Here is a 112,903-nt window from a genome sequence, read left to right as displayed (position 1 = left end):
ACGTGTCCCGATTTGCCGTCGCCGCGGCGCTGGCCGCCGGCCTCGCAGCCGGCGCGACCGGCGCGTACGCGCAGTCGGACGGCTTGCCCGCCGCGCGCCAGCAGGGCGACGTCACCTTCGTGTCCGGCGGCGTCGGGCTGGACGAATCGACGGCGTTCCAGCGCAGCGAGGCGCAGTGGCCGCTCGCGCTGCGCTTCACCGGCAAGGGCGGCGAGTTCCTGGCCGACGTCCATGTCCGGATCGTCGACGGCAAGGGCGCCGAAGTGCTGAAAACCGATGCGCGCGGGCCGTACATGCTCGTGAAGGTGCCGCCTGGGCGCTACACGGTGCACGCGTCGTACCAGGGTAGCGACGAATCGCGCGCCGTCACGGTCGGCGCGAAGGGCGGCGCGAAAGCCGCGTTCCAGTGGAGTGCGCAGTAGCCCGCCGCACGCGGCCGCGATCCCGGTCGCGCAATCGGACGAAGTTTCGCCCATAATGAAAGCCACGGCATGCGTGCCGTGGCTTTTTCGTTTCCTGCCCCGGCCTGACTGCCGCCCGAAGGAGAGACGATGTCCGATGCAGCCGACCCTCGACTCGAAATCGTGCCGAACCGTCATCGCGTGCGCGTGATCCATCGCGGCATCACCTATGCCGATTCGCACGGTGCGCTGACGGTCCGTGAGGCGGGGCTTCCGGACATCCATTACCTGCCGCGCGGCGACGTCAACATGCGCCGGCTCGTGAAATCGGGCGTCACGTCGGCCTGCCCGTTCAGGGGGCAGGCCGTGCATTTCGACTTGCAGACGGAAGACGGCGTGATCGAGAACGCCGCATGGAGTTACGAACAGCCGAAGGAGGCGGCGGCCGTGCTCGCGCTCTACGTCGCCTTCGATGTCGCACGGGTCGACAGTCTCGTCGAGACGTCCTGATGCGGCGCGCGTTCATCGGGGAGGCGACATGGAACTGAACGACACGTTACGCGTACCGCTCGCGCCGCCTGTCGTGCGGGACGCGCTGGAGGATCTCGCACTGCTGCGCGCGAGCTTCGATCATTGCGAATCGTTCGTGAAACTCGCGCACGGCGAGTTCGCGCTGACGATCACGGTGCCGCTCGGCCCGCTGCGCGCCCGCTACGACGTGCGCGCGCACGCGGCCGCCGAGCAGGGCGACGCGCAAGGGCAGCCGCGCCGCGTGCTCAACTTCAAGGCGCGGGCCGACGGCCTCGGCGCGCTGCGCGGCCAGGTCGAACTCGTGCTGATGCCGGATGACGATGCGACCGCCACGCGGATCGAGTACGTGGTCTGGGCCACCGCGAGCGGGCCGCTCGCCGAATTGCCGGGGCGGCAGATCGACAATGCGCTGCGGGAATGGACCGACACGTTTTTCCGCGAGTTCAGCGCGGTCGTGCAGGCGAAGCACGGCCTCGCGCCGAATCGCGCGAGCGCTTCTGCGCAGCGGCGCCAGCATGTGTTCCTGCGGCCCGCATCGCTGATGGCCGCGACGAAGCGTTCGCTGCCGCCGCATCTCGGCGGCGCGCTGAGCGGGCGGGCGGCGAGCGCGCTCCGGCATCGCGATTCCGGCACGGTGCCCGTGTGGGCCTGGGCGGCGATGATCGTGTTCGTCGCGCTGCTGCTTTACGCGGCACGCTGGTTCAACGGCGGCTGAGCGGCCGATCGGCCGCCCGGTTCCGCGTCACGGCCCGCGCTGCGCCCGCGCGGCGGGTGTCACCGTCCCCCGCCGGCACCGGCTCCGGCGCCGCGAAATTCCCTCCGATACGCAGACGGCGACGTGCCGAGCGCGCCCGTGAAATGCTGGCGCAGCGACACGCTCGAGCCGTAGCCGGCCGCCTGCGCGATCGCGTCGATCGATTGGCCGGTGGTTTCGAGCAGAAGCCGCGCACGTGCGAGCCGCTCGGCCTGCAGCCACGCGGTGACGGTCGTGCCGGTCGCCTGGCGGAAGTGGCGCGTGAACGTGCGCCGGCTCATCAGCACGCGTTCGGCGAGCGAATCGACGCTGTGCGCGGCGTCGAGATGGCCGCGTACCCAGTCGAGCAGCCCCGCGAGCCGCGCGTCGCGCGGGTGCGCCGCGACCGGCTGCGGCACGTACTGGGCCTGCCCGCCCTGACGGTGCGGCGGGATCACGAGGCGGCGCGCGATGCGGTTCGCGGCGTCCGAGCCGAAGCGCCGCCGCACGACGTGCAGACAGCAGTCGAGGCCTGCCGCGGTGCCGGCCGACGTCATCAGGTTGCCGTCGTCCACGTACAGCACGCCCGGATCGAGCTTCACGCGCGGAAAGCGCTGCGCGAAATCGTCGGCCCATGCCCAGTGCGTGGTGGCCGGGCGACCGTCGAGCAGGCCGGCCGCGGCGAGCACGTAGGCGCCGAGGCACAGGCCGACGAGTTCCGCGGCGCGCGCGGCGACCGCGCGGACCGCATCGAGCAGCGCGTCGGGCGGCGTTTCGTCCGGGTCGCGCCACGAAGGCACGATGACGATGTCCGCATCGTCGAGCGCGTCGAGCCCGTACGGCGCGGTGATCGTGAAGCCGCCCGTCGTCGCGAGCGGGCCGCGCTCGGCCGAGCAGACGCGGAACTCGAACGCGGGCGATACGGCCGCGTCGCGTGCCTGGCCGAACACGACCGACGGCACCGACAGGTGGAACGGGCTGATGCCGTCGTACGCGATCACCGCGACGACGGTCGGAATGGAGCTGACGGGCGACGCGGCGGCGGGCATGGCGCGGTTCCGGGAAGGTGATGGCCCGATTCTATCGAAGAATGGCTATCGGGCCACTATCAGCCCGGGTCGCGCGCGCCGACAATGCATCGCATCGCACTGCTGGCCGTCCCGCTCCGGGGCGGGGCAGTGCCTCCCGACCAGGAGATCGCCATGTCGAACACGGCCCCGCATTCCGCTTCCCGTCCCGCTGCCCGCCGCGCACTGATCGTGATCGACGTGCAGAACGAATACGTGACCGGCAACCTGCCGATCGAATATCCGCCGCTCGACGTGTCGCTCGCGAACATCGGCCGCGCGATCGACGCCGCGCACGCGGCCGGCGTGCCGGTGATCGTGGTTCAGCACGTCGCGCCGGCCGGCGCGCCGATCTTCGCGCCAGGCACCGACGGCGTCGCGCTGCACGCGGTGGTGGCCAGCCGGCCGTACGCGCATCGGATCGAGAAGGCGCAGGCGAGCGCGTTCGCCGGCACCGATCTCGCCGCGTGGCTCGACGCGCACGGGATCGACACGCTCGCGGTGGCCGGCTACATGACGCACAACTGCAATGCGTCGACCGTCTATCACGCGGCGCATGCGGGGCTGAAGGTCGAGTACCTGAACGACGCGACGGGCGCGCTGCCTTACGAGAACGAAGCGGGTGCGGCCAGCGCCGAAGAGATTCACCGCGCGTACGGGGTGGTGTTCCAGTCGAATTTCGCGGCGGTGATGTCGACCGACACGTGGATCGCGGGGCTGGCCGGCGCGGCGATGCCGGCGCGCGATTCGGTGGCCGCGTCGAACCGGCGGGCCCGCGCGCGGCGCGCGAAGGCAGCCTGACCCGGTACGGCGACGCGGCGCGCGATGCGCCGCCCGGTCAGTCGCCGTCCTTCAGCATCGCCGGGCTGTAGCGCAGCATGTCGAAGCAGCCGTCGACGAGCTTTTCCGCATGCTGCTCGGCGTCGATCTCGTCGGGCAGCATCAGCATGTCGCGCACGAAGCCGCTGACGAGCGTGTGCAGCATCAGCGCCGCACGCCACGTATCGAGCCGCTCGGGCAGCAGCTTGAGCCCCACGGCCGCCGCGAGATCGGCGTCGATCATGTGCAGCGCCTCGCTCATCCCCGCGCGGTTGCGCTGCAGCAGCGGCTCCATGTCCGCGACGTACTCGCACTTCATGAACAGGATGCTGAACACGCGCCGCAGCTGTGCGTCGCGCTGCACGCCGAGCAGGCACCAGATCAGGATCTGGCGCACCTTCTCCAGCGGATTGCCGCCCGGCGCGTCGAGCGGTATCCGCTTCAATTCGTCGATCGGCAGGAACACGCGGTCGAACATCGCATCGAACAGTTCGCTCTTGTTCGCGAAATGCCAGTAGATCGCGCCGCGCGTCACGCCGGCGTGCTGGGCGATGTCCGCGAGCGACGTGTGCGACACGCCTTTTTCGAAGAACACGTGTTCGGCGGCGTCGAGAATGCGATTGCGCGTCTCGAGCGCCTCCTCCTTGGTACGTCTGACCATGTGCAGGCCTGATTGGATCGATCGTGGATGAATATAGGGTCCGCAACCCCTCGTCGCCGTCATGCGGACGGGCTATGCTGGCGGTTGGTAACAATCCGTAAGACTGAACAGCCGGCGGAGCACGAACGGGCTTTTTACATACATTCGTGAATGTATATACAATACCACCCTACGATCGAATGACCCAAGTGGCAATCAGTTAATATCCCACTCTGCTGATTCCCGCCCTAGTATCAGTCCGCAGTTCGCGGCATCCCCGTCGGCACGGAGGTCTCGTGCCGACGTGCTGTATCCAGCAGTCCAGTAATTCGGTGTTCGATCTGCGCCGCGAGGCGCATCCGTGTTGCGCTCCCGCCGGGTGCCGCACTTATTCCATTGGTTACACACAGAGGTCGCTCCATGCGCGTCGAACGGGTTCCATACCGCTTGATCACTGTCGCGGCAGCCGCGGTTTTCCTGGCTGCCTGCGGAAAAAAAGAATCGGCACCGCCGCCGCAAACGCCGGAAGTCGGCGTCGTCACCGTCCAGCCGCAAGCCGTACCGGTCTTCACCGACCTGCCGGGCCGCACCAGCGCATTCCTCGTCGCGCAAGTGCGTGCACGGGTCGACGGCATCGTGCTGCGCCGTGAATTCACCGAAGGCACCGACGTCAAGGCCGGTCAGCGCCTCTACAAGATCGATCCGGCGCCGTACATCGCGGCGCTGAACAGCGCGAAGGCGACGCTTGCGAAGGCGCAGGCGAACCTCGTCACGCAGAACGCGCTGGTCGCGCGCTACAAGGTGCTGGTCGCCGCGAACGCGGTCAGCAAGCAGGACTACGACAACGCGGTCGCCACGCAAGGCCAGGCCGCGGCGGACGTCGCGGCCGGCAAGGCGGCGGTCGACACCGCGCAGATCAACCTCGGCTATACGGATGTCGTGTCGCCGATCAGCGGCCGCGTCGGCATCTCGCAGGTCACGCCGGGCGCCTACGTGCAGGCGAGCCAGGCGACGCTGATGTCGACGGTGCAGCAGCTCGATCCGGTGTACGTCGACCTCACGCAGTCGAGCCTCGAAGGGCTGAAGCTGCGCCAGGACGTGCAGAGCGGCCGTCTGAAGACGAGCGGCCCGGGCGCGGCGAAGGTGTCGCTGATCCTGGAGGACGGCAAGACCTACTCGGAGCCGGGCAAGCTGCAGTTCTCGGACGTGACGGTCGACCAGACCACCGGCTCGGTGACGATCCGCGCGGTGTTCCCGAACCCGGGCCGCGTGCTGCTGCCGGGGATGTTCGTGCGCGCACGCATCGAGGAAGGCGTGAACGAGAACGCGTTCCTGGTGCCGCAGATCGGCGTCACGCACGACCAGAAGGGGCAGGCGATCGCGATGGTCGTGAACGCCAGCAACAAGGTCGAGCCGCGTCCGCTGAAGACGACCGGCATGCAAGGCCAGAACTGGATCGTGGAAGGCGGTCTGCAGGCGGGCGATCACGTGATCGTGCAGGGCGTCGACAAGGTGCGCCCGGGCGCGACCGTGAAGACGGTCCCCGCGCAGCTCGCGCCGGCGGCCGATGCCGCCTCGGGCGCCGCTGCCCCCGCCGCGCCGGCCGCTGCCGGGTCCGGCGCCGCCGCCGCTTCCGGTGCCGCCGCATCGGGCGCCGCGCCGGCGAGTGCTGCCGCTGCTTCGAGCGCGCAATAACAGGGAGCCTGTTTCATGGCAAAGTTTTTTATCGATCGCCCGATCTTCGCGTGGGTGATCGCCATCATCCTGATGCTGGCCGGGGTTGCGGCGATCTTCACGCTGCCGATCTCGCAGTATCCGACGATCGCGCCGCCATCGATCCAGATTACCGCGAACTACCCGGGCGCTTCCGCGAAGACGGTGGAAGACACGGTGACGCAGGTGATCGAGCAGCAGATGAGCGGTCTCGACAACTTCCTGTACATGTCGTCGACGAGTGACGACTCGGGCAACGCAACGATCACGCTGACCTTCGCGCCGGGCACCAACGCCGACATCGCGCAGGTTCAGGTGCAGAACAAGCTGTCGCTCGCGACGCCGGTTCTGCCGCAGGTCGTGCAGCAGCTCGGTCTGTCGGTCACGAAGTCGAGCAGCAGCTTCCTGCTGGTGCTCGCCTTCAACTCCGAAGACGGCAGCATGAACAAGTACGACCTCGCGAACTTCGTGGCGTCGCACGTGAAGGATCCGATCAGCCGGCTGAACGGCGTCGGTACCGTCACGCTGTTCGGCTCGCAGTACGCGATGCGGATCTGGCTCGACCCGAACCGCCTGACCAACTACGGCCTCACGCCGGTCGACGTCAGCTCGGCGATCACCGCGCAGAACGTGCAGATCGCGGGCGGCCAGATCGGCGGCACGCCGGCGAAGCCGGGCACCGTGCTGCAGGCGACGATCACCGAATCGACGCTGCTGCAGACGCCCGAGCAGTTCGGCAACATCCTGCTGAAGGTCAACCAGGACGGCTCGCAGGTTCGCCTGAAGGACGTCGCGCAGATCGGCCTCGGCGGCGAAAACTACAACTTCGACACGAAGTACAACGGTCAGCCGACCGCGGCACTCGGTATCCAGCTCGCGACCAACGCGAACGCCCTCGCGACCGCGAAGGCCGTGCGCGCGAAGATCGACGAGCTCGCACCGTTCTTCCCGCACGGCCTCGTCGTGAAGTATCCGTACGACACGACGCCGTTCGTGAAGCTGTCGATCGAGGAAGTGGTCAAGACGCTGCTCGAAGGTATCGTGCTCGTGTTCCTCGTGATGTATCTGTTCCTGCAGAACCTGCGGGCGACGATCATCCCGACGATCGCGGTGCCGGTCGTGCTGCTCGGCACGTTCGCGATCATGTCGATGGTCGGCTTCTCGATCAACACGCTGTCGATGTTCGGTCTCGTGCTCGCGATCGGCCTGCTGGTCGACGACGCGATCGTGGTGGTCGAGAACGTCGAGCGCGTGATGGCGGAGGAGGGGCTGTCGCCGAAGGAGGCGACCCGCAAGGCGATGGGGCAGATCACCGGCGCACTCGTCGGCGTGGCGCTCGTGCTGTCGGCGGTGTTCGTGCCGGTGGCGTTCTCCGGCGGCTCGGTCGGCGCGATCTATCGTCAGTTCTCGCTGACGATCGTGTCGGCGATGGTGCTGTCGGTGCTGGTCGCGTTGATTCTGACGCCGGCGCTGTGCGCGACGATCCTCAAGCCGATCCCGCAAGGGCATCACGAAGAGAAGAAGGGCTTCTTCGGCTGGTTCAACCGCACGTTCAACAACAGCCGCGACAAGTACCACGTCGGCGTGCACCACGTGATCAAGCGCTCGGGCCGCTGGCTCATCATCTATCTGGTCGTGATCGTCGCGGTCGGCCTGCTGTTCGTGCGCCTGCCGAAGTCGTTCCTGCCCGATGAGGACCAGGGCCTGATGTTCGTGATCGTGCAGACGCCGTCCGGCTCCACGCAGGAAACGACCGCGAAGACGCTCGCGAACATTTCCGACTACCTGCTGAAGGACGAGAAGGAAATCGTCGAATCGGCGTTCACGGTCAACGGCTTCAGCTTCGCGGGCCGCGGCCAGAACTCGGGCCTCGTGTTCGTCCGCCTGAAGGATTACGCGCAGCGTCAGCATGCGAACCAGAAGGTGCAGGCGCTGATCGGCCGGATGTTCGGGCGTTACGCGGGCTACAAGGACGCGCTCGTGATTCCGTTCAACCCGCCGTCGATTCCGGAGCTCGGTACCGCTGCCGGCTTCGACTTCGAGCTGACGGACAACGCCGGTCTTGGCCACGACGCGCTGATGGCCGCGCGTAACCAGTTGCTCGGGATGGCGTCGAAGGATCCGACGCTGCAGGGTGTCCGTCCGAACGGCCTGAACGACACGCCGCAGTACAAGGTCGACATCGACCGCGAGAAGGCGAATGCGCTGGGCGTGACCGCGGATGCGATCGACCAGACGTTCTCGATCGCATGGGCGTCGAAGTACGTGAACAACTTCCTCGATACCGACGGCCGGATCAAGAAGGTGTACGTGCAGGCAGACGCGCCGTTCCGGATGACGCCGGAAGACATGAACATCTGGTACGTGCGCAACGGGTCGGGCGGGATGGTGCCGTTCAGCGCGTTCGCGACCGGTCACTGGACGTACGGTTCGCCGAAGCTCGAGCGCTACAACGGCGTGTCGGCGATGGAAATCCAGGGGCAGGCCGCACCGGGCAAGTCGACCGGTCAGGCGATGGCCGCGATGGAAACGATCGCGAAGAAACTGCCGGTCGGTATCGGCTATTCGTGGACGGGCCTGTCGTTCCAGGAAATCCAGTCCGGTTCGCAGGCGCCGATCCTGTACGCGATCTCGATCCTCGTCGTGTTCCTGTGTCTCGCGGCGCTGTATGAAAGCTGGTCGATCCCGTTCTCGGTGATCATGGTCGTGCCGCTCGGCGTGATCGGTGCGCTGCTCGCGGCCACGATGCGCGGCCTCGAGAACGACGTGTTCTTCCAGGTCGGCCTGCTGACGACCGTGGGCTTGTCCGCGAAGAACGCGATCCTGATCGTCGAGTTCGCGCGCGAACTGCAGCAGTCGGAGAAGATGGGGCCGATCGAGGCGGCGCTGGAAGCGGCGCGCCTGCGGCTGCGTCCGATCCTGATGACGTCGCTCGCGTTCATTCTCGGCGTGCTGCCGCTCGCGATCAGCAACGGCGCGGGTTCGGCGAGCCAGCACGCGATCGGCACGGGCGTGATCGGCGGGATGATCACGGCGACGTTCCTCGCGATCTTCATGATCCCGATGTTCTTCGTGAAGATCCGTGCGATCTTCAGCGGCGAGAAGGAAGACGTCGACGAGGCGCTGCGCCTGGCTCAGGAGCACTCGCACCACGAAGAGAAGCCGGGCAACGGCGACGAAGGCAACAAGGGACAGTGATGATGCAAAAACACGCTTTGACTGCAATCGCAGTCGCGCTCCTTGCCACGGGCTGCACGATGGCGCCGCATTACAAGCGGCCCGACGCGCCCGTCGCGCAGGCGTACCCGGCCGGCGGCGTCTACGCGACGCAGCCGGGCGCGGCCGGCGCGCGCAGCGCGAACGGGCAAGCTGCGACCGCCATCGGCTGGCGCGAGTTCTTCGTCGATCCGCGCCTGCAGCGGCTGATCGAGATCGCGCTGAACAACAACCGCGACCTGCGCGTGTCGGTGCTGAACATCGAGGCGGCGCGCGCGCAGTACCAGATCACGCGCGCGGGGCTGTTCCCGACGCTCGACGGCACGGGCACGGGCAGCATCCAGCGCGTGCCGCAGGGCCTGTCGCAGACCGGTGCGCCGTACATCTCGCGCGCCTACAACGTCGGGCTCTCGGCGTCGTGGGAGCTCGACCTGTTCGGCCGCGTGCAGAGCCTGAAGGACCAGGCGCTCGCGCAGTACCTGTCGACGTCGTATGCCCGGCAGGCGTCGGAAATCTCGCTGGTGTCGCAGGTGGCCGACCAGTACCTGACGCTGCTGTCGACCGACGACCTGCTGAAGGTCACCGAGAACACGCTGAAGACCGCGCAGGCATCGTACGACCTGACGAAGCTGCAGTTCGACAACGGCACGGGCTCCGAGCTCGAGCTGCGTCAGGCGCAGACCGTGGTCGAGACGGCGCTCGCGAACCAGCAGGCGCAGGCGCGAGCGCGTGCGCAGGCGCTGAACGCGCTGGTGCTGCTGATCGGCGAGCCGCTGCCGGACGACCTGCCGGCCGGCATGCCGCTCGACGCGCAGAATCTGCTGACGGACGTGCCGGCAGGCCTTCCGTCGGATCTGCTCACGCGGCGTCCGGACGTGATGCAGGCCGAGCAGACGCTGCTGGCTGCAAACGCGAACATCGGCGCGGCGCGCGCGGCATTCTTCCCGCGTATCTCGCTGACGGGCGCGTTCGGCACCGGCAGCCCGACGCTCGGCGGTCTGTTCAAGGCCGGCACGGCCGCATGGTCGTTCGCGCCGCAGATCACGATGCCGATCTTCGAAGGCGGGCAGAACATCGCGAACCTGAATCTCGCGAACGTGCAGAAGCGCATCGAGATCGCGAACTACGAGAAGGCGATCCAGTCGGCGTTCCGCGAAGTGGCGGACGGCCTCGCCGCACGCGGCACGTACGACCAGCAGATCGCGGCGCTCGAGCGCAACGAGCACGCGCAGCAGCGGCGCTTCGACTTGTCGGACCTGCGGTACAAGAACGGCGTCGACAGCTACCTGTCGGTGCTGACCGCGCAGACGGATCTGTACTCGGCGCAGCAGTCGCTGATCAGCGCGCGTCTGGCCCGCTGGACGAACCTGGTCGATCTGTACCGCGCGCTCGGCGGCGGGTGGATCCAGCGTGCCGGCGAAGCGCCGCGCGCGCCGGATGCGCCGGTCGACTACGACAAGGCGGCCGCGCCGGCGCCTGCGTCGGCAGCGGCGAACGGGTAACTGTGGTTATCCTGCCTGCGTGCGGTCGCTTCGCACGCAGGCAGGGCGATTCGGGTGTTAGTTCTGTAGCACGTTGGCCGTTACGAACGATACGAAACGCAACGGAGACAACGTAGGGCCAGCCCATGATTGTTGGTCCTTGAGTGCGCAGTAACCTTGCGTGGGAACGCTGCAGTGATCCAGGCGGAACACGTGTGTACTTCGGCAGCGGGCGTGAAATCCACGGGCCGGCGCCGTCGAGCACGACGCGTACCGGCTAACCGTTCAGCTTCTCGTTTCGACCAAGCGATGATCATTCCACTTCGGTAGCCTGTCGCCCACCGACAGTCGAATCTCCCCCTCGATTCTTCAATTCAGGCCCATCGCTCGATCGAAGCGAGCGGCTGCAGGTTCATTATTGTTGAACGGTGCTTATAACAATTAGCTATACGAAATTCGAATTCGTCTGATTGCTTCTTCTTTCTCGTCCGTGCAAATTTTGTATGGAGCATTCCTCACCCATTGTCGAGAAAGGAAATCCGGATGAAGCGCGAGCCCGCTGCACCGACTCATCTTTTTGCCACCATCGGGGCGTTCACCGAGCGCGGTGCGCGGGTAACCACTGCTACCAGCGGCCTGGCAGTTGCCGGGCTTGTCGTTGCCCGTGTTGGCGATGTCGTCACTTACGAGGATGGCAGCGAGGCCGTCATTATGGATGGCGCAGGCGAATATGCGATTTGCAGCGACAAGCCGTTTGCGCTGGTGGGTAGCCGGTTGAGCAACGGCAATCGTATCGTCGAAACGCTTCAGCGGTTGTGGGGAATTCATGTACCGACTGGCGAAACGGCCGAGGGATTGTTTAACAAGGATTATGTGCCGCCACCCGCGTCGCCGCGCTACCGATTGGCCGTACGAGGAGCCACGACCGCGCGAGGCGGTGCGTTGCGCGAAGTCACCGGCACGTGGGAGACCGGTGTCCGGCTTGGCAGGGCTGGTGTCGTAGGTAATCAGATTCACTACGCAGACGGCTCGACTGCGCGAATCGTAAGCGGCCTTGGGCGGGTGGATAACGGAGACTTCCAGCCGCTGGCTTTCGTCGGTAGCGAACTGGATAACGGCGACGTCATTACCGACAGCCCTGAGCGTGATGGCTTGGTATCGGCTGACGCCTTCGCCGTTGTGAGGCGTCCAACTGTTGCGCATCGAGGCGAGAATTCATGATCCGTTATTTCCTTGCCAAAGGTGACCGGGGCGGCAGCGCCACGATTACGGAAGGATTGGATGGCGTCACCTGTTCCAATCCGCCGCCGCGCGTGCATATCGCAACGCTCTACATGAAGACGTACTGCACGGCATGCAAGCAGGAAGGGTTTGTCGCCCCGGAGGGGCCACGTTGGCCCGGCACTGGACCAAACGGCAAGCCGTGGGCGTTGAGTGGTGATATCAACGTCTGCGATTGCAATCCGCCACCTGTTTTCTACGCCGAGCGCGGCATGAAGATGACCTTTGCCGCGGAAGAGGTGGCGCGGTTGACAGGGAAGAATGACTTAGGCGTCGCTCCTGCAAGAGGACGCACTGCGGTCCATGATCAGCAGTTCGTCATTCGCAACAAGAAGTCCAGGCAACCTGTGGCAGGCGTTCGGTATTGGATTACAAATTGCCGTGGTGACGTGCTGGCATCAGGGACTACCGATGCGCAGGGCCATACCATGCGAGTGGTCACGCTGAAGCCCGAGTCGGTAAAACTGGAAGTCAGCGGGGAAGAAGAATGAGTGATGGCGATCGCGTAGCAATTGCGGAGGCGATGACAGACCTGAAAGAAGGTTCGGTAATCGAAGCATTGATATCGAACGGGCCGCCCATCTGTCCAAACATGACCGATGCGGAATTTCGCCGTATGGTTCTAACGTTACGCGACAGAGCCGTACGAATGATCGACGTACGGCTCGTAGACTTGCGCAGGTGGGGGGCGGTCGAACGTCAACGCGTCGCAACGTGGTTTGGCTCAAGCGATGAAACGATTCGGCAACGTCTGACAGTCGGACTCGCACAAGTAAGTCGGGTGATGCGCGATCTCAAGCCTGGAAACTTTGTTCGTCACTCAGAGGAACTTGATCGGTATCTTGGTTGTACGCCGAATAACAAGGACCCTGATGGTGCCGTCGCTCATGTTTGCGGTCCTGACACAGCTACCCATACTATCTGTATCCATGAGAATTTTTGTGGGATGCGTCCCATATCCAGCGCGAAGGACTCGATGTTATCGACGCTGATTCATGAGTGCACTCATTTTGCCGATACTTTCGGCGCTCAGGATCATCAATATTTCATGCGCGAGTGCTTGGTATTGGCGCGGACGCGCCCCGATCTCGCAATCAATAATGCGGATAGCATTGCCGGGTATATTATCTATGAAGACTAGAGGCGGCGTGGCGCGGCAATCCGTGTTGAATCTGATCGAGTCCAACGGAAGATCGATATGATGAAAGGACCGGCATGTATTGCGTTGGCGTTTTTCTCGGCCGGAACATTCGCCTGCTCCCCGGTTCATACGCTTGATGTTTCGTTTGAACGAGATTCTGCCAAAGTATCCGGCGACGAGCTCATAAAGCTGGCGAACTGGGCGATAGACCTTCAACTCAAATATCCCAATCTTGATCGTACGTCCGTCGGTGGCCTTGCCGACGCTGACGAAAGGCAGCCGCGCGTGCTGGCTCAACAACGCGCAGAAAGTGTCAAGAGGCTTCTAGTCACATTGGGGCTCGGTCGAGCCCCTGTCGACGTCGATGCCAGGCTTTATAAGTCGCATCATCTGAACGGTGTGCCGGATAATGGCCGACGAGTAGAAATCGACTTCCTTCCCGGTTGCCCGCATGAATGCCCTTGCCAAGTGAAATGAGGTATTGGCCGCGATCTGCCGCGCAGCGGCAGTGCTGCCATTTCGACGATGTCAAGCAGCCTCTTACGCACCATGCAGTAAGCGCCGGCCCGTCGCGAGCCGACGCATGCCTGGTGTTCGTCAGTGCAGATCGACAGGCCTCCCGTCGAAATCATGCCCCGCGCGACGGATCTCGCACTTCGCCTCCTTTTCGCCCTTCACGCCGTTGAACACGATGTTCAGGATCACGGCCGTGGCCGACGCCAGCAGGATGCCGCTGTGCAGGATCGGTGCAAGCGCGGGCGGCAGCTTCGAGAAGAAGTGCGGCGACACGACCGGCACGAGGCCCATGCCGACGCTCACGGCGACGATGAACAGGTTGTGCGAGTGGTTCACGAAGTCGACCTTCGACAGCACCTTGATGCCGTTCGCCGCGACCATCCCGAACATCACGATGCCTGCGCCGCCGAGCACGAACGGCGGCACCGACGCGACGACCTGCGCCATCTTCGGAAACAAGCCGAGCAGCACGAGGATCACGCCGCCCGTCGCACACACGAAACGGCTCTTCACGCCCGTCACGCCGATCAGGCCGACGTTCTGCGAGAACGACGTATGCGGGAACGAATTGAAGATGCCGCCGATCAGCGTGCCGAGGCCGTCGACGCGCAGGCCGCGCACGAGGCGCTCCTGGTTGACCGGGCGATCGACCATGTCGCCGACCGCGAGGAACATCCCGGTCGATTCGATGAACGTGACGAACATCACCGTGACCATCGTCACGATCGACAGCGGGTCGAAGTGCGGCAGGCCGAAGTGGAACGGCATCACGAAGCCGACCCACGGCGCATGCGCCACGCCGTCGGTGTTCACGCGGCCGAGCGCGAATGCGATCACGAAGCCGGCGACGATGCCGAGCAGCACCGAGATGTTCGCGATGAAGCCGCGGCCGTACTTGTTGATCAGCAGGATCAGCGTGAGCACGAGCAGCGACAGGCCGAGATAGACGGGGCTGCCGTACTCGGGGTTGCCGACGCCGCCGGCCGCCCAGTTGATGCCGACTTCCATCAGCGACAGCCCGATCACGGCGATCACCGTGCCGACCACCACCGGCGGGAAGAACCGCAGCAGCTTGCCGATCATCGGCGCGAGCACGATGCCGATGATGCCGGCCGCGATGGTCGAGCCGAAGATGTCGAGAATGCCGAGGCCGGGGTTCGTGCCGATCGCGATCATCGGGCCGACGGCCGCGAACGTGCAGCCCATGATGACAGGCAGGCGGATCCCGAAGATCCACAGGCCCAGCGTCTGGATCAGCGTGGCGATGCCGCACGAAAACAGATCGGCGCTGATCAGGAACGCGATCTGGTCTTTCGGCAGCTTGAGCGCCGCGCCGACGATGAGCGGCACGGCGACGGCGCCGGCGTACATGACGAGGACGTGCTGCAGGCCAAGCGTTACCAGCTTGCCGGTCGGCAGCACCTCATCGCACGGATGGACCGTGTTCGATTGCATCTGTCTCACTCCATGATCTTGTTTTCGGGGTGATACGAAGTTATTCGGAATGAATCCATGCAACAAGAGCACTGGGTTCTATTCCGTTCTTTGCTGGTTCGATATGCCATGTCGGTATGGAACAGGGGGGCGATCATCGGGAAACTGCCGCGGGAGTGACGCGTACCGGTTTTATAGCGCTTCAAAATAGCGCCGGCCCCCCTGTCAAATATGGGGTGCTTTATGGTGTGTATCGCGCGGGCCGCATAGTGGCAAAAAAGGGCGTACGGAAAACGTGCCGGGTTAACCCGCGAGCGGCCGCTTTTGCGTGCAAGGTGCGGCCTCGTCAATCTCCCGGCCGGCAGCACGTTCGATGTGTCGGCGCGGCGGCAAAAACCGGAGCGCGCATCGCGATCCCGTTATCATCGACATCCGTTCATCCGAATCTCCCTTCACGTCATGCGCCTGCTCGGAATCGACCTCGGCACCGGCTCCGTCAAACTCGTCACGCTCGATGCCGACGGCGTCGAGCGGGCCGTCGCGAGCGAACCTTACGGGTTGTCGTCGCCGCAGCCCGGCTGGGCGGAAATCGCGCCCGCCACGTGGTGGCAGGCGGTCGTGCGCGCGGCCGCGCGGCTGCCGGCCGACGAGCGCGCGCAGGTCGCGGCGATCGGTTTTTCGGGCCAGATGCATGGCGTCGTGCTGATCGACGCGGCCGGCGAGCCGGTGCGGCCTGCGCTGCTGTGGCCGGACACGCGCGCGGTGCGCGAGGCCGACGCGGCCGACTGGCACGCCGCCGGAGTGTCCGTCGCCGGAATGCCCGTCGCCGGATTGCCCGTCGCTCCGAATCCCGTCGCGCCCGGCATGGCCGGCCCGCTGTTGCGTTGGCTCGCCACGCACGAACCCGACGCGCTGCGCGCCGCGCGCTGGGCCGTGCAGCCGAAGGACTGGCTGCGCATCGTGCTCGGCGGCGACGTCGCGGCCGATCCGAGCGACGCGTGCGCAACGGCGCTCGCGACGCCCGACGGCGCGTGGGACAGCGCATTGATCGAGGCGCTCGGCCTGCCGGGCGATCGCCTCGCGCCGGTGCGTACATCCACCGCGCGCTGCGGCGTGCTCGGCGCGCAGGCCGCCGCCGCGCTCGGCCTGCCGGCTGGCGTGCCGTTCGCGACAGGCGCGGCCGACACCGCCTGCGCGGCGCTCGGCAGCGGGCTGGCCGCGGCAGGCGACGCGCTGCTGACGACCGGCAGCGGCGGCCAGATCGTCGTGCTCGCGGATACGCTGCCGCCCGCGCGACGCGGATTGCATCGCTATCGTGCGGCGGCCGGCGGCGGCTATTACACGATGGCGGCGATGCAGAACGTCGGGCTCGCGCTCGAAGCCGTGCGCGGTTGGCTCGGCTATGCGCGATGGGCCGATGCGTACGACGATGCATTCGCGCAGCCGGCGTCCGAGCGGCTGTGCTTCCTGCCGTACCTGAGCGGCGAGCGTTCGCCGTGGATGAACCCCGATGCGCGCGGCGGCTGGCTCGGCCTCGGGCTCGGCGACACGCGCGGCGCGATGATGCGCGCCGCGTTCGAAGGCGTCGCGTTCGCGTTGCGCGCGGGGCTCGATGCGATCCGCGACGCCGACCCCGGCGACGCGGTGGCGACGCTGCGCCTCGCGGGCGGCGGCTCGGTCGATCCGCGCTGGCGCCAGTTGCTCGCCGACGCGCTCGGCGCGTCGCTGCACGCGATCGATTGCCCGAACGCCGCAACGCGGGGCGCCGCGCTGCTCGCGGGCGTCGCGATCGGGCATTGGCGTGAAGACGCGTTGCGCGCGCTGGCGCCGACGGCGTCGCCCGTCGCCGCACCGCAAGACGACCGCCCGCTGGCCGCACGTTACGCGCGCTTCGTCGATCTGTACGCCCGCACGGATGCATGGTTCACGACGGGCGTTTAAACTCGAACACTTGTTCTTTTGCGTCAGCGATGACGCATCCTGGCAAGCCGGTGGCCGTTTCCCGCACGCGATGCGCGCCGGGAGCGGCCATCATGGCGAGCACGAGATTCTTGCGCCGTGCCGCGCGGCACGGCTTCGACCGCTTTGCATGAGTCCCGGGCCGGCAGCGACACGCCGGCCCGGGCCGATCTCACCGACCTACAGGAGTGACACGATGAAAACGAAAGCCGCGATTGCATGGAAGGCGGGTGCGCCGCTGACGATCGAGGAAGTCGATCTCGAAGGGCCGCGCGCCGGCGAAGTGCTGATCGAAGTGAAGGCGACGGGCATCTGCCACACCGACTACTACACGCTGTCGGGCGCCGATCCGGAAGGGATCTTCCCGGCGATCCTCGGCCATGAAGGCGCGGGCGTGGTGGTCGACGTCGGCCCCGGCGTCGGCACGGTGCGCAAGGGCGACCACGTGATTCCCCTCTACACGCCCGAATGCCGCGAGTGCAAGTTCTGCCTGTCGCGCAAGACCAACCTGTGCCAGAAGATCCGCGCGACGCAGGGCAAGGGCCTGATGCCCGACGCGACGTCGCGCTTCTCGCTCGACGGCAAGCCGCTGTTCCACTACATGGGTACGTCGACGTTCTCGAACTACATCGTCGTGCCGGAAATCGCGGTGGCGAAGGTGCGCGAGGACGCGCCGTTCGACAAGATCTGCTACATCGGCTGCGGCGTGACGACGGGCGTGGGCGCGGTCGTGTACTCGGCGAAGGTCGAGGCCGGCGCGAACGTGGTCGTGTTCGGCCTCGGCGGGATCGGCCTGAACGTGATCCAGGGCGCGAAGATGGTCGGCGCGGACAAGATCATCGGCGTCGACATCAACCCGAAGCGCGTCGAGCTCGCGAAGAAGTTCGGGATGACGCACTTCATCAACCCGAACGAAGTCGAGAACGTCGTCGACCACATCGTGCAGCTGACCGACGGCGGCGCCGACTACTCGTTCGAATGCGTCGGCAACGTGAAGCTGATGCGCCAGGCGCTCGAATGCACGCACAAGGGCTGGGGCCAGTCGTTCATCATCGGCGTGGCGGCGGCGGGCGAGGAAATCAGCACGCGTCCGTTCCAGCTGGTGACGGGCCGCGAGTGGAAAGGCTCGGCATTCGGCGGCGCGCGCGGGCGCACCGACGTGCCGAAGATCGTCGACTGGTACATGGAAGGCAAGATCAACATCGACGACCTGATCACGCACACGCTGCCGCTCGAGCGGATCAACGAAGGCTTCGACCTGATGAAGGCCGGCGAGTCGATCCGCTCGGTCGTGCTGTACTGACCGGGAGCGCACCGCCATGCTCGAACTCGTTTCCTCGCATGCGTGCCATGGCGGCGAGCAGCGTTTCTACCGTCACGATTCGGCGGCCATCGGCCTGCCGATGAAGTTCTCGGTGTACCTGCCGCCGCAGGCCGCGCAACAGCGCGTGCCGGCGCTGTTCTATCTCGCGGGGCTCACGTGCACCGACGAGACGTTCGCGATCAAGGCCGGCGCGCAGCAATACGCGGCGCAGCACGGGATCGCGCTCGTGATGCCCGATACGAGCCCGCGCGGCGCGGGCGTGCCGGGCGAGACGGATGCGTGGGATTTCGGCGTCGGCGCGGGTTTCTACGTCGACGCGACCGAAGCGCCGTGGTCGACACATTACCGGATGGAGTCGTACGTGACGGGTGAGCTGCGCGAGCTCGTCACGGCCGAGCTGCCGATCGACGGCGCGCGGCTCGGCATCTTCGGGCACTCGATGGGCGGCCACGGAGCGCTGACGCTCGCGTTGCGTCATCCGGGCCTGTACCGGTCGGTGTCGGCGTTCGCGCCGATCGCCGCGCCGACGCGATGCCCGTGGGGCGAGAAGGCGTTCTCCGGTTATCTCGGTGCCGATCGGGAAGCGTGGAAGGCGCACGACGCGAGCGAGCTCGTCGCGCGCGCCGATGCGCCGAAGTTCGCCGACGGCATCCTCGTCGATCAGGGGCTCGCCGATCAGTTCCTCGCGAACCAGTTGAACCCCGACGTATTCGAAGCCGCATGCGCGAAGGCCGGCCAACCGCTGACGCTGCGCCGCCATCCGGGCTACGACCACGGCTACTACTTCATCTCGACGTTCATCGCCGATCACCTCGCGCATCATGCGCGTGTACTTGCGCGGTGAGTAGCTGCGCAAGCAGGTAACGCATCCGGTGCGCATGAAAAAACGCCGGCGCTGCCCTCGGGCACGCCGGCGTTTTGATTGGCATCGGGCGGCGACCGCCGCGCCGATCAATTGCGTCGCAATAGGCTCGCGCCGTACACGAGCGCCGACAGCGCGGTGATCCAGAAGCTCGTCGGCCAATCGGTGTGATACGCGAGCACGATGCCGGCCCACGCTTCGAACAGCGCGAACAGCGCGGCGAGCAGCACGCCCGTCGACAGCCGCGTCGACACGTTCTGCGCGGCCGCGGCCGGCCCGACCAGCAGCGTGAACACGAGCAGCACGCCGACGATCTGCGTCGCCGCGGCCACTGCGAGCGCGCACACCGCCAGGAACAGCATCGACACCGTGCGCAGCGACACGCCCTTGGCTTCGGCCAGTTCCGGCTGCAGCGATGCGAACAGCAGCGGCCGCGCGATCAGCGCGAGCGCGGCGAGGCTCACCGTGCCGATGCCGGCGAGCACCGCGAGCGTGTCGTGGCTGACCGCGAGCACGTTGCCGAACAGCAGCGCGGTGACCTGCGTCGCGAACGACGTGTAGAAGTGCAGGAACAGCAGGCCGAAGCCGAGTGCGCCGGACAGGATCACGCCGATCGCGACGTCGCGGCCCGCGAGCTTTTCGCCGAGCGCGCCCATGCCGATCCCGGCCGCGAGCGTGAAGCCGACCATCCCCCAGATCGGCGAGATGCCGAGCAGCACGGCGCCGGTCGCGCCGGTGAAGCCGACGTGCGACAGCGCGTGGCCGGCGAAGGTCTGCCCGCGCAGCACCAGGAAATAGCCGACGATGCCCGCGAGCACCGCGACGATCCCCGACGCGGCGAACGCGTTGATCATGAAGTCGTATTCAAACATCGTGCGAATGCCCGGGATGAGCGTGTCCGTGGTGGTGATGGCCGTGGCTGCCGCCGTGCGAGTGCCCGTCGTCGTCCTCGTGTTCGTGATCGTGCTTCTCGATCTCGACGTCGCCCGACATCACGAAGATCTTGCCGTTCACGCGCATCACGTCGATCGGCGATCCATAGAGCCGCGACAGCACGGGCTTCGTGATCACCTCGTCGACGGTGCCGAGCGCGGCCACGCCGTTGCCGAGATACAGCACGCGGTCGAGCGCGTTCAGCAGCGGATTCAGTTCGTGCGCGGAGAACAGCACGGTGATGCCGAGTTCGCGCTGCACGTTGCGCACGAGTTCGACGACGCCGCGCTGATGGTTCGGGTCGAGGCTGATCAGCGGCTCGTCGAGCAGCAGCAGCTTGGGGTTGCCGAGCAGGCATTGCGCGAGCAGCAGGCGCTGCCGTTCGCCGCCGGACAGTTCGGACAGCGGCCGGCGCGCGAGCGACGGGCCGCCGACGAGATCGAGCACGCGATCGACGTCGCGGCGCGTGGCCGCGTTCGTGTGCGGCAGGCCCCAGCGGTGGCCGTCGGCGGCCATCGCGACGAAATCGTAGCCGCGCATCCGGCGGTTCGCGAGGCCGCTCCTGATCTGCGGCATGTAGCCGATCGACGCGTTGCCGCGCGCGACCGGCACGCCGCCGACCGACAGCGTGCCGGCCGACACGGGGACGAGGCCGAGCACCGCGCGCATCAGCGTCGTCTTGCCCGCGCCGTTCGGCCCGAGCACGCCGACGAATTCGCCGGGCTCGATCGAGAAGCTGACGTCGCGCAGGATCGTGCGGCCCCCCAGTTCGAGCGTGACGCGATCGACTGCGAGGGCGTGGGGAGTGGCGGTCATGTCGTGACGGTTGTCGGTTACTTGCCGGCCGAAAGCGCGTTGCCGAGCGCGTCGAGCTGGCTGGTCATCCATTGCTGGAAGGTCTTGCCGGCCGGCTGCGTCTCGGTGACGCTGACGGTCGGCACGCCGCCGTCACGCGCGATCTTCAGCATGCGCCTGGTCATCGGTTCCTCGGCCTGGCTGTTGTAGATCAGCGCGCGTACCTGCTTCTTGCGCAGGTCGTTCTCGAACGCGGCGACGTCCTGCGCGCTCGCCTCGGTGTCGTTCATCGTCGCGAGCTGGAAGCGCTGGTTGCGCATGTCGAGGCCGATTGCGTCGGACATATAGCCGAATACGGGCTCGGTGGCCGTCACGGGCGCGCCCTTGTACTTCGCGCGCAGTGCGGCGACCTTGTCGTCGACGGGTTTCAGCGACGCGACGAACTTCTGCAGGTTCGCGTCGTACTCGGCCTTGTTCGCCGGGTCGGCGCGGCCGAGCTCGGCCGCGATCGCGCGTGCGGCCGCCGGCATCGTCGCCGGGTCGTACCAGAGGTGCGGGTTGTCGCCGGCCTTCTTGCCGACGAGATCGGCGACGACGATCGTCGCGCGCTTCGCCTGTTTCGACGCGCCGAGCAGCTTGCCCATCCACGGATCGTAATCGGCGCCGTTGTAGATCACGACCTGCGCGTGCTGGAGCGCGCGAGCCGTCTTCGGGCTCGCTTCGAACAGGTGCGGATCCTGATCCGGATTGCTGAGGATGCTGGTGACCGCGACGTGGCGGCCGCCGATCTGCGACGCGACGTCGCCGTAGAAATTCTCCGCGGCGACGACGTTGACGGGCGCGGCCTGCGCGACCACGGGCGCGGCGAACGACAGCGCGGCGACGGCGGCGGCCAGCCAGCGGACAGGCGACAGGGCGCGCCGCGGCGCGCGCTTCAGGGCAGTGGACATGGAACTCCTCGTTGGAAGGGCGGCGCGTACGCCGCGCGATTCGGCGTCAGCGCTGCGCGGGCTTGCGCTTGCAATGCCCGCACAGGCCGCTCAGCTCGACGACCTGATGGTGGACTTCGAACCCATGCGCGGGCTCGCTCGCGGATAACTGCTTCGCGAGGTCGCCGCCGGGAATCTCGACGGTGTCGCCGCACGAATCGCAGATCAGGAACTGGCCTTCGTGCGGCACGCCGATCTCGCAGCACGCGAAGAACGCGTTCTTCGATTCGATCCGGTGGATGAAGCCGTGCTCGACGAGGAAATCCAGCGCGCGGTAGACGGTGGTCGGCGGCACGCGGCCGCGTTGCGGTTCGAGTTCGGCGAGCAGGTCGTACGCGCCGATCGGGCGCTGCGCGGCCAGCACGCGCTCGTAGACCTGGCGGCGCAGCGGCGTCCACGCGAGCCCGTGCTCGGCGGCGAATGCGTCGGCCCGGGACAGCCGGGCGTCAATGGACGATGAGGTAGCCATGGCGTGAAGCAGGCGATGAAACACAGTATCGCGATGATATAACGTATCGCCGCACCGTGCAGCGCGAATTCCGTTTTCCGTCCTCGCTCCGTCCCCGTCGCCGCCGATGCCACTGCGTCGCACCGTGCGCGCCGCGCCTTGCCGCGCGGGCGCGGCGGGGCGTCGTCGTGCGCCGCCGTGCCGCAGCGCGTCATAGAAAGCCGTCACGTCGTCTTGACAGCGCGTATCGCGTATCCGATCATTCGATCACTAACAGAGCAATTGATCGGTCGCCGAGCGTTCGCTCACTTCGCGACCGGCATGCAACAGAACGAACCGGAGACAGCCAGTGAGACTGGAAGACAAGGTCGCGATCCTGACGGGCGCCGCAAGCGGCATCGGCGAGGCGGTCGCGCAACGCTATCTGGACGAGGGCGCGCGCTGCGTGCTCGTCGACGTGAAGCCGGCGGGCGGCTCGCTCGCGCGGCTGATCGAGGCCAACCCCGGCCGCGCGGTGGCCGTCACCGCCGACGTCACGCGCGGCGACGACATCGATCGGATCGTCGCGACGGCGGTCGAGCGCTTCGGCGGCGTCGACATCCTGTTCAACAACGCGGCGCTGTTCGACATGCGCCCGCTCCTCGACGAATCGTGGGACGTGTTCGACCGGCTGTTCTCGGTCAACGTGAAAGGGCTGTTCTTCCTGATGCAGGCGGTCGCGCAACGGATGGTCGAGCAGGGGCGCGGCGGCAAGATCGTCAACATGTCGTCGCAGGCCGGCCGTCGCGGCGAGGCGCTCGTTTCGCACTACTGCGCGACCAAGGCCGCGGTGATCAGCTATACGCAGTCGGCCGCGCTCGCGCTCGCGCCGCACCGGATCAACGTGAACGGCATCGCGCCGGGCGTGGTCGACACGCCGATGTGGGAACAGGTCGATGCGTTGTTCGCGCGCTACGAGAACCGGCCGCTCGGCGAGAAGAAGCGGCTCGTGGGCGAAGCCGTGCCGCTCGGGCGCATGGGCGTGCCGGGCGACCTGACGGGCGCCGCGCTGTTCCTCGCGTCGGCCGACGCCGACTACATCACCGCCCAGACGTTGAACGTCGACGGCGGCAACTGGATGAGCTGAAAATGCCGCCGCTCGCACGCGCCGTTCGCGAGCCGGCCCGCTACGCGGCGGCAGTGCCGCACGCCGCGGCCGCCGTCGAACGAGGAGGGCTCGCCTGATGGCCGAGATCGTCGTCGCCGGCGAACTGCTGGCCGAATTCGTCGCCGCCGAGCGCGGCCAGGGCTTCGATGTGCCGGGACTCTTCGCCGGCCCGTTTCCGAGCGGCGCGCCGGCGATCTTCGCCGACCAGGCCGCCCGGCTCGGCGCGCGCGTCGCATATGCGGGCTGCGTCGGCCGAGACGCGTTCGGCGATGCGATCGTCGCGCGGCTCGCCCGCGACGGCGTCGACGTCGCGCGCATTCGCCGCGTCGCACGGCCGACCGGCACCGCGTTCGTCGCGTATCGCGACGACGGCTCGCGCAGTTTCGTCTTCACGCTGTCGACCAGTGCCGCGGCATGCGTCGATGCGTCCGACGTCGACACCGCGATGTTCGACGGCTGCCGCTATTTCCACGTGATGGGCTCGTCGCTGACGAGCGAATCGGCGATCGCGGCCGTGCAGCGCGGCGTGATCGAGGCCGCGCGCGCGGGAGCCAAGGTGTCGTTCGATCCGAACGTGCGGCCCGAAATGCTCAGTTTCCGCCCGATGCGCGCGGCCCTCGACGAGATGCTCGCCGCGTGCCACCTGTTCCTGCCGAGCGAAGCCGACCTGCCGTTCTTCTGCGGGCCGCAGCCGGCCGAGCGCGCGATCGCGGGCCTGCTGGCGACGCATCCGCTGCTCGAGCGCGTCGTGCTCAAACGCGGCGCGGCCGGCAGTGTCGCGTTCGATCGTGCGAGCCGCGTCGACGCGCAGGCTTATCCGGTCGACGAAGTCGATCCGACCGGCGCTGGCGACTGCTTCGGCGGCACGCTGGTCGCGAGCCTCGTCGCGGGCATGGCGATCGACGTCGCGTTGCGCCGCGCGAACGCGGCCGGCGCGATCGCGGTCACGCGGCGCGGCCCGATGGAAGGCAACAGCAGCGCGGCCGAGATCGACCGCTTCCTGACCGAACGAGGTATCGCATGTCCGGCCTGACGACCGTTGCCGAGCGCACGCAGACCGCGCATGCAGGCACCGTGCTGCGGATGATCTTCGACGCGAACCGCGCGGACGCGCAGCGCGGCATCTATTCGATCTGCAGCGCGCACCGGCTCGTGCTGGAGGCCGCGTGCGAAGCCGCGCGCGCCGACGGCTCGCCGCTGCTGATCGAGGCGACCTGCAATCAGGTGAACCATCTCGGCGGTTATACGGGCATGACGCCGGCGGATTTTCGCCGCGACGTCGATGCGATCGCCGCGCGCTGCGGGCTCGCGCCGTCGGCGCTCGTGCTCGGCGGCGACCATCTCGGCCCGAACCCGTGGCGGCACCGCCGCGCGGCCGACGCGATGCGCGAGGCCGGTGCGATGGTCGCGGCCTACGTCGAAGCCGGTTTCGAAAAGATCCATCTCGACGCGAGCATGGCGTGCGCGGACGATCCGGCGCGGCTCGACGATCGCACGATCGCCGCGCGCGCAGCCGAGCTGTGCCGCGTCGCGGAAGACGCGGCGGCGCGCGCCGGAATCGCGCCCGTCTACGTGATCGGCACCGAGGTGCCGACGCCGGGCGGCGAGGTGAGCGGCGAGGCCGGCGACGACGCCGGCGACGACGCGATCGCGCGGATCGCGGTCACGCGCAGCGACAGCATCGCGGCGACGCTCGACGCGCACCGCCACGCGTTCTCGGCGGCCGGGCTCGACGATGCATGGACGCGCGTCGTCGCGATCGTCGCGCAGCCGGGCGTCGATTTCGACGACCGCCACGTGCTCGATTACGACAGCGCCAAGGCGGCGTCGCTCGGCGCGAGTATCCTGCAGACACCGCGCCTCGTGTTCGAAGCGCATTCGACCGATTATCAGACCGAAGACGCGCTCGCCGCGCTCGTGCGCGACCACTTCGCGGTGCTGAAGGTCGGTCCCGCGCTGACGTTCGCATTGCGCGAGGCGCTGTTCGCGCTGACGTTCATCGAGGACGCGCTGATCGACGACGTCGCGCAGCGCTCGCGGTTGCGCGACGTCGTCGATGCGGCGATGCGCGCGCAGCCCGAACACTGGGCGCCGTACTACCGCGGCGACGAGACCGCGCAGCGGCTCGCGCGCCAGTTCAGCTACAGCGACCGCATCCGCTATTACTGGCTGCAGCCGGCCGTCGCGGCCGCGGTCGAGCAGCTGTTCGGCAACCTCGCGCGGCAGCCGGTGCCGGAAACGCTCGTCGCGCAATGGCTGCCGGACGTCTACGCGGCGTGCCGCGCGGGCGGCCTCGCGAAGGAGCCGCGCGCTTGGGTGCGCCACCGGATACGCGACGTGATCGCGCACTATGCGCGCGCGTGCGGGATGCAGCGGCCGGCATGACGGGCCGCGAAGGAAACCACGCAACACCGACGCAAGACCGACGACATTTCGAACAATCACAGGAGACATGCCATGCAACGAAAGATGCTCGACGCCGCCGCACGCTGTTTCGCCTCTGCCGCGCTCGCGACGGCGGCGTGCGCGGCGTCCGCCGGCACGCTGACGATCGCGACGCTGAACAACCCCGACATGATCGAGTTGAAGAAGCTGTCGCCGGCGTTCGAGAAGGCGAACCCGGACATCAAGCTGAACTGGGTGATCCTCGAGGAGAACGTGCTGCGCCAGCGCGCGACGACCGACATCACGACCGGCAGCGGCCAGTTCGACGTGATGGCGATCGGCACCTATGAAACGCCGCAGTGGGGCAAGCGCGGCTGGCTCGCGCCGATCACGGGCCTGCCCGCCGACTACGACCTGAACGACATCGTGAAGACCGCGCGCGACAGCCTGTCGTACAACGGCCAGCTCTACGCGCTGCCGTTCTACGTCGAAAGCTCGATGACGTTCTACCGCAAGGACCTGTTCGCGGCGAAGGGGCTGAAGATGCCCGACCAGCCGACCTACGACCAGATCGCCGAATTCGCGGACAAGCTGACCGACAAGTCGAAGGGCACCTACGGGATCTGCCTGCGCGGCAAGGCCGGCTGGGGCGAGAACATGGCGTACGTGTCGACGGTCGTGAACACGTTCGGCGGACGCTGGTTCGACGAGAACTGGAACGCGCAGCTCACGTCGCCCGAGTGGAAGAAGGCGATCAATTTCTACGTGAACCTGCTGAAGAAGAACGGCCCGCCGGGCGCGAGCTCGAACGGCTTCAACGAGAACCTGACGCTGACCGCGTCCGGCAAGTGCGCGATGTGGATCGACGCGACGGTCGCGGCCGGGATGCTCTACAACAAGCAGCAGTCGCAGGTGGCCGACAAGATTGGCTTCGCGGCCGCGCCGGTCGCCGCGACGCCGAAGGGCTCGCACTGGCTGTGGGCGTGGGCGCTGGCCGTGCCGAAGACGTCGAAGCAGCAGGACGCCGCGCGCAAGTTCATCGCGTGGGCGACGTCGAAGCAGTACATCGAGATGGTCGGCAAGGACGAAGGCTGGGCGTCGGTGCCGCCGGGCACGCGTACGTCGACGTATCAGCGCGCGGAGTACAAGGCCGCCGCGCCGTTCTCGGACTTCGTGCTGAAGGCGATCGAGACGGCCGACCCGAACGACCCGTCGCTGAAGAAGGTGCCGTACACGGGCGTGCAGTACGTCGGGATTCCTGAATTCCAGTCGTTCGGCACGGTGGTCGGCCAGTCGATCGCGGGCGCGGTCGCGGGCCAGATGTCGGTCGACCAGGCGCTCGCCGCCGGCCAGGCCGCGGCCGATCGCGCGGTGCGGCAGGCCGGCTACAAGAAGTAACGCGCAAGCCGTCGCGCGGCCCGCATCGTGCGCCGTGGCACGCGGCGCGGGCCGGCGACGCTGACAGGCGGGCACGCCGTTCGCGCCCGCGCATCAACCGGAGGGACTCCGATCATGCGTCACCTGCGTCTTCCCCTGAGTCACGCTCACGCGCCGTCGGTCGGCGACGCGTCGTCGCCGCCCGGCGCGCCGCGCCGTGCGCGCGGCGGCGCGAGCTGGCTCGTGTCGCCGTCCGTCGCGGTGCTGCTGCTGTGGATGTCGATTCCGCTCGCGATGACGATCTGGTATTCGTTCTCGCGCTACAACCTGCTGAACCCGGACGTGAAGGGCTTCGCCGGGTTCGACAACTATCGCTTCCTCGCGACCGATCCGTCGTTCCTGCCCGCGATCTGGCACACGCTCGTGCTGATCGGCGCGGTGCTCGCGATCACGGTGGTCGGCGGCGTGCTGATGGCCGTGCTGTTCGACCGCAAGTTCTACGGGCAGGGCATCGCGCGCCTGCTCGCGATCGCGCCGTTCTTCGTGATGCCGACGGTCTCCGCGCTGATCTGGAAGAACATGATCCTGCATCCGGTGTACGGGCTCGTCGCGAACGCGATGCGCGCGCTCGGGATGACGCCGATCGACTGGTTCGCCGATTACCCGTTGACCGCGGTGATCATCATCGTCGCGTGGCAGTGGCTGCCGTTCGCGTTTTTGATCCTGTTCACCGCGATCCAGTCGCTCGACCAGGAACAGAAGGAAGCCGCGCGCATCGATGGCGCGGGCCCGATCGCGATGTTCTTCTACATCACGCTGCCGCACCTGAAGCGCGCGATCGCCGTGGTCGTGATGATGGAGACGATCTTCCTGCTGTCGATCTTCGCGGAAATCTACACGACGACGGGCGGCGGCCCCGGCGATGCGACGACCAACCTGTCTTACCTGATCTACGCGCTCGGCCTGCAGCAGTTCGACGTCGGCCTCGCGTCCGCGGGCGGCATCATCGCCGTCGTGGTCGCGAACGTCGTGTCGTTCTTCCTCGTGCGGATGCTCGCGCGCAACCTGAAGGGGGAGTACGAAAAATGAGCGACCTGACCTTGGCAGGCCGGCGCACGCCGGCCGTGTTCGACCTCGTGCGGCGCGCGCTGCCCGGCGCGCTCGCATGGCTGATCGCGCTCTTGCTGTTCTTCCCGATCTTCTGGATGGCGATCACCGCGTTCAAGACGGAGCAGCAGGCGTACGCGTCGTCGCTGTTGTTCATGCCGACGCTCGACAGCTTCCGCGAGGTGTTCGCGCGCAGCAACTACTTCGCGTTCGCGTGGAATTCGGTGCTGATCTCGGCCGGCGTCACGCTGATCTCGCTGCTGTTCGCGGTGCCGGCCGCATACGCGATGGCGTTCTTCCCGAACCACCGCACGCAGAAGGTGCTGCTGTGGATGCTGTCGACGAAGATGATGCCGTCGGTCGGCGTGCTGGTGCCGATCTATCTGCTGTGGAAGAACGCGGGGCTGCTCGATACGGTGTCGGGGCTCGTGATCGTCTACACGCTGATCAACCTGCCGATCGCGGTGTGGATGACCTTCACGTACTTCAACGAGATCCCGAAGGACATCCTGGAGGCCGGGCGCATCGACGGCGCGTCGACGTGGCAGGAGATCGTCTACCTGCTGATGCCGATGGCGCTGCCGGGGCTCGCGTCCACCGCGCTGCTGCTCGTGATCCTGTCGTGGAACGAGGCGTTCTGGAGCATCAACCTGTCGAGCTCGAACGCCGCGCCGCTCACTGTGTTCATCGCGTCGTATTCGAGCCCCGAAGGCTTGTTCTGGGCGAAGCTGTCCGCCGCGTCGCTGCTCGCGGTCGCGCCGATCCTGATCGTCGGCTGGCTGTCGCAGAAGCAGTTGGTGCGCGGGCTCACGTTCGGGGCGGTCAAGTGAGCGGCGCAAGCAAAGGCGCGGTCGGTCACGGCATGAACGTGCTGATCTGCGATTGCGACGGCGTGCTGATCGACAGCGAGGCCGTCGCCGCCGACGTGATCGTGCGCGAACTCGATGCGCGCTGGCCGGGCGTCGATGCGCGGCCGGCCGTGATGCCGCTGCTCGGGCTGCGCATCGAGCGCGTGCTGGCCGGTGCGTCCGAGGCGGTCGGCCGGACGCTGACGAACGACGATATCGACGCGATCCGCCGCGCGGTCGAGGCCGCGGCCGTGAATGCGCCGATGGTCGATGGCATCGATGCGGCGCTGGCCGCGATCGACCTGACGACGGCCTGCGCGAGCAACAGCTATCGCGCATACGTCGAGGCGGCGCTCGCGCGCACCGGCCTCGCGCGCTTCTTCGGCGACCGGCTGTTCTGCGCGGATTCGGTCGCGCGGCCGAAGCCGGCGCCGGACGTGTATCTCGCGGCCGCGCGCACGCTCGGCGCGGTGCCCGCGCAATGCCTGGTGGTCGAGGACAGCGTGACCGGCATCACCGCCGCGGCCGCGGCCGGCATGACCGTGCTCGGCTTCATCGGCGGCGGGCACGCATCGGCGGCCCAGATCGACGCGCTGCGCGGGATCGGCGCGCGTCACGTATTCGACGACATGCACGAGCTGCCCGGCTACGTCGCGCGCTGGCAGGCGACGGGCGCGGTGCTGCCGAACTAGCAATCAGGAACGAATGCGCGCCGCTCGATGCGGCGCATCACGAACGAACGGAGACAGATCATGGCAAGCGTGCTCCTGCGCAACATCGCGAAGCGCTACGACGACACCGAAGTGCTGCGCAACGTGAACCTCGACATCGCCGACGGCGAATTCGTCGTGTTCGTCGGCCCGAGCGGCTGCGGCAAATCCACGCTGATGCGGATGATCGCCGGCCTGGAGGACATCTCGAACGGCGACCTGCTGATCGACGGCGCGAAGGTCAACGACGTGCCGAGCGCGAAGCGCGGCATCGCGATGGTGTTCCAGTCGTATGCGCTGTATCCGCACATGACGCTGTACGACAACATGGCGTTCGGCCTGAAGCTCGCGGGCGCGAAGAAGCCCGAGATCGACCAGGCCGTGAAGCAGGCCGCGAAGATCCTGCACATCGACCACCTGCTCGACCGCAAGCCGAAGCAACTGTCGGGCGGCCAGCGGCAGCGCGTCGCGATCGGCCGCGCGATCACGCGCAAGCCGAAGGTCTTCCTGTTCGACGAGCCGCTGTCGAACCTCGACGCCGCGCTGCGCGTGAAGATGCGGCTGGAATTCGCGCGGCTGCACGACGAGCTGAAGACGACGATGATCTACGTGACGCACGACCAGGTCGAGGCGATGACGCTCGCCGACAAGATCGTCGTGCTGTCGGGCGGCGCGGTGCAGCAGGTCGGCACGCCGAACGCGCTGTATCACGCGCCGGCGAACCAGTTCGTCGCGGGCTTCATCGGCTCGCCGAAGATGAACTTCCTGAAGGGCACGGTCGAATCGGCCGATGCGGCCGGCGTGCTCGTGCGCTTCGACAGCGGCGAGACGCAGCGTGTCGCGGTGGACGCGGCGGGGCTGCAGCGCGGCGCGGCGGTGACCGTCGGTGTGCGGCCCGAGCACCTGCTGGTCGATGCGGCGGCGCCGGGTGTCGCCGCGCGGACGATGGCCGTCGAGTCGCTCGGCGACGCCGCGTATCTGTATGCGGAGTCGGCCGTCGCGCCGGATGGGCTGATCGCGCGGATTCCGCCGCTCGATACGTATCGCACCGGCGACGCGTTGCGCGTGCATGCGCAGGCCGAGCACTGTCATCTGTTCGACGACAACGGGCAGGCGTTCCGGCGGTCGAGCGTGCACGCGAAGGCGGCGTGAGCGTCCAGCGAGCCGCCGTGACTGCGCGTACGGCTCGCATCGACGTTTCAATGCGAGCGGGCCAGAGCGTAGTCGGCGGCGTCGATATCGGCAGGGCGCCCCATGACAATGTCCGCGATCAATTTTCCTGACCCGCAGGATGTCGACCAGCCGAACCCGCCGTGGCCGGTGTTGACGTACAGGTTTTCGCAAGCCGTGCGGCCGACGAGCGGCACGCCGTCCGGAGTGGCCGGTCGCAGGCCGGCCCAGTGGCTGGCGCATTGACCATCGATTGCGCCGGGGAATGCGCGCTCGAAGGCCGAGACCAGTTGCGCGCAACGGGAGGCATTCACGCTGCGGTCATAGCCTGTGATTTCTGCAATGCCCGAGATCCTCATCTCGTTGCCGAGACGAGCCATGCCGGTTTTGGTCGCGAAATCGAAGACAGAGTGCCGCGGGGCACATTCGTTCGCCACGATCGGCGCGGAGATCGAGTAGCCTTTGATGGGATAGACGGGTATGTCGACGAGCGACTTCAGTAGCATGGGCGTATCGGCTCCAGCGGCAACGACATAGGCGTCTGCCTGGAATTCCGTGTCTTGCGAAACGAGTGCACGAATCCTTTTTCCCGTGGTTCCGGAACCATCGGTGCGGAGCGATTCCACGGTCGTATTCCATGTGAACGTTCCACCCTGAGCCTGTATCACTTCCGCCAGTTTACGGGTGAACACGTGGCAATCACCCGATATGTCCTCGCGTATCCGGAGGCCGCCAAGCAGGTGCGGCGTGGAGTGCGCGAGCGCCGGTTCCAGCGTGAAGACCTGTTCGCGAGGCAGAAAGTCCGCCGCAATGCCCATGGTTTCCAGATAGCGCAACTGGGTGTCGATCAGCGCTCGCGGCACGGGTTCCCGATAAACCTGCAGAATTCCGTCCGCGCTGCGCTGATAGTCGATGGAGAGATCGGACTCGATGCGCTGCAGGCACGCCTGCGCATACGTGGCGAGCCTGGTGAGCCGGGCCCGATTGATGGTAAACCGGTGAGGTCGACATTCCTTGAGCGATTGCATCATCCAGGCGATTTGCCGCCATGTGAAGTCAGGGCGCCACTTGAAGGCGGCCGACTTGTCGAATTGAGCGGCGAACGCCATCCGGACTGCGCCGGGTGCCGACCAGGGCGCCGCAAGTCCGGCCGAATAGAAGCCACCGTTGGCATAGCTGCATGCCATGCCCGGTGCTGATGCGCGATCGATAATCTGCACCTCGCACCCGTGCTGCTGCAAAAAATAGGCTGTCGTGACGCCTATCACCCCTGCGCCGACGATGATGACTCGCATGAATTTCAGTTCCTTGTGGATCGCGTTGTGAATAATGGCCGACCGACACACGGATGGTGTCCGTGACGATTGCCATCGCTTCGGCCGGATGGATTCGCGGTCAGGATGTCGGCTTCGCCGTGACAGGATCGACCGAGATGCGGGAGCGGCCCCATAGCGCCATGCCGCATGCGAATACGATCGCCTGCGTGCCGATCAGCAGCGCGAACCCCGCGTGGAAGCCCGAGGCTGTCCCACCCGAGCCGGTCGACATCGACCGCATGAAGCCGCCCATCGCCAGCGGCATGAGGCCTGCGATGAGGCTTCCGATGCCGTTCACCACGCCGAAGGCGCTGGCGGTGTATTCGGCGCGCGTATTGTCCTGCACGGCGCCTGGAATGGCGGGCGCCTGGAGACCCCAGAAGAAATTGGCGGCGACCATTCCGGCTACGGCCCAGTAGCGATCGGCGGTCCGGATGGTGAGCCACACGGACAGCGCGACGCACAGGCTGCCGGCCATGAACATGCCGGACACCTGTCTCGGTTGCAGCTTGTCGAGCACGACGCCGCCGGTCAGGACGCCGAGCACCATCGCGTACTGGGGAAGCGACGCCAGCCAGCCCATTTCACGCAGCGAGAAACCGCGGGATAAGCTGAGATACGCCGGCAACCAGTTGCTGCTGCCCCAAAGATAGGCCAATGCGGCCGAGGTCAGTATGGTGATCAGGGCAAGATGGCGCGTTTGCAGCGCGCCGGCGACGACCTGTCTCACCGCGAGGGCGGGATGCGAAGGGCTCGAGGAGGCGCCGGACGGCTCATCGCCCGGCATGCGGACGAAGGCGATGACGAGCGGAATGCCCAGCGCAAGGTTGAGCAGGCCGATCGCAAGGAACGACGTCTGCCAGTCGAAGCTCGCGACGAGGTAGCTCACCAGCGGATAGCCGATTGCCAAACCGATTCCCGTGCCCATGTTGACGAACGCGTTCGGCTTGCCGCTTTCGTGATTGGCGAAATGCGCCTTGATGTAGGCCGCGGCGAGCGAATACAGCGGCCCTTCGGACAGGCCGAGCAAGAGCCGGGACGTCAGGATCAGCCCGTATCCGTGCACCACCGTCGTCGCCAACGTGAGGGTTCCCCAGCATGCCAGGCCGTAGACGAGACTCCGGCGCACCCCGAGCGCCGCAGAGCAGAATGGCGTGAGAAGAATCGACGACAAGCCGTAGCCGACGAGAAACACGGTGGCGAACGAACCCTGCCGGATCCGATCGCCGGCCTCGATCCCCAGATGGTCCAGGAACGCATGATCCATCACCAGGACGGAGATGTTGATGCGATCGATGTATGAGATCGCGGCGACGATGAACAAGGTGAGGATGCCGAACCAGCGTAACGATCTGGATTTCATGCCTCTGCTCCTGGGGCTCTTCGATATTGGGAAGCATGCCGCGCAGCGCGGGCGGCCGAGCGTCTTCAGACGATGCCGACGATATTCGCGAGGGTGTCGTCAAGCGAGTAGCGGGCACGAAACGCCAGCTCCCTCCACGCAGCTTCGACGTCCGACGGCGCCGGTCGCTGGAACGGGAATCCCGACAGGCCGCCGGAAGGAAGGCGGACATCGGCGACCTGCAACGTGCCGAAGCGGCGTCGCACGGCTTCGACGAACTCGGCGAACGTAAAGCACTCGCCGGTAGCGACGTTGTAGACCCGCTGTGCAGGCTGTTTCGCGTGTAACGCCGCGACAGTGGCGGTTGCACAGTCGCGCACGTCGATGAACTCTTCCCGACCGCCCCACAGCAGCTTGTCATCCTCGAATCGGGCGGGCTCGCCGCTTCGCACCGCGCGCAACAGGCAGTCGAGCATCTGGCCGGGAACGCTGGACGCGGCCTCCGAGCCCGTGCCCAGCACGGCGCCGTAACGCAGCACGACGGCATCCACCGCGTACTGCTGCGCATAGGCAAGTGCCAGATGCTCGTTGGCGACCTTGGTGCAGGCGTAGATGCTCGCGGGGCGTTCGCTGACGATCCGGTACGAGAAATCCTCCGGAAGCGGCGTGCCGGGCAATGATCCGAAGGCGGAGTACATGACGGTTGTCGAACTGGCGATGACCACTCTTCGAAGTTCGAATTGCCGGGCAGCTTCGAGAACGTTCGTCGTTCCCATCACATTCACCCGGACACCCGTCAATGGATCTCGACGGACAGCGGGCGTGAGCATTGCCGCCGTGTGTGCGATCGAATGCACCCGATGCGCGCGGATCAGATTGCTCAGGCTTTGCCAGTCAGTCACGTCCAGTTGCACCAGCGGCAGGTCGCCCAGGTCATCAGGAAGCGGCTGCCGGATGTCCGCCAGCAGAACGCGCTCGCCGTGCGCGCGCAATCGGCGCGCCGTCATTCGGCCAATCAAGCCGGCCCCGGTAATCAACGTCGTCATCTTGCCTCCTTGCCCGTGCCGGGCGAACAGGAGGGAGTGTGCGAAATGCGCCGGATGTCCGTCAGGTATAGTTTCACCAGGTGAACCTGCGGTCCAATATTCGATATGTCACGGCTGGAATCTGCGTCAGGCGTCAAGTCGATCGCCTCGTTGAAGCGCGGGCTCGAAGTGCTTCGGGCAATCGATCGAGCTTGCGCCGCCACGTTTTCGGAACTCCAGATGCAGACCGTGCTTCCCAAAGCGACGTTGGCCCGCGTGCTGAAGACGCTCGGTGAGGCGGGCTGGATTCGGCATCATGCACGAACGGGCCGTTATTCGTTGGTGCCGGGCGCGTCGGTACCTTCGTCGTCGACTGCGTCGCACGCGCGTCTTTCCGGGCTCTCGGCCGACATCCGCGTCACGCTGCAGCGTCGGATACCGTGGCCGACGGATCTGGGGATACGCGACGGCGCGGCCATGCTCAGCGTCGACGGGCCCTACGCCGGCAACGGCATGAGCGCGAACTTCAGCGTGCTCGGCTCGCGGCCGTCGATGCTCCGATCCTCGCTGGGGCGTTGCTACCTGTCGTTCTGTTCCGAGGACGATCGTAAGGACATTCTCGCCGCGCTTGCCCGCTCTCGCGTCGAGGCCGATCGCGCGGGGCTACATCCCGATGAACTGAGGCGCATGATCGCGATGGTCCGCCATCAGGGTTATGCCACCAGAAGCGCGGCGCATGCCAGCGTGGACTCGCCCGAGCGTTTCGGCGCGCTGGCGGTGCCGGTCCTGCGCGGCGACCACGCGGTGGCTTGCATTTGCGTCGTATGGATTCCCGCGATCGCGACCGAAGAACAGATAGTGCACAACTACCTGGCGCCGTTGCGGGACGCGGCCGACGCGCTCGGCGAGAAAATTCGACGAGCGGGCTGGGCGCCTGATCGTGCGTGAAGAGGATGCCGCGCGTGAGCGTTCGGAATCCCGCGTTCGTCGGCAGTCCGACTGCCTTCGCTTCGCGCGCCGCTCAGAGGCGCAGGTGCTCGGCCATGTAGTCGACGAACGCGCGCAGCTTCGGCGTCGTTCCGGAATGACGATCGTCTATGCAGGCGTCGTGCCGTGGGGGCTCGCGTTCTGCGGCGCGCCGACGCTGTTCCAGACGGCCGCCGCGAACGCCGCGGGCGAATCGGCCGACGTCGCGCAGTCGATGCTCGTGACGGTGTGGAATCTCGCGGTCGCCGGCGGCGGCATCGCGGGCGCGATGCTGCTGGGCGCGACGGGCGCCGGCGCGATTCCATGGGTGCTCGTCGCGCTGCTGGCGGCGGCGTGGGTCGGCGCGTGGCGTGCCCGCCGCCATGCGTTTCCGACGCCGCGCGCGGCTTGAGCCGGCGTGTGCGATGGCGACGGCGGCGTCAGGCCGCCTTCGCGGCGAGCGCGGCGCGCGCGCACGCTTCGTCGGTGACGAGGCCCGACAGCCAGCCGCCGCGCAGTGCGGCGATCACCGCGTCGTGTTTCCTCGGGCCGCCGGCGAACGCGATCGTCGGCCGCTTCGGCGGCGTGGCGAGCGCGACGCTCGTCACGCGCGCGCTCGTCGACACGGTGATCCGCGTGCCCTGCGCGTCGATCGGCACGCCGAGCAGCTCGGCCACCGCGCCGAGCGCGGTCATCTCGTCGCGCTCCTGTTCGGTGATGAAGCCGTCCTCGTAGAGCGGACAGTGCGGGCCGATGTTGCCGATCCCGACGAACGCGACGTCGGCCTCGCCCGACAGCGCCTCGACGATCCGATACAGCCGATGATTGCACCACTGCGCGCGCTCGGCGTCGCTGTCGGCGAACAGCGGCGCGGGCAGCAGGAAATGCTTGCTGCCGGTTTTCTCGGAGATGTACTGCGCGACGTCGTAGCGGTTCGACGAACCGTCGGCCGCGATCGCGCCGACCATCGACACGAGCCGGTGCTGCGGGCGATCGATCTGCGCGATCTGCGCGACCGCGGCCTTCAGCGTCCGGCCGCTGCTGACCGCGATCACCATCGGCCGCGTTTCGCTCAGGTAGCGCTCCATCACCTGCGCGCCGGCGACCGCGAGCTTGCGGTCGATCGCGTCGGGCGCATCGGCGTCGACGGGCACGACTTCGCACATCGCGAGGCCGTAGCGTTTCGACAGTTGCGCGCCGAGGTCGAGACAATCGGCGAGCCGATGGTCGACGCGTACGCGGATCAGGTTCTTCTCGACCGCGAACGCGACGAGGCGCTGCGCGACGGGGCGCGACACCTGCAGCTTTTCGGCGATTTCGTTCTGCGTGTCGCCCGCGACGTAATAGAGCCACGCGGCGCGCGTGGCGAGATCGAGTTTTTCTGAGGACTTGGACACGATAGCGATTCGGTTCGGATCGGGGGGGCCGCCCCGCGGGCCGGCCGGCGGGCTGCATGACGGCATCCACTGTAACGCATGTCGCGCGCGCGGCCAGCGGCGGCCCGCGCGAGCGCGGCGCCTACGCGAGCCGTGCGCGCGACGGCTCGTACAGCGGCCGCACGTGGCGGTACAGCGTGCGGAACGCATCGAGGCGTTCGCGCAGCCGCGCATGGCGGGCGGCGTCCGGTGCGTATTCGGCGCGCACCGGCGGCTTGGTCAGCACCGTATGCGGATCGCCGCCGGCGGCCAGCCAGCCGAGCCGTGCCGCGCCGAGCGCCGCGCCCGTTTCGCCGCCGCCGATCTGGCGCGTGCGCACGTTCAGCGCGTCCGCGATCAGTTGCGCCCAGAACGCGCTGCGCGCGCCGCCGCCGATCAGCGACAACTGGTCGGTTTCGACGCCGGCCGCGTGCAGCGCGTCGAGGCCGTCGGCGAGGCCGAGCGTCACGCCTTCGAGCACCGCGTACCCGAGATGCGCGCGCTCGGTCGCGTGCGTCATCCCGAAGAACACGCCCTGCGCGTACGGATCGTTGTGCGGCGTGCGTTCGCCGGACAGGTAGGGCAGGAACAGCGGGGCCGCCGCGAGCGCGTCGGGGTCGAGCGCCTCGACTTCGGCGAGCAGCGCGGGTTCGTCGGTGCCGGTCAGCTTGCACACCCAGCGCAGGCAGCTCGCGGCCGACAGCACGACGCTCATCAGTTGCCAGCGATCCGGAATCGCATGGCAGAACGCATGCACGGCCGACGCGGGATTCGGCATGAAGCGGTCGCCGACCACGCTGAGCACGCCCGACGTGCCGAGCGACACGAAGCCGTCGCCCGCGTGGATCGCGCCGATGCCGAGCGCGCTCGTCGCGTTGTCGCCGCCGCCGCCCGCGACCAGCACGGCCTCGGACAGCCCGAGCTCGCGCGCGACGTCCGCGCGCAGCGTGCCGGACGGCGCGTTGCCTTCGACGATGCGCGGCATCTGTTCGCGCGTCATCCCGCACGCGGCGAGCAGCGCATCGGACCAGTCGCGGCGTGCGACGTCGAGCCACAGCGTGCCGGCCGCGTCCGACGGGTCGGACACTTTCGCGCCCGTCAGCCGGAACCGCAGGTAGTCCTTCGGCATCAGCACGCACGCGGTCGCCGCGAACACGTCGGGTTCGTGCTTCGCGACCCACAGCAGCTTCGGCGCGGTGAAGCCGGGCATCGCGAGGTTGCCGGCCAGCGCGTGGAGATCGGGCGCGCGTTCGGTGAGCAGCGCGCATTCGTCGGCGCTGCGCATGTCGTTCCACAGGATCGCGGGGCGCAGCACGCGGTCGTCGCGGCCGAGCAGCACGGCGCCGTGCATCTGGCCCGACAGGCCGATGCCGCGCACCTGCGCGAACGCCTGGGGATGCCGTTCGCGCAGCGCCGCGAGCGCGGCGAGCGTGCCTTGCCACCAGTCGTCCGGATGCTGTTCCGCCCAGCGCGGGTGCGGGCGCGATACGGTGAACGGCGAGCCCGCGGTGCCGACCACCGTGCCGTCCGGGGCCAGCAGCAGCACCTTCACTTCCGAGGTGCCGAGGTCGATGCCGAGATACATGAGCGATCCGTTCGGTCGGTGAGGAGCCGCTACTTTAGCCGGGCCGCACGGCCTGTGCCAAGCGGGTTCGCCCGGCCGCGCGGCCGGGCATCGGCGCGCGGGTCGTCAGCGCGCCGCGAGCCAGGCATCGACGCGCGCGAGCCCGGCGCGCAACGCGTCGAGCAGCGCGGCGTTGCCGGCGAGCGAGCCCCACAAGGCGCGGCTCGCGCACAGCGCGACGACGGGGTCGTCGGCTTCGACGATCGCGCGTGCGGCGCCGTCGTCCATCACGCCGTCCTGGTACGCATACGGCAGCGTGCCGCGCGCCCAGCGTTCGAGAAAGCGCAGGAACAGCGCGGGCAGCACGGCCGTGGCGACCGGCGCGGCGCCGCGCGCGAACGATTCGACGAGCGTCGGCGCGATGAAGCCGGGGATCTTCGAGAAGCCGTCGGCCGCGACGCGCTGGTTCGTGTCGAGCACGTACGGATTGCCGAAGCGCTCGAGCACGACGTCGCGGTAGCGCGCGAGATCGAGCGGGCTCGGCGTCAGGCACGGGATCACGTCCTGCGTCACGTAGTCGTGCGCGAAGCGGCGGATCGCCGCGTCGTGCGTGCCTTCGTGGATGTAGGTGTAGCCCGCGAGCGTGCCGGCCCACGCGATGCAGCTGTGCGTCGCGTTGAGGATGCGGATCTTCGCTTCCTCGTACGGATGCACGTCGTCGACGAGTTCGGCGCCGGCCAGCTCCCAGCGCGGCCGGCCGGCCGCGAAGCGGTCCTCGATCACCCACTGGATGAACGATTCGCCCATCACCGGGCACGCGTCGTCGATGCCGGTGGCCGCACGCACGCGCTCGCGCACGTCGGCGGTCGGGCGCGGCGTGATGCGGTCGACCATCGCGCTGGGCGTCGCGACGTTCGCATCGAACCATGCGAGCAGCCCGCCTTCGCCGCGCCGTTCGAGGAATTCGCGCATGCCCGCGCGAAAGCGCGCGCCGTTGTTGCGCAGGTTGTCGCAGCTTTGCAGCGTGAGCGGGCCCGCGCCGCGTTTGACGCGTTCGGCGAGCAGCGCCGCGAGCGCACCGTACAGCGTCGTGCGCGCGCCCTGCAGGTCGGCAGCGAGATCGGCGTTCGCGACGTCGAGCCGGTTGTGTTCGTCGAGGTAGTAGCCGCCTTCGGTGACGGTGAACGACACGATCCGGCAGGCCGGATCGGCGCCGGCGTCGATCAGCGCGGCGAGGTCGATCGACCATGGCAGCACGCGGGTGATCGCGCGAATCGTCTCGTACGCGCGTTCGCCTTGCGGCGTGACGGTTTCGAGCGTGTAAGCGCCGTGCTGGGCGGCCAGCGCGTCCATCGTCGCGCGCATGTCGTCGCGGATGTTGCCGACGGTCAGCGACCACCGTTCGTCGGCCGGCACGGCCGCGTTCACGCGATGCAGATACCACGCCTGATGCGCGCGGTGAAACGAGCCCGCGCCGATGTGCAGCAGCACGGGCGCGTGGGCGGCGGGCGATTCGCTCATCCGGTGTCTCCTGTTCCTGCCTGTCTGTTTCGTCGAATACGATCTTTTGCTCTTTGTGTGAGCGAATGATCGTATTCGGGCGAACGAAAGTCAAGGCGCGGAAACGGCATTTCGATGGTGCGCTGCGGCGGCGTGCGGGGCAGGGCGGGCGCGGCGGGGCCGGCGGAAAAAGGCGTCAGCGCCCTTCGCGCGTGAGTGCGACGAGTTCGTCGAGCAGCTTGCCGGCCGGCCCCGGCAGGATCCCGTGGCGGCGCCGGAATGCGGTGAGCGTGCGCACCGCGACGACCTCGCGCACCGGCAGCGTGTCGATCGTGCCTGCGCGCCGTTCGGCGCCGACCATCGGCTCGGCCATCCAGCTGAGGAATCCCGCATGCGCGACCAGGCTTTTCAGCGTGATGACCGAACGCGTCTCGACCGCGATGTCGGGCAACGGCAGCCCGTGCGCGTCGAAGGTCGCGCGCATGTGGTCGAACGGCGCGGTGCCGCGCGGCGGAATCGCCCAGCGCGCGTGCAGCGTATCGGCGAGCGTCGGCGGCCGGCCGAGCGCGCGCAGCGGATGGTGCGGCGCGGCAACGATATGGCTGCGATCTTCCCAGCGGCATTCGGGAATCGCGACGATCTCGTCGGTGTCGGGCCCGTGCGCGGACAGCGCGAGGTCGATCTCGTGCTTGACCAGCCCTTGCGCGAGCCGGTCCCACACGCCTTCGATGATTTCGACGCGCAGGTTCGGCCAGCGGTCGAGCACACGGCCGACCGCGACCGGCAGCACGAGGCTCGCGATGCTGCCCACCGTGCCGACCTTGATCGTTCCCTTCGCGAACCCGCGCATCGCGTCGAGTTCCTCGCGCGCATGCTCGGCCTCGTGCTGCAGCAGCGTCGCGTGCGGCAGCAACGCTTCGCCGAACGCGGTGAGCTGAACGCCCTTCGAATGGCGCTCGAACAGCGGCGCGCCGACCTGCGCCTCGAGCCGCTTCAGGATCCGGCTCAGCGCCGGCTGCGTGACATGCAGCGCGTCGGCGGCGCGGCCCAGGCTGCCGCACGCGACGATGGTCGTGAACGCGTGCAATTGTCGGAGATCGAAAGTCATGCCGGGACGTAATGGCTTTTGGCAAAAAATACAGTATCCGTGAATGGCCTGCGCTTCGATACTGTGGAAACCGCCAAGCCATCGAGGAGACGCCCGAGCATGTCAGGCACCCCGTCCCAATCCGCCGCGCCGATCACCGTCCGCGACGCCGTCATCGACCTGTTTCGCCAGTTCGGCATCGACCGCGTGTTCGGCAACCCCGGCTCGACCGAGCTGCCGATGTTCCGCGATTTTCCCGACGATTTCCGCTACGTGCTCGGCCTGCAGGAGGCCGTCGTGGTCGGCATGGCGGACGGCCACGCGCAGGCCACCGGCCGTGCGGCCGTCGTGAACCTGCATTCGGCGGCGGGCGTCGGCAACGCGATGGGCAATCTCTTCACCGCGTTCAGGAACCGCACGCCGCTGATCGTCACCGCGGGCCAGCAGGCGCGCGCGATTCTGCCGTTCGATCCGTTCCTCGGCGCGACGCAGGCCGCCGAGCTGCCGAAGCCGTACGTCAAATGGAGCATCGAGCCCGCGCGCGCGCAGGACGTGCCGGCCGCGATCGCGCGTGCGTACCGGATCGCGATGCAGGAGCCGCGCGGCCCCGTGTTCGTGTCGATTCCCGTCGACGACTGGGACCAGCCGGCCGAATGGCTGCCGCGCCGTGACGTCAGCAGCATCGTGCGGCCCGATCCCGACGCGCTCGCGCGGCTCGGCGACGCGCTCGACGCCGCGCGGCGCCCGGCATTCGTGGTCGGCGCGGCCGTCGATCGCGCGGGCGCGTGGGATGACGCCGTGCGCCTTGCCGAGCGGCACCGTGCGCGCGTGTACGTCGCGCCGATGTCGGGGCGCTGCAGTTTTCCGGAGGACCATCCGCTGTTCGCCGGCTTCCTGCCCGCGATCCGCGAGAAGATCGTCGCGCGGCTCGACGGGCACGATCTCGTGTTCGCGTTCGGCGCGCCCGCGTTCACCTATCACATCGAAGGCTCCGGCCCGCACGTGCCGCCGGGCGCGACGCTCGTGCAGCTCGTCGACGATCCGGGCGTCGCCGCGTGGACGCCGTCGGGCGATGCGGTCGTCGGCAACCTGCGGCTCGCCGCGCGCGATCTGCTGGCGCGGCCCGCGCCGCCCCAGCGGCCGATGCCCGCGCCGCGCGCGCCGCGTGTCCGCGTCGACGCGCCTGCCGCCGGCGCGCGCATGTCGGTCGCGTTCGCGCTGCAGACGCTCGCGGACGTGCGCGACGCACAGGACATCGTCGTCGAGGAGGCGCCGAGCGCGCGGCCGGTGATGCAGGAACATCTGCCGTTCACGCGCAGCGGCACGTTCTACACGATGGACAGCGGCGGGCTCGGCTACGGGATGCCGGCCGCCGTCGGCGTCGCGCTCGCGCGGCCGGGCCGGCGCGTGATCGGGCTGATCGGCGACGGCTCGAGCCTGTATTCGATCCAGGCGCTGTGGAGCGCCGCGCAACTGAAGCTGCCGATCACGTTCGTGATCCTGAACAACCGGCGGTATGCGGCGCTGCAGGATTTCGCGCCCGTGTTCGGCTTCGGCCCCGGCGACCCCGTGCAGGGCACCGATCTGCCCGACCTGGACTTCGTCGCGCTCGCGCAAGGGATGGGCTGCCGCGGCGTACGCGTGGCCGATGCAGCGCTCCTGCGCGATACGCTGGCCGACGCGCTGCGTGCGGCGACGCCGGTCGTCGTCGAAATCGAGATTGCCTGATGCGCCGCGCGCGTCTTTCCGGAGATTCCATGCAAACCGTAGCGATGCTGATCGGCGGCGAACGCCGGCACTCGTCCAGCGGCGCGACCTTCGTGCGCCGCAACCCGCTCGACGGCGAAATCGCGTCGGCCGCGCCCGCGGCCACCACCGACGATGCGCGCGCGGCGGCCGACGCGGCCGCCCGCGCGTTGCCCGGCTGGGCCGCGCTCGGCCCCGGCGCGCGGCGCGCATGGCTGCTGAAAGCGGCCGCCGCGCTCGAAGCGAAGCACGAGCAGTTCGTCGCCGCGATGGCGGCCGAGACGGGCGCGTCCGCGCTGTGGGCCGGCTTCAACGTGCAGCTCGCGGCGAGCGGGCTCGTCGAGGCCGCGTCGCTGACCACGCAGGTCGGCGGCGAGCTGATTCCGTCCGACGTGCCGGGCTCGCTCGCGATGGGCGTGCGGCAGCCGGCCGGCGTCGTGCTCGGCATCGCGCCGTGGAATGCGCCGGTGATTCTCGCGACGCGCGCGCTCGCGCTGCCGCTCGCGTGCGGCAACACGATCGTGCTGAAAGGCTCGGAGCTGTGCCCCGTCACGCACGGGCTGGTCGTCGAGGCCATGCAGGAGGCCGGGCTGCCGCCGGGCGTCGTCAACTTCGTGACGAACGCGCCCGACGATGCGGGCGCCGTCGTCGACGCACTGATCGCACACCCGGCCGTGCGCCGCGTGAATTTCACGGGCTCGACGCGGGTCGGCCGGATCGTCGCCGAAGCGTGCGCGCGCCACCTGAAACCGTCGGTGCTGGAGCTCGGCGGCAAGGCGCCGTTCGTCGTGCTGGACGATGCCGATCTCGACGCGGCGGTCGCCGCGGCCGCATTCGGCGCATTCGCGAATTCCGGCCAGATCTGCATGTCGACCGAGCGCATCGTCGTCGACGCATCGATCGCCGATGCATTCGTCGCGAAGCTCGCCGACAAGGCCGCGTCGCTGCCGCTCGGCGACCCGCGCAACGGGCCCGTCGTGCTCGGGTCGCTGATCGACATGAAGGCCGTCGAGCGCTGCAACGCGCTGATCGACGACGCGCTCGCGCACGGCGCGACGCTCGTGTGCGGCGGCAAGGCCGATGGCACGCTGTTTCCCGCGACGCTGCTCGACCACGTGACGCCGGCGATGCGTGTCTATGCGGAGGAATCGTTCGGCCCGGTGAAGGGCATCGTGCGCGTCGACGGCGAGGAGGCCGCGATCCGCTGCGCGAACGACAACGCGTTCGGGCTGGCGTCGGCCGTGTTCAGCCGCGACGTCGCGCGGGCGCTGCGCGTCGCCGCGCGCATCGAATCGGGCATCTGTCACGTGAACGGCCCGACCGTGCACGACGAGGCGCAGATGCCGTTCGGCGGCGTGAAGGACAGCGGCTTCGGCCACTTCGGCGGCAAGGCCGGTATCGCCGCGTTCACGGACCTGCGCTGGATCACGGTGCAGACGGCGCCGCGCCACTATCCGTTCTGACGAGGCCGCCGACGATGAAGATTGCGATTCTGGGCGCGGGCGCGATGGGCTCGCTGTTCGGCGGGCGGCTGGCCGAAAGCGGCGAAGCCGTCACGCTGATCGACGTGAACGACGCGCATCTCGAAGCGATCCGCCGCGACGGGCTGCGCATCGACGACGACCGCGGCGAACGGCGCATTCGCACGCTGCACGCCATGCGGCCGGAAGCCGCGAATGCGGACGCGGCCGCCGCGCCCGACACGCCGTTCGACCTGCTGATCGTTTTCACGAAATCGCTGCACACGCGGGCGGCGCTCGACGGCGTGCGCGCGCTGCTGACGCCGGACACGTTCGTGCTGACGCTGCAGAACGGGCTCGGCAACGTCGAGACGGTGAATGCGTTCGTGCCGATCGAGCGCATCCTGGTCGGCGTGACGACGTGGCCGGCCGATGCGGCCGGGCCCGCGCACGTGCGCTCGCACGGCGCCGGCGCGATCCGCATGATGACGGCCGACGGCGCGGCGCGCCCGTTCGCGGCGGCCGTGGCCGACGCGCTGTCGCGCGCGGGGCTCGCCTGCACGCTCGACGCCGACGTGTGGGCCGCGATCTGGGAGAAGGTCGCGTTCAACGCGGCGCTCAACACGGTGTGCGCGGCGACGGGCTGCACCGTCGACCAGCTCGGCCATCATCACGACGGGCCGCGGCTCGCGCTCGCGATCGCGGCCGAGACCGCCGCCGTCGCGCGCGCGAAGGGCATCGCGGTCGACGGCGCGCGGATCGCGCGCAACGTCGAGCATGCGATCCGCGACCATCGCGGCCATCGCCCGTCGATGCTGCAGGACGTGCTCGCGGGCCGCCGCACCGAAATCGACGCGATCAGCGGCAAGGTCGTCGCGGCCGCGCGCGAAACGGGCGTCGCGGTGCCGCATGCGGAGACGCTGCTCGCGCTGGTCCGGCTGATCGACGCACGGGCGAACTGAGCAGCGGGCCGGCGGCCGGCTGGCGCCGCGTGACGATACGGATGCCGCGCCCGCGAAGCGACGGCAATGGATCGTGAAGGGTGGGACAACACACCGGCGCCGATCGATGGGCGCCGGTCGACTGCACAGCATGAGATCCGGGCACGCTTGCGTGCGCCAGCCCGGACAACGGAGACGCCATGAAAACCATCGAATGCCGTTGTCTCGTCGCGCGCCGTCCGCGCATCTTGCCGCCGGCGCGCGGTGCATCGGAGGCCGCATGAGCACGACCGACGCACTGACTGAACGGCTGCCGCCGTCGGTCGACATCGGCACGACGCTCGACGACGGGCCGTTCACGGCGATGCAGCGCTGCGTCGTGCTGCTCGCCGCGCTCGCGATCGTGCTCGACGGCTTCGACGGCCAGTTGATCGGTTTCGCGATTCCCGTGCTGATCCGCGAATGGGGCATCGCGCGCGGCGCGTTCGCGCCGGCCGTCGCGGCGGGGCTGGTCGGCATGGGGATCGGCAGCGCGTGCGCGGGGATCGTCGCGGACCGCTTCGGTCGCCGCCGGGCCGTGATCGGCAGCGTATTCCTGTTCGGCCTCGCGACCTGCGCGATCGGGTTCGCGCCCGACGTCGCGACGATCGCGATACTGCGCTTTTGCGCGGGGCTCGGGATCGGCGGCGCGCTGCCGACGGCCACGACGATGACCGCCGAATACACGCCCGCGCGGCGCCGCACGATGATGGTGACCGCGACGATCGTCTGCGTGCCGCTCGGCGGGATGCTGGCCGGCCTGTTCGCGCACGAGGTGCTGCCGCGCTACGGCTGGCGCGGGCTGTTCTTCGCGGGCGGCGCGTTGCCGCTCGTGCTCGGCTTCGTGCTCGTGCGCGCGTTGCCGGAATCGCCGCGTTATCTGGCGCGGCGCCCCGCACGCTGGCCGGAACTCGGTGCGCTGCTCGCGCGGATGCGGCGGCCGGTCGCGCCGGGCACGGTGTTCACCGATATGAAGGACGCCCGTGCGCCGGGCGGCCGCGGCGGCTTCGGCGCGCTGTTCGCGGGCGGGCAGGCGCGCGACACGATCGCGCTGTGGTGCGCGTTCTTCATGTGCCTGCTCGCCGTGTATGCGGCGTTCAGCTGGCTGCCGACGATGCTCGCGGCGAGCGGGTTGAGCGTGTCGGTCGCGGGCTCGGGGCTCACCGCGTACAACCTCGGCGGCGTGATCGGCGCGCTGCTGTGCGCATGGGCGATCGCGCATGCGGGCTCGCGCTGGCCGCTCGCGCTGTGCAGCATCGGCGGCGCGGCGAGCGCGGTGTGGCTGATGGGTGTCGATGCGAGCCGCCACACGGGCTGGCTGATCGTCGGGCTCGGCCTGCACGGGTTGTTCGTCAACGCGGTGCAGTCGACGATGTATGCGCTCTGCGCGTACATCTACCCGACGGCCGTACGCGCGACGGGCACCGCGAGCGCGCTCGCGTTCGGCCGGCTCGGCGCGATCCTCAGTGCGTTCGCGGGCGCGATCGTGATCACGTCGGGCGGCGCGGGCGCGTACCTGACGATGCTGGCCGTCGCGATGGGCGTGGTGTGCGTCGCGCTCCTCGCGGTGCGGCGGCACATTCCGCGGCTGTCGCGCGCGCCGGCTCAGCCGCGCGAAGGGGAGGAACTCGCCCGCACGTCGTCGTGACGGCGGGCGCGTGACGGGCGTTACAGCGTGGTGCGCACGTGCCAGAGCTCGGGGAACAGCACGACGTCGAGCATCTTGCGCAGGTACGGCGCGCCGCTCGTGCCGCCCGTGCCCTGCTTGAAGCCGATGATGCGTTCGACTGTCGTCACGTGACGGAAGCGCCACTGGCGGAACGCATCCTCGAGATCGACCAGTTCCTCGGCCATCTCGTACAGCTCCCAGTGCTGCTGCGGATGACGATAGACCTCGAGCCATGCGGCCTCGACCGTCTCGTCGTGCCGCATCGGCTGCGTCCAGTCGCGCTCGAGCCGCTCCGGCGCGATCGCGAACCCGCGCCGCGCGAGCAGGCGCACGACCTCGTCGTAGAACGACGGCGCCTCGAGTGTCGCGCGCACCTGTTCGAGGATGTCCGGCCGGTGCGCATGCGGCTGCAGCATCTGCGCGTTCTTGTTGCCGAGCAGGAATTCGAGTTGGCGATACTGGTACGACTGGAAGCCCGACGACTGGCCGAGATACGGCCGCATCGCCGAATACTCGGACGGCGTCATCGTCGACAGCACGTTCCACGCCTGCACCAGTTGCTCGAGGATGCGCGACACGCGCGCGAGCATCTTGAACGCGGGCGGCAGCGCGTCGGTGCGCACGGCATCGAGCGCGCCGCGCAGCTCGAACAGCGCGAGCTTCATCCACAGCTCGCTCGTCTGATGCTGGATGATGAACAGCATCTCGTTGTGATCGGGCGACAGCGGATGCTGCGCGTCGAGGATCGAATTCAGCGACAGGTAGTCGCCGTAGCTCATCGACTTCGAGAAATCGAGTTGCGCGTTGTGCCAGCCGGCTTGCGTGTCGGCCTCGCCCGGCACGTGCGGCGCTTCATGCGCGGCTTGCGCCGGTTGTGCGGCGCGTGCGCCCGAGAACGGGCAGCCTGCCGGCGCGTCGCCGCCGGGCGGCTGCATATGACCAGAATTCACGACTTTCTCCAGATTTGAATGACGAACGCGCGGCGCATGCGCCGCCTGCAACGGCGGCGCGCCGCGCAAGACCGCTCAGGTCACCGCGCCGCGTTCGGCGAATTCGGGCGCCTTCCACGCATCGGTGGCGAGGATGTCGCGCAGCGTCTCGACCGCATCCCACACGTCGGCGAAGCGCGTATAGAGCGGCGTGAAGCCGAAGCGCAGCACGTACGGCTCGCGGTAGTCGCCGATCACGCCGCGCGCGATCAGCGCCTGCATGACCTCGTAGCCGTGCGGATGCTCGAAGCTCGCCTGCGAGCCGCGCTGGTGATGCGCGCGCGGCGTGACGAGCTTCAGCGACAGGCCCGCGCAGCGCGCTTCGACGAGCGCGATGAACGCGTCGGTCAGCGCGAGCGACTTGCGGCGGATCGCATCCATGTCGGTCTGCAGGAACACGTCGAGCCCGCATTCGACCATCGACATCGACACGATCGGCTGCGTGCCGCACAGGAAGCGCGCGATGCCCGGATCCGGCGCGAAGCCCGGCTGCATCGCGAACGGCGCGCGATGGCCCCACCAGCCCGACAGCGGCTGCGAGAAATGCGCGAGGTGACGCTGCGGCACCCACACGAACGCGGGTGAGCCGGGGCCGCCGTTCAGGTACTTGTACGTGCAGCCGACCGCGCCGTCCGCGCGTGCGCCGTTCAGGTCGACCGGCACCGCGCCGGCCGAGTGCGCGAGATCCCACAGCATCAGCGCGCCCGCGTCGTGCACGAGCTGCGTGACGGCCGGCATGTCGTGCATGTAGCCGGTGCGGTAGTTCACGTGCGTGATCATCGCGACGGCCGTGTCCGCGCCGAGCGCGCCGGGCAGGTCGGCCGGATCGTCGATCAGGCGCAGCTCGTAGCCGCCGCCGAGCTGTTCGATCAGCCCCTGCGCGATATAGAGGTCAGTCGGGAAGTTCGAGCGCTCCGACACGATCACGCGGCGCTCGGGCGCGCGCTCGGCCTGGTGGCGCAGCATCGCCGACAGCAGCTTGAACAGGTTGATCGAGATCGTGTCGGTCACGACCGTTTCGCCGGGCGCGCCGCCGATCAGCGTCGCGAGCTTGTCGCCGAGGCGGCGCGGCAGCGCGAACCAGCCGGCCGTGTTCCAGCTGCGGATCAGGCCGTCGCCCCATTCGGCGCCGATCACCTGCTGCGCGCGGGCGGCCGACGCGCGCGGCTGCGCGCCGAGCGAATTGCCGTCGAGGTAGATCACGCCGTCGGGCAGCGAGAACTGGTCGCGCAGCGGGGCCAGCGGGTCGTCGCGGTCGAGCGCGAGCGCGTCTTCACGGGTCTTGATCATCATGATGTGGGGTCGTAGGTCGGGGTAGTCAGGCGGCGCGTGCGGGCAGCGCGCGCAGCACCGCGCGCACGGGGCTCGCGTCGAGCGTCGCGAATTTCAGCGGCAGCGCGATCAATTCGTAGTCGCCGGGCGGCACGTCGTCGAGCACGATGCCTTCGAGGATCGCCATCCGGTGCGCGCGCACACGATGATGCGCATCCATCGTCTTCGATTCCTGCGGGTCGAGCGACGGCGTGTCGATGCCGATCAGCTTGACGCCATGCACGGCGAGCAGATCGACGGTGTCGGGCGCGACCGCGCAGAAATGGCTGTCCCATCGTTCGACCGCGGCGCGCGCATATGTGCGCAGCAGCACGCGCGGCGGCACGCCGTCGAGCGCGGCCGCGATATCGGCCGGCCGCACGACGGGCGCCGCGCCGATGCAATGGATCACGCGGCATGCGCCGAGATAGGTGTCGAGCGGCACCGCGCCGATCGGCGCGCCGTCGGCGTCGTAGTGCAGCGGCGCGTCGCAGTGCGCGCCCGTGTGCGGCGACAGCGTCAGGCGCGCGACGTTGACCGGCGAACCGGCCTCCATCCGCCACACGCGCTCGACGGAAACCGGCGTATCGCCCGGCCACACGGGGGTGGCGGGGCTGACGGGCGGCGAGATGTCCCAGAGTGTGTCCATGGCATGACGAATCGTGAATCGATGCATCGAATGATAGGTGGACGCTCGCAGAAAGTGCTTGCGAAATAAACATGGACAATCCGCCGGATTGGCAGATAATTCGACTCAGAGGGAAAACGGGGACCAAAAATGCACGCGATCACGCTCGATGCCACCGACTGCCGGATTCTGGCGGTATTGCAGGAGGAGGGCAGAATCAGCAATCTCGACCTGGCCGAACGCATTTCGCTTTCGCCATCCGCCTGCCTGCGCCGCATGCGCCTGCTCGAGGAGCAGGGCGTGATCGAGCACTATCGCGCGTGCCTGAGCCGCGAGAAGCTCGGCTTCGAGCTCGAGGCGTTCGTGCAGGTGTCGATGCGCAACGAAGAGAATCAATGGCACGAGCGCTTCGCGGAAGCGCTGCGCGAATGGCCGGAGGTGGTCGGCGCGTTCGTCGTGACGGGCGAGAGCCACTATCTGCTGCGCGTGCTCGCGCACAACCTCAAGCACTATTCGGATTTCGTGCTGAACCGCCTGTACAAGGCGCCGGGCGTGATGGACATCCGTTCGAACATCGTGCTGCAGACGCTGAAGGACGAAGCCGGCGCGCCGGTCGGCCTCGCGCGCACGGGGGCGATCAAAGCGGTGTGAGGCCGTGGAAGCCGCCGCCGTGGAACACGAGCGGCGGGGCGGCGTCCGATACGGCGCGCACGCCGCAGCGCTCCACTTCGCCGACGAAGATCACGTGGTCGCCTTCGTCGTAGCGGCTGCGGTTGTGGCATTCGAACCACGCGAGCGCGCCGTCGAGCACGGGCATCCCCGAGTTGCCGGCCGCGTGCGCGATCCCTTCGAAGCGGTCGCCCTTGTAGGTCGAAAAGCGCTTGCACAGGTCGAGCTGCGACGCCGCGAGCACGTTCACCACGTAATGGCTGTTGCCGCGGAACACTGGCGTCGACGCCGATTTGTGCGCGAGGCTCCACAGCACGAGCGGCGGATCGAGCGAAACCGAATTGAACGAGCTGGCGGTGATGCCGATCAACTGGCCGGACGGCGCCTGCGTCGTGATCACCGTCACGCCCGTCGCGAACTGGCCGAGCGCCTGCCGGAAGGCGGCCGCGTCGAAATCCGGCGGATTGGCGTGGCTCATCGGGCAACCATCCGGAACGGGACGGGCGGGCGCGACACGACACGGGCGTGACGGGCGCGGCGGACGAAAGACGACGAGGCGGTAGATTGGGAACGGGTGCGCATGGCCCGATTTTAGCGGAATCGGGGCCGCCGGGCCCGGTCGGGCGGCGCATCGCGGGGGCAGGGTGACGTAGCGAACACTGCGGCGCGCGGCCCGCACGGCCGTTCTGTCACGTTTTTGGCGGCGGCGCCGGGACGGCCGGCTTCACGTCGCGCAGCCGCCATCGTCGCCTGGGCTGCCCGGCGCGGCGCCGAACAGCCGGCAACGTCGCCCGCGCGCTATCGCGCCGCCGCCAGCCCGAGCGACAGCGCCCCCGTCACGATCAGGCTCGACGCCCACACCGTGTCGAGATTGAACCAGCTCCGCGACACGAACTTCAGCCCGAGATAGCGGTACACGAGCCATGCGAGCCCGCCGCCGGCGGCGATCATCGCGGCCGCGTGCACGGCCGCGACGACGAGCGCCATCCCGAGATGCGCATCGACGAGCATCGCCGCCGCGCGGTGGCCGGCATCGCGGTCGAGCCCGCAGAGGCCGAGGTAGATCGGCACGAGCATCAGCCCCGCGCCGTGCGCGAGCGCGACCGCGAACGACCACAGGCCGAGCCGCGCCGGCGGAATCCGCGCGAGCGCCCGCGGATGCCGGCGCCGGATCAGCAGCACCGCGCCGAAGCCGATCACGAGCGCGCTCGCGCCGATCCGGATCGCCGTTTGCCACGCGAGCAGTGCGGCGAGCAGCCCGAACGGCAGCATCACCGCGAAGACGGCGAGCGCATGACCGAGCGCGAGATAGCCGAGCGCCGCGACGAGCGCGCCGCCGCGGCGCGTCATCAGCGCGTTCGACACCGCGAGCGGCCAGCCCATCGCCGGGTTGAGCCCGTGATAGACGCCGCTCGCGAGCACGGCCGCCCACAGCGCGAACGGCGCATGAAGCCCGGCGCTCAACGCTTGACCGACGGATAGCAGAACGAGTCGGTCGAGCAGTCTCCGCCTTCGAGCCGGATCTGGTGCGCGCGATAGCCGTCGGGGAATTCGACCCAGTAGTCGTCGGCGAGCGTCAGCCCGCCGTCCGGCCCCGCGTGCGCGAGCACCTGCGCGGCCGGCACGCCGTCCGGATAGAACTGGTCGTCCCACGTCGAATAGAGCGAGTTGGTCCAGTACACGCGCCGGCCGTCGCGGCTGATCTCGACCATCTGCGGGCCGCCCGCGAACGTGCGGCCGTTCGAGTGCGGCGCACGGCGCGCGATGCCGCCGATGCGCACCGACCCGGCGAGCACCGGGTGGTGCGGGTCCGACACGTCGTACTGGCGCATCTCGCCGGTGCCCCAGCACGACACGTACAGGAAGCGATCGTCGAGCGACAGGTCGATGTCGGTCACGAGCGGCGGCACCGCGCCGAATCCTTGCAGCAGCGGCGGCAACTCGTCGGCCGCCGCCGGCTCGGCCGGGATCGTCGCGGTCTTCTTCACATGGAACTTGCCGCCTTCGCGCCACCAGGTCCAGATCGAGCCTTCGAGATTGGTCGTATCGACCACGACGCCGACGAATCCGTACTCGCGCACCGGGTCGTGCGCGGGCCGCACCTCGAGCGCCATCTGGTGCTGCGCGCCGAGATCGATCGTCTGCACGTTGCGTCGCGCGCGCAGATCCCAGAAATGCAGCCGGTGCCCGTACTTGTTCGCGAGCAGATCCTCGGGGACGATCCCGTTCTCGAATTGCGGCGGCAGCGCCCATTCGCTCGACACCATGTAGTCGCGCGGCAGGTTCCACCAGAAGTCGTAGTGCTTGTCCTGCGGGCCGCGGTCGATTTCCCAACGGCCGAGCACGTCGAAGGTTTCGCAATCCATGATGAAGATGCCGGGCGCGCCGTCGGTGCCGTCCTTGCCCGCCCCGCCGAGCGTGCTCACGTAGATGCCCTCGGGGCCGCAATGCACGGTGTGCGGCCGCGAATAGCCGGTTTTCGCGAAGATCTCGTCGGGCTCGATGATCTTGTGGATGCGCGCCTGCGTCGGATGCGGCTTCGTGTCGATCACGTAGATGCGCGACGAGCGCAGGCCGGGGATGATCAGGAAGCGGCGCTCGAGGAACGCATGGCCGGTGAGCGGCGACAGCGACGACGAGCACGCATTCCAGCCGAAATGGTGAAACTCGTCGCCGGTGTTCGGCATCGTCACCGTATGCACGATCTTGCCGTACGTCGACGAACCGGGCTTCACGTCGATCACGGCGAGCGCGTCGGGTCTGGAAAAATCGGGGCTCAGCAACAACGTATAGGCAAACTCTTCCGCCGGCGCCTGCATCGCAAGCTCGGGCGAAGCGTGAAACGTCGGGTCAGGCCGCATGCTCATGGTGGTGTCTCTCGAAGGTGTCGGATCGTGGACGCACGGCCGTTCGTTGCGGACGTGCGGACTGCGGTGGCCGCGCGGCGCGCATCATGCCGGCGGAGCGAGCGGCAGGCGAATGCAACGCGTCGGCGATGCGCGCGATGCCGTGCATCAGGTCGTGAAAGCGGGAAAAGGCGACGGGTTGCCACGCGGCGCGCTCCGTGAAACGGGCACGCGCCACCGCGACGGTGCGATTGACGTAGCGGCGAGCGGGGCCGCGACGCAGGCGATGTCTGTTAAGGCGTGCATATCGATGTTCCGGCAGATGGTGTTGGCATCGGGGTCGGGCATGCATCGGACGCTGGGTTGACGCGGCGGGGTGACCGCCGCGTGCGCGTGCCTAGTGTAGACGAGAAATACGCTGCCGGTCGCGTGCCACGCCTGGCCGATCTGCCAGTTTCGCGCGCGAGTGAGATACTTGCCGGAGTGCCGCCGCGTCCCGCACCGCGGGCCGGCAGCGGCGATGCGAAACCGTGGCAGTCGGCACGCGTGTGCCGGCTGCCATCATCCACGAGAGGCTGATTTCATGGGGAACGAAATGCTTGAAACCGCGACGCTCGGAGGCGGGTGTTTCTGGTGCACGGAGGCCGTGTTTCTCGACGTCGACGGCGTGACGGCCGTCCAGTCGGGTTACGCGGGCGGTCATACGCGCAATCCGGGCTATCGCGACATCTGCGAAGGCGACACGGGCCACGCGGAAGTCGTCAATGTGACGTTCGACCCGGCGCGCATCGGTTATCGCGAGATCCTCGAGATTTTTTTCGCGACGCACGATCCGACCCAGTTGAACCGGCAGGGCAACGACGTCGGCACGCAGTACCGGTCGGTCGTGTTCACGCACTCGGATGCGCAGCGCGATACGGCGCTCGACGTGATCCGCGAGCTCGAGCGCGAACAGGTGTTCGGCCAGCCGATCGTCACGCAGGTCGTGCCGCTCGACGGCAACTACTGGCCGGCCGAGGACTATCATCAGAACTATTACGCGCGCAACCCGGGGCAGGGCTATTGCTCGGTCGTGATCGGGCCGAAGCTCGCGAAATTCCGGCAGAAGTTCTCGCACCGGCTGAAGTCGCTGCGCGGCGCCTGAGCGTCGGCCGCGGCAACCGGCGTCACGCCGCCTCGTTGCGCCACTGCGCGCACGCGGCGGCGATTTCGCGTGCGAGTGCGAGGCACGACAGCGGTGCCGAGCCTTCCGCCTTGTTGTTGATCGTGATGATCACCGGCTGCCCGGCCAGCGCGTAGCGCGCGGCCAGTTCGGCGAGCGCCGAACGCGTGGCCGGATCCTCGTCGACGAGCTTGTCGAACGGCTCGTATTTCGCTTTCGCCTGCTCGTACTTGAAGCCGCCGTGCAGGCTCCAGCGCACGATCAGCGGGCCCGGCGCGTCGCCATCGAGCAGCGCGAGCGCGGCGGCCTGGCGCAGCGGGTCGGGCATCCGCGCGTGCAGGCCGACGCAGTAGCGCACGCCGAGCGCGGCCAGTGCGCGGATGAAGCGCGGCGTGAGCAGGCTCGCGTCGCGGATCTCGATCGCGTAGCGCGTGCCGTCGGCGTCCGGCGGCAACGGCGGCAGCGCCGCGAAGAACGCGGCGAGCCGGTCGATCAGCGCGGCCGGCTGCGCGAGCAGTTGATCGGGCAGCGGCGAGAACTGGAACACGAGCACGCCGGCTTTCCGGCCGAGCCCGTCGAGGCACGGCTGGACGAATTCGCGGGTCGCGAGCGGCGCATCGAGGAACGTCGGGTTCGGCCCGGACGGTTCGCCGCGCCGGCCGCGGATCACCGCGTCGGTCACCGCGGCCGGCGCCTTCACGACGAAGCGGAAATCGTCGGGCACCTGCTGCGCGTAGCGCAGGTAGTCGGCCACCGACAGCGGGCCGTAGAACGACCGGTCGAGGCTCACGCTTTTCAGCAGCGGATGCGCGCCGTACGCTTCGAGCCCTTCGCGCGACAGCTTCGTCTGCGCGAAGTCGCCGTCGTAGACGATGCCGTTCCAGCCGGGGAAATACCACGACGACGTGCCGAGCCGCACGTTCGGCGGCAGGCCGGCCGCGACTTCGGCGACGTCCGCCGAGATCGGCGCGGGCAGCACGCCGCGCTTGCGGCGGCCTTTCTTTGGCGGGGCCGCCGGCGAGGGCGGCTCATCCCACAGCAGGCCGGACGACGGGGCGGGGGCGTCTTCGGCGGCGGGGCGGGCGGTCGTACGGGCGGGCGGCGCCGGTCGAGGGTCTTTCGCTGCGTCCGGCGTCACGGGCTCGTCGGGGCTGACGGAGTGGTCGCCGTCCGCCGGCGACGTGCGTGCGGCGTCCGTCGGCACGCCGAACAGGTCGAACTGCCCGTCGGCGTGCGACTCGTCGGCGTCGTCGTGCCGCTGTCGTTGCGGCGGCGCCCTGCGCCGCGTCCTGCCGTCACCCATGCATGCCCAGCGTGATGCGCCGCCTAGCGCGGCAGCGCGTGTTCGTACATATAGCGCCGCGACCACGGCAGCGTTTTCGCGCTGCGCCCGGCCTTGCGGCACACGATCTGGAAGATCGACACGTCGTCGTGCTCGAACGCGTACGCGCAGCCGGCGAGATACACGCGCCAGATGCGGAATTTTTCGTCGTCGACGAGCTTTCGCGCTTCCTCGGCTTTCGCCTCGAAGTTTTCCGTCCAGATGTCGAGCGTGCGCGCATAGTGCCGGCGCAGGCTTTCGACGTCAACCGCCTCGAGCCCGCCGCGCTGCGCCGCTTCGAGCGCGAGGCTGATGTGCGGGAGCTCGCCGTCCGGGAACACGTAGCGGTCGATGAATTCGCCGCCGCCGAGCGCGGTTTCGCCGCTTTCCGCGTCGGTCGACGTGATCCCGTGGTTCATCGCGATGCCGTCGTCGGTCAGCAGCTCGCGGATGCGCGAGAAATAGAGCGGCAGGTTCTTGCGCCCGACGTGCTCGAACATCCCGACGCTCGTGATGCGGTCGAACTGGCCTTCGATCTCGCGGTAATCCTGCAGACGAATCTCGATCCTGTCTTCCAGCCCCGCCGCCTTCACGCGCGCGGTCGCGAGGTCGAACTGGTTCTGCGACAGCGTCACGCCGAGACACGTCGCGCCGAACTTCTGCGCGGCGCGCAGCACGAGCGCGCCCCAGCCGCAGCCGATGTCGAGCAGGCGCTGGCCGGGCTGCAGCTGGATCTTCGTCAGGATGTGGTCGATCTTCTTGATCTGCGCGGTGGCGAGATCCTCGTCGCCGTTCTCGAAGTACGCGCACGAGTACACCATGTTCTCGTCGAGCCACAGCTTGTAGAACTCGTTCGAGACGTCGTAGTGGTACTGGATCGCCTTCTTGTCGGTGCTCTTCGTGTGATTGAAGTAGCGCTTCACGCGTGCGAGCTTGCTCGCGCTCGTCACGGTGCTGCGCGCGAGCGAGTAGCCGATGTTGATGATGTCCGACAGCTTGCCTTCGATGTCGATCTTGCCCTTCACGTATGCCTCGCCGAGATTGTCGAGGCTCGGTTCGAGCAGCAGCGGCAGCGCCGACGCGCTGTTCACCTTCAGCGTGACCTGCGGCGCGCTGAAGGTGCCGAAATCGAGTTGATCGCCGTTCCACAGCACGAGGCGCGCCGGTATGTTCGCTTTCGCCCGTACTTCGTCCGCCCACTGTGCCAGCTTCTTTTCCCAGAACATTTGGATTCTCCGTTTGTTCGTTGAATCGAATACAGCCAAGTATCTTGACCGGCGCCCGCCGCGTGCGGCGCGGGCGCCCGGATGCAACCCGGAACACGACCGGCATGCGCCGGCGCCGCGCTTACGGCGACAGGCGCGAGATCGTCCAGCCCGACGCCGCCGCGGTGTCGCGCGTATAGAGCAGGCGGTCGTGCAGCCGCGACGGGCGCCCCTGCCAGAACTCGATCGCGTCGGGCACGAGTCGGTAGCCGCCCCAGTGCGGCGGGCGCGGCGGGTTGTCGCCATAGCGTTCGCCGACGGCCTTTTCGCGCGCTTCGAGCGTCGCGCGGCTGTCGATCACGGTGCTCTGGTCCGACGCCCACGCGCCGATGCGCGAGCCGAGCGGGCGCGACGCGAAATAGCGGTCGCTTTCTTCCGCGCTGGTTTTCTCGATCCGGCCTTCGATGCGTACCTGGCGCTCGAGCTCGATCCAATAGAACAGCAGCGCGGCGTGTGGATGCACGGCCAGATCGTGCCCCTTGCGGCTTTCGTAATTGGTGAAGAAGACGAACCCGCGTTCGTCGACGCCCTTGATGAGCACGATCCGGGCCGACGGCCGACCGTCGGCGCCGACGGTCGCGAGCGTCATCGTGTTCGGCTCGGGCAGCTTGGCGGCGAGCGCCTCCTTGAACCAGCGATCGAACTGGGCGAAGGGGTCGGGGGCGGCATCGGCTTCGTCGAGCGAAGCGCGCGAATAGTTGATCCGAAGATCGGCGAGAGTCGTCATGTTATGCAAACGCTTCAATCTGGGGCCAGTATAGCGAACGCGCGAGAATCGTGCGTGCGCGGTGGCGCGTGCGAGCGGGGGAGTTCAGGCAGAATAGAGGGCTGCACGACTTACGTTTTCCTTGCTGCCATGTCCGCCGCCGACGCTGCCCCGCCCAGTTCTTCCGATCTTACCCCGACCCCGGAAATCCAGCTTGACGTGGATCGCGCGCGGCGTTTCGGCGGCGTCGCGCGCCTGTACGGCGCGCCGGCGGCCGCCGCGTTCGAGCGGGCGCACGTCGCGGTGATCGGGATCGGCGGCGTCGGGTCGTGGGTGGCCGAGGCGCTCGCGCGCAACGCGGTCGGCACGTTGACGCTGATCGATCTCGACAACGTCGCGGAAAGCAACACGAACCGGCAGATCCATGCGCTCGACGGCAATTACGGCAAGCCGAAGGTCGACGCGATGGCCGAGCGCATCGCGCTGATCGATCCCGCATGCCGCGTGAACCGCGTCGAGGATTTCGTCGAGCCCGACAATTTCGACGCGCTGCTCGGCGGCGGCTTCGACTACGTGATCGATGCGATCGACAGCGTGCGCACGAAGGTCGCGCTGATCGCGTGGTGCGTCGCGAAACGGCAGCCGTTGATCGTCGTCGGCGGCGCGGGCGGGCAGCTCGACCCGACGCGCATTCGCATCGACGATCTCGCGCTGACGATTCAGGATCCGCTGCTGTCGAAGGTCCGCGCGCAGTTGCGCAAGCAGCACGGCTTTCCGCGCGGGCCGAAGGCGCGCTTCAAGGTCAGCGCCGTGTATTCGGACGAGCCGCTGATCTATCCGGAAGCGGCGGCCTGCGACATCGAGGACGGCGCCGAGCCGTCCGCGGCCGCGCATGTCGCGGGGCTCAACTGTGCGGGCTTCGGTTCGAGCGTGTGCGTGACCGCGAGCTTCGGTTTCGCGGCGGCCGCGCATGCGCTGCGGGCGATCGCGGCACGGGCGGCCGGCTGAGCGTGCGGCGCGCGGGCACGCAAGGACGATGCCGCGGCGCGGGCGACGTGCCGCGAGCGATAGGCCGATGCGGCCGGCCCGTGGCGGCCCGGCCGGTCGCGCGTCGGGTCAGTTGAGCGCCATGCTCAGCTTGCGTCGCCACGCGGCGACGAGGTCGGGGCGATCGCCGGCCAGTTCGAACACCGAGATCATCGTGCGGCGGCCGAGATCGTCGCCGTACGCGCGATCGCGCGTCACGATTTCCAGCAACTGTTCCAGCGCCCCTTCGTACGCGCGCCGCGCGATCAGGCTCTGCGCGAGGTCGAAGCGCGCGTCGAGATCGGCCGGGTTCGCCGCGATGCGCGCCTCGAGCGCGTCGGTCGGCGGCAGGTCGGCCGTGGCGTCGAGCGCGTCGAAACGGGTCTTGATCGCCTGGTAGCGCGGGTCGCCGTTCTGCACGGTTTGCGGCGACAGGCGCTCGGTCTCCGCGCGTGCGGCATCGACTTCGTTGCGCGCGAGCAGCAGCTCGATCAGGTCGAGGCGCGCGTCGTCGTAGCCGGGGTTCAGCGCGAGCGCCGCTTCGAGGTGCGCGCGCGCATCGTCGAAGCGCTGTTCGGCCATCGCGTACTGCGCGGCGCGGCGTTCGGCTTCCTCGGGGGCCGGCAGCAGGCGGTCGAGGAACGCGCGCAACTGCCCTTCGGGCAGCACGCCGACGAACTGGTCGACCGGCCGCCCGTCGGCGAACGCGATCACGTGCGGGATGCTGCGCGTCTGGAAGTGCGCGGCGAGCTCCTGGTTCTCGTCGACGTTGACCTTCACGAGCTTCCAGCGGCCTGCGTAGTCGGCTTCGAGCTTTTCCAGCAGCGGGCCGAGCGTCTTGCAGGGGCCGCACCACGGCGCCCAGAAGTCGACCAGCACGGGCGTGTCCAGCGACGCCTCGATGACGTCTTTCTCGAATGTGGCAAGCGTGGTGTCCATGGCGTTCTCTTCCGTTCGAATATCGTCAGGGTGGGGGCGGTGCGCCGCTTTTTCAACGCGGCTTCGCTTCGGGCAGCGCAATCCATTCGGTCTCGCCGGGCACCTTGCCCATCTCCTGGCGCGTCCACGCCGCTTTCGCGCGTTCGATCGCGTCGCGGCTGCTCGCGACGAAATTCCACTCGATGAAGCGTTCGCCGTCCATCCGGTCGCCGCCGAGCAGCATCGCGCGCGCGCCGCTGCCGCTCGTCAGCGTGACGCTCGCGCCCGGCGCGAGCACGGCCATCCGTTCGGCCGGCACCGGCGCGCCGTCGATCGCGAGCTCCCCGTCGACCACGTACACCGCGCGCTCCTCGTGCGACGCATCGAGTTCGAGCCGGCCGCCGGCCGCGAATTCGGCCGCGACGTACAGCGTGCGCGAGAACGTCGTCACGGGCGAGCGCAGCCCGAACGCGTCGCCGGCGATCACCGTCAGCGCCACGCCGTCTTCGTCGCGCTTGGGCAGCGTGTCGGCCGCGTGGTGCTCGAACGACGGCTCGGTCGTCTCGTGCGCTTTCGGCAGCGCGACCCAGGTCTGGATCCCGTGCACGGTGTGGCCGCTCGCGCGTTGCGCGTCGGGCGTGCGCTCCGAGTGGACGATCCCGCGGCCGGCCGTCATCCAGTTCACGTCGCCCGGCACGATTTCCTGCCGCGAGCCGAGGCTGTCGCGGTGCAGGATCGCGCCGTCGAACAGATAGGTGACCGTCGCGAGCCCGATGTGCGGATGCGGGCGCACGTCGAGCCCCGTGCCGGCCGGCAGCATGGCGGGCCCCATGTGATCGAAGAAGATGAACGGGCCGACGAGGCGTGCGGCGAGCGCGGGCAGTGTGCGGCGCACCTGCAGGTTGCCGATGTCGCGCACGTGCGGCTTCAGCAAGGCTTTGATCGAGTCGGTCATGGCGGGCCTCGTGGGGAACGGCTGGATTGCCGGTCATTGTACTGGCGGCACGGCGGCGCGCGTGACGCAGCGCGAAACGCGCGCGGCGCGATGCGGCCGTGGCGGGCACGCATCGTGCGGTGTCCACCGCGTCGCGCCAGCCGCTGCGCCCGCTGCCGATTCCATGCGCGCCGCGCGGGTATCCGGCGCGGCGGCGAAACCCGGTAGACTGACCGGCTTCACAACGACGATTCGACAATCGAGGAGACGCCGATGATGGCCCCGAAGGATCTGCTGCTCGCGCTGGTCGTGATTCTGGCGTGGGGCGTGAACTTCGTCGTGATCAAGGTCGGCCTGCATGGCATGCCGCCGATGCTGCTCGGCGCGCTGCGCTTCACGCTCGCGGCCGTGCCGGCGGTCTTCTTCGTGCGCCGGCCGCAGATTTCGTGGCGGCTGCTGGTGCTGTACGGCGCGACGATCCAGCTTGGCCAGTTCGTGTTCCTGTTCACCGGCATGTACGTCGGCATGCCGGCCGGCCTCGCGTCGCTCGTGCTGCAGTCGCAGGCGTTCTTCACGCTGGTGTTCGCGATGCTGTTCCTCGGCGAGCGGCTGCGCGTGCAGAACCTGATCGGGCTCGCGATCGCCGCGGGCGGCCTCGTCGTGATCGCCGCGCAGGGCGGCCGTGCGATGACGCTCGCGGGCTTCCTGCTGACGATCTGCTCGGCCGCGATGTGGGCCTTCGGCAATATCGTCACGAAGAAGGTCGGGAAGGCGAACCTCGTGTCGCTCGTCGTGTGGGCGAGCCTCGTGCCGCCCGTGCCGTTCTTCCTGCTGTCGTTGTGGTTCGAGGGGCCGCGGCGGATCGCGACCGCGCTCGCCGGGCTCGACGGCGCGTCGATCTTCGCGGTCGTCTATCTGGCGTTCGTCGCGACGCTGCTCGGCTACGGGCTGTGGAGCCGCCTGCTGTCGCGCTATCCGGCCGCGCAGGTCGCGCAGTTCTCGCTGCTGGTGCCGATCGTCGGGCTCGCGTCGTCGGCGCTGCTGCTCGACGAGCATCTGACGCAAGCGCAGCTGATCGGCGCCGCGCTCGTGATGGGCGGGCTCGCAGTGAACGTGTTCGGCGGGAAACTGCTGAGCCGCTTCGCGGCATCGTCGTGACGCGCCGGCACGCGCTGCGTGCCGGCGGCAGGGAACGGATGGCGCTCAGGCCATCCGGCTCTTCGCGAGCGGCGGATTCGCGGCGAAATACCGCTTGATGCCGCGGAAGATCGCGTCGGCCATCTCGTCGCGATAGCTGTCGTCGTTGAGCCGGCGCTCTTCGTCCGGGTTGCTGATGAACGCGGTCTCGACGAGGATCGACGGGATGTCGGGCGCCTTCAGCACCGCGAACCCGGCCTGCTCGACCGAGCCCTTGTGCAGCTTGTTGATGCCGCCCACTTCCTTCAGCACGTAGTTGCCGTAGCGCAGCGAATCGCGGATCTGCGCGGTCGTCGACATGTCGAACAGCGCGCGGCTGACTGCCGCGTCCTGGGTCTTGATGTTGATGCCGCCGATCAGGTCGGACGAGTTTTCCTTGTTCGCGAGCCAGCGCGCCGCCGCGCTCGACGCGCCGTGGTCGGACAGCGCGAACACCGACGAGCCGCGCGCGGACGGCGTCGTGAACGCGTCCGCGTGGATCGACACGAACAGATCCGCGCCGACGCGGCGCGCCTTCTGCACGCGCACGTTCAGCGGCACGAAGAAATCGGCGTCGCGCGTCATCATCGCGCGCATGTTCGGGGCGGCGTCGATCTTCGCGCGCAGCTTCTTCGCGATGTCGAGCGCGATGTGCTTCTCGTACGTGCCGTTGCCGCCGATCGCGCCCGGATCCTCGCCGCCGTGGCCCGGGTCGATCGCGACCGTCAGCAGGCGCACGGTGCCGCCCTTGCCCGATTTCGGTGCGGTGAACTTGTAGGTGTCGCCGTCGTCGTCGCTGTCGTCGCGGCGCGCGATGACGGGCGGCGGCTTGACGGCCGGCTTCGCGGGCGTCGACGGCGTGCCGGCGGCCGGCGGCGTGTGCGGCGCGGCCGGCGTGTTCTGCGCGAAACGCTGGAAGAATGCGTCGCTGTTGTCGCCCGCGGCGGGCGGCGGGGTGCCCGGGCCGGCCAGCGTGGACGGCGGCTGCATCTGCTGCGCGCGCGCGGTGTCGTTGAGCGCCTGTTCCTTGCGTTCCGTCTGTGCGATCAGGTCGGACAGCGGATCGGGCGCGACGGCCGGGTACAGGTCGAACACGAGCCGGTACTTGTAAGTGCCGACGGGCGGCAGCGTGAACACCTGCGGCTTCACCGAGCCTTTCAGGTCGAACACCATCCGCACGACGTGCGGCTGATACTGGCCGACGCGCACCGACTGGATCTGCGGATCGTTCGGCGCGATCTTCGAGACGAGGTCGCGCAGCGCCTGGTCGAGGTCGAGGCCGTTCAGGTCGACGACGAGACGGTCGGGGCCCTGCAGCAGTTGTTGGCTATTCTGCAGCGGCTGGTCGGATTCGATCGTGACGCGCGTGTAATCGCGTGCGGGCCACACGCGCACGCCGAGCACCGACGACGCGTGCGCGAGCCGCGGCGCGACGAGACCGAGCACCAGCGTCGACGCCCCCGCGCGCAGGATCTGACGGCGCCGCCAGTTGTGCGTCGCGGTGGCCGCCGATTCGATCGAGCGGAACGGTTTGATCAACATCTTTCGAGACATGCGTTTCCTGAAGCGCTGTACGCCCGGACGGTGAGGACGCGGCCGTCGCCGTCCACGTCGAGCGAGAAAACCAGATCGGGCACGCCGAGCAGGGCGCCCGCCTGTTGCGGCCATTCGACGAGGCAGATCGCGCTGGAATTGAAATATTCGCGAAAGCCTGCGTCCGACCATTCGGCCGGATCGTTGAATCGATACAGATCGAAGTGATAGACCTCGAGTTCCCCGTCGCTGCGTTCGAGCGCGTACGGCTCGACGAGCGTATAGGTCGGGCTGCGCACGCGCCCCTGGTGGCCGAGGCCGCGCAGGATCGCGCGCACGAGGGTCGTCTTGCCCGCGCCGAGATCGCCGACCAGCTGGATCTGCAGCCCGTCGAACGCGTGGGCGCGGTCGAGCGCGATGCGCGCGGCGTCGAGCGCGTGCGCGAAGCGGGTGCCGAAGGCCTCGGTTGCCGCTTCGTCGGCGAGCGCGATCACGCGCTCCGCGAGCGGGGCGGGCAGCATGGCGTGAGGCGGTTGGCTGGGCGTGGCTGGCATTCTCGTAAAATAGTGCGATGAACCGACTACCGGAACGCGCCGCATCCGACAGGCCTTCGACTCGTGCCGAAGGCGCGGCGCCGTGCGCGCTCGACGATGCGGCGTTGACTGCGCTCGCCGCTCGCATCAGGGCGTGGGGGCGCGAATTGGGTTTCGGGGCGATCGGCATCAGCGACACCGATCTCTCGGATGCCGAAGCAGGCCTCGCCGCCTGGCTGGAAGCCGGTTACCACGGCGAAATGGATTATATGGCGAAACATGGGATGAAACGCGCGCGGCCGGCCGAACTTGTGGCCGGTACGCGACGCGTGATCTCCGTGCGGCTCGCCTATTTACCGGCCCAAACGCTGGCTGACGACGGGCCCGGCGCGCTCGTGCCGCACGATTGGCGCGCGCGCGAACGCGCACGGCTCGACGATCCGCAGGCGGCCGTCGTGTCGATCTATGCACGCGGCCGCGACTATCACAAGGTGCTGCGCAACAGGCTGCAGACGCTCGCGGAGCGCATCGAGCACGAGATCGGCGGGTTCGGCTACCGCGTGTTCACCGATTCGGCGCCCGTGCTCGAAGTCGAACTCGCGCAGAAGGCCGGGGTCGGCTGGCGCGGCAAGCACACGCTGCTGCTGCAGCGCGATGCCGGCTCGCTGTTCTTTCTCGGCGAGATCTACGTCGACCTGCCGCTGCCGACCGACGCGCGCACGTCGCCCGACACCGCGCCCGAGACGCCCGGCGCGCACTGCGGCAGTTGCACGCGCTGTATCGACGCATGCCCGACCGGCGCGATCGTCGAGCCGTACCGCGTCGATGCGCGCCGCTGCATCTCGTACCTGACGATCGAACTGAAAGGCAGCATCCCCGAGCCGCTGCGGCCGCTGATCGGCAATCGCGTGTACGGCTGCGACGACTGCCAGCTCGTGTGTCCGTGGAACAAGTTCGCGCAGGCCGCGCCCGTCGCCGATTTCGACGTGCGGCACGGCCTCGACCGCGCGACGCTCGTCGAGCTGTTCGCGTGGGACGCGGGCACGTTCGATACGCGGATGCAGGGCAGCGCGATCCGGCGCATCGGCTACGAAAGCTGGCTGCGCAATCTCGCGGTCGGGCTCGGCAATGCGCTGCGCGCGGGCGCGGACCGGCTCTCGCCGGCGGCGCGCGACGCGATCGTCGCCGCGCTGCGCGCGCGGGCCGACGATCCGTCGCCGGTCGTGCGCGAGCATGTCGAATGGGCGCTGCGAGCCGCGTGAAGGCGGCGTAAAGTGTCGTCGGCGCGCGGGCAGGGCCGCGCGCATCCCCCGGTCAGGAGAAGGCAATGTTCAACGCAGTGATCGACGCGCCGTTCGGCAAGGTCGGCATCCGCACGGATGCCGCGGTGGTGCGCGAGATCGTCTATCTGCCCGAGTCGATGAAGGCAGTCGAACCGGATTCGGCGCTCGCGAAGCGCGCGGTCCAGCAGATCGAACGTTATTTCGAGCGCGCGTCCGCGCGCTTCGACCTGCCGCTCGCCGACGTCGGCAGCGCATTCCAGCATCGCGTGTGGGACGTGATCAGCGACATCCCGCCCGGGACGGTGCTGACCTACGGCCAGGTCGCGAAGCGGATCGGCAGCGCGCCGCGCGCGGTCGGCCAGGCGTGCGGCGCGAACTACTTCCCGCTCGTGATTCCGTGCCATCGCGTCGTCGCGGCGGGCGGCCTCGGCGGGTTCGCGAACCACGACGACAACGGCTATTACCAGCGAGTGAAGCGCTGGCTGCTCGCGCACGAGGGCGTGCCATACCGATGAGCGAACCGATGATTTCCCCCACGGCCGACGACGATGCCGTCGCGGCATCGCCCGCGCTGCTCGCGAGCCGCGCGTCGATCGACGTGTTCTGCGATGCGCTGTGGCTCGAACACGGGCTCGCGCGCAACACGCTCGACGCGTACCGGCGCGATCTGGTGCTGTTTTCCCAGTGGCTGGCCGCGACGTACGACGCGCCGCTCGACGCGGCCGACGAGGCGATGGTGACGGGCTACATCGCCGCACGCAGCGACGGCAAGGCGACGTCGTCGAACCGGCGGCTGTCCGTATTTCGTCGCTATTACGGCTGGGCCGTGCGCGAGCATCGCGCGAGCGCCGACCCGACGCTGCGGATCACGTCCGCGAAACAGGGCGCGCGGTTCCCGTCGACGTTGTCCGAGGCGCAGGTCGAGGCGCTGCTCGGCGCGCCCGACATCGGCACACCGCTCGGCCTGCGCGATCGCACGATGCTCGAGCTGATGTACGCGAGCGGGCTGCGCGTGAGCGAACTCGTGACGCTGAAGACGGTCGAGGTCGGACTCAACGAAGGCGTCGTGCGGGTGATGGGCAAGGGCTCGAAGGAGCGGCTCGTGCCGTTCGGCGAAGTCGCGCACGGTTGGATCGAACGCTACCTGCGCGACGCGCGGCCGGCATTGCTCGGCGCGCGCGCGGCCGACGCGCTGTTCGTGACCGCGCGCGGCGACGGGATGACGCGCCAGCAGTTCTGGAACATCATCAAGCGTCACGCGCAGCAGGCCGACGTGCGCGCGCACCTGTCGCCGCACACGCTGCGGCACGCGTTCGCGACGCACCTGCTGAATCACGGCGCCGACCTGCGCGTCGTGCAATTGCTGCTCGGCCACAGCGACATCTCGACCACGCAGATCTATACGCACGTCGCGCGCGAGCGGCTGAAGACGCTGCATGCGGAGCACCACCCGCGCGGGTGACGCGCGGCGCGCGTGCATTCGCGCGGCGCGGGCTGCGACCCGAACCCGCGATGCGCGCGGCGGCTGCGTCAGACCAGCTCGCGCAGCCGGTGCTTGAGCACCTTGCCGGTCGATGCGGCCGGCAGCGCATCGAGCACGCGGATGTGCGCGGGGCGTTTGTAAGCCGTGAGCCGCTCCGCGCACCACGCATGCAATGCCGCCTCGTCCGCCGCCGCGCCCGGCACCAGCTCGACGAACGCGAGCACTTCCTCGTTGCCGTCGATCGCCCGGCCGATCACGGCCGCCTGCACGACGTCCGGATGCGCGTTCAGCACCTGCTCGACCTCGACCGGATACACGTTGAAGCCCGAGCGGATGATCAGCTCCTTGCTGCGGCCCACGATCGTCACCGCGCCGTCCGCGCCCTGCCGCGCGAGATCGCCGGTGCTCAGCCAGCCGTCCGGCGACACGGCCGCGCGCGTCGCGTCCGCGTTGCGGTAGTAGCCGAGCATCACGTTCGGCCCGCGCACGCGAATCTCGCCGACTTCGCCCGGCGGCACGTCGGTGCCGTCCGGCGCGACGATCCGCATGTCGACGCCCGGAATCGGTACGCCGACCGAGCTGTCTGTGCGCGGCGCGTCGAGCGGCGTCTGCGTGATCGTCGGGCTGCTTTCGGTCATCCCGTATCCGTTGTGCAGCGGCACGCCGTACAGGCGCTCGACGCGCGCCTTCAGATTCGCATCGAGCGGCGAGCCGCCCGAATACGCGAAGCGCAGCCGCGGCGCGCGCCAGGCATGGCCGTGCGTGTGCACGTGTTCGAGCAGCTTCGCGTGCATCGCCGGCACGCCCTGGAAGATCGTGACGCCTTCGTCGGCGAGCGCGATGCGCACGGCTTCCGGCGAGAAGCGCGGCGCGAGCCGCAGCGTCGCGCCCGCGTAGAGGCTGCCCAGGCACACCGACGCGAGCCCGTACACGTGCGACACGGGCAGCACCGTGTAGACGACGTCGTCGGGCGACACGCGGCGCAGCATGCTCGACGTCGCCGCGATGAACAGCAGATTGCGGTGCGACAGCATCACGCCTTTCGGCGTACCGGTCGTGCCGGTCGTGTAGATCAGCGCCGCGCATTGCGCGGCGCCGTCGGCGGCCACCGGTTCGGCCGGCGCGCCCGCATCGACCCGATACGACCACGCACCGATGTCGACCGGCAGCGCACCGGCGGGCGTCGCCCCGAGCCGCCCTGCATGGGCGCGCGCATCGGCCGATGCGTCGCTCGTGAACGCGATCAGCTTCGGCCGCGCGTGCGCGGCGATCGCATCGAGCTCGGCGGCCGACAGCCGCGCGTTCGACACGAGCGCCCAGGCGTCGATGCGCGCGGCCGCGAACAGCAGCACGATCTGCGCGACGCAGTTCTCCGCGACGATCATCACGCGGTCGCCGCCTTGCACGCCGAGGCCCGCCAGCCGTGCGGCCGCCGCGTCGACGGCCCGCGCCAGCTCGCCGTACGACAGCCGGCGCGCATCCTCGATCAGCGCCGGATGCGCGGGCGACCGCGCGGACCGGTGCGCCGGCACGTCGGCAATCCGACGCGGCAGCGCGGCGAGCAGCGCATCGACGTCGAGCGATTCGGATGCACGGATGGGCGAGGACATGGCGTCTCCTGATGACGGGCCGGCGGCGGCCGACGATATTTGCGAACGATCGTGCCATGGCGGCGCGTGCGCGACAATCAGCCAATCGGGCAATAGCGCTTCACGAAGTTCGCAACGATGATGGGCGCAATCGCGACGGCGATGCGGCGGGCCGGCGGAAAACGGGCCGCGAGTATACCGTCGGCGCGGGCACGCCATTGCGCGCCCGCCGATCGTTCGCCATTAAAATGCCGCCATGAGCAAATCCAGACACGTGTCCGAAACCCCGGCGACCCAGCTGCTGCGCCGTCATGGCGTCGCATTCGGCGAGCATCCGTACGAATACGTCGAGCACGGCGGCACCGGCGAATCGGCGCGCCAGCTCGGCGTCGACGAGCACAGCGTCGTGAAGACGCTCGTAATGGAAGACGAACACGCGAAGCCGCTGATCGTGCTGATGCACGGCGACCGCACCGTGTCGACGAAGAATCTCGCGCGGCAGATCGGCGCCAAGCGCGTCGAGCCATGCAAGCCCGAGGTCGCGAACCGCCATTCGGGCTATCTCGTCGGCGGCACGTCGCCGTTCGGCACGCGCAAGACGATGCCCGTCTACGTCGAGGCGACGATCCTCGAATTGCCGACGATCTATCTGAACGGCGGCCGGCGCGGCTACCTCGTCAGCCTCGCGCCGGCGGTGCTCACGTCGCTGCTCGGCGCGCAGCCCGTGCAATGCGCGAGCGTCGACTGAGGGTTTCACCTTCGTGGCACCTCGCGCCCGTTCGGTAGAATGGGCGCCGTTTCGGCCTGCCGGCTTGCCGCGCACGGCCGTCCCTTTCCCGATACGTTGAAAGAAGAGTCCTCCGCATGCAGATCCTGCTCGCCGCCCTCGTTGCCTACCTGATCGGTTCGGTGTCGTTCGCCGTCGTCGTCAGTTCCGTGATGGGCCTGGCCGACCCGCGTTCATACGGGTCGAAGAATCCCGGCGCGACCAACGTGCTGCGCAGCGGCAACAAGAAGGCCGCGATCCTGACGCTCGTCGGCGACGCGTTCAAGGGCTGGATCGCCGTCTGGCTCGCCCGTCGCTTCGGCCTGCCCGACGTCGCGATCGCGTGGGTCGCGATCGCCGTGTTCCTCGGCCACCTGTACCCGGTGTTCTTCCGCTTCCAGGGCGGCAAGGGCGTCGCGACCGCGGCCGGCGTGCTGCTTGCCGTGCACCCGGTGCTCGGGCTCGCGACCGCGCTGACCTGGCTGATCGTCGCATTCTTCTTCCGCTATTCGTCGCTCGCGGCGCTGGTGGCGGCCGTGTTCGCGCCGGTGTTCGACGTGTTCCTGTTCGGCACGCCGGGCCACAACCCGGTCGCCTGGGCCGTGCTCGCGATGAGCGTGCTGCTCGTGTGGCGTCACCGCGGCAACATTTCGAAGCTGCTCGCGGGGCAGGAGAGCCGGATCGGCGACAAGAAGAAGGCGGCCGCGGACGGCGGCGCGCAGGACGGCGGGAAAGCCTGAGAACGCGCGGCGCGGGCCGCGCGCCGGGCGCGCCGCGTGTGCGGGCCCGGCCGGATGACGCGACGGGCCGGCGGCCGGTCAGTCGCGGAAGTTGTTGAAGTCGAGCGGCGTGTCGGTCACGTCCTTGCGCAGCATCGCGATCGTGCTCTGCAGGTCGTCGCGCTTCGCGCCCGAGATGCGCACCGCGTCGCCCTGGATGCTCGCCTGCACCTTGATCTTGCTGTCCTTCACGAGGCGCACGATCTTCTTCGCGAGGTCGCCCGTCACGCCTTTCTTCACGGTGACGATCTGCTTGACCTTGTCGCCGCCGATCTTCTCGACCTTGCCATAGTCGAGGAAGCGCACGTCGACGTTGCGCTTGGCCAGCTTGCCGATCAGCACGTCCTTGACCTGGCCGAGCTTGAAATCGTCGTCGGCGAACAGCGTCAGCTCGCGTTCCTTCTGCTCGACGCGTGCGTCGGAGCCCTTGAAGTCGAAGCGCGTCGAGATTTCCTTGTTCGACTGCTCGATGGCGTTCTTCACTTCGATCATGTTCGCTTCGGAAACGACGTCGAACGATGGCATGGCATTCTCCCTTGAGATGCGGGCGCCCGGCTCGCGCGCGGGCACTCGCTATAATTGCGGACTGTTTGCCATTTTACCGATGCCCCTGCGTTTGCCCAAGGCCGGCCCTGCGCCGCCCGGGCCGACGCGACCGCGAATGCCGATGCCCCCTGACGATTCCGCCCTGTCGCTGCTTCCCGACCATCCGCTCGCCGCGCACAACACGTTCGGCATCGCCGCGCGCGCGCGCTTCGCCGCGCGCATCACGCACGCGGCGCAGTTCGAGGCGCTGCATCGCGACCCGCGAGTCGCGAGCCTGCCGCAGCTGGTGCTCGGCGGCGGCAGCAATATCGTGTTCACGCGCGATTTCGACGGCGTCGTGCTGCTCGACGAGATCGCGGGCCGTCGCGTCGTGCGCGAGGACGGCGATGCGTGGTACGTCGAGGCCGGCGGCGGCGAGAACTGGCACGCATTCGTCGCGTGGACGCTCGAGCACGGGATGCCGGGCCTCGAGAATCTCGCGCTGATCCCGGGTACCGTCGGCGCCGCGCCGATCCAGAACATCGGCGCATACGGCCTCGAGATGAAGGCGTATTTCGATTCGCTGGTCGCGGTCGAGCTGGCGACGGGGCGCCGCGAGCGTTTCGACGCCGCGCGCTGCGCGTTCGGTTACCGCGACAGCTTCTTCAAGCGGGACGGGCGCGGCCGGTTCGCGATCGTCGCGGTGACGTTCCGGCTGCCGAAGCAATGGACGCCGCGGCTCGGCTACGCGGACGTCACGCGCGAGCTCGACGCGCGCGGCATCGCGCCCGACGCGGCGACGCCGCGCGACGTATTCGATGCGGTCGTCGCGATCCGCCGCGCGAAGTTGCCCGATCCGCTGGTGCTCGGCAATGCGGGCAGTTTCTTCAAGAATCCGGTGATCGACGCCGCGCAGTTCGACGCGCTGCGCGCGCGCGTGCCCGACGTCGTGTCCTATCCGCAGCCGGACGGCCACGCGAAGCTCGCGGCCGGCTGGCTGATCGACCGCTGCGGCTGGAAGGGGCGCGCGCTCGGGGCGGCGGCCGTGCACGACCGCCAGGCGCTCGTGCTCGTCAATCGCGGCGGCGCGACGGGCGCCGACGTGCTCGCGCTAGCGCGGGCGATCCAGGCCGACGTGCGCGCGCGGTTCGGCGTCGAGCTGGAGCCGGAACCGGTCTGCCTGTAACGCAGCGCGCGCCGGTTTCGGCGCACCCAAACGAAAAGCGCCGATCGTCGACCGGCGCTTTTTTTACGCGTGTGCGCTGCCGCGCGTCAGTGCTTCAGACGGCCGAGCAGCAGGAACTCCATCAGCGCCTTCTGCACGTGCAGGCGGTTCTCCGCTTCGTCCCACACGACGCTCTGCGGGCCGTCGATCACGCCGGCCGTCACTTCCTCGCCGCGGTGCGCGGGCAGGCAGTGCATGAAGAGCGCATCCGGATTCGCATGGCCCATCATTTCCTCGTCGACGCACCAGTCGGCGAATGCCTGCTTGCGCGCTTCGTTCTCGGCCTCGAAACCCATGCTCGTCCAGACGTCGGTCGTCACGAGATCGGCGCCCTTGCACGCTTCGTTCGGATCGTCGAACACGTCGTAGAACGGCGCGCTGTCGGGCGCCACGAGCTTCATGTCGAGCGCGTAGCCGGGCGGGGTGGACAGGCGCAGCTTGAAGCCGAGGATCTGCGCGGCTTCGATCCACGTGTAGAGCATGTTGTTCGCGTCGCCGACCCACGCGACGGTCTTGCCGGCGATCGGGCCGCGGTGCTCGTAGTACGTGAAGATGTCGGCGAGCACCTGGCACGGGTGGTATTCGTTCGTCAGGCCGTTGATCACCGGCACGCGGGAATTTTGCGCGAAGCGCGTGATCACGTCCTGCTCGAACGTGCGGATCATGATGATGTCGACCATCCGCGAGATGACCTGCGCGGAATCCTCGACGGGCTCGCCGCGGCCGAGCTGCGTGTCGCGCGTGCTCATGAACACGGCGTGGCCGCCGAGCTGGAAGATCCCGGCCTCGAACGACAGGCGCGTGCGGGTCGAGCTCTTCTCGAAGATCATCGCGAGCGTGCGGTCGTGCAGCGGGTGATAGGTCTCGTAGTTCTTGAACTTGCGCTTCAGGATACCCGTGCGTTCGAGCACGTACTCGTAGTCTTCCAGCGAGAAATCCTTGAACTGCAGGTAGTGACGAATGGTTTTGGCGGTCATGAAACGAAATACGGCGGGTCTCACCCGGCAGCGAGGCCGGACGGCGCCGCCGTCGGGTGTGGATAACTCAAAGCAGCATAAAGGATTTTCCGTGCTTTGACGAGCCGTGGCGCGACGCGGGGCAGCGTCGCCGCGCGTGGCCGGCGGTGCGGGAAGACGGGCGTCGGGACGACGCGCGATGGCGCGCTGCGGTATAATCCAAAAGTTTTCTCCAGCCCGGCAGGCAAGGCTTTTCGCGCTCTGCCGGACACAAGCCGTGCGCTGCACAAATCCGGTGCAGTCCACCGGCGGCGCACATCGACGTCCCGTTTTCGGGATATCGGAACGCTTGTGCCGCTTGCCACTCCAGCTTTGTGTTCGCGTATCCAGGCGCCGTTGCCTGGGCATCGCCGGGCCGTCACTTGGGTAACCACATGGCTGAAACCCCTCCGACCGAATTCTTCATCCAGGGCATCACGAAAGACGGGAAAAAGTTTCGCCCGAGCGACTGGTCGGAACGTCTGGCCGGTGTGATGGCCTGCTTCGGGCCGGGGGCGAGCGGGCCGAATGCGCGTCTCAAGTATTCGCTGTACGTGCGCCCGACGATGCTCGGCGACCTGAAATGCGTGATCCTCGATTCGCGGTTGCGCGACATCGAGCCGATGGCTTTCGATTTCGTGCTGAATTTCGCGAAGGACAACAACCTCGTCGTGACCGAGGCGTGCGAACTGCCGGACTACGGCGCGAAGAAGTGAGTGTGATGCCGGCGGGCGAGGACGCGAGCTGCGCCAGCCCGCGCAAATCCTGCCGCCGCGCCCGATGCGCCGGCGGCAGGCAACAAAAAAGCCCGCCTAGGCGGGCTTTTTCGTGATCGCAGGAAACAGGAGCGCCCGCTCGCGCGGGCGCACCGGATTTACGCTGCTGCCTGCAGACCCTTGACGGCTGCGGCCAGGCGGCTCTTGCTGCGAGCGGCCTTGTTCTTGTGAACGATCTTCTTGTCGGCGATCGTGTCGATCGTCTTCACGGCAGCCTTGAACAGCTCGGCAGCCTTTGCCTGGTCGCCGGCTTCAACAGCCTTGCGAACCGACTTGATCGCGGTACGGAATTTCGAGCGCAGCGCCGAGTTGTGCGAGTTTGCCTTCGCGGCCTGGCGGGCGCGCTTGCGTGCTTGTGCGGAGTTAGCCATGACGGTTCCTTATCCTGTCCTGTTTCCAGAGCTTGGAGCCTGACGGCCAAGCGCTGCTTTTCGATCCGTCCCCTGAGAACGATTGCCCAGGGGCGCATAAAAAAACGGTGATTTTAACCGAGGCCGGGACATGAAAACGGCAGTTGCCGTGCATGTACGAGCCCAGAAACCGGCGATTATAGCAACAAAATCAAGCGAGTGGCAAGTTCGACGTAACGCTCGCCGGGCGGGGCGCGGGCGGCGGCCGTGCTTTTCGGCATCGGCGATGGCCGGGTCGCGCAACGTCCGTATAATAAGCGCCCCATGAATCTATTCCGAGCCCTGCTGACGGTCAGCGGCTTCACGCTCCTGTCGCGCGTGACCGGACTGGCCCGCGAGACGCTGATCGCCCGTGCGTTCGGCGCCAGTCAATACACCGACGCGTTCTACGTCGCCTTCCGTATTCCGAACCTGCTGCGCCGCCTGTCCGCCGAAGGCGCGTTCTCGCAGGCGTTCGTGCCGATCCTCGCCGAGTTCAAGAACCAGCAGGGGCACGATGCGACGAAGGCGCTCGTCGACGCGATGTCCACCGTGCTCGCGTGGGCGCTGGCCGTGCTGTCGATCGTCGGCATCGCCGGTGCGTCGTGGGTCGTGTTCGCGGTCGCGTCCGGCCTGCACGGCGACGGCCAGGCGTTCCCGCTCGCGGTCACGATGACGCGGATCATGTTCCCGTACATCGTGTTCATTTCGCTGACGACGCTCGCGTCGGGCGTGCTGAACACGTACAAGAGCTTCTCGCTGCCCGCGTTCGCGCCGGTGCTGCTCAACGTCGCGTTCATCGCCGCGGCCGTGTTCGTCGCGCCGCACCTGAAGGTGCCGGTCTACGCGCTGGCGTGGGCCGTCATCGTCGGCGGCGTGCTGCAGTTTCTCGTGCAGTTGCCGGGCCTGAAGAAGATCGACATGGTGCCGCTGATCGGCGTCAACCCGCTGCGCGCGCTGCGTCATCCGGGCGTGAAGCGCGTGCTCGCGAAGATGGTGCCTGCGACGTTCGCGGTGTCCGTCGCGCAATTGTCGCTGATCATCAACACCAACATCGCGTCGCGGCTCGGGCAGGGCGCCGTGTCGTGGATCAATTACGCCGACCGCCTGATGGAATTCCCGACCGCGCTGCTCGGCGTCGCGCTCGGCACGATCCTGCTGCCGAGCCTGTCGAAGGCGCACGTCGACGCCGATTCGCACGAATATTCGGCGCTGCTCGACTGGGGGCTGCGCGTCACGTTCCTGCTCGCGGCGCCGAGTGCGCTCGCGCTGTTCTTCTTCGCGACGCCGCTCACCGCGACGCTGTTCAACTACGGCAAGTTCGACGCGCATACCGTCACGATGGTCGCGCGCGCGCTCGCGACCTACGGAATCGGCCTCGTCGGCATCATCCTGATCAAGATCCTCGCGCCGGGCTTCTATGCGAAGCAGGACATCAAGACGCCCGTGAAGATCGCGGTCGGCGTGCTGATCGTCACGCAACTCTCGAACTACGTGTTCGTGCCGCTGATCGGCCACGCGGGCCTCACGCTGAGCATCGGCGTCGGCGCGTGCCTGAATTCGCTGCTGCTGTTCCTCGGGCTGCGCAAGCGCGGCATCTACCAGCCGTCGCCGGGCTGGCTGCGCTTCTTCGTGCAGCTCGTCGGCGCGGCGCTCGTGCTCGCGGGCCTGATGCACTGGTGCGCGATCAGTTTCGACTGGACGGGCATGCGCGCGCAGCCGCTCGATCGCATCGCGCTGATGGCTGCGTGCCTCGTGCTGTTTGCTGCACTATATTTCGGTATGTTGTGGGTGATGGGCTTCAAATACGCTTACTTCAGAAGGCGCGCCAAGTGACGACCGCAATGACCCGCGTCCTCGACTACTTCAGCACGCTCGTGGCGGACGACGACAGTCTGCCCGTCACGGAAGCCGCGCTGTCGCTGGCGCAGGACGCGTATCCCGACCTCGACCTGCAGGGCACGCTGGCCGAACTCGACATGCTGGCGGCGCGGCTGCGCCGGCGGCTCGCCGACGATGCGGACCTGAAGGCCCGCGTCGCCGCGCTGAACGACTTCTTCTTCCGCGAGCTCGGCTTCGCGTGCAATCACAACGATTACTACGACCCCGATAACAGCCACCTGAATGCCGTGCTGAAACGGCGGCGCGGGATTCCGATCTCGCTGTCGGTGCTGTATCTGGAGCTCGCCGAGCAGATCGGCGTGCCGGCGCGCGGCGTGTCGTTTCCCGGCCATTTCCTGCTGCGCGTGACGCTGCCGGACGGCGACCTGATCATCGATCCGACCAACGGCCATTCGCTGTCCGAGGCCGAGATGGTCGAGATGCTCGAGCCGTACGTCGCGCGGGCGGCCGGCGCGGTCGACAGCGCGTTGCGCGCGCTGCTGCAGCCCGCGACGAGCCGCGAGATCATCGCGCGGATGCTGCGCAACCTGAAGACGATCTATCTGCAGACGGAACGCTGGCAGCGGCTGCTCGCGGTGCAGCAGCGGCTCGTGATCCTGTTGCCCGAGCAGCTCGACGAGGTGCGCGACCGCGGCTTCGCGTATGCGCGGCTCGACTACCTGCGCCCCGCGCTCGAGGATCTCGAGCAGTATCTCGGCGAGCGTCCGGAGGCGGAAGACGCGACCGTCGTCGAGTCGCAGGTCAGCGAGTTGCGACAGCGAATGCAGCGCGACGGCGAGGATTGAGCGACCACCGCGCCGGCGCCGGTACGCGACAATGACGCCCGCACCGCGGGCGTTTTTCTTGTGCGCGTGCGTTGGCTTCGGCTGCATCCGGATCACACAGTCGACGCGAATCACTTCGCCGCCGAGCATCGGATTCCCGCTGTGGCGACACGCGCCCGGTCGCGCGAATCGCGCGCAGGCGAAAAAAAAGCCGCCCGGAACGGGCGGCCTGCCGGTGCGCGACGCGCGGCTTACTTCAGTGCGTCAAACGCGCGCTCGCGGATTTCGTCGACGGTGCCGAGGCCCGAGATCTTGCGATACTGCGGCGCCTTCAGACCGTTTTCCTCGCCGCGCCGCGCCCAGTCGCCGTAGTACGTGATCAGCGGCTTGGTCTGCGCTTCGTACACTTCGAGACGCTTCTTGACCGTTTCTTCCTTGTCGTCGTCGCGCTGGATCAGCGGTTCGCCCGTCACGTCGTCGAGACCTTCGACCTTCGGCGGATTGAACTTGACGTGGTACGTGCGGCCCGATGCCGGGTGCGTGCGGCGGCCGCTCATGCGCTCGACGATTTCCGAGAACGGGACGTCGATCTCGAGCACGTAGTCGATCGCGACGCCGGCTTCCTTCATCGCGTCAGCCTGCGCGATCGTGCGCGGGAAACCGTCGAACAGATAGCCGTTCGCGCAGTCGGGTTCGATCAGGCGCTCCTTCACGAGGCCGATGATCAGCGCGTCCGGCACGAGCTTGCCGGCGTCCATGTAGCCCTTCGCCTCGACGCCGAGCGGCGTGCCGGCCTTCACGGCCGCGCGCAGCATGTCGCCCGTCGAGATTTGCGGGATGCCGAATTTTTCCTTGATGAAGTTTGCCTGGGTGCCCTTTCCCGCGCCGGGCGCGCCCAACAGGATCAAACGCATGGTGATATCTCCAAGTATGTAGATTCGTGTGGCGAGACACAAACGTGCCGGCGACAGTGGGCGCGGGGCTTGCACGGCGCGTGGCGGACCGGTCTGATGCGGCGCGTCGGTTCGAGCGACGCGCGGCTGCCGGCGGCGCCACGGGCGGGTCAAGCGAGGACGCGCTGGTCGCGGACGGCTCGCACAATCGCCTGATTATGCCATGGGTTATTTTGAACCCGGCCGAAAAAGGGCCTGCACGCGCGCGAGATCGGCCGGCGTATCGATGCCGGCTTCGGGCGCGGATTCGGTGATCAGCACCGCGATGCGTTCGCCGTGCCACAGCGCGCGCAGCTGTTCGAGCTGCTCGGCCTGCTCGATCGGCGCCTGCGCGAGCGACGGATAGGTGCGCAGGAAACGCGCGCGATATGCATAGAGGCCGATGTGCCGGTAGACCGGGAAAGCCGGCGCCGGCATGGCCGCGACGTCGGGCCAGTGCGGCTGATATGCGTCGCGGCTCCACGGAATCGGCGCGCGCGAGAAGTACAGCGCGACACTCTGCGCGTCGAGCGCGACCTTCACGACGTTCGGGTTGAACACGTCGGCCGCGTCGTGGATCGGGTGGGCCGCGGTGGCGATCGCGCACGCCGGATGCGCGGCCAGGTGCGACGCTACGTCGCGGACCAGCGCGGGGTCGATCAGCGGTTCGTCGCCCTGCACGTTGACGACGACGGTGTCGTCGCGCCAGCCGAAAGCCACCGCGACTTCCGCGAGCCGGTCGGTGCCGGACGGATGATCGGCGCGCGTGAGCACCGCGTCGAAGCCGTGATCGCGCGCCGCGTCGAGCACGCTCTGCGCGTCGGATGCGACGAGCACCTGCTGCGCGCCCGCTTCGCGCGCGCGCTCGGCGACACGCACGACCATCGGCTTGCCGCCGAGATCGGCGAGCGGCTTGTTCGGGAGCCGCGTCGACGCGAGCCGGGCGGGAATGACGGCGATGAAGGGTTGCGGGTGAGTCATCGGGAAGCGCTGAAAAGGACGGGGCGGGCGACGCCGGAAGCCGGTCGCCCGGCGCAGTGCGGCGGCCCGGCCGGGGCCGGGCCGTCGGTGTCGAATCGTCGCGCCGGCGAGCGGCGCGGCGGCTCAGCGGCTCAGCGGCTCAGCGGCCGGCCGGGTCGACCGGCGTGCCTTCGACGGTCTGGCGCGCTTCGTCGACCAGCATCACGGGGATGCCGTCGCGGATCGGGTACGCGAGCTTGTCCGCGTTGCAGATCAGCTCCTGCGCGGCGCGGTCGTAGTGGAGCGGGCCTTTGCAGATAGGGCACACAATGATTTCAAGCAGGCGAGCGTCCACGGAGTTTCTCCACAACGAGGGCAATGAGGCGAGGGTCGAGCGCGGCTTCGACGGGGACCACCCACAGTCGGGCGTCGCGCCAGGAAGCGCCCAATTTTACTGCATCCTTCTCGGTGATCAGGATCGCATCGACGGCATCGTCGACGAACGGATTGTCGGCGAACGCGTAATGGTCGGGCAGCGCGCGGGTCGCCGGCGCGAGGCCGGCTGCGCGCAGCGTCGCGAAGAAGCGCTCCGGCGCGCCGATGCCGGCCGCGGCGAGCACGCGTTCGTTCGCGAACTGCGACAGCGGGCGGCGCAGCGCGGGCTGGTCGAGGTGCCACGCGGCGCCCGGCGTCAGCGCGAGCGCGTAGGTGTCGGGCCACGGCGGCAGCGCGCCGCTGTACGGATCGTTGACGAGCGTCGCGTCGCGGTGCCGCGACAGCGGCTCGCGCAGCGGCCCGGCCGGCAGCAGGAAGCCGTTGCCGCCGAGCCGGTGGTCGAACACGACAAGCTCGACGGTGCGCGCGAGGCGGTAGTGCTGCAGGCCGTCGTCGCTGACGATCACGTCGACGTCCGGGTGCGCGGCGCGCAGCGCCTGCGCGGCCGCGACGCGGTCGGGGCACACCCACACGGGCGCGCCGGTGCGGCGAGCGATCAGCAGCGGTTCGTCGCCGGCCGCGCCCGCGCGCGACGCCGGCGTGACGGCGGTCGGCGCCTTCACGTTCGCGCCATAGCCGCGCGACACGACGCCGGGCGTGAAGCCGGCCGCGCGCAGCGCGTCGACGAGCGCGATCACGGTCGGCGTCTTGCCGGTGCCGCCGACGGTCACGTTGCCGACCACGACGACGGGCACGCCGACGTCGATCGGCTGCTTCCAGCCTTGCGCGTAAGCAGTGCGCCGCAGGGCCGCGCACAGGCCGAACACGCATGCGAACGGCGTGAGCGCCCACGCGAGCGCGCCGCGCCGCTGCCATTCGCGTGTCAGGCGCGCTTCGAGCCGCGCGAGCGGGCCGCCGGGCGCGCTCATCGGGCCGGGCGCGGCGCGTCGTGCGCCGCGGCGAGGGACGGATTCGTCAAGGCGGAATCTCCGTTGGGCGGCGCGTGCCGCAGGGCCGTGGAAGGCGGCACTCTAGCGCGCCGCACGCCGACGCGGCAAGCGCGACCGGCCGACCCGGCCGACGGGGCGGGATCGTACCGGCCTGTGGATAACTCTGTGAAGAACTCCCCGGTCGATTGCCTCAAACGCCCGTCCGGCGGGCATCGAATCGGATGAGAATCATTCTGAAAGGTTTAAAAAATTATAAAAATCAAGGCGTTACGGAGAATCGTCTGGATTTTTTGGCGGTTTCCGCGCGTTTTACGCGGACGAATGTCAGCGTGTGGACACCTTCCACGCGTGGCGGCGAATACGGCGACGCTGGACGCCGCGCGCGTGTCGGACTATCGTGACGCCGCCAGCATTCATCCGACCGCCCATGCTTTCCGATTCTCCTTTTTCCGCACCCGGCGCCACGCGCGGCGGCGACGAAGTGATTCCCGTTTCGGCGCTCAACCGTGCGATTTCGACGATGCTCGAGCGTTCGTTTCCGCTGCTGTGGATTTCCGGCGAAGTGTCGAATTTCACGCGCGCCGCGAGCGGCCACTGGTATTTTTCGATCAAGGACCAGCAGGCGCAGATGCGCTGCGTGATGTTCCGCGGCCGCGCCCAATACGCGGAATTCACGCCGCGCGAAGGCGACCGCATCGAGGTGCGCGCGGTCGTCACGATGTACGAGCCGCGCGGCGAGGTGCAGCTCAACGTCGAAGCCGTGCGGCGCACCGGGCAGGGGCGCCTGTACGAGGCGTTCCTGCGGCTGAAGGCGCAGCTCGAAGGCGAGGGCCTGTTCGCCCCCGAGCGCAAGCGGCCGTTGCCGGCTCATCCGCGCGCGATCGGCATCGTCACGTCGCTGCAGGCCGCCGCGCTGCGCGACGTGCTGACCACGCTCGCCCGGCGCGCGCCGCATATTCCGGTGATCGTCTATCCGGCTCCCGTGCAGGGCGCCGGTTCCGCCGAAAAGCTCGTCGCGGCCGTCGCGACCGCGAACGCGCGGCGCGAGGTCGACGTGCTGCTGGTCTGTCGCGGCGGCGGCTCGATCGAGGATTTGTGGTCGTTCAACGACGAAGCGCTGGCGCGCGCGATCGCGGCGAGCGAGCTGCCGGTCGTGAGCGGCGTCGGGCACGAAACCGATTTCACGATCGCCGATTTCGCGGCCGACCTGCGCGCGCCGACGCCGACCGGCGCGGCCGAACTCGCGAGCCCGCAGCGGGCGCTGCTGCTGCGCGAGGTCGACGAGCGCCAGCGCGCGCTCGCGCGCGGCATGGCGCGCCGGCTCGAACAGCGCGCGCAGCAGCTCGACTGGCTCGCGCGCCGGCTCGTGAGCCCGGCCGAGCGGCTGCAGCGGCAGCGCACGCACGTCGAGCAGCTCGCGGTGCGGCTCGCGTCGGCGGCATCTCGGCCGGTGCGCGATGCGCGCGCGCGTTTCGCGCTCGCGCAACTACGCTGGCAGCGCGCGCGGCCCGACGCGTCACAGGCGCGCCACGCGCTCGCGGGGTTGTCGCAACGTCTCGCGGTCGCGCTGCAGCGTCGTCACGAACGCGACACTGCACGTGTGTCGGCCTGTGCCGCACGGCTCGAGGTGCTGAGCCCGCAGCGTACGCTCGAGCGCGGCTATGCGGCGTTGATCGATGCGCAGACGGGCCGCGCGGTACGCGCGCCGAGCGCGCTGAAGCCGCAGCGGCGCCTGACCGTGCATCTCGCCGAAGGCGCGGCCGACGTGTCGCTCGCCGACGTGCAGCCGCGGCTGACCGATACGATCTGACGCAAGCGTCGCGCGCGAGGCGCGAGGATCATCGCAACGCATGCCGCGCGGCCGGGCACGAATGCTGCGCATCGTCCGGTTCGCCCTGCCGGACGTTGCGCCAGCATCGCTTTTCCGCATACCGCGGATAAATGGCCCGTGAGTTTGCGGGGTTATTCGTCCTCGCCTACAATCGGACGCTCGGCAGCATCCAACACAGCCTCCCTACATACTCAACGAAGGAATCGCCATGGCTCATACGCTCCCGCCGCTCCCGTACGCTGAAGACGCACTCGCGCCGACCATCTCGAAAGAGACGATCGAGTACCACTACGGCAAGCACCACCAGGCTTATGTGACGAACCTGAACAATCTGATCCCGGGCACGGAATTCGAAAACCTGCCGCTGGAAGAGATCATCAAGAAGTCGTCGGGCGGCATCTTCAACAACGCCGCGCAAATCTGGAACCACACGTTCTTCTGGAACAGCCTGTCGCCGAACGGCGGCGGTGCACCGTCGGGCGCGCTGGGCGACGCGATCAACGCGAAGTGGGGTTCGTACGACGCATTCAAGGAAGCGTTCACGAAGGCCGCGGTCGGCACGTTCGGTTCGGGCTGGGCATGGCTCGTGAAGAAGGCCGACGGTTCGCTCGACATCGTGTCGACCAGCAACGCCGCCACGCCGCTGACGACCGCCGACAAGCCGCTGCTGACGATCGACGTGTGGGAACATGCGTACTACATCGACTACCGCAACGCGCGTCCGAAGTTCGTCGAAGCGTTCTGGAACATCGTGAACTGGGACTTCGCAGCGAAGAACTTCGCGTAAGTCCGGCGCCTGCGCGCCGTCACGGCGCGCGGCATCGAACAAGGCCCTCGGAGCCCTCGGTTTCGAGGGCTTTTTGTTTTGTCCCGCCCCGAACGTGTCGCGCCGGCCGGCTCAGCCGGCCATGCCGAGCAGCCAGCCGAGCGCTGCGCTCGCGATCACGACGGCCCAGGGCGGCACGCGCCAGAACACCAGCGCGACGAACGCGACCAGCGCGGCGGCCAGGTCGCGCGGCGCGACGATCGTGTCGGTCCAGACCGGGTGATAGAGCGCGGCGAGCAGCAGCCCGACGACGGCCGCGTTCACGCCGGCGAGCGCTGCCTGCATGCGCGCGCTGCGGCGCAGGCGTTCCCAGAACGGTGCGGTGCCGGCGATGAGCAGGAACGACGGCGCGAAGATCGACACGAGTGCGATCGTGCCGCCGAGCCAGCCGTTCGGCGCGTCGCGCAGCGACGCACCGAGAAATGCCGAGAACGTGAACAGCGGCCCCGGCACGGCCTGCGCGACGCCATACCCGGCGAGAAACGCCGAATCGCCGACCCAGCCCGGCGCGACCACGGCCGCCTGCAGCAGCGGCAGCACCACATGGCCGCCGCCGAACACGAGCGCGCCCGTGCGGAAGAACGCATCGACGACGGCCAGCGTATCGGAGCGCAGCGCGCGGGCCGCGAACGGCAGTGCGGCGAGCAGCGCCGCGAACAGTGCGAGCCACAACACGCCTGCGCGCGGCGACACGTGCAGCGGCAACGGTTCGTGCGCATCGCGTGCCGGCTGCGGCAGCAGCGCGAGACCGGCGGCCGCGGCCACCGCGATCACCGCGACCTGCGTCCACGCGGCCGGCGCGAGCAGCGCCACGCACGCGGCCGCGGCCATCAGCGTGACGCGCCGCGCATCGGGGCACAGCGTACGCGCCATGCCCCACACGGCTTGCGCGATCACCGCGACCGAGACGATGCGCAGCCCGTGCAGCGCGCCGGCTTCGATCGGCGCGCCTGTCGCGTGAACGCCGAGCGCGAACAGCATCATCAGCAGCGCCGACGGCAGCGTGAAGCCGAGCCACGCGGCGAACATGCCGGCATAGCCGGCACGCGCGAGACCGATCGCCATCCCGACCTGGCTGCTCGCCGGCCCGGGCAGGAACTGGCACAGCCCGACGAGATCGGCATAGGTGCGCTCGGTGAGCCAGCCGCGCCGCGTGACGAATTCCGCGCTAAAGTAGCCGAGATGCGCGACCGGCCCGCCGAACGACGTGAGGCCTAGCCGCACGAACGCGATGAATACGGGCCACGGATGACGGGCGGGGGCGGGGACGGTCGACGTGTTCAAGGCGATGCGCGCGGTGGACGGAAACGAGCCGCCACGATAGCGCAACTCGGCCGCCGCGGGCAGCGCGTCGCGGCCGATACAGGCCGATAGAGGCCGATAGAGGCCGTGGCGCGCCGTTCAGTACGCGCCGTCGCCGAGCCCGCTCGCGCGGCGCAACGCGTCGACGTCCACGAGCTCGATCTCGCCGACGTGCAGCCGCACGACGCCATCGGCCTGCAGCGCCTTCAGCAACTGGTTGGTCGTCTGCCGCGTCAGCGACAGCATCGACGCGAGCATTTCCTGCGACAGCCGGATGTGCGTGCGCCCGGCGCTGATGCCGCCGTAGCCTTCGGCGATCATCAGCAGCCGCGCGGCAAGCCGCTGCGCGGCCGGCATCACGCTTATCGATTCGACCGTCAGGAAGCTCAGGCGCAGCTTTTGCGCCATCAGCAGCGCGAACTGCCGCCAGTATTGCGGCGTCGTATCGAGGATCGCGAGCAGCGCGGCCTGCGGTACGTGCAGCAGCAGCGTGTCGTCGAGCGCGATGGCGTCGTGCGTACGCGGACGGCCGTCGAACAACGCGATCTCGCCGAACCAGGTGACGGGCTCGGCCACCGTCAGCAGCGCTTCCTTGCCCTGCGGATCGACCGCGCCTATCGTGAGTGAACCGGCCAGCACCGCGTACAGCCCGCACGGCGGGTCGCCGCGCCGGAACAGCGCCTGGCCGGACGGCAGATGGCGCGGCGTCGCGCGGGCGATCAGCTCCGCGCGCAGCGCGGGCGGCAGCGCGGCGAACCACGGGTTCGCTTCGATCTGCGGCAGGTACGGGGCGAGCGAGGAAGGCATGGGCGCGCGATGTCGGGTAGCTGACAGCGGTTCTCGGGCGTGATGCGCATCATAGCGCTCAATAACCGATCAGGAGACGCCATGAAGACCCTCGAAGACCATCTTTCCCAGTATGCGGCCTACCATCGCGACGCGCGCAACATCGCGACGCATCTGGTCGGCATCCCGATGATCGTGTTCGCGATCGCGGTGCTGCTGTCGCGGCCGGCGCTCGGGACGCCGGCCGGCATCGCGCTGTCGCCCGCACTGCTGCTCGCCGTCGCGTCCGCGGCGTTTTACCTGCGTCTCGACCTGCGGTTCGGGATCGTGATGGCCGTGCTGTTCGCGCTCGCCCTGTGGGCCGCGCAGTCGCTGGCGCTGCGGCCGACCGCGCAATGGCTCGCGATCGGCATCGGCGCGTTCGTCGTCGGCTGGATCGTGCAGTTCGTCGGGCACTGGTTCGAAGGCCGCAAGCCCGCGTTCGTCGACGATCTGGCCGGCCTGATCGTCGGGCCGCTGTTCGTCGTCGCCGAGGTCGCGTTCTTCGCGGGGCTGCGCGGCGACGTGCGCCGCGAAGTCGAGCGGCGCGCGGGCCCCGTGCACGGCGGCGCGCATTCACCTGTCTGATGCGCCGGCCGGGCCGGTCTGCGTGTTCGGCGCGGGCGCTTCGGTGCGCCGGCGCCGGTCAATGCGCGACTGTGCGTGCTCGTTCACGACGCGGAAAGCGCGGCGGCGCGTCAGCCGTCGCGTGCGGCGCGCGTGCAGGCCGCGCAGGCCGGCGTCGCACCATCCGCCGTCGGCGCAGGCCGCACGCAACGGCTAAGATGCGGAGTGCGTCATACGACGCCTTTGCGGAGCAATCGCCATGGTGGATCGCCCGACCCTCGATGCCTACGACGCCCATGCCGCGCAATACGCGCAGGACTGGCTCGACCAGGCTGCGCCCGACGACATGTACGCACTGCTCGAACAGTATTTCTCGCCGGGGCTGACTGCCGACGTCGGCTGCGGCGCCGGGCGCGATACGGCGTGGCTCGCATCGCGCGGCTTCGACGTGCGCGGCTACGACGCGAGCGCCGCGCTGCTCGACGAGGCGCGGCGGCGCCATCGGGATCTGATTTTCGAGCGGGCCGCGCTCCCGGCGCTGCCCGGCGTACCGTCCGGCGCGTTTCGCAACGTACTGTGCGAAACGGTCGTCATGCATCTCGAACAGGCGGACGCGGCGGCGGCTGCCGCGCGGCTGGCCGATCTGCTGATGCCGGGCGGCACGTTGTACCTGAGCTGGCGGGTGGCCGGAAACGGCGTGCTGCGCGACGAGCGCGGCCGCCTCTATACGCCGCTCGATTCGGCGCGGATGCATGCGGCGCTCGGCGCCGGCGTGCGCGTGATCGACGAGCACGAGGTCGTCAGCGCATCGTCCGGCAAGCGCGTGCACCGGTTGATCGTGCGCAGGGCGGGCGGCGACGCGTGAGCGCGCCGCGCCGGCGCACTTGGCACTTACTCGCGGCTGAGCGCCGCTTCCCAGTTGATGTCGACGCAGAGCACCTGCATGCCCGTCGCGGCCGGTGCGGCGATCGACGCGGTCACGCACAGGTGCGCCTCGTTGATCGACAGGTAGGGCGGCGTCAGATGCACGCCGCCCGGCGCGCGCATCGCGTCGATGAAGTACGGGCGGCGTTCCCAGCTCGCGCCTTCGGAATGCAGCAGCGGCCGGAAGCGCTTCGCGCGTTGCGACACGCTGCCGCGCGCGAGCACGTTGTCGCCGATCTGGCGGCCCGACGCGTCGAGCAGGAAGCAGCGTGCGGTCTCGGGCAGCCCGAGCACCGCGGCCGCCGCATCGGTGAGCGATTCGCCCGCGCCGAGCTTGCGGCTCGCTTCCTCGAGCGCGGCGACGTACGGCGCGAGCCGTTCCGCCTGCGTGCGCTCGCGCTGCGCGACGCGCAGCCGCAGCGCGGCCGACAGCGTATCCATGCAGCCCGCGGCGGCCTGCGGCTGCACGGGGTCGACGCTCGGCCCCGCGAAGTACTGGCCCTGCACGAAATCGACGTCGCATTCGAGCGCGATCAGCGCGTCGCGTTCGGTCGCGAGCCCACCCATCAGCACGAGCTGGCCGGATTCGTGCAGCAGCGACACGAGCCCCGGCAGCACGCGTTCGAGATGCGAGTGCTCGCTCGCCTGCGCGAGGATGCCGCGGTCGAGCGTGACGATGTCGGGATGCAGGTGCCACACGCGATCGATGTTCGAATGCTTCGCGCCGAATCCGACGAGCGCGATCAGGAAGCCGGCCTTGCGCAGCCCGTCGATGATCGCCGCATAGCGCGGCGTCTCGCCGCCGGCCTGTTCGGGCACCTCGAGCACCACGCGGTGCGGCGGCAGCCCGAGCGCCTTCAGGTTCGCGAGCAGCGCGTCGCCGTACACGGTGTCCATCAGCGCGGCCGGATGCAGGCTCAGGAAGAGCCACTCGTCGTGGCTGTCGAACGCGTGGAAGTTACCGAGATGCAACGATTCGGCGAGCCGGCCGAGCTCGAGCAGGTCGCCGCGCCGTGCCGCCTGCGTGAACACCTCGCGCGACGCCACCTGGCGGTTTTCCTCGTCGTGCGCACGCAGCGACGCGTGATAGCCGATCGCGCGCCGGTGCGACACCGAGAAAACGGGCTGAAACACGCTGAACACGGTGTAGCCGCCGTACAGCACGGTGCGCCGGTTCCCGTCGTCGCCGGCGACCGGGCGGGGCGGCTGAAAGCCGGGGGGATCGATTTCGATCATGCTCATGATGTCGGCCGAAGGAAGGCTGCCAGTTTACCTACAGAATAGGCCAGCAAGAAGCATGCACGGCGGCATGGCACCGTGTACGGCCGCCCGGCGCGGCCGGTACGCGCGCGGCCGGGTCGCGTTGCACCGCGATGGTGCGCGCCGGCCCGATTCGGCGCGCGCCGCGCGTCACGCGCGCTCGGACGGGTCGGTCTTGCGCGCCGGGCCGCGGATCTCGGGCGCGAGCTGCGCGAAGATCCACGCGGACGCGGCCGTGATGATCCCGACGCAGATGAACGTCGCGTGGAACGCCGGCAGCGTGTTGCTCGGCGTCACGGTGCGCAGCATGCCGGTGAACGTCGCCAGCAGCGCGCCGGCGACCGTGACGCCAAGGCTCATCGACAGCATCTGCACGAGCGAGAACAGGCTGTTGCCGCTGCTCGCGCCGCCGGTGCCGAGATCCTTCAGCGTCAGCGTGTTCATCGCGGTGAACTGCATCGAGTTGAAGCCGCCGAACAGCGCGAGATGCACGACCTTCACCCACACCGGCACCGTGTCGCGCATCAGCGCGAAGCTTGCCATCATCACGCCGACCATGATCGTGTTCGCGAGCAGCACCTTCCGATAGCCGTGCTGCGTGATCAGCCGCGTGATGATCCGCTTCGAGAACATGCCGGCCGCCGCGACCGGCAGCATCATCAGCCCGGCCTCGAATGCCGAGTAGCCGAGGCTCACCTGCAGCAGCAGCGGGATCAGGTACGGCATCGCGCCGCTGCCGATCCGCGCGAACAGGTTGCCGAGCAGCCCGACGCTGAACGTGTGGATCTTGAACAGCTCGAGCGAGAAGATCGGCTGCGGCGCGCGCACCGCGTACAGCCCGTACGCGACGAAGCACGCGAGGCTCAGGACCAGCAGCACCAGCACGGCCGCGTGCTGCATGCCGAGATCGGCGAGCCCGTCGAGCGACAGCGAGATCGCGACCATGCCGATCGTCAGCAGCAGATAGCCCTTCAGGTCGAAGCGGCCGGCGGCCGGGTTGCGCGAATCGGGCATCGAATAGAAGGTCGCGATGCAGCCCGCGACGCCGACCGGCACGTTGATCAGGAAAATCCAGTGCCACGACGCGATCTTCACGAGCCAGCCGCCGAGCGTCGGCCCGATCAGCGGGCCGATCAGGCCCGGAATCGCGACGAACGACAGCGCGGGCAGGTAGCGCTCGGCCGGAAACGTGCGCAGCACCGCGAGCCGCCCGACCGGCAGCAGCATCGCGCCGCCGACGCCCTGCACGACGCGGAACGCGACGAGTTGCGTCAGCGTATGCGCGTTCGCGCACAGCAGCGAGCCGAGCGAGAACACCAGGATCGCGCTGAAGAACACGCGTCGCGTGCCGAACGTGTCGGCGAGCCAGCCCGACACGGGGATCATCACCGCCATCGTCAGCGAGTACGCGATCACGACCGATTGCATCCGCAGCGGCGATTCGCCGAGGCTCGCCGCCATCGACGGCAGCGCCGTGTTGACGATCGTCGCGTCGAGCGTCTGCATGAAGAAGCCCGTCGCAACGAGCCAGAGCATCACGGTGAGGTTTTTTTCGCCGGGAGCGGCGGCGGGCGGGCGTTGGAACATGAGGGCGGGGTGGTGGCGCGGGACAGCCGACATTGTAGGGAAAGCCGCCGCGCCGTGCAGGTTCGGGGCGATATGTGATGCGGCCCGACTCGACCTCGGCCGGCCGTGCCACGGGAAGCCTGTCCCCGTCGGGCGGCCAGTACAGTTCAGCCGAAAGCGTCTGCTGCCGTATCTGTCCGTGTGCCGCCTCCGTCCGAAATACTGGTGTCGTCGAACCCGTGCGACCAGGAGGCTGCCATGCGCGAACTGCGACTTTACGTGATGGACGGCGACGAGCCGGCCGGTCGGTGGCGGATCGTCGATTTCACGCTGCTCGAAGTGGCCGAAGGCGACGTGTGGGTGACCGTCGAGGGCCGGCCCGACGATCACTGGCTGGGTGCGGGCGCATCGCTGACGTTGCTGCCCGGCATGCGCGCGTGGGTCGGCGCCGGGCCGCGCGGCGCGACGTTCGCGTTCGGCCCGCTCGCGGCGCCGGCCGTGCGCTCAGCGTCCGCGTGGTGGCGTCCGTTCGCCGCGTGGCGTCACGGCCGGCGTCACACGGCCGCGTCGCTGCCGACGTAGCGTGCGCGTGGCCGGATCAGCTTTCCGTCCGCGTACTGTTCGAGCGCGTGCGCGATCCAGCCGGCCGTGCGGCCGGCCGCGAACAGCGTGAACGCCGCGCCGTCGGGCAGTGCGAGCGTGCGCTCCAGCACCGCGAGCGCGAAATCGATCGCCGGCCGCAGGCCCGTCGCCGCTTCGACGCGCGCGGCGAGCGCGCGCGCCACGCGCAGCGCCGGCCGCTTGGGCGCCGCCGCGTGCAGCGCATCGAGCAGCGCCCGGGCGCGCGGATCGCCGTCGGGGTATAGCGGGTGCGCGAAGCCGGACAGGGCCGTGCGGCCGCCGTCCGCGCGTTCGTCGTGCGCGAGCCGCAGCGCGAGGTAGCGGTCGAGATCGGCGGCGCGGGCCGCTTCGTCGAGCAGCGTGCCCGCGCGGAACGTCTCGCCGCCGTGACGCGGCCCCGACAGCGCCGCGAGCCCGCCGGAGATCGCGCCGAACAGATGGGTGCCGGTCGACGCGATGCAGCGCACCGCGAAAGTCGACGGATTCAGTTCGTGATCGGCGCACAGCACGAGCGCGCGCCGCAGCAGGTCGGCTTCGGCGCGCCGTCGCACGCGCCACGCGGCCGCGAGCTGCCGGTGCACGGGCGCGTCGCCCGGCGCGATGCCGGCGAGCGCGGCCGTCGCGACGCGCAGCAGCAACGCGGCGGAATCGAGCTGTGCATCGCGCCCCTGCGCCCACAGGCGCGGCAGCGATGCAGCCGCGGCCGGCAGCAGCACCAGCGCGCGTTCGAGCGGCGCGAGCGGCGCCCAGCGATGGGCCCAGTCGCGCCACTGCGCCGCGTCGAAACCGGTCGATGCGAGCGACGCGGCGGCCAGCCGCGCGGGCGGACAATCCCACAGCCGCGCGGCCGTTTCCTCGAGTGTCGCCGTATCGGCTAGCGCGATCGCATCCGCGCCGCGATAGCGCAGGCGGCCGTCGGCGATCTGCGTGATCCGCGATTCCAGGACCGGCACGCCCCAGTCGAGCGAACGTTCGGCGACACCGCCCGCGCGCTTCGCGTCGGCGCGGCGGCGCGCGAGCAGGCGCACTTCGTCGGCGTCGTAGCGGCGGCGCTTGGTCGCGCCGTCGGGCAGCGAGCGCAGCAGGCCGCGGCTCACGTATGCATAGAGGGTACTCACGCTGACGCCGAGCATGCCGGCGGCTTCCTGCGCACTGAGGGACGTCATGCCGGTTGCTCCTGTCGCCGCGCATGAAGCGCGGAACCGCTACAACTATTCGTTATGTATTGATTCGCGCAATCAAGATTGATCGCGCCTGTCGCGAATTCTAGACTCGATTCCGTCTCCTCAACGGTATCTCCTTCACCATGACACCCGAATCCGCATTGGCGCATCTTTGGCAACTCGCACACGGCGAGCGCGACGCGCTGGCTCGCACGACCGTGACCGGGCAGGACCCGACGTTGCCGTCGACGTTTCATGTGGGCACGCTTGCCGCCGCGACGATCGCCGCGGCCGCGCTCGCGGCAGCCGAATGCCATCGGCTGCGCACGGGCGTGGCGCAATCGGTCGACGTGTCGGTGCGCGACGCGCTCGTGGCGTTTCGCAGCGAACGCTACCTGCGCGTGGACGACGGGCCGCCGCCCGAGTTGCGTCATCCCGTCACCGGCTTCTTCGAGACGGGCGACGGACGCTGGATTCAGCTGCACGCGAATTTCCCGCATCACCTGCACGGCATTCTCGACGTGCTCGGCTGCGGCCCGCAGCCGGCCGACGTCGCCGCGGCGATTCGCACGTGGGACGGCGCGGCGCTCGATACCGCGCTGGCCGACGCCGGCCTGTGCGCGGCATTGATCAGAACGCCTGACGAATGGGCGGCGCACGAGCAGGCGCGCGCGATCGCGTCGCTGCCGCTGTTCGAGATCGAGCGGATCGGTGACGCGCCGCCCGAGCCGATCGGCCGCGGCGAGGGCGGCCGGCCGCTGGCCGGCGTGCGCGTGCTCGATCTCACGCGCATCATCGCGGGGCCGGTCGCGGGCCGCACGCTGGCGTCGCATGGCGCGCAGACGCTGCTCGTCAACGGCCCGCACCTGCCGAACATCGCGCCGCTCGTGATCGACAACGGACGCGGCAAGCGCTCGACGTGGATCGATCTGCGCGACGCGGCAGGCGTCGATACGCTGCACGCGCTGGCGCGCGAGACGGACGTGTTTCTGCAGTCGTACCGGCCCGGCGCGCTCGCCGCGCGCGGGTTCGCGCCGCGGGCGCTGGCCGAGCGGCGGCCCGGCATCGTCTACGTGTCGGTGTCGGCGTACGGGCACGCCGGGCCGTGGGCGAAGCGGCGCGGGTTCGACAGCCTCGTGCAGTCGGCGAGCGGAATCGCATGGCACGAGCAGCAGGCCGCGCAGGCGAGCGGGCCGCGCCATCTGCCATGCCAGGCGCTCGACCATGCAACGGGGTATCTCGCGGCGTTCGGCGCGATGATCGCGCTCGCCCGGCGGGCGCGCGAAGGGGGAAGCTGGCACGTGCGGACGTCGCTCGCGCAGACGGGGCGCTGGCTGCAGTCGTTCGGCGCCGTGCCGGGCGGGCTGCACGCGCCCGATCTCGCGCTGGCCGACGTGCGCGACCGGATCGAGCGCGTCGCGTCGCCGTTCGGCGTGCTCGACACCGTGCGGCCGGCCGAGCGGTTGTCGGCGACGCCGCCGTCGTTCGCGCGTCCGCCCGTGCCGCTCGGCACCGACGACGCGCGCTGGTTGTGAGCGCCGGCGCCTCGCCTCGCGTTACTTGCGCAGCTCGACGACGAAATCGTAGTAGTCGTTTCGGCAGTAGGTATCGGTCAGTTCGATCGCGCGCTGGTCGGACGTATAGCCGATCCGCGTGATCAGCAGCAGGGCGTCGTGCGGGGCGATGCCCATCTGTTCGGCGATCTCGTCGGTCGCGTTGACCGCGCGGAAATGCTGCAGCGCGCGCACGATCGGCGTGCCGCGCGCTTCGAGATAGCTGTACAGCGAGCCGACGATCGCCTGCGGATCGGGAATCAGCGTCGCGGGGAACGTCGAGTTCTCGACGGCCATCACGATGCCGTCGGCCAGGCGCAGACGTTTCAGCCGCGTAACCGATGCGGCCGGCGACAGCCCGAGCTGGATCACTTCGTCGCGGTTGGCCGGCTGGATTTCGCGCGCGAGCCACTGCGAGCTCGGCTTGAAGCCGCGGCGCTCGAGCATTTCGCTGAAGCTCGACAGCCGCGACAGCGGATCCTCGTAGCGCGGCTGGATGAAGTTGCCCGCGCCCTGCGTGCGGCGGATCAAGCCTTGCTCGACGAGCAGCGCGATCGCCTTGCGCGCGGTGATGCGCGACACGCCGAGCGCTTCGGACAACACACGCTCGGAAGGCAGCGCTTCGCCGGCCGTCCAGCGGTTGTCGTGGATTGCATCGCCGAGCTTGCGGGCGAGCTGCAGGTAGAGCGGCGTATCGTTGTCGGGGTCGGGGCGCAGGTCCTGCCAGCGGTCGTCCGTGGGTGCCTTCATACAATGGGTATCGATCAGGTTGCGGCCATTCTAAGTCATCATGCCGTGCCGTTATAGCCGGTTTTTGCCGCGTAACAGGCCGGAGGCGTACCGATTGACTACACTGATGCGTCGTATCCGATGCTTCGGCCGCGGTGCGCGGCCACGAATCCGCAACGAGGAAACGCATGACAGACACGATCGCCACGGTCGTCTTGCCGAACGGCGAGACGATTCCGAAGCTGGGCCTGGGCACCTGGGAAATGGGCGAGCGGCCGGCGCGGCGCGCGGACGAGATCGCCGCGCTGCGCGAGGGCGTCGAACTCGGGATGACGCTGGTCGATACGGCCGAGATGTATGGCGACGGCGCGACCGAGGAACTGGTCGGCGACGCACTCGCGGGCCTGCGCGACGACGTGTTCCTCGTCAGCAAGGTCTATCCGCACCATGCGAGCCGGCGTGGGGTCGTCGCTGCGTGCGACGCGAGCCTCAAGCGCCTGCGTACCGATCGCCTCGACCTGTATCTGCTGCACTGGCGCGGTTCGGTGCCGCTCGAGGAAACGGTCGAGGGTTTCGACGCGTTGCAGCGTGCTGGCAAGATTCGCCACTGGGGCGTGAGCAACTTCGATACGGCCGACATGGCCGAACTCGTCGACGAGGCGGGCGGTGGTGCGTGCGCCACCAACCAGATTCTCTACAACATCGCGCGACGCGGCCCGGAATTCGACCTGCTGCCGTGGCTGGCCGAGCGCCGGATACCGGCGATGGCATACAGTCCGGTCGATCACGGGCGGCTGCCGAAACGCTCGCCGCTCGACGAGATCGCGCGGCTGCGCGGCGTGTCGGTGATGCGCGTCGCGCTGGCATGGGTGCTCGCGCAGCCGGGTGTATTCGCGATTCCGAAGGCGTCGCGAATCGAGCACGTGCGCGACAACCGCGCCGCGCTCGATGTGGTGTTGAGCGATGACGAGCGCGTGCAGCTTGACGCGTATTTCCGTCCGCCGCGCAGCAAGCGCGCGCTCGAGATGCTCTGACCCCGGGCAACGCCTGGGGTCAGTGGTTGCCGCCGGGCGATCCGCCGTTGCCGTGACCGCCGCCGTTGCCGCGACCGCCACCGTTGCCGTTGCCGACACCGTTGGCCCCGCCGTTGCCGGCGCCTCCACTGCCATTGCCGTTACCGTTGCCGCCGCCATTGCCGTGGCCGCCGGTGCCATTGGCGCCGCCGCTCCCGCCGCCGTTACCGTTTCCGCCGCCATTGCCGCCGGCACCGTTGCCGTTTCCGCCATTGCCGTGACCGCCGCCGCCGTTGCCGTGGCCGCCGCCATTGCCATGGCCTCCGCCGCCAGCACCGCCGCCGCCAGCACCGCCGCCAGCACCGCCACCAGCACCGCCGCCGCCAGCACCGCCGCCAGCACCGCCACCAGCACCGCCACCAGCACCGCCACCAGCACCGCCACCAGCACCGCCACCAGCACCGCCGCCACCGCCGCCACCGCCGCCACCGCCGCCACCGCCGCCACCGCCGCCACCGCCGCCACCGCCGCCACCGCCGCCACCGCCGCCACCGCCGCCACCGCCGCCGCCGCCGCCGCCGCCGCCGCCGCCGCCGCCGCCACCGCCGCCGCCGCCGCCGCCGCCACCACCGCCGCCACCGCCACCGTGACCACCGCCGTGACCGCCGCCGTGACCGCCACCACCGCCGTCACCGTGGCCACCGCCACCCGAAGTACCGCCACCCGAAGTACCGCCACCCGAAGTACCGCCACCGGAAGTACCGCCACCCGAAGTGCCGCCACCCGAAGTGCCGCCACCCGAAGTGCCGCCACCCGAAGTACCGCCACCGGAAGTGCCGCCACCGGAAGTACCGCCACCCGAAGTACCGCCACCCGAAGTACCGCCACCCGAAGTGCCGCCACCCGAAGTGCCGCCACCCGAAGTGCCGCCACCCGAAGTACCGCCACCCGAAGTGCCGCCACCGGAAGTACCGCCACCCGAAGAGCCGCCACCTGAACCGCCGTTGCCCGACGCGTTGCCGCCGCGGCCCGTTCCGCCCGGGCTGCCCGAGGTTCCCCCCGTCGTTCCCCCGACACCGGCAGGTCCGACGGCGCCGTTCCCGTTGTTTCCACCGCTACCGTTCCCGTTGCCACTGCCGCTACCTGTCCCACCACCATTCCCGCCGCCGCTGCCGCTCGCGCCGGGACCGCCATTACCGGCGCCCCGGCCGGCATAGACGTGCGCCGCGCATCCAGCCGGATCGGCGGCGCACGGCGAGGCGTTCTCGACCAGCGTCATGATGGTGTCCGCACTGGCGTTCGTGTCGGACGCGGAGTCGGGTGTCGTGTTTTGTGCGACGGCATACGAGCAGCAGCACGCCAACGCGGCTGCGGCCAGCAAGGTTGCACGAGGGCGCCGTCCCGCCGCGCGGAACGGTTGTGTCGTTTTATGCATCATGGCCTCCCCATGCGCGCGATGCCTCGTTGCCGCGCGACGATTTACGTGTAGTGCAGGGGGCTCAGAAGATTCGTTGTCCTATCGTCGGCCGATGACGTTCGGGCCGGCGCTTGACGCCAGCCGCGGACGCGGATCGGCACGCGGGCCCGCCGTGCGGATCCCACTCTGCGAGATTCGTGCCATCGGCCGCTCAGGGCCGTGACGAAAGGCGTGCGCAGTCGCGCGAGCGCGCATGCAGCACCGTTGGGAGGCGTTTTGTTTCCGGAATGAAACGTAGGGGCGTCGTTCAGCGCGCCGGCGCGTCGGCCGCGCGTTGCCAGCGGTGGAACAGGATCGACGCGATCCAGCAGAAGAGGAACAGCGCGACGATGCCGTAGCCGATCGAGCCGAAGCGTTCGCCGATCGCATCGAGCGTGTCGCGCACGGGGCCCGACAGCGCCAGCTTGTCGGCCAGCAGGCCGGCCGCCTCGATCCCGCCGATCGCCAGCGCGACGGCCGCCGACACGAACGTGATGCTCGCGTTGTAGAGCAGCTTGCGCTGCGGATCGTCCATCGCCCAGCCGTATGCCCGAATCATCAGCACGTTGTCGGTCGAGTCGATCAGCGTCATGCCGGCGGTGAACAGCGCGGGAAACAGCATGACCGTATAGACCGGGAGGCCCTGGCTTGCCTGCGCGGCGGCGATCGCGAGCAGGCCGATTTCGGTTGCAGTATCGAAACCTAGCCCGAACAGCACGCCGACCGGGTACATGTGCCAGCTCTTCGACACGAACCGGAACAGCGGGCGCAGCAACCGCGATACGAGTCCGGCGGGACGATGGTCGTGCGCGCCGTCGTGCGTATGCCCGGATGCGCCGCGATAGCGTCGCCACACGTCGCGCAGGATCATCAGGTTCACGCACGCGAGCACCAGCAGGAAGGTGGCCGATACGGCCGTGCCGATCGTGCCGCCGATTTCGCGAAATGCGTCGAACCGGTCGCGCAGCGCGAACGCGGTCAGCGCGATGCCGAGCGTCGCGACGATCACGATCGTCGAATGGCCGAGCGAGAAGAACAGGCCGACGCTCACCGGACGCTGGCCGTCCTGCATCAGCTTGCGCGTCGCGACGTCGATCGCGGCGATGTGATCCGCGTCGACCGCATGACGCAGCCCGAGCCCGTACGCGATCGCCGCGGTGCCGAGTAGCAGCGGATGGTCGCGCAGCACCGCGAGCGCCCACAGCCAGACGGCGACGTTCGCGGCGATCAGGCCGGCATAGAGGGTCAGCAGGCGGCGCAGGGCAGGGGTGGGGGTGGGCGGCATCGGGCGGGTTCCATCTGACGAATCGCCATCCATTGTGGCACGCGAAAAAAAGCTCGGCGCGCCGATCAAAAAGGGCCGCGATTCGCCGTGTGCGCCGGACGAAAAAAAGCCCGTCCGGAACCGGACGGGCTTCGCGTACCCGCGACAGCACGCGGGTGAGCAGTGCTTACTTCGTCTTCGCGTTGATCACGGCTTCCGACACGTTCGCCGGCGTTTCCGCGTAATGCTTGAACTCCATCGTGTACGTCGCACGGCCTTGCGTGGCCGAGCGCAGCGACGTCGAATAGCCGAACATCTCCGCGAGCGGCACTTCGGCGCGCACCAGCTTGCCGCCGCCGCCCGCGATGTCCTCCATTCCCTGCACGATGCCGCGCCGGCTCGACAGGTCGCCCATCACGTTGCCCATGAAGTCCTCGGGCGTCTCGACCTCGACGGCCATCATCGGCTCGAGCAGCACGGGCTTCGCCTTGCGCATCGCCTCCTTGAACGCCATCGAGCCGGCCATCCGGAATGCGTTTTCGTTCGAGTCGACGTCGTGGTACGAACCGAACGTCAGATGCACCTTCACGTCGACGACCGGGTAGCCGGCGAGCACGCCCGACTTCAGCGTGTCCTGGATACCCTTGTCGACCGCCGGGATGTATTCACGCGGAATCACGCCACCCTTGATCTCGTCGAGGAACTCGTAGCCCTTGCCCGGGTTCGGCTCGAGCGTGATCACCGCGTGGCCGTATTGGCCGCGACCGCCCGACTGCTTGACGAACTTGCCTTCGACGTCGGCCGCCGTCGTGCGCACCGTTTCGCGATAGGCGACTTGCGGCTTGCCGACCGTCGCCTCGACGCCGAACTCGCGCTTCATCCGGTCGACCAGGATTTCGAGGTGAAGCTCGCCCATCCCCGAAATGATCGTCTGGCCGGACTCTTCGTCGGTCTGCACGCGGAACGACGGATCTTCCTGCGCGAGCCGGTTCAGCGCGAGGCCCATCTTTTCCTGGTCGGCCTTCGTCTTCGGCTCGACGGCCTGCGAGATCACCGGCTCCGGGAATTCCATCTTCTCGAGGATGATCGGCTTGGCCGGATCGCACAGCGTGTCGCCGGTGGTCGCCTCCTTCAGGCCGACGGCCGCCGCGATGTCGCCCGCGCGCACTTCCTTGATTTCCTTGCGCTCGTTCGCGTGCATCTGCAGGATCCGGCCGAGCCGCTCCTTCTTGTCCTTCGTCGCGTTGAGCACCGTGTCGCCCGACTCGACGACGCCCGAATACACGCGGAAGAAGATCAGCTGGCCGACGAACGGGTCGGTCATGATCTTGAACGCGAGCGACGAGAACGGCTCGTCGTCGCTCGGGTGGCGTTCCGCCGGCTTTTCCGGATCGGCGAAGTCGTGGCCGAGGATCGCGGGCACGTCGACCGGCGACGGCAGGTAGTCGATCACCGCGTCGAGCATCGCCTGCACGCCCTTGTTCTTGAACGCGCTGCCGCACAGCATCGGCACGATCTCGTTGGCGATCGTGCGCTTGCGCAGCGCGGTCTTGATCTCGTCCTCGGTCAGCGATTCATGGTCGTGCAGATACTTCTCGAGCAGTTCCTCGCTCGCTTCGGCCGCGGCCTCGACCATCTTCTCGCGCCATTCGTGCGCGAGATCGACGAGGTTCGCGGGGATGTCCTCGTACGTGAATTTCACGCCCTGGCTTTCGTCGTCCCACACGATCGCCTTCATCTTCACGAGATCGACGACGCCCTGGAAATGGTCCTCTGCGCCGATCGGAATCTGGATCGGCACGGCGACGCCCTTCAGGCGCTCGCCGATCTGCTTCTGCACGCGGAAGAAGTCCGCGCCGATCCGGTCCATCTTGTTGACGAACGCGATGCGCGGCACCTTGTACTTGTTCGCCTGGCGCCACACGGTCTCGGATTGCGGCTGCACGCCGCCGACCGAGTCGTAGACCATGCACGCGCCGTCGAGCACGCGCATCGAGCGCTCGACCTCGATCGTGAAGTCGACGTGCCCGGGCGTATCGATGATGTTGATCCGGTGTTCCGGATAGTTGCCGGCCATGCCCTTCCAGAAGGCCGTGGTCGCCGCCGACGTGATCGTGATGCCGCGTTCCTGCTCCTGCTCCATCCAGTCCATCGTGGCCGCGCCGTCGTGCACTTCACCGATCTTGTGGCTCACACCGGTGTAAAACAGGATGCGCTCGGTCGTCGTGGTCTTGCCGGCGTCGATGTGAGCGCTGATCCCGATGTTTCGATAGCGCTCGATGGGGGTTTTGCGGGGCACGTGAACCTCCTGGTGGTTCGGATCGTAAGGGGGCCGGCTGGGCCGGCCCGGACTGGAACAAGCGAGATTTAAAGGATAGCGCTTGTCCGTGGCTTTTGCAGATGCGGGCAGCGTGTGCCGAATCAAGGCGGGCGCCGCGGGCGGGCGAAAAAAAAGCCGGCGCGCTGCGAGCGGCCGGCTCGGGTCGACGCGCGGCGCCGCCGCGGCATGGGCGTTTACTGCGGCTTGGGCAGCCCGTCGAGCTTCATGCCCGGCTTGATGCCCTTCGCGGCGAACCAGCCCTTGCTCATCTCGAGCGCATAGACGCCGTTGTTGCGCGGGCAGTGGTTGTCGGTCGTCTCGGCCTTCATCTCGTCGATGTCGGTGATCGTGCCGTCCGCGCGGATGAACGCGATCGACAGCGGAATCAGCGTGTTCTTCATCCAGAAGCAGTGCACGGCGTTCTCGTTGAAGACGAACAGCATGCCCTCGTTCGGCGCGAGCTGCGAACGGTACATCAGCCCCTGTTCGCGGTCGGCGTCGTTCGCGGCGACGGCCGCGTCGATCACGTACATGCCGGCGCGCAGCTTCACGCGCGGGAACTCGCTCGGCTGCTTGGCGCCGGGCGGCACTTGCGCGCCGGCGGCCTGCATGCCGAGCGCGAGAACGGCGAGCGCGGCGGGAAACACGGCGGCGCGCGCAAGGCGGCCGAGCGACGGGCGCAGGGAGAATGGCACAGCATGGCTCCTGTCTGGAAAGCAAGACCCGCATGGTACGCGATGCGCGGCGGCGGGCACAAAAAAGAAAAAGGCAGATCGCCTTGCGGTGATCTGCCTTTCAACGCCGTAAGAACGGCAGGACTGCGTGTTCTTGACTGCGTTATTACAGCTTGCTTACTTAGTTCGAAGCAGCTGCCGGCGCTTCGGCTTCGCTAGCTGCCTTCTTCGCTGCGTGGTGCTTCTTGGCGTGGTGCTTCTTGGCAGCCTTGTGCTTTGCCGGTGCCGAAGCAGCTGCCGGAGCAGCAGCCGAAGCAGCTTCCGGAGCCGATGCTTGTGCGAAAGCAGCCGTTGCGAAGAGACCAGCGACCAGAGCGGCGATCAGTTTGTTCATGTTGTGTTCCTCAGCTTTAGTTAATTAACCAAATGACCCGGCAATAGGAGTCATGTCGTCTAACGGTGCCATCCACCTTTCGGTTGACAGACGCTTCGAGAAATTTCTCTTTGCGCTGCGGGCGCCGAATCGTATTCGAATAAAACGTCGCTTTCGTGACGCAAACACGGGGTTCGGCTGCCAATGCCGGATAGCTAAGGTTGGCATCTGCGTGGTTTAACGCGCGATCTGCGCGCCCGGTTGACGAAAAAGACGACGAAAAATTCGCGCGGTCCGGATCCGCTACCCGGCGGCTGCGAAACCGTCCCACGGCGCGCGCGGCGGCAGGGCGATTGTTTCGCCCGGCGCAATGCCGAGCGCGAATATATCGAGCGCGCCGATGCCGACGCGCACCAGGCGCAACGTCGGAAAGCCGACGGCCGCCGTCATCCGGCGCACCTGCCGGTTCTTGCCCTCGGTGATCGCGAGCTCGATCCACGTGGTCGGGATCGCGGCGCGGTAGCGGATCGGCGGATTGCGCGGCCACAGCGTGTCGGGCGGCTCGATGAATTCGGCGCGGCACGGGCGCGTCACGTAGTCGCCGAGATCGACGCCGCGCGCGAGCGCCTTCAGGTCGGCCGGCCCCGGCGCGCCGTCGACCTGGGCCCAGTAGCGCTTCACGAGCTTGTGGCGCGGCTCCGCGATGCGTGCCTGCAGCGCGCCGTCGTCGGTGAGCAGCAGCAGCCCCTCGCTGTCCGCATCGAGCCGGCCGGCCGCGTACACGCCGGGCGTTTTTACCCAGTCGCCGAGCGACGGCCGCGTCTCGTGCGCGGAAAACTGGCAAATCGTGCCGAACGGCTTGTTGAGGGCGATCAGGTTCATGGCAGGGCGCCCGCCCGGCGCCCGTACGGAGCCGGGGGCGGGCGGTCTATGGCAAATGGCGGAATCTTAATGCATAATACGGAACGGCAAGTCCTCTGTCTTATATAAGACATAAGTGAGGTCTTGATACGCAGTGCCGCGGTTCGCGCCGAAGTGCCCGGTTGGGGCGCTAGAATAGCGGCTCGCTGTTGCCGTCACGGGGTGGCCATGCCGCGCCCCCGCCGCGCGCGCAGCTTCGACCAGCATCACCTGCTCAGCCACGTCACTGGAGTCGATCATGCCGTATCAGCACATCAAGGTTCCGGAGGGCGGTGACAAGATCACCGTCAACAAGGACTTCTCGCTCAACGTTTCCGATCAGCCGATCATTCCCTATATCGAAGGCGACGGTACGGGCTTCGATATCACGCCGGTCATGATCAAGGTCGTCGACGCGGCGGTCGCGCATGCGTACAAGGGCAAGCGCAAGATCCACTGGATGGAGATCTTCGCGGGCGAGAAGGCGACCAAGGTGTACGGCCCGGACGTGTGGCTGCCGGACGAAACGCTGCAGGTGCTGAAGGAATACGTCGTGTCGATCAAGGGGCCGCTCACGACCCCGGTCGGCGGCGGCATCCGTTCGCTGAACGTCGCGCTGCGCCAGGAGCTCGACCTCTACGTGTGCCTGCGCCCGGTCCAGTACTTCAAGGGCGTGCCGTCGCCGGTGCGCGAGCCGCAGAAGATCGACATGGTGATCTTCCGCGAGAACTCGGAAGACATCTACGCGGGCATCGAATGGGCCGCGGGCTCCGAGCAGGCGAAGAAGGTGATCAAGTTCCTGCAGGACGAGATGGGCGTGAAGAAGATCCGCTTCCCGGAAACCTCCGGGATCGGCGTCAAGCCCGTGTCGACCGAAGGCACCGAGCGGCTCGTGCGCAAGGCGATCCAGTACGCGATCGACAACGATCGCAAGTCGGTCACGCTGGTGCACAAGGGCAACATCATGAAGTTCACGGAAGGCCTGTTCCGTGACGCCGGCTACGCGCTCGCGCAGAAGGAATTCGGCGGCGAGCTGATCGACGGCGGCCCGTGGATGCGCGTGAAGAACCCGAAGACGGGCAACGAGATCGTGATCAAGGATTCGATCGCCGACGCGTTCCTGCAGCAGATCCTGCTGCGCCCGGCCGAATACGACGTGATCGCGACGCTGAACCTGAACGGCGACTACATCTCCGACGCGCTGGCCGCGCAGGTCGGCGGCATCGGGATCGCGCCGGGCGCGAACCTGTCGGATTCGGTCGCGATGTTCGAGGCGACGCACGGCACGGCGCCGAAGTACGCGGGCAAGGATTACGTGAACCCGGGTTCCGAGATCCTGTCGGCGGAAATGATGCTGCGCCACCTCGGCTGGACGGAAGCAGCCGACACGATCATCGCCGCGATGGAGAAGTCGATCCTGCAGAAGCGCGTCACGTACGACTTCGCGCGCCTGATGGAAGGTGCGACGCAAGTGTCGTGCTCCGGCTTCGGCGAAGTGCTGATCGAGAACATGTAAGACCCCTTCCGGGGTGGGCCGGCACGATGCCGGCCGCCCCGGCGCTGTCTGCCGGCGCCGGAGCGTTTCGTGGATGGCAGGTTTGTTGGCAGGGCGGCCCGGCATCCGGGCCGCGGCGCCGCGATGCGGCCCGCAGGCCCTGCAAGGTAGAACATGACGGCCCTCGCAACACCACCGCCCGGCTGAGCCGGCGCGCCCCTTTCGCGATCGACCCGGTCGCTCCCCGCCGGTTACCGCCGGCGCTCTTCAGTCCCACCATCACGTAGCAATGCTTTGACCACCATGTCCACTTCGCCCAAGATCATCTACACCCTCACCGACGAAGCGCCCGCGCTCGCGACCTATTCGCTGCTGCCGATCGTCAAGGCCTTCACGCGTTCGTCCGGCGTCGCCGTCGAAACGCGCGACATCTCGCTCGCCGGCCGCATCATCGCTGCATTCGCAGACATCCTGCCGTCGGAGCAGAAGGGTTCCGACGATCTGGCCGAGCTGGGCCAGCTCACGCTGAAGCCGGAAGCGAACATCATCAAGCTGCCGAACATCAGCGCATCGGTGCCGCAGCTGAAGGCCGCGATCGCCGAACTGCAGGCGCAGGGCTACGCGCTGCCGGCCTATCCGGAAGACCCGTCGACGGACGAAGAGAAGGCCGTCAAGGCGCGCTACGACAAGATCAAGGGCAGCGCGGTGAACCCGGTGCTGCGCGAAGGCAACTCCGACCGCCGCGCGCCGCTGTCGGTCAAGAACTACGCACGCAAGCATCCGCACAAGATGGGCGCGTGGAAGTCCACGTCGAAGGCTCACGTCGCGCACATGACCGAAGGCGACTTCTACGGCAGCGAGAAGTCGGCGCTGATCGCCGCGGCCGGCAGCGTGAAGATCGAACTGACGACCACCGACGGCACGAAGCAGGTGCTGAAGGAAAAGACGGCCGTGAAGGCCGGTGAAGTGATCGACGCGTCGGTGATGAGCCGCAACGCGCTGCGCAGCTTCATCGAGGCGCAGATCGCCGACGCGAAGGCGCAGGACGTGCTGTTCTCGGTGCACCTGAAGGCGACCATGATGAAGGTCTCGGACCCGATCCTGTTCGGCCACTTCGTGTCGGTGTTCTACCGCGACGCGCTGACGAAGCACGCGGACGTGCTGGCGAAGGTCGGCTTCAACCCGAACAACGGGATCGGCGACCTCTACGCGCGCCTGAAGGATCTCCCGGCCGACACGCGCGAGGCGATCGAAGCGGACGTCAAGGCCGAGTACGCGGTGCGCCCGCGCCTCGCGATGGTCAACTCGGACAAGGGCATCACGAACCTGCACGTGCCGAGCGACGTGATCGTCGACGCGTCGATGCCGGCGATGATCCGCGATTCGGGCGGCATGTGGGGCCCGGACGGTCAACTGTACGACGCGAAGGCCGTGATTCCGGACCGCTGCTACGCGGGCGTGTACCAGGCCGTGATCGAGGACTGCAAGCAGCACGGCGCGTTCGATCCGGTCACGATGGGCAGCGTGCCGAACGTGGGCCTGATGGCGCAGGCGGCCGAGGAATACGGTTCGCACGACAAGACGTTCCAGATTCCGGCGGACGGTGTCGTGCGGGTCATCGACGAAGCCGGCAACGTGCTGCTCGAGCACGCGGTCGAGTCGGGCGACATCTGGCGCATGTGCCAGACGAAGGACGCACCGGTGCAGGACTGGGTCAAGCTCGCGGTCAACCGCGCCCGCGCGACCGGCGCCCCGGCCGTGTTCTGGCTCGATCCGGCGCGCGCGCACGATGCGCAGATCATCGCGAAGGTCGAACGCTACCTGAAGGATCACGACACGAACGGCCTCGACATCCGCATCATGACGCCGGTCGAAGCGACGCGTTTCTCGCTCGAGCGCATCCGTGCGGGCAAGGACACGATCTCGGTCACCGGCAACGTGCTGCGCGACTACCTGACCGACCTGTTCCCGATCATGGAACTCGGCACCAGCGCGAAGATGCTGTCGATCGTGCCGCTGATGGCCGGCGGCGGGATGTTCGAAACGGGGGCGGGCGGCTCGGCGCCGAAGCACGTGCAGCAGTTCGTCGAGGAAGGCTTCCTGCGCTGGGATTCGCTCGGCGAATTCCTCGCGCTGGCCGCGTCGCTCGAACACCTCGGCAACGCGTACCAGAACGCGAAGGCGCTCGTGCTCGCGAAGACGCTCGACCAGGCGACCGGCAAGTTCCTGGACGAGAACAAGTCGCCGGCGCGCAAGGTCGGCGGCCTCGACAACCGCGGCAGCCACTTCTACTTGTGCCTGTACTGGGCGCAGGCGCTGGCCGAGCAGAGCGAGGACGCCGCGCTGAAGGCGCAGTTCGAAGGTGTGGCGAAGGCGCTGTCGGACAACGAGGCGCGCATCCTGGAAGAACTGGCGGCCGCGCAAGGCAAGCCGCAGGCGATCGGCGGGTACTACCGTCCGAACGTCGAGCTGACGAGCCAGGCCATGCGCCCGAGCGCGACGCTGAACGGCATCGTCGACGCGGTCGCCTGACGCCGGCCGCGCACTCGCGCGAGCCGATGCATGCGCCGGTGCGGCGGATTGAACCGTTCGCCGCCCGGCACACAAGAAAAACGCCCCGGTCGCCCGGGGCGTTTGTCGTTGCGGGGTTGCCATTCAGACGTGAACGATTTCCCATTCGGCGATTTCATGCGGCACTTCGAGCGTCGCGGTGTCGAGTTCGGACAGTTGCTCGCAGTCGCCGCGCGAGATATGGTCGGCCGCCACTTCGGGGCACGAGAACGCGCCGAGCAGGGCGTTGCCGAACGTCGCTTCCCAGCCGCCGTTACCCGGCAGGATGTAGAACGACCCGAGCGCTGAACCAAAGCGAAATCCCTTCATTTCCGTTCTCCCTTTCTGATCACAAGCGATTCTGTTGCGCCGTCCGCCGGTTCGCCCGGCTGTGGCCCGACTGGCTGCTTGCGCCGGATTCCGTGTCGAACGTCGTGGCGAAGCGTCAGTGCATGGAACCAAGTCTACGTCCGGGCTCCGCTCGGATGGTGCGCGTAGAGCGACTTCTCGAAACAAAAATTCCCTTTTAAAAACAATTGATTATTTTCGTCGTTTTGTATTGCGGAACGTTTTTCGGCATCGCGAAACGGGAAATTTGTGCCCTGCACCACGAATTTTTATAACGCAGTGACTTGTTCCGCATCGTGAAAAATAGGCGGATGCGAGCATCCGGCTGCAGCGGCGGAGAGCGCGAGGGCCGAGTGGAAGGCGCACAGCGCGTTCGCTGGAATGTGCGAAGGGGCGGCGCCATGCGTGCCGAAACACCGCCCGGCGATGGCCGTCGTGACGCCGTCCGGCGCGGTAACGATGCGTGCTGCGGCGTATCGCCACCCGTCCCGCGGCGGCGTTTTTCGATCCGGCCCTGCGGTTATGATGACGCGATCGCCGCGGCTCTCGCGCGGCGCTGCACGGATAACGAGGATCGATTGATGAGACGGAGAACCTTCCTGTCGCGCACCATCGGTGTCGCGGCCGCGTCGCTGTTCGCGCGCGCCGCATCGGCGCAGCATGCCGGTCACGCGGGCATGGCCGGCATGGATTCGATGGACGACATGCCGGGCATGTCGGGTATGTCAGGGATGTCGGCGCACGCGCAGCACGGCAAGCCCGCTCCGGCTGCCCTGGCGGCCGCCGACGCGCTGCCGGCGGGCGCGCCGCTCGCGACGTTGCGCACGCTGGCCAACGAAAGCCAAGAGCCCGGCACATTCCGGGCCACGCTGGTCGCTCAACCGGTGGCGCGAGCGCTGCTGCGCGGTGCGCGGCCGACCCCGTTCTGGCAGTTCGGCCCGGGCACGCAAGGCCCCGTCGTCGGCCCGCTGATCGACGTGCGCGAGGGCGATACGGTCGAGATCCGGTTCGTGAACAAGCTGCCGCAGCCGTCGACGATCCACTGGCACGGCCTGCCCGTGCCGCCCGACCAGGACGGCAACCCTTCCGATCCGGTCGCGCCCGGCGCGTCGCGCGTGTATCGCTTCACGCTGCCGAAGGGTAGCGCCGGTACGTACTGGTACCACCCGCATCCGCACATGATGACCGCCGAGCAGGTGTTTCGCGGGCTGGCCGGCCCGTTCGTCGTGCGCGCCGCGGAGGATCCGCTTGCCGGCTGGCCCGAGCGCCACCTGTTCGTGTCGGATCTGAAGCTTGCGCGCGACGGCACGATCGCGCCGAACGACATGATGGACTGGATGAACGGCCGCGAAGGCCAGTTCGTGCTGGTCAACGGTGCGCGCCGGCCGCGCATCGACGTCGCGGGCGACGAACGCTGGCGTGTCTGGAACGCGTGCAGCGCACGCTACCTGCGCATCGCGTTCGACGACGGTCGCGCGTTCGAGCAGGTGGGCACGGACGGCGGGCTGTTCGACGCGCCGCGGCGCGTGACGTCGCTGCTGATTGCGCCGGGCGAGCGCGCGGAACTGTTGGTGCGTGCCGGCGATCGTGTGTCCCGCGCGGTGCTGCAGGCGGCCGAGTACGACCGCCGCAAGATGGCGATGTCGCACGACGACGGTCACGGCAGCCTGCCGCCCGATCCGGCGCTGGCGCTGGCCGATGTCGCGTTCGCGCCCGCCGAGGCCCGCGCGCTGCCTGCCACGCTGCGCACGGTGCCGCCGCTGGGCGAACCGGTCGCGCACAAGACGGTCGCGTTCGGCGAGGAAATGGACATGGACGCGATGATGAAGGGGGCGGCGCACGGCCGCCCGGCGGGCATGCGCTTCACGATCAACGGCGATACGTACGCGCCGCATCGCGCGACGCTGACGAGCCGCCGTGGCGACGTCGAGCGCTGGGAGATCCACAACGCCACCGACATGGATCACCCGTTCCATTTGCACGGCACGCAGTTTCAGGTGATCGAGCGCGCGTCGAACGGCTCGCGCATCCCCGAGCCGTTCCGCGCATGGCGTGATACCGTGAACGTGCGCAGCGGCGAAACCGTGACGATCCTCACCACGCAGGAGATGTCCGGCGAGCGCATGTTTCACTGCCACATCCTCGAACACGAGGATCTCGGGATGATGGGAACGCTGAAGGTGATGTGATGCCGGATCGATCCGCCGTCGGGCTGGTTTGACGGCGGATCGATCGTCCCGCGATCGCACAGCGGCCATTCCTGTTCAGACGCATCCGATGTTCGATATCCACGCAATCGGACAGCGCTTAATTTCGTACTTGGCTCATATTCTTTTGAGTTGACGGTCCCTATACTCGGTCGAGTGCAATTTCCATGACGCGCTACGGTGCCGGCCCATGCGGGCGGGCATCGCCGGTGTCGCCATGACGTTGCGCGGTATTGACGCGGGCGCAAGACGATATCCGTTTCTCTTGAATTCAAACGATGTCGCGCCATGAGTGACGAAATCAAGTATTTAGGACTCTTATGAAATTAATAAGAAACCCGATGGGCGGTCTGATGAACGAAAAGCGTGCCGTGCGCGTTCTGACCTTGCGTACCATCGCGGCAAGTGTGATTGGCATGTCGAGTCTGTTGGCCACGGATGCGCGCGCTCAACTGTCGTTGCAGGAGCAGATCGATCAATTGAGCAACGCAGTCGGCCGGTTGGGCGCGACGGCCGATTCGCTGGCCGGATCGATCAACAACATCAACGACAGGCTTGCCAATTCTTCGTTGCCGTCACCCGGCACGGGGCAAAACAGCGTCGCGCTCGGGAAAAACTCGAACGCGTCCGCCACGGACAGCACGGCGCTCGGCAATTCGGCGTCGGCGACGGGCGACGCGAGCGTCGCGCTGGGCAAGGGCGCGAACGCGAGCGCCGACCAGAGCATGGCGGCAGGCACCGGCGCGACGGCATCGGGCGCGAACAGCTCCGCGGTCGGCGTGAATGCGTCGGCGACGGGTGTGGATAGCACTGCGCTCGGCAATTCGGCATCGGCCACGGGCGATGAGAGCATCGCACTCGGCAAGGGCGCGAACGCAAGCGCCGACCAGAGCATGGCGGCCGGCACCGGCGCGACGGCATCGGGCGTGAACAGCTCGGCGGTGGGTGTGCACGCGTCGGCGACGGGTGTGGACAGCACGGCGCTCGGCAATTCGGCGTCGGCGACGGGCGACGCGAGCATCGCGCTGGGCAAGGGCGCGAACGCAAGCGCCGACCAGAGCATGGCGGCCGGTACCGGCGCGGCGGCGTCGGGCGCGAACAGCTCGGCGGTCGGCGTAAATGCTTCGGCGACGGGAGTGGACAGCACGGCGCTCGGCAATTCGGCGTCGGCGACGGGCGACGCGAGCATCGCGCTCGGCAAGGGCGCGAACGCAAGCGGAGAGCAGAGCATGGCGGCCGGTACCGGCGCGGCGGCGTCGGGCGTGAACAGCTCGGCGGTCGGTGTGCACGCGTCGGCGGCGGGCGTGGACAGCACGGCGCTCGGCAATTCGGCGTCGGCGACGGGCGACGCGAGCATCGCGCTGGGCAAGGGCGCGAACGCAAGCGCCGACCAGAGCATGGCGGCCGGCACCGGCGCGACGGCATCGGGCGCGAACGGCTCGGCGGTCGGCGTGAACGCGTTGGCCGCGGGTGTGGACGGCACGGCGCTCGGCAATTCGGCGTCGGCGACGGGCGACGCGAGCGTCGCGCTCGGCAAGGGCGCGAATGCGAGCGCCGAGCAGAGCATGGCGGCCGGCACCGGCGCGACGGCGTCGGGCGTGAACGGTACGGCGCTTGGCGCGCAGGCCGCGGCGGCCGGCAATGCGAGTCTCGCGGCCGGAGCCGGTGCGTACGCATCGGGTGCGAACAGCACCGCGGTGGGTGTCGGCGCGCTGGCGGGCGCGGACAACAGCATGGCGTTGGGCGCGGCAGCGGCCGCAACGGGCGACGCGAGCATGGCGAACGGCGTGCGCGCCCAGGCGCTCGGCGCGCGCAGCGTCGCGGTTGGCACGGGCGCGGTCGCGGCCGGCAACGGCAGCGTGACGCTCGGCTCTGGGGCATCGGCGGCCGGCGCGCACAGCACGGCAATCGGTACGGACGCGGTCGCGACCGGCGCGAACTCCGTGGCGCTGGGGAGCGGCTCGGTGGCGGATCGTGACAATACCGTGTCGGTGGGCACGCCGACGAACGAGAGGAAGATCGCCAACCTCGCGGACGCCGTGCTGCCTTCGGATGCCGTGAACCTCCGTCAACTCAACGCGGTCGCGCGACGTGCCTACAGCGGCGTCGCGGCGGCCACCGCGCTGACGATGATTCCGGATGTCGATCCCGGCAAGACGATTGCCGTCGGCATGGGCTTTGGCAGCTATCTCGGCTATCAGGCCGGCGCGTTCGGCGCGTCGGTCCGGCTCCGCGAGAACCTGAAGATGAAGATCGGCGCCGGCTTCAGCTCCGCGGCGACGACGTGGGGCGCGGGCGCGTCGTACAGCTGGTAACGAATGGCGCTGGCGGCGTTGCCGGGGTGTCGGATCCGGTACGCCGCACGTGTCGCCAGCAAGTGCGGGTATCGGGCGGGCGCGGCGCTTCGGCGGCGCGCCCGTTTTTCATGCGCCGCGCATTCGCATCTTTGGCGCGACAATCGTATATTGCGCGCCGCGATTGTATGAAAACGACAATCAAATCGCCGATGCATTGGCGCTTTGAAAGATGCGCCACAAAAAAAGAAACCCGGCATATGCCGGGTTTCTTCATCCGAAATCCGTTGCCTTCAGGCAGCCTGGATGTTCGAAGCCTGCTTGCCCTTCGGGCCTTGGACGACCTCGAAGCTTACCTTCTGGCCTTCCTTGAGGGTCTTGAAACCCTGCATGTTGATGGCCGAGAAGTGCGCAAACAGATCTTCACCGCCCTCGTCGGGAGTGATGAAACCGAAGCCCTTCGCGTCGTTGAACCACTTAACGATACCAGTTGCCATTTTCCTACTTCCCCTGTCACACAGTCGCTGCTACTTACCACGAGCACGCTCGAAAAGCTAAACGACCGGAAAATACAGCCGTTCCCCCCTCACAAGCTCACCTTCGGCCTCTTTCATTTCGCCGTCAGACGAATTGAAAAAAGTGCCAGCTTGATTGTTGGCGCTCTTTATTAGAGTGTCAAGTGGAATTTTTAGACGGTTGGAGGGTCGTTGTAAAGAACCCATTTTCAGGGTTTTTCCGGCTTTGCTTTGCAGCATGTGGCCAAGCGCGGGGGCTTGAAAAGCCGCATAATCGGCTCATATACCAGGCTCGAGTGACACGCGTTCGAGTCGTCCCGGCTTGTGGGATACTGGATGCGGACACGACGTTCCGGTGCGACTCCCACTGACGGTTCGTGTTCCGCGCCATGCGTGAAAGCCGGCACCGCAGCCGGCTTTCGTATGGCGCGAGGGCGATCGCGTGTTCCGGGATACCGGGGAGGGCGCCGGCCGGTCGGTCGGGTAATGGCAGGATTGCGGGCCTGTCCGAGTTGTTTAGAATGGGTGTATGGCGATTATCCCGGACAAGCAGGACAGTACCGTCCTGGAACGCAAGCAGCAGAAGCTGAAGCCGCCTTCGATGTACAAGGTGGTGCTGCTGAACGACGACTTCACGCCGATGGAATTCGTCGTGATGGTGGTCCAGGAGTATTTCAAGAAGGATCGCGAGACGGCCACGCAGATCATGCTGAAGGTCCATCGCGAAGGGCGAGGGGTTTGTGGGGTCTATACGCGGGACATCGCGTCGACCAAGGTTGAGCAAGTCGTTACCCATGCGCGGCAGGCAGGGCATCCGCTGCAGTGCGTGATGGAGGAAGCATGATTGCCCAGGAATTGGAAGTCAGCCTGCACATGGCGTTCATGGAAGCACGCCAGGCGCGCCATGAGTTCATTACGGTCGAGCACCTGCTGCTGGCCCTGCTGGATAATCCGACGGCAGCCGAGGTGTTGCGCGCGTGTGCGGCCAACATCGAGGACTTGCGTCAGAACCTGCGCAATTTCATCCACGACAACACACCTACCGTCCCGGGCACCGACGATGTCGATACCCAGCCGACGCTCGGGTTCCAGCGCGTGATCCAGCGCGCGATCATGCACGTCCAGTCGACGTCGAACGGCAAGAAGGAAGTCACCGGCGCGAACGTGCTGGTCGCGATCTTCGGCGAGAAGGATTCGCACGCCGTCTACTACCTGCAGCAGCAGGGCGTCACGCGTCTCGACGTGGTGAACTTCATTTCGCACGGTATCGCGAAGACGAACAGCGGCGAAGCCGCGAAGTCGACCGACGCGAACGCGGAAAGCGAGGACGCGAACGCGCAGAAGGAAACGCCGCTCGCGCAGTTCACGCAGAACCTGAACCAGATGGCGAAGGACGGCCGCATCGATCCGCTGATCGGCCGCGAGCCGGAGGTCGAGCGCGTCGTGCAGGTGCTGTGCCGTCGCCGCAAGAACAACCCGCTGCTCGTCGGCGAAGCCGGCGTCGGCAAGACCGCGATCGCCGAAGGGCTCGCGTATCGGATCACCCGCGGCGAAGTGCCGGACATCCTCGCGAACGCGCAGGTGTATTCGCTCGACATGGGCGCGCTGCTCGCGGGCACCAAGTATCGCGGCGATTTCGAGCAGCGTCTGAAGACGGTGCTGAAGGAGTTGAAGGAGCGGCCGCACGCGATCCTCTTCATCGACGAAATCCATACGCTGATCGGCGCGGGCGCCGCGTCGGGCGGCACGCTCGATGCATCGAACCTGCTGAAGCCGGCGTTGTCTTCGGGCACGCTCAAGTGCATCGGCGCGACGACGTTCACCGAGTACCGCGGCATCTTTGAGAAGGATGCGGCGCTGTCGCGGCGCTTCCAGAAGGTCGACGTGACGGAGCCGAGCGTCGAGCAGACGGTCGCGATCCTGCGCGGGCTGAAGTCGCGCTTCGAGGAGCATCACGGCGTCAAGTACTCGTCGGGTGCGCTGTCGGCCGCGGCCGAGCTGTCGGCACGCTTCATCACCGACCGTCACCTGCCGGACAAGGCGATCGACGTGATCGACGAGGCGGGCGCCGCGCAGCGGATCCTGCCGAAGTCGAAGCAGAAGAAGACGATCGGCAAGGGCGAGATCGAGGAAATCATCTCGAAGATCGCGCGCGTGCCGGCGCAGAGCGTGTCGCAGGACGATCGCAGCAAGCTGCAGACGCTCGATCGCGACTTGAAGAGCGTCGTGTTCGGCCAGGATCCGGCGATCGATGCGCTCGCGGCCTCGATCAAGATGGCGCGCGCGGGCCTCGGCAAGATGGACAAGCCGATCGGCGCGTTCCTGTTCTCCGGCCCGACGGGTGTCGGCAAGACCGAAGTGGCGCGCCAGCTCGCGTTCACGCTCGGCATCGAGCTGATCCGCTTCGACATGTCGGAATACATGGAGCGTCACGCGGTGAGCCGGCTGATCGGCGCGCCG

103 protein-coding genes and 2 pseudogenes (2 of these 105 cut by a window edge) are annotated in these 112,903 nt (G+C 68.3%); 56 read left to right on the top strand and 49 right to left on the bottom strand.

All coding sequences use genetic code 11. The features are described 5' to 3' along the window. From CFB52_RS13690 to CFB52_RS13680, 3 genes are all read left to right on the top strand, one after another. Positions 1–422, top strand: partial view of a carboxypeptidase-like regulatory domain-containing protein gene (locus tag CFB52_RS13690; RefSeq protein WP_059578541.1) — the 3' portion only. Its footprint begins 16 nt before the window's first position; only the last 422 of its 438 coding nucleotides appear in the window; the start codon falls outside the window, past its left edge; it ends in the stop codon at positions 420–422. Positions 423–551: 129 nt separating this feature from the next. After that, positions 552–911 (top strand): DUF427 domain-containing protein, encoded by a 360-nt coding sequence (locus CFB52_RS13685; RefSeq protein ID WP_059578538.1) that lies wholly within the window; start codon positions 552–554, stop codon positions 909–911. A 28-nt stretch (positions 912–939) separates the two neighbouring features. Further along, on the top strand, positions 940–1,647 hold the full coding sequence (locus CFB52_RS13680; protein ID WP_059578536.1) for a CoxG family protein: 708 nt from the start codon (positions 940–942) through the stop codon (positions 1,645–1,647). Positions 1,648–1,706: 59 nt separating this feature from the next. Here CFB52_RS13680 and CFB52_RS13675 read toward each other — a convergent pair whose 3' ends face one another. Continuing rightward, entirely contained in the window at positions 1,707–2,714 is a 1,008-nt protein-coding gene (locus CFB52_RS13675) for a helix-turn-helix domain-containing protein (RefSeq protein ID WP_099316778.1), read from the bottom strand. A 153-nt stretch (positions 2,715–2,867) separates the two neighbouring features. Between CFB52_RS13675 and CFB52_RS13670 the strand changes: the two genes are divergently transcribed. Next, the gene (locus CFB52_RS13670) at positions 2,868–3,533 is read left to right on the top strand and encodes a cysteine hydrolase family protein (protein WP_059578530.1); all 666 of its coding nucleotides are present in this window, start codon (positions 2,868–2,870) and stop codon (positions 3,531–3,533) included. A gap of 37 nt (positions 3,534–3,570) precedes the next feature. Here CFB52_RS13670 and CFB52_RS13665 read toward each other — a convergent pair whose 3' ends face one another. Further along, positions 3,571–4,212, bottom strand: a complete 642-nt coding sequence (locus CFB52_RS13665; protein WP_059578528.1) for a TetR family transcriptional regulator — start codon at positions 4,210–4,212, stop codon at positions 3,571–3,573. Between the two features lie 399 nt (positions 4,213–4,611). On the opposite strand from CFB52_RS13665, the gene CFB52_RS13660 reads away from it, so the two are divergent. The 7 genes from CFB52_RS13660 (at position 4,612) to CFB52_RS34220 (ending at position 13,500) form a co-directional block, all read left to right on the top strand. Beyond that, entirely contained in the window at positions 4,612–5,886 is a 1,275-nt protein-coding gene (locus CFB52_RS13660) for an efflux RND transporter periplasmic adaptor subunit (protein WP_059578525.1), read from the top strand. A 15-nt stretch (positions 5,887–5,901) separates the two neighbouring features. Further along, positions 5,902–9,102 (top strand): efflux RND transporter permease BpeB, encoded by a 3,201-nt coding sequence (bpeB, locus tag CFB52_RS13655; protein ID WP_059578522.1) that lies wholly within the window; start codon positions 5,902–5,904, stop codon positions 9,100–9,102. After that, positions 9,102–10,622 carry an efflux transporter outer membrane subunit gene (locus tag CFB52_RS13650; RefSeq protein ID WP_099316777.1) on the top strand — a complete coding sequence of 507 codons (1,521 nt, stop codon included), beginning with the start codon at positions 9,102–9,104 and terminating at the stop codon, positions 10,620–10,622. Before bpeB ends, CFB52_RS13650 begins: the two co-directional genes overlap by 1 nt. Before the next feature lie 522 nt (positions 10,623–11,144). After that, a complete protein-coding gene (locus CFB52_RS13645) occupies positions 11,145–11,822 on the top strand; it encodes a PAAR domain-containing protein (RefSeq protein ID WP_099316776.1) in 678 nt (225 codons plus the stop codon). Continuing rightward, positions 11,819–12,373: a hypothetical protein gene (locus CFB52_RS13640; RefSeq protein WP_081066496.1), complete on the top strand. Its 555-nt coding sequence runs from the start codon at positions 11,819–11,821 to the stop codon at positions 12,371–12,373. Before CFB52_RS13645 ends, CFB52_RS13640 begins: the two co-directional genes overlap by 4 nt. Beyond that, a complete protein-coding gene (locus tag CFB52_RS13635; RefSeq protein WP_059578516.1) occupies positions 12,370–13,023 on the top strand; it encodes a M35 family metallo-endopeptidase in 654 nt (217 codons plus the stop codon). The genes CFB52_RS13640 and CFB52_RS13635 overlap by 4 nt, the downstream gene beginning before the upstream one ends. 57 nt (positions 13,024–13,080) lie before the next feature. Next, positions 13,081–13,500 carry a hypothetical protein gene (locus CFB52_RS34220; protein ID WP_143328720.1) on the top strand — a complete coding sequence of 140 codons (420 nt, stop codon included), beginning with the start codon at positions 13,081–13,083 and terminating at the stop codon, positions 13,498–13,500. Between the two features lie 120 nt (positions 13,501–13,620). Here the strand turns inward: CFB52_RS34220 and CFB52_RS13630 are convergent, their stop codons facing one another. Then, a complete protein-coding gene (locus CFB52_RS13630) occupies positions 13,621–14,994 on the bottom strand; it encodes a nucleobase:cation symporter-2 family protein (protein ID WP_059578514.1) in 1,374 nt (457 codons plus the stop codon). A 438-nt stretch (positions 14,995–15,432) separates the two neighbouring features. Between CFB52_RS13630 and CFB52_RS13625 the strand changes: the two genes are divergently transcribed. The 3 genes from CFB52_RS13625 to fghA all read left to right on the top strand — a co-directional run bounded on the left by CFB52_RS13625 (position 15,433) and on the right by fghA (position 19,100). After that, the gene (locus CFB52_RS13625) at positions 15,433–16,914 is read left to right on the top strand and encodes a xylulokinase (RefSeq protein WP_099316775.1); all 1,482 of its coding nucleotides are present in this window, start codon (positions 15,433–15,435) and stop codon (positions 16,912–16,914) included. Positions 16,915–17,128: 214 nt separating this feature from the next. After that, positions 17,129–18,235, top strand: a complete 1,107-nt coding sequence (locus tag CFB52_RS13620; RefSeq protein WP_006483756.1) for an S-(hydroxymethyl)glutathione dehydrogenase/class III alcohol dehydrogenase — start codon at positions 17,129–17,131, stop codon at positions 18,233–18,235. A gap of 16 nt (positions 18,236–18,251) precedes the next feature. Continuing rightward, positions 18,252–19,100, top strand: coding sequence for an S-formylglutathione hydrolase (gene fghA / locus CFB52_RS13615; RefSeq protein WP_099316774.1), 849 nt, complete (start codon positions 18,252–18,254; stop codon positions 19,098–19,100). Between the two features lie 107 nt (positions 19,101–19,207). Here the strand turns inward: fghA and CFB52_RS13610 are convergent, their stop codons facing one another. From CFB52_RS13610 to CFB52_RS13595, 4 genes are read right to left on the bottom strand one after another with little or no spacing between them, the layout of a single operon-like run. Next, on the bottom strand, positions 19,208–19,990 hold the full coding sequence (locus CFB52_RS13610; protein ID WP_099316773.1) for a metal ABC transporter permease: 783 nt from the start codon (positions 19,988–19,990) through the stop codon (positions 19,208–19,210). Next, positions 19,983–20,867 carry an ABC transporter ATP-binding protein gene (locus CFB52_RS13605; protein ID WP_059578500.1) on the bottom strand — a complete coding sequence of 295 codons (885 nt, stop codon included), beginning with the start codon at positions 20,865–20,867 and terminating at the stop codon, positions 19,983–19,985. The genes CFB52_RS13610 and CFB52_RS13605 overlap by 8 nt, the downstream gene beginning before the upstream one ends. A gap of 17 nt (positions 20,868–20,884) precedes the next feature. Further along, complete coding sequence (locus CFB52_RS13600) at positions 20,885–21,796, bottom strand: metal ABC transporter solute-binding protein (RefSeq protein ID WP_099316772.1); 912 nt, start codon at positions 21,794–21,796, stop codon at positions 20,885–20,887. A 46-nt stretch (positions 21,797–21,842) separates the two neighbouring features. Further along, complete coding sequence (locus CFB52_RS13595; protein ID WP_011546084.1) at positions 21,843–22,304, bottom strand: Fur family transcriptional regulator; 462 nt, start codon at positions 22,302–22,304, stop codon at positions 21,843–21,845. A gap of 328 nt (positions 22,305–22,632) precedes the next feature. Between CFB52_RS13595 and CFB52_RS13590 the strand changes: the two genes are divergently transcribed. From CFB52_RS13590 to CFB52_RS13555, 8 genes are all read left to right on the top strand, one after another. Then, the gene (locus CFB52_RS13590) at positions 22,633–23,409 is read left to right on the top strand and encodes an L-iditol 2-dehydrogenase (RefSeq protein WP_099316771.1); all 777 of its coding nucleotides are present in this window, start codon (positions 22,633–22,635) and stop codon (positions 23,407–23,409) included. Positions 23,410–23,506: 97 nt separating this feature from the next. After that, on the top strand, positions 23,507–24,463 hold the full coding sequence (locus CFB52_RS13585) for a sugar kinase (protein WP_060313635.1): 957 nt from the start codon (positions 23,507–23,509) through the stop codon (positions 24,461–24,463). Then, complete coding sequence (locus tag CFB52_RS13580) at positions 24,451–25,815, top strand: D-tagatose-bisphosphate aldolase, class II, non-catalytic subunit (protein ID WP_099316770.1); 1,365 nt, start codon at positions 24,451–24,453, stop codon at positions 25,813–25,815. The genes CFB52_RS13585 and CFB52_RS13580 overlap by 13 nt, the downstream gene beginning before the upstream one ends. Positions 25,816–25,887: 72 nt before the next feature. Then, on the top strand, positions 25,888–27,213 hold the full coding sequence (locus tag CFB52_RS13575; protein WP_059578487.1) for a sugar ABC transporter substrate-binding protein: 1,326 nt from the start codon (positions 25,888–25,890) through the stop codon (positions 27,211–27,213). A gap of 114 nt (positions 27,214–27,327) precedes the next feature. Continuing rightward, entirely contained in the window at positions 27,328–28,281 is a 954-nt protein-coding gene (locus tag CFB52_RS13570; RefSeq protein WP_099316769.1) for a carbohydrate ABC transporter permease, read from the top strand. Further along, a complete protein-coding gene (locus CFB52_RS13565) occupies positions 28,278–29,129 on the top strand; it encodes a carbohydrate ABC transporter permease (RefSeq protein ID WP_059578484.1) in 852 nt (283 codons plus the stop codon). The genes CFB52_RS13570 and CFB52_RS13565 overlap by 4 nt, the downstream gene beginning before the upstream one ends. Positions 29,130–29,161: 32 nt before the next feature. After that, on the top strand, positions 29,162–29,839 hold the full coding sequence (locus CFB52_RS13560; protein ID WP_099316961.1) for an HAD family phosphatase: 678 nt from the start codon (positions 29,162–29,164) through the stop codon (positions 29,837–29,839). Between the two features lie 60 nt (positions 29,840–29,899). Further along, a complete protein-coding gene (locus tag CFB52_RS13555) occupies positions 29,900–31,009 on the top strand; it encodes an ABC transporter ATP-binding protein (RefSeq protein WP_099316960.1) in 1,110 nt (369 codons plus the stop codon). Positions 31,010–31,056: 47 nt separating this feature from the next. On the opposite strand, the gene CFB52_RS13550 is transcribed toward CFB52_RS13555, so the two are convergent. From CFB52_RS13550 to CFB52_RS13540, 3 genes are all read right to left on the bottom strand, one after another. Next, positions 31,057–32,373 (bottom strand): D-amino acid dehydrogenase, encoded by a 1,317-nt coding sequence (locus tag CFB52_RS13550; RefSeq protein WP_373680944.1) that lies wholly within the window; start codon positions 32,371–32,373, stop codon positions 31,057–31,059. Positions 32,374–32,422: 49 nt separating this feature from the next. Next, positions 32,423–33,706, bottom strand: coding sequence for an MFS transporter (locus CFB52_RS13545; protein ID WP_099316768.1), 1,284 nt, complete (start codon positions 33,704–33,706; stop codon positions 32,423–32,425). 65 nt (positions 33,707–33,771) lie between these two features. Then, positions 33,772–34,731 carry an NAD(P)-dependent oxidoreductase gene (locus CFB52_RS13540; protein ID WP_099316767.1) on the bottom strand — a complete coding sequence of 320 codons (960 nt, stop codon included), beginning with the start codon at positions 34,729–34,731 and terminating at the stop codon, positions 33,772–33,774. 105 nt (positions 34,732–34,836) lie between these two features. Between CFB52_RS13540 and CFB52_RS13535 the strand changes: the two genes are divergently transcribed. Next, a complete protein-coding gene (locus tag CFB52_RS13535; protein ID WP_059578477.1) occupies positions 34,837–35,658 on the top strand; it encodes an IclR family transcriptional regulator C-terminal domain-containing protein in 822 nt (273 codons plus the stop codon). A 142-nt stretch (positions 35,659–35,800) separates the two neighbouring features. After that, positions 35,801–36,088, top strand: a pseudogene (locus CFB52_RS13530) (MFS transporter); the annotation flags it as partial. A gap of 28 nt (positions 36,089–36,116) precedes the next feature. Here CFB52_RS13530 and CFB52_RS13525 read toward each other — a convergent pair. The 4 genes from CFB52_RS13525 to CFB52_RS13510 form a co-directional block, all read right to left on the bottom strand. Continuing rightward, positions 36,117–37,073 carry a sugar-binding transcriptional regulator gene (locus tag CFB52_RS13525; RefSeq protein WP_059578472.1) on the bottom strand — a complete coding sequence of 319 codons (957 nt, stop codon included), beginning with the start codon at positions 37,071–37,073 and terminating at the stop codon, positions 36,117–36,119. Between the two features lie 121 nt (positions 37,074–37,194). Next, the gene (gene xylB / locus CFB52_RS13520; RefSeq protein WP_059644785.1) at positions 37,195–38,676 is read right to left on the bottom strand and encodes a xylulokinase; all 1,482 of its coding nucleotides are present in this window, start codon (positions 38,674–38,676) and stop codon (positions 37,195–37,197) included. Positions 38,677–38,781: 105 nt separating this feature from the next. Continuing rightward, complete coding sequence (dalD, locus tag CFB52_RS13515) at positions 38,782–40,176, bottom strand: D-arabinitol 4-dehydrogenase (RefSeq protein WP_099316766.1); 1,395 nt, start codon at positions 40,174–40,176, stop codon at positions 38,782–38,784. A gap of 175 nt (positions 40,177–40,351) precedes the next feature. Beyond that, positions 40,352–41,263: a LysR family transcriptional regulator gene (locus CFB52_RS13510; RefSeq protein WP_059578464.1), complete on the bottom strand. Its 912-nt coding sequence runs from the start codon at positions 41,261–41,263 to the stop codon at positions 40,352–40,354. Positions 41,264–41,362: 99 nt separating this feature from the next. Between CFB52_RS13510 and mdlC the strand changes: the two genes are divergently transcribed. The 4 genes from mdlC to CFB52_RS13490 all read left to right on the top strand — a co-directional run bounded on the left by mdlC (position 41,363) and on the right by CFB52_RS13490 (position 47,076). Then, complete coding sequence (gene mdlC, locus CFB52_RS13505) at positions 41,363–42,970, top strand: benzoylformate decarboxylase (protein ID WP_099316764.1); 1,608 nt, start codon at positions 41,363–41,365, stop codon at positions 42,968–42,970. A gap of 29 nt (positions 42,971–42,999) precedes the next feature. Beyond that, entirely contained in the window at positions 43,000–44,451 is a 1,452-nt protein-coding gene (locus tag CFB52_RS13500) for an aldehyde dehydrogenase (RefSeq protein ID WP_099316763.1), read from the top strand. Between the two features lie 14 nt (positions 44,452–44,465). Further along, on the top strand, positions 44,466–45,410 hold the full coding sequence (locus CFB52_RS13495) for a ketopantoate reductase family protein (protein ID WP_059644798.1): 945 nt from the start codon (positions 44,466–44,468) through the stop codon (positions 45,408–45,410). Positions 45,411–45,603: 193 nt separating this feature from the next. Next, on the top strand, positions 45,604–47,076 hold the full coding sequence (locus tag CFB52_RS13490) for an MFS transporter (RefSeq protein ID WP_180278212.1): 1,473 nt from the start codon (positions 45,604–45,606) through the stop codon (positions 47,074–47,076). 20 nt (positions 47,077–47,096) lie between these two features. On the opposite strand, the gene kynA is transcribed toward CFB52_RS13490, so the two are convergent. The 3 genes from kynA to kynB form a co-directional block, all read right to left on the bottom strand. Beyond that, positions 47,097–48,032: a tryptophan 2,3-dioxygenase gene (kynA, locus tag CFB52_RS13485; RefSeq protein ID WP_059578451.1), complete on the bottom strand. Its 936-nt coding sequence runs from the start codon at positions 48,030–48,032 to the stop codon at positions 47,097–47,099. A 90-nt stretch (positions 48,033–48,122) separates the two neighbouring features. Continuing rightward, a complete protein-coding gene (gene kynU / locus CFB52_RS13480) occupies positions 48,123–49,376 on the bottom strand; it encodes a kynureninase (protein WP_264163014.1) in 1,254 nt (417 codons plus the stop codon). Between the two features lie 28 nt (positions 49,377–49,404). Then, entirely contained in the window at positions 49,405–50,046 is a 642-nt protein-coding gene (gene kynB, locus CFB52_RS13475) for an arylformamidase (protein WP_099316761.1), read from the bottom strand. A gap of 129 nt (positions 50,047–50,175) precedes the next feature. Between kynB and CFB52_RS13470 the strand changes: the two genes are divergently transcribed. Beyond that, positions 50,176–50,676, top strand: coding sequence for an Lrp/AsnC family transcriptional regulator (locus CFB52_RS13470; protein WP_006477992.1), 501 nt, complete (start codon positions 50,176–50,178; stop codon positions 50,674–50,676). Here the strand turns inward: CFB52_RS13470 and CFB52_RS13465 are convergent. The 3 genes from CFB52_RS13465 to CFB52_RS13455 form a co-directional block, all read right to left on the bottom strand. Next, positions 50,663–51,172, bottom strand: a complete 510-nt coding sequence (locus tag CFB52_RS13465) for a flavin reductase family protein (RefSeq protein ID WP_099316760.1) — start codon at positions 51,170–51,172, stop codon at positions 50,663–50,665. The genes CFB52_RS13470 and CFB52_RS13465 overlap by 14 nt on opposite strands. A gap of 320 nt (positions 51,173–51,492) precedes the next feature. After that, on the bottom strand, positions 51,493–52,158 hold the full coding sequence (locus tag CFB52_RS13460; protein WP_099316759.1) for a hypothetical protein: 666 nt from the start codon (positions 52,156–52,158) through the stop codon (positions 51,493–51,495). After that, a complete protein-coding gene (locus tag CFB52_RS13455) occupies positions 52,155–53,561 on the bottom strand; it encodes a selenium-binding protein SBP56-related protein (protein ID WP_059721409.1) in 1,407 nt (468 codons plus the stop codon). Before CFB52_RS13455 ends, CFB52_RS13460 begins: the two co-directional genes overlap by 4 nt. 112 nt (positions 53,562–53,673) lie before the next feature. Here CFB52_RS13455 and CFB52_RS35055 point away from each other — a divergent pair, with 112 nt between their 5' ends. After that, a complete protein-coding gene (locus CFB52_RS35055; RefSeq protein WP_226094298.1) occupies positions 53,674–53,907 on the top strand; it encodes a hypothetical protein in 234 nt (77 codons plus the stop codon). A gap of 216 nt (positions 53,908–54,123) precedes the next feature. Beyond that, complete coding sequence (gene msrA, locus CFB52_RS13445; protein WP_059578436.1) at positions 54,124–54,684, top strand: peptide-methionine (S)-S-oxide reductase MsrA; 561 nt, start codon at positions 54,124–54,126, stop codon at positions 54,682–54,684. 22 nt (positions 54,685–54,706) lie between these two features. Here the strand turns inward: msrA and CFB52_RS13440 are convergent, their stop codons facing one another. From CFB52_RS13440 to pdxH, 3 genes are all read right to left on the bottom strand, one after another. Continuing rightward, complete coding sequence (locus CFB52_RS13440; RefSeq protein WP_099316758.1) at positions 54,707–56,005, bottom strand: DUF72 domain-containing protein; 1,299 nt, start codon at positions 56,003–56,005, stop codon at positions 54,707–54,709. A 23-nt stretch (positions 56,006–56,028) separates the two neighbouring features. Then, entirely contained in the window at positions 56,029–57,249 is a 1,221-nt protein-coding gene (locus CFB52_RS13435; protein WP_059609116.1) for a cyclopropane-fatty-acyl-phospholipid synthase family protein, read from the bottom strand. A gap of 121 nt (positions 57,250–57,370) precedes the next feature. Then, complete coding sequence (gene pdxH / locus CFB52_RS13430) at positions 57,371–58,015, bottom strand: pyridoxamine 5'-phosphate oxidase (protein WP_059644820.1); 645 nt, start codon at positions 58,013–58,015, stop codon at positions 57,371–57,373. A gap of 129 nt (positions 58,016–58,144) precedes the next feature. On the opposite strand from pdxH, the gene CFB52_RS13425 reads away from it, so the two are divergent. Then, positions 58,145–59,002: a ThiF family adenylyltransferase gene (locus tag CFB52_RS13425; RefSeq protein ID WP_059578424.1), complete on the top strand. Its 858-nt coding sequence runs from the start codon at positions 58,145–58,147 to the stop codon at positions 59,000–59,002. A gap of 108 nt (positions 59,003–59,110) precedes the next feature. On the opposite strand, the gene trxA is transcribed toward CFB52_RS13425, so the two are convergent. Both trxA and CFB52_RS13415 read right to left on the bottom strand, forming a co-directional pair. Then, a complete protein-coding gene (trxA, locus tag CFB52_RS13420) occupies positions 59,111–59,959 on the bottom strand; it encodes a thioredoxin (RefSeq protein WP_059578420.1) in 849 nt (282 codons plus the stop codon). A 52-nt stretch (positions 59,960–60,011) separates the two neighbouring features. After that, on the bottom strand, positions 60,012–60,893 hold the full coding sequence (locus tag CFB52_RS13415; RefSeq protein ID WP_059578417.1) for a pirin family protein: 882 nt from the start codon (positions 60,891–60,893) through the stop codon (positions 60,012–60,014). A 255-nt stretch (positions 60,894–61,148) separates the two neighbouring features. Between CFB52_RS13415 and CFB52_RS13410 the strand changes: the two genes are divergently transcribed. Then, positions 61,149–62,030, top strand: coding sequence for an EamA family transporter (locus CFB52_RS13410; RefSeq protein WP_179231749.1), 882 nt, complete (start codon positions 61,149–61,151; stop codon positions 62,028–62,030). Positions 62,031–62,075: 45 nt separating this feature from the next. On the opposite strand, the gene CFB52_RS13405 is transcribed toward CFB52_RS13410, so the two are convergent. Then, entirely contained in the window at positions 62,076–63,602 is a 1,527-nt protein-coding gene (locus CFB52_RS13405; protein WP_099316757.1) for an N-acetylmuramoyl-L-alanine amidase, read from the bottom strand. Then, positions 63,584–64,135 (bottom strand): tRNA (adenosine(37)-N6)-threonylcarbamoyltransferase complex ATPase subunit type 1 TsaE, encoded by a 552-nt coding sequence (tsaE, locus tag CFB52_RS13400; RefSeq protein WP_059578407.1) that lies wholly within the window; start codon positions 64,133–64,135, stop codon positions 63,584–63,586. Before tsaE ends, CFB52_RS13405 begins: the two co-directional genes overlap by 19 nt. 17 nt (positions 64,136–64,152) lie before the next feature. On the opposite strand from tsaE, the gene queG reads away from it, so the two are divergent. From queG to xerD, 3 genes are all read left to right on the top strand, one after another. Continuing rightward, a complete protein-coding gene (gene queG, locus CFB52_RS13395; protein ID WP_099316756.1) occupies positions 64,153–65,376 on the top strand; it encodes a tRNA epoxyqueuosine(34) reductase QueG in 1,224 nt (407 codons plus the stop codon). Between the two features lie 65 nt (positions 65,377–65,441). Beyond that, positions 65,442–65,912: a methylated-DNA--[protein]-cysteine S-methyltransferase gene (locus tag CFB52_RS13390; protein ID WP_059578402.1), complete on the top strand. Its 471-nt coding sequence runs from the start codon at positions 65,442–65,444 to the stop codon at positions 65,910–65,912. Continuing rightward, positions 65,909–66,859 carry a site-specific tyrosine recombinase XerD gene (gene xerD, locus CFB52_RS13385; protein WP_099316755.1) on the top strand — a complete coding sequence of 317 codons (951 nt, stop codon included), beginning with the start codon at positions 65,909–65,911 and terminating at the stop codon, positions 66,857–66,859. The genes CFB52_RS13390 and xerD overlap by 4 nt, the downstream gene beginning before the upstream one ends. Before the next feature lie 68 nt (positions 66,860–66,927). Here the strand turns inward: xerD and CFB52_RS13380 are convergent, their stop codons facing one another. Continuing rightward, on the bottom strand, positions 66,928–68,490 hold the full coding sequence (locus CFB52_RS13380) for a class I adenylate-forming enzyme family protein (RefSeq protein WP_099316754.1): 1,563 nt from the start codon (positions 68,488–68,490) through the stop codon (positions 66,928–66,930). 235 nt (positions 68,491–68,725) lie between these two features. On the opposite strand from CFB52_RS13380, the gene ybaK reads away from it, so the two are divergent. Beyond that, positions 68,726–69,217 (top strand): Cys-tRNA(Pro) deacylase, encoded by a 492-nt coding sequence (gene ybaK / locus CFB52_RS13375; protein ID WP_012329097.1) that lies wholly within the window; start codon positions 68,726–68,728, stop codon positions 69,215–69,217. 116 nt (positions 69,218–69,333) lie between these two features. Next, positions 69,334–69,975: a glycerol-3-phosphate 1-O-acyltransferase PlsY gene (gene plsY, locus CFB52_RS13370; RefSeq protein WP_059578394.1), complete on the top strand. Its 642-nt coding sequence runs from the start codon at positions 69,334–69,336 to the stop codon at positions 69,973–69,975. Positions 69,976–70,053: 78 nt separating this feature from the next. On the opposite strand, the gene CFB52_RS13365 is transcribed toward plsY, so the two are convergent. After that, positions 70,054–70,539, bottom strand: coding sequence for a YajQ family cyclic di-GMP-binding protein (locus CFB52_RS13365; protein ID WP_034208219.1), 486 nt, complete (start codon positions 70,537–70,539; stop codon positions 70,054–70,056). 136 nt (positions 70,540–70,675) lie between these two features. Here CFB52_RS13365 and murB point away from each other — a divergent pair, with 136 nt between their 5' ends. Next, positions 70,676–71,725, top strand: coding sequence for a UDP-N-acetylmuramate dehydrogenase (murB, locus tag CFB52_RS13360; protein WP_099316753.1), 1,050 nt, complete (start codon positions 70,676–70,678; stop codon positions 71,723–71,725). Between the two features lie 86 nt (positions 71,726–71,811). Here the strand turns inward: murB and argF are convergent, their stop codons facing one another. Next, positions 71,812–72,741, bottom strand: coding sequence for an ornithine carbamoyltransferase (gene argF / locus CFB52_RS13355; protein ID WP_059578391.1), 930 nt, complete (start codon positions 72,739–72,741; stop codon positions 71,812–71,814). A 413-nt stretch (positions 72,742–73,154) separates the two neighbouring features. Between argF and CFB52_RS13345 the strand changes: the two genes are divergently transcribed. Next, positions 73,155–73,475 carry a DUF3579 domain-containing protein gene (locus CFB52_RS13345; protein WP_034178852.1) on the top strand — a complete coding sequence of 107 codons (321 nt, stop codon included), beginning with the start codon at positions 73,155–73,157 and terminating at the stop codon, positions 73,473–73,475. Between the two features lie 158 nt (positions 73,476–73,633). Here CFB52_RS13345 and rpsT read toward each other — a convergent pair whose 3' ends face one another. Continuing rightward, on the bottom strand, positions 73,634–73,906 hold the full coding sequence (gene rpsT, locus CFB52_RS13340) for a 30S ribosomal protein S20 (RefSeq protein ID WP_006482211.1): 273 nt from the start codon (positions 73,904–73,906) through the stop codon (positions 73,634–73,636). A 303-nt stretch (positions 73,907–74,209) separates the two neighbouring features. Between rpsT and murJ the strand changes: the two genes are divergently transcribed. Together murJ and CFB52_RS13330 are read left to right on the top strand one after the other, a co-directional pair. Beyond that, a complete protein-coding gene (gene murJ, locus CFB52_RS13335) occupies positions 74,210–75,760 on the top strand; it encodes a murein biosynthesis integral membrane protein MurJ (RefSeq protein ID WP_060313726.1) in 1,551 nt (516 codons plus the stop codon). A gap of 8 nt (positions 75,761–75,768) precedes the next feature. After that, a complete protein-coding gene (locus CFB52_RS13330; RefSeq protein ID WP_059578786.1) occupies positions 75,769–76,611 on the top strand; it encodes a SirB1 family protein in 843 nt (280 codons plus the stop codon). Between the two features lie 230 nt (positions 76,612–76,841). Here CFB52_RS13330 and adk read toward each other — a convergent pair whose 3' ends face one another. The 4 genes from adk to lpxK form a co-directional block, all read right to left on the bottom strand. Beyond that, complete coding sequence (gene adk, locus CFB52_RS13325; protein WP_089465084.1) at positions 76,842–77,504, bottom strand: adenylate kinase; 663 nt, start codon at positions 77,502–77,504, stop codon at positions 76,842–76,844. Between the two features lie 207 nt (positions 77,505–77,711). Further along, a complete protein-coding gene (gene kdsB / locus CFB52_RS13320) occupies positions 77,712–78,503 on the bottom strand; it encodes a 3-deoxy-manno-octulosonate cytidylyltransferase (protein WP_099316752.1) in 792 nt (263 codons plus the stop codon). A gap of 139 nt (positions 78,504–78,642) precedes the next feature. Further along, positions 78,643–78,837 carry a Trm112 family protein gene (locus CFB52_RS13315; RefSeq protein ID WP_006482216.1) on the bottom strand — a complete coding sequence of 65 codons (195 nt, stop codon included), beginning with the start codon at positions 78,835–78,837 and terminating at the stop codon, positions 78,643–78,645. Next, positions 78,818–79,846, bottom strand: a complete 1,029-nt coding sequence (gene lpxK / locus CFB52_RS13310) for a tetraacyldisaccharide 4'-kinase (protein WP_089465082.1) — start codon at positions 79,844–79,846, stop codon at positions 78,818–78,820. The genes CFB52_RS13315 and lpxK overlap by 20 nt, the downstream gene beginning before the upstream one ends. A 448-nt stretch (positions 79,847–80,294) precedes the next feature. Here lpxK and xseA point away from each other — a divergent pair, with 448 nt between their 5' ends. Together xseA and sodB are read left to right on the top strand one after the other, a co-directional pair. Further along, positions 80,295–81,677, top strand: a complete 1,383-nt coding sequence (xseA, locus tag CFB52_RS13305) for an exodeoxyribonuclease VII large subunit (protein ID WP_059578378.1) — start codon at positions 80,295–80,297, stop codon at positions 81,675–81,677. Positions 81,678–81,906: 229 nt separating this feature from the next. Further along, positions 81,907–82,485 carry a superoxide dismutase [Fe] gene (sodB, locus tag CFB52_RS13300; RefSeq protein WP_059578375.1) on the top strand — a complete coding sequence of 193 codons (579 nt, stop codon included), beginning with the start codon at positions 81,907–81,909 and terminating at the stop codon, positions 82,483–82,485. Between the two features lie 111 nt (positions 82,486–82,596). Here the strand turns inward: sodB and chrA are convergent, their stop codons facing one another. Then, positions 82,597–83,808 (bottom strand): chromate efflux transporter, encoded by a 1,212-nt coding sequence (gene chrA / locus CFB52_RS13295; RefSeq protein WP_099316957.1) that lies wholly within the window; start codon positions 83,806–83,808, stop codon positions 82,597–82,599. 117 nt (positions 83,809–83,925) lie between these two features. Beyond that, positions 83,926–84,633, bottom strand: a complete 708-nt coding sequence (locus tag CFB52_RS13290) for a Crp/Fnr family transcriptional regulator (RefSeq protein ID WP_059644863.1) — start codon at positions 84,631–84,633, stop codon at positions 83,926–83,928. Positions 84,634–84,714: 81 nt separating this feature from the next. Here CFB52_RS13290 and CFB52_RS13285 point away from each other — a divergent pair, with 81 nt between their 5' ends. Both CFB52_RS13285 and CFB52_RS13275 read left to right on the top strand, forming a co-directional pair. Continuing rightward, complete coding sequence (locus tag CFB52_RS13285) at positions 84,715–85,239, top strand: DUF962 domain-containing protein (RefSeq protein WP_099316751.1); 525 nt, start codon at positions 84,715–84,717, stop codon at positions 85,237–85,239. A gap of 238 nt (positions 85,240–85,477) precedes the next feature. After that, entirely contained in the window at positions 85,478–86,083 is a 606-nt protein-coding gene (locus CFB52_RS13275) for a bifunctional 2-polyprenyl-6-hydroxyphenol methylase/3-demethylubiquinol 3-O-methyltransferase UbiG (RefSeq protein ID WP_099316750.1), read from the top strand. Between the two features lie 26 nt (positions 86,084–86,109). On the opposite strand, the gene CFB52_RS13270 is transcribed toward CFB52_RS13275, so the two are convergent. After that, the gene (locus CFB52_RS13270) at positions 86,110–87,384 is read right to left on the bottom strand and encodes an EAL domain-containing protein (RefSeq protein WP_099316749.1); all 1,275 of its coding nucleotides are present in this window, start codon (positions 87,382–87,384) and stop codon (positions 86,110–86,112) included. A gap of 168 nt (positions 87,385–87,552) precedes the next feature. Continuing rightward, positions 87,553–88,989 carry a multidrug transporter subunit MdtD gene (gene mdtD / locus CFB52_RS13265; protein WP_059578356.1) on the bottom strand — a complete coding sequence of 479 codons (1,437 nt, stop codon included), beginning with the start codon at positions 88,987–88,989 and terminating at the stop codon, positions 87,553–87,555. Positions 88,990–89,226: 237 nt separating this feature from the next. Between mdtD and CFB52_RS13255 the strand changes: the two genes are divergently transcribed. Then, on the top strand, positions 89,227–89,550 hold the full coding sequence (locus CFB52_RS13255; RefSeq protein ID WP_089465079.1) for a DUF2917 domain-containing protein: 324 nt from the start codon (positions 89,227–89,229) through the stop codon (positions 89,548–89,550). Here CFB52_RS13255 and CFB52_RS13250 read toward each other — a convergent pair. After that, positions 89,523–90,755, bottom strand: a complete 1,233-nt coding sequence (locus tag CFB52_RS13250; protein WP_099316748.1) for a citrate/2-methylcitrate synthase — start codon at positions 90,753–90,755, stop codon at positions 89,523–89,525. The two genes, CFB52_RS13255 and CFB52_RS13250, sit on opposite strands and share 28 nt — an antisense overlap. A gap of 140 nt (positions 90,756–90,895) precedes the next feature. Here CFB52_RS13250 and CFB52_RS13245 point away from each other — a divergent pair, with 140 nt between their 5' ends. Beyond that, positions 90,896–92,287 carry a CoA transferase gene (locus tag CFB52_RS13245; RefSeq protein ID WP_099316747.1) on the top strand — a complete coding sequence of 464 codons (1,392 nt, stop codon included), beginning with the start codon at positions 90,896–90,898 and terminating at the stop codon, positions 92,285–92,287. 21 nt (positions 92,288–92,308) lie between these two features. On the opposite strand, the gene CFB52_RS13240 is transcribed toward CFB52_RS13245, so the two are convergent. Then, positions 92,309–93,055, bottom strand: a complete 747-nt coding sequence (locus tag CFB52_RS13240; RefSeq protein WP_006489667.1) for a GntR family transcriptional regulator — start codon at positions 93,053–93,055, stop codon at positions 92,309–92,311. 167 nt (positions 93,056–93,222) lie between these two features. Between CFB52_RS13240 and CFB52_RS13235 the strand changes: the two genes are divergently transcribed. After that, positions 93,223–94,068, top strand: coding sequence for an aldo/keto reductase (locus tag CFB52_RS13235; RefSeq protein ID WP_059578345.1), 846 nt, complete (start codon positions 93,223–93,225; stop codon positions 94,066–94,068). A 19-nt stretch (positions 94,069–94,087) separates the two neighbouring features. On the opposite strand, the gene CFB52_RS35050 is transcribed toward CFB52_RS13235, so the two are convergent. From CFB52_RS35050 to CFB52_RS13205, 6 genes are all read right to left on the bottom strand, one after another. Beyond that, positions 94,088–95,482 (bottom strand): hypothetical protein, encoded by a 1,395-nt coding sequence (locus tag CFB52_RS35050; RefSeq protein ID WP_099316956.1) that lies wholly within the window; start codon positions 95,480–95,482, stop codon positions 94,088–94,090. Between the two features lie 289 nt (positions 95,483–95,771). After that, positions 95,772–96,821: a HoxN/HupN/NixA family nickel/cobalt transporter gene (locus CFB52_RS13225; RefSeq protein WP_059576889.1), complete on the bottom strand. Its 1,050-nt coding sequence runs from the start codon at positions 96,819–96,821 to the stop codon at positions 95,772–95,774. Positions 96,822–96,954: 133 nt separating this feature from the next. Further along, positions 96,955–99,066, bottom strand: a complete 2,112-nt coding sequence (fusA, locus tag CFB52_RS13220; protein ID WP_060966749.1) for an elongation factor G — start codon at positions 99,064–99,066, stop codon at positions 96,955–96,957. Between the two features lie 215 nt (positions 99,067–99,281). Continuing rightward, positions 99,282–99,782, bottom strand: coding sequence for a DUF192 domain-containing protein (locus tag CFB52_RS13215; RefSeq protein ID WP_034208197.1), 501 nt, complete (start codon positions 99,780–99,782; stop codon positions 99,282–99,284). Between the two features lie 160 nt (positions 99,783–99,942). Further along, the gene (locus CFB52_RS13210) at positions 99,943–100,155 is read right to left on the bottom strand and encodes a hypothetical protein (RefSeq protein WP_006398520.1); all 213 of its coding nucleotides are present in this window, start codon (positions 100,153–100,155) and stop codon (positions 99,943–99,945) included. 282 nt (positions 100,156–100,437) lie between these two features. Then, positions 100,438–101,016: a pseudouridine synthase gene (locus tag CFB52_RS13205; protein WP_059576881.1), complete on the bottom strand. Its 579-nt coding sequence runs from the start codon at positions 101,014–101,016 to the stop codon at positions 100,438–100,440. Positions 101,017–101,293: 277 nt separating this feature from the next. Between CFB52_RS13205 and icd the strand changes: the two genes are divergently transcribed. Both icd and CFB52_RS13195 read left to right on the top strand, forming a co-directional pair. Beyond that, entirely contained in the window at positions 101,294–102,550 is a 1,257-nt protein-coding gene (gene icd, locus CFB52_RS13200; protein ID WP_006478026.1) for an NADP-dependent isocitrate dehydrogenase, read from the top strand. A gap of 282 nt (positions 102,551–102,832) precedes the next feature. Next, complete coding sequence (locus tag CFB52_RS13195; RefSeq protein WP_099316746.1) at positions 102,833–105,061, top strand: NADP-dependent isocitrate dehydrogenase; 2,229 nt, start codon at positions 102,833–102,835, stop codon at positions 105,059–105,061. A gap of 123 nt (positions 105,062–105,184) precedes the next feature. Here the strand turns inward: CFB52_RS13195 and CFB52_RS13190 are convergent, their stop codons facing one another. Next, positions 105,185–105,409: a hypothetical protein gene (locus CFB52_RS13190; protein ID WP_006490888.1), complete on the bottom strand. Its 225-nt coding sequence runs from the start codon at positions 105,407–105,409 to the stop codon at positions 105,185–105,187. Between the two features lie 599 nt (positions 105,410–106,008). Between CFB52_RS13190 and CFB52_RS13185 the strand changes: the two genes are divergently transcribed. The 3 genes and pseudogenes from CFB52_RS13185 (at position 106,009) to CFB52_RS35040 (ending at position 109,949) form a co-directional block, all read left to right on the top strand. Continuing rightward, entirely contained in the window at positions 106,009–107,616 is a 1,608-nt protein-coding gene (locus CFB52_RS13185) for a multicopper oxidase family protein (protein WP_099316745.1), read from the top strand. Between the two features lie 338 nt (positions 107,617–107,954). Continuing rightward, positions 107,955–108,764 (top strand): annotated as a pseudogene (locus CFB52_RS35295) (hypothetical protein); the annotation flags it as partial. Positions 108,765–108,770: 6 nt separating this feature from the next. Next, entirely contained in the window at positions 108,771–109,949 is a 1,179-nt protein-coding gene (locus tag CFB52_RS35040; RefSeq protein WP_257220473.1) for a YadA family autotransporter adhesin, read from the top strand. 272 nt (positions 109,950–110,221) lie between these two features. Here CFB52_RS35040 and CFB52_RS13175 read toward each other — a convergent pair whose 3' ends face one another. Beyond that, positions 110,222–110,425: a cold-shock protein gene (locus tag CFB52_RS13175; RefSeq protein WP_004196460.1), complete on the bottom strand. Its 204-nt coding sequence runs from the start codon at positions 110,423–110,425 to the stop codon at positions 110,222–110,224. Between the two features lie 547 nt (positions 110,426–110,972). Between CFB52_RS13175 and clpS the strand changes: the two genes are divergently transcribed. Both clpS and clpA read left to right on the top strand, forming a co-directional pair. Then, positions 110,973–111,287, top strand: a complete 315-nt coding sequence (gene clpS, locus CFB52_RS13165) for an ATP-dependent Clp protease adapter ClpS (protein ID WP_006398529.1) — start codon at positions 110,973–110,975, stop codon at positions 111,285–111,287. Further along, on the top strand, positions 111,284–112,903 hold the 5' portion of the coding sequence (gene clpA, locus CFB52_RS13160; RefSeq protein WP_059576869.1) for an ATP-dependent Clp protease ATP-binding subunit ClpA. 681 nt of this gene lie beyond the right edge of the window; only the first 1,620 of its 2,301 coding nucleotides appear in the window; its start codon is at positions 111,284–111,286; its stop codon lies beyond the right edge, outside the window. The genes clpS and clpA overlap by 4 nt, the downstream gene beginning before the upstream one ends.

The organism is Burkholderia sp. AU18528 (genome assembly GCF_002223215.2).
Taxonomy (GTDB): Bacteria; Pseudomonadota; Gammaproteobacteria; order Burkholderiales; family Burkholderiaceae; genus Burkholderia; species Burkholderia semiarida.
Note: the sequence above shows the minus strand (reverse complement) of the source record. Positions and strands in the feature narration are given on the sequence as shown.

Excerpts from the sequence above, each read along its gene's own strand:
- CFB52_RS13685 (WP_059578538.1), top strand. The coding sequence starts at position 552 with ATGTCCGATGCAGCCGACCCTCGACTCGAAATCGTGCCGAACCGTCAT.
- CFB52_RS13680 (WP_059578536.1), top strand. The coding sequence starts at position 940 with ATGGAACTGAACGACACGTTACGCGTACCGCTCGCGCCGCCTGTCGTG.
- CFB52_RS13675 (WP_099316778.1), bottom strand. The coding sequence starts at position 2,714 with ATGCCCGCCGCCGCGTCGCCCGTCAGCTCCATTCCGACCGTCGTCGCG.
- CFB52_RS13670 (WP_059578530.1), top strand. The coding sequence starts at position 2,868 with ATGTCGAACACGGCCCCGCATTCCGCTTCCCGTCCCGCTGCCCGCCGC.
- CFB52_RS13665 (WP_059578528.1), bottom strand. The coding sequence starts at position 4,212 with ATGGTCAGACGTACCAAGGAGGAGGCGCTCGAGACGCGCAATCGCATT.
- CFB52_RS13660 (WP_059578525.1), top strand. The coding sequence starts at position 4,612 with ATGCGCGTCGAACGGGTTCCATACCGCTTGATCACTGTCGCGGCAGCC.
- bpeB (WP_059578522.1), top strand. The coding sequence starts at position 5,902 with ATGGCAAAGTTTTTTATCGATCGCCCGATCTTCGCGTGGGTGATCGCC.
- CFB52_RS13650 (WP_099316777.1), top strand. The coding sequence starts at position 9,102 with ATGATGCAAAAACACGCTTTGACTGCAATCGCAGTCGCGCTCCTTGCC.
- CFB52_RS13645 (WP_099316776.1), top strand. The coding sequence starts at position 11,145 with ATGAAGCGCGAGCCCGCTGCACCGACTCATCTTTTTGCCACCATCGGG.
- CFB52_RS13640 (WP_081066496.1), top strand. The coding sequence starts at position 11,819 with ATGATCCGTTATTTCCTTGCCAAAGGTGACCGGGGCGGCAGCGCCACG.
- CFB52_RS13635 (WP_059578516.1), top strand. The coding sequence starts at position 12,370 with ATGAGTGATGGCGATCGCGTAGCAATTGCGGAGGCGATGACAGACCTG.
- CFB52_RS34220 (WP_143328720.1), top strand. The coding sequence starts at position 13,081 with ATGATGAAAGGACCGGCATGTATTGCGTTGGCGTTTTTCTCGGCCGGA.
- CFB52_RS13630 (WP_059578514.1), bottom strand. The coding sequence starts at position 14,994 with ATGCAATCGAACACGGTCCATCCGTGCGATGAGGTGCTGCCGACCGGC.
- CFB52_RS13625 (WP_099316775.1), top strand. The coding sequence starts at position 15,433 with ATGCGCCTGCTCGGAATCGACCTCGGCACCGGCTCCGTCAAACTCGTC.
- CFB52_RS13620 (WP_006483756.1), top strand. The coding sequence starts at position 17,129 with ATGAAAACGAAAGCCGCGATTGCATGGAAGGCGGGTGCGCCGCTGACG.
- fghA (WP_099316774.1), top strand. The coding sequence starts at position 18,252 with ATGCTCGAACTCGTTTCCTCGCATGCGTGCCATGGCGGCGAGCAGCGT.
- CFB52_RS13610 (WP_099316773.1), bottom strand. The coding sequence starts at position 19,990 with ATGTTTGAATACGACTTCATGATCAACGCGTTCGCCGCGTCGGGGATC.
- CFB52_RS13605 (WP_059578500.1), bottom strand. The coding sequence starts at position 20,867 with ATGACCGCCACTCCCCACGCCCTCGCAGTCGATCGCGTCACGCTCGAA.
- CFB52_RS13600 (WP_099316772.1), bottom strand. The coding sequence starts at position 21,796 with ATGTCCACTGCCCTGAAGCGCGCGCCGCGGCGCGCCCTGTCGCCTGTC.
- CFB52_RS13595 (WP_011546084.1), bottom strand. The coding sequence starts at position 22,304 with ATGGCTACCTCATCGTCCATTGACGCCCGGCTGTCCCGGGCCGACGCA.
- CFB52_RS13585 (WP_060313635.1), top strand. The coding sequence starts at position 23,507 with ATGGCCGAGATCGTCGTCGCCGGCGAACTGCTGGCCGAATTCGTCGCC.
- CFB52_RS13580 (WP_099316770.1), top strand. The coding sequence starts at position 24,451 with ATGTCCGGCCTGACGACCGTTGCCGAGCGCACGCAGACCGCGCATGCA.
- CFB52_RS13575 (WP_059578487.1), top strand. The coding sequence starts at position 25,888 with ATGCAACGAAAGATGCTCGACGCCGCCGCACGCTGTTTCGCCTCTGCC.
- CFB52_RS13570 (WP_099316769.1), top strand. The coding sequence starts at position 27,328 with ATGCGTCACCTGCGTCTTCCCCTGAGTCACGCTCACGCGCCGTCGGTC.
- CFB52_RS13565 (WP_059578484.1), top strand. The coding sequence starts at position 28,278 with ATGAGCGACCTGACCTTGGCAGGCCGGCGCACGCCGGCCGTGTTCGAC.
- CFB52_RS13560 (WP_099316961.1), top strand. The coding sequence starts at position 29,162 with ATGAACGTGCTGATCTGCGATTGCGACGGCGTGCTGATCGACAGCGAG.
- CFB52_RS13555 (WP_099316960.1), top strand. The coding sequence starts at position 29,900 with ATGGCAAGCGTGCTCCTGCGCAACATCGCGAAGCGCTACGACGACACC.
- CFB52_RS13545 (WP_099316768.1), bottom strand. The coding sequence starts at position 33,706 with ATGAAATCCAGATCGTTACGCTGGTTCGGCATCCTCACCTTGTTCATC.
- CFB52_RS13540 (WP_099316767.1), bottom strand. The coding sequence starts at position 34,731 with ATGACGACGTTGATTACCGGGGCCGGCTTGATTGGCCGAATGACGGCG.
- CFB52_RS13535 (WP_059578477.1), top strand. The coding sequence starts at position 34,837 with ATGTCACGGCTGGAATCTGCGTCAGGCGTCAAGTCGATCGCCTCGTTG.
- xylB (WP_059644785.1), bottom strand. The coding sequence starts at position 38,676 with ATGTATCTCGGCATCGACCTCGGCACCTCGGAAGTGAAGGTGCTGCTG.
- dalD (WP_099316766.1), bottom strand. The coding sequence starts at position 40,176 with ATGAGCGAATCGCCCGCCGCCCACGCGCCCGTGCTGCTGCACATCGGC.
- CFB52_RS13510 (WP_059578464.1), bottom strand. The coding sequence starts at position 41,263 with ATGACTTTCGATCTCCGACAATTGCACGCGTTCACGACCATCGTCGCG.
- mdlC (WP_099316764.1), top strand. The coding sequence starts at position 41,363 with ATGTCAGGCACCCCGTCCCAATCCGCCGCGCCGATCACCGTCCGCGAC.
- CFB52_RS13500 (WP_099316763.1), top strand. The coding sequence starts at position 43,000 with ATGCAAACCGTAGCGATGCTGATCGGCGGCGAACGCCGGCACTCGTCC.
- CFB52_RS13495 (WP_059644798.1), top strand. The coding sequence starts at position 44,466 with ATGAAGATTGCGATTCTGGGCGCGGGCGCGATGGGCTCGCTGTTCGGC.
- CFB52_RS13490 (WP_180278212.1), top strand. The coding sequence starts at position 45,604 with ATGCCGTTGTCTCGTCGCGCGCCGTCCGCGCATCTTGCCGCCGGCGCG.
- kynA (WP_059578451.1), bottom strand. The coding sequence starts at position 48,032 with ATGCAGCCGCCCGGCGGCGACGCGCCGGCAGGCTGCCCGTTCTCGGGC.
- kynU (WP_264163014.1), bottom strand. The coding sequence starts at position 49,376 with ATGATCAAGACCCGTGAAGACGCGCTCGCGCTCGACCGCGACGACCCG.
- kynB (WP_099316761.1), bottom strand. The coding sequence starts at position 50,046 with ATGGACACACTCTGGGACATCTCGCCGCCCGTCAGCCCCGCCACCCCC.
- CFB52_RS13470 (WP_006477992.1), top strand. The coding sequence starts at position 50,176 with ATGCACGCGATCACGCTCGATGCCACCGACTGCCGGATTCTGGCGGTA.
- CFB52_RS13465 (WP_099316760.1), bottom strand. The coding sequence starts at position 51,172 with ATGAGCCACGCCAATCCGCCGGATTTCGACGCGGCCGCCTTCCGGCAG.
- CFB52_RS13455 (WP_059721409.1), bottom strand. The coding sequence starts at position 53,561 with ATGAGCATGCGGCCTGACCCGACGTTTCACGCTTCGCCCGAGCTTGCG.
- CFB52_RS35055 (WP_226094298.1), top strand. The coding sequence starts at position 53,674 with ATGCAACGCGTCGGCGATGCGCGCGATGCCGTGCATCAGGTCGTGAAA.
- msrA (WP_059578436.1), top strand. The coding sequence starts at position 54,124 with ATGGGGAACGAAATGCTTGAAACCGCGACGCTCGGAGGCGGGTGTTTC.
- CFB52_RS13440 (WP_099316758.1), bottom strand. The coding sequence starts at position 56,005 with ATGGGTGACGGCAGGACGCGGCGCAGGGCGCCGCCGCAACGACAGCGG.
- CFB52_RS13435 (WP_059609116.1), bottom strand. The coding sequence starts at position 57,249 with ATGTTCTGGGAAAAGAAGCTGGCACAGTGGGCGGACGAAGTACGGGCG.
- pdxH (WP_059644820.1), bottom strand. The coding sequence starts at position 58,015 with ATGACGACTCTCGCCGATCTTCGGATCAACTATTCGCGCGCTTCGCTC.
- CFB52_RS13425 (WP_059578424.1), top strand. The coding sequence starts at position 58,145 with ATGTCCGCCGCCGACGCTGCCCCGCCCAGTTCTTCCGATCTTACCCCG.
- trxA (WP_059578420.1), bottom strand. The coding sequence starts at position 59,959 with ATGGACACCACGCTTGCCACATTCGAGAAAGACGTCATCGAGGCGTCG.
- CFB52_RS13415 (WP_059578417.1), bottom strand. The coding sequence starts at position 60,893 with ATGACCGACTCGATCAAAGCCTTGCTGAAGCCGCACGTGCGCGACATC.
- CFB52_RS13410 (WP_179231749.1), top strand. The coding sequence starts at position 61,149 with ATGGCCCCGAAGGATCTGCTGCTCGCGCTGGTCGTGATTCTGGCGTGG.
- CFB52_RS13405 (WP_099316757.1), bottom strand. The coding sequence starts at position 63,602 with ATGTCTCGAAAGATGTTGATCAAACCGTTCCGCTCGATCGAATCGGCG.
- tsaE (WP_059578407.1), bottom strand. The coding sequence starts at position 64,135 with ATGCCAGCCACGCCCAGCCAACCGCCTCACGCCATGCTGCCCGCCCCG.
- queG (WP_099316756.1), top strand. The coding sequence starts at position 64,153 with ATGAACCGACTACCGGAACGCGCCGCATCCGACAGGCCTTCGACTCGT.
- CFB52_RS13390 (WP_059578402.1), top strand. The coding sequence starts at position 65,442 with ATGTTCAACGCAGTGATCGACGCGCCGTTCGGCAAGGTCGGCATCCGC.
- xerD (WP_099316755.1), top strand. The coding sequence starts at position 65,909 with ATGAGCGAACCGATGATTTCCCCCACGGCCGACGACGATGCCGTCGCG.
- CFB52_RS13380 (WP_099316754.1), bottom strand. The coding sequence starts at position 68,490 with ATGTCCTCGCCCATCCGTGCATCCGAATCGCTCGACGTCGATGCGCTG.
- ybaK (WP_012329097.1), top strand. The coding sequence starts at position 68,726 with ATGAGCAAATCCAGACACGTGTCCGAAACCCCGGCGACCCAGCTGCTG.
- plsY (WP_059578394.1), top strand. The coding sequence starts at position 69,334 with ATGCAGATCCTGCTCGCCGCCCTCGTTGCCTACCTGATCGGTTCGGTG.
- CFB52_RS13365 (WP_034208219.1), bottom strand. The coding sequence starts at position 70,539 with ATGCCATCGTTCGACGTCGTTTCCGAAGCGAACATGATCGAAGTGAAG.
- murB (WP_099316753.1), top strand. The coding sequence starts at position 70,676 with ATGCCGATGCCCCCTGACGATTCCGCCCTGTCGCTGCTTCCCGACCAT.
- argF (WP_059578391.1), bottom strand. The coding sequence starts at position 72,741 with ATGACCGCCAAAACCATTCGTCACTACCTGCAGTTCAAGGATTTCTCG.
- CFB52_RS13345 (WP_034178852.1), top strand. The coding sequence starts at position 73,155 with ATGGCTGAAACCCCTCCGACCGAATTCTTCATCCAGGGCATCACGAAA.
- rpsT (WP_006482211.1), bottom strand. The coding sequence starts at position 73,906 with ATGGCTAACTCCGCACAAGCACGCAAGCGCGCCCGCCAGGCCGCGAAG.
- murJ (WP_060313726.1), top strand. The coding sequence starts at position 74,210 with ATGAATCTATTCCGAGCCCTGCTGACGGTCAGCGGCTTCACGCTCCTG.
- CFB52_RS13330 (WP_059578786.1), top strand. The coding sequence starts at position 75,769 with ATGACCCGCGTCCTCGACTACTTCAGCACGCTCGTGGCGGACGACGAC.
- adk (WP_089465084.1), bottom strand. The coding sequence starts at position 77,504 with ATGCGTTTGATCCTGTTGGGCGCGCCCGGCGCGGGAAAGGGCACCCAG.
- kdsB (WP_099316752.1), bottom strand. The coding sequence starts at position 78,503 with ATGACTCACCCGCAACCCTTCATCGCCGTCATTCCCGCCCGGCTCGCG.
- lpxK (WP_089465082.1), bottom strand. The coding sequence starts at position 79,846 with ATGAGCGCGCCCGGCGGCCCGCTCGCGCGGCTCGAAGCGCGCCTGACA.
- xseA (WP_059578378.1), top strand. The coding sequence starts at position 80,295 with ATGCTTTCCGATTCTCCTTTTTCCGCACCCGGCGCCACGCGCGGCGGC.
- sodB (WP_059578375.1), top strand. The coding sequence starts at position 81,907 with ATGGCTCATACGCTCCCGCCGCTCCCGTACGCTGAAGACGCACTCGCG.
- CFB52_RS13290 (WP_059644863.1), bottom strand. The coding sequence starts at position 84,633 with ATGCCTTCCTCGCTCGCCCCGTACCTGCCGCAGATCGAAGCGAACCCG.
- CFB52_RS13285 (WP_099316751.1), top strand. The coding sequence starts at position 84,715 with ATGAAGACCCTCGAAGACCATCTTTCCCAGTATGCGGCCTACCATCGC.
- CFB52_RS13275 (WP_099316750.1), top strand. The coding sequence starts at position 85,478 with ATGGTGGATCGCCCGACCCTCGATGCCTACGACGCCCATGCCGCGCAA.
- CFB52_RS13270 (WP_099316749.1), bottom strand. The coding sequence starts at position 87,384 with ATGAGCATGATCGAAATCGATCCCCCCGGCTTTCAGCCGCCCCGCCCG.
- mdtD (WP_059578356.1), bottom strand. The coding sequence starts at position 88,989 with ATGTTCCAACGCCCGCCCGCCGCCGCTCCCGGCGAAAAAAACCTCACC.
- CFB52_RS13255 (WP_089465079.1), top strand. The coding sequence starts at position 89,227 with ATGCGCGAACTGCGACTTTACGTGATGGACGGCGACGAGCCGGCCGGT.
- CFB52_RS13250 (WP_099316748.1), bottom strand. The coding sequence starts at position 90,755 with ATGACGTCCCTCAGTGCGCAGGAAGCCGCCGGCATGCTCGGCGTCAGC.
- CFB52_RS13245 (WP_099316747.1), top strand. The coding sequence starts at position 90,896 with ATGACACCCGAATCCGCATTGGCGCATCTTTGGCAACTCGCACACGGC.
- CFB52_RS13240 (WP_006489667.1), bottom strand. The coding sequence starts at position 93,055 with ATGAAGGCACCCACGGACGACCGCTGGCAGGACCTGCGCCCCGACCCC.
- CFB52_RS13235 (WP_059578345.1), top strand. The coding sequence starts at position 93,223 with ATGACAGACACGATCGCCACGGTCGTCTTGCCGAACGGCGAGACGATT.
- CFB52_RS35050 (WP_099316956.1), bottom strand. The coding sequence starts at position 95,482 with ATGCATAAAACGACACAACCGTTCCGCGCGGCGGGACGGCGCCCTCGT.
- CFB52_RS13225 (WP_059576889.1), bottom strand. The coding sequence starts at position 96,821 with ATGGATGGCGATTCGTCAGATGGAACCCGCCCGATGCCGCCCACCCCC.
- CFB52_RS13210 (WP_006398520.1), bottom strand. The coding sequence starts at position 100,155 with ATGAACAAACTGATCGCCGCTCTGGTCGCTGGTCTCTTCGCAACGGCT.
- CFB52_RS13205 (WP_059576881.1), bottom strand. The coding sequence starts at position 101,016 with ATGAACCTGATCGCCCTCAACAAGCCGTTCGGCACGATTTGCCAGTTT.
- icd (WP_006478026.1), top strand. The coding sequence starts at position 101,294 with ATGCCGTATCAGCACATCAAGGTTCCGGAGGGCGGTGACAAGATCACC.
- CFB52_RS13195 (WP_099316746.1), top strand. The coding sequence starts at position 102,833 with ATGTCCACTTCGCCCAAGATCATCTACACCCTCACCGACGAAGCGCCC.
- CFB52_RS13190 (WP_006490888.1), bottom strand. The coding sequence starts at position 105,409 with ATGAAGGGATTTCGCTTTGGTTCAGCGCTCGGGTCGTTCTACATCCTG.
- CFB52_RS13185 (WP_099316745.1), top strand. The coding sequence starts at position 106,009 with ATGAGACGGAGAACCTTCCTGTCGCGCACCATCGGTGTCGCGGCCGCG.
- CFB52_RS13175 (WP_004196460.1), bottom strand. The coding sequence starts at position 110,425 with ATGGCAACTGGTATCGTTAAGTGGTTCAACGACGCGAAGGGCTTCGGT.
- clpS (WP_006398529.1), top strand. The coding sequence starts at position 110,973 with ATGGCGATTATCCCGGACAAGCAGGACAGTACCGTCCTGGAACGCAAG.